Here is a 113,967-nt window from a genome sequence, read left to right on the forward strand (position 1 = left end):
GGCACCGGCAATTTCGTCCTGGTTGTACAGGCGAACACCGGCCAACACGGCAACAGTCACCGAGGCAGCTACTGCCAGGCGACCCAGGCTACGCCATGGACCACGAGCAGCTTTTGCCGGAACGGCTTCATCGGCCAACGCGGCAGAAACGGCCGCAGCAATATCCAGACGAGGGATTAAAAGATCCTTGTGCATCACCGCCCGAGCGACTTGGTAACGAGACCAGGTATCACGGGTTTCGGCATCATCAAATGCATTGAGCACTCGACGAAGTTCCAGTTCATCCGCTTCGTTATCCATCACTGCGGACAGCGATTCCTGCAGGGCATCACGACTCATGGCGGTTCCTCTCTTGGCTGTCGCCGCTGTCTTTAGTTTTCCTGCAACAACGGTTGCAAGGCTTTGTCGATGGCTTCCCGGGCCCGGAAAATCCGTGACCTTACAGTCCCCACCGGACATTGCATGACGCTCGCAATGTCTTCGTAACTGAGACCATCGAATTCACGTAAAGTTAACGCCGTACGCAAATCTTCTGGCAGTTGCTGAATAGTGCGATGAACGGTCCCTTCGATCTCGTCGCGCAGCAAAGCACGTTCCGGCGACTCGAGATCTTTGAGGCCGTGATCACCATCGTAAAATTCTGCATCTTCTGAACTTACATCACTGTCCGGTGGGCGGCGGCCGCGAGACACCAGATAGTTCTTCGCCGTGTTAATGGCGATGCGGTACAGCCACGTGTAAAACGCACTATCACCGCGAAAATTGCCAAGTGCACGGTACGCCTTGATAAAGGCTTCCTGTGCAACGTCCTGCGCTTCATGGGTGTCGTGCACAAACCGCACGATCAACCCGAGAATTTTGTGCTGGTATTTCAGCACTAGCAGATCAAATGCTCGCTTGTCGCCACGTTGAACGCGTTCGACCAGCTGCTGATCCTCTTCCTGGGTTAGCATGAACACTCCTCGTTGTACTCACAGGAGGCTTGCATAACTAAACGATCAGGCTTGCAAACATAGACTAGGACTTCTCGCAAAAGTTCTCCCCCTCCAAGCAAGTTTCCGGCATGCACTGATTTGGCACACACGAAAAACGCAGCGCGGGCTAGGCCGGCTGCGCGAATAATCTTGTCGCCGGTTTTCTGACGCGTCCAATGCTCCCGACGGGCCAATAAACTCAACGTTTTCCCAGCTTTCGGGCAACCTGCTATTGAGTCGGGGCTCATGCAAAAAGTTCCCATCTCAATAGCCGGCCCATAGGACCCCAGCTGTGCACCGTAATTTCACATTGCCACGAATGCCCGGCTATTGTGCCGCTCCCCCCCTCTATATACTAGTGGCCCGTGTGACCCTTTGATTCGCCGATCCAGGCGTCCTGTTTGCGCCAGCCCTTTGGATCGCTTTTTGCGGAATCCTTCAAATGAGCCAACAGTTTCAACACGATGTCCTGGTGATCGGTAGCGGTGCGGCCGGCTTGAGCCTGGCACTCACCCTCCCCAGCCACCTGCGCATTGCGGTCCTGAGCAAGGGCGACCTGGCCAATGGCTCGACATTTTGGGCCCAGGGCGGTGTCGCGGCGGTACTGGACGACACCGACACCGTGCAATCCCACGTCGAAGACACCCTTAACGCCGGCGGCGGCCTGTGCAACGAAGAGGCGGTGCGCTTCACCGTCGAGCATAGCCGCGAAGCCATCCAATGGCTGATCGACCAGGGCGTGCCGTTTACCCGCGATGAACATGCAGGCAGCGATGACGGCGGATTCGAGTTCCACCTGACACGCGAAGGCGGCCACAGCCATCGCCGCATCATCCACGCCGCCGACGCTACCGGCGCCGCCATCTTCAAGACGTTGCTCGATCAAGCCCGCCAACGCCCCAACATCGAACTTCTGGAGCAACGCGTCGCCGTCGACCTGATCACCGAAAAGCGCCTGGGCCTGGACGGCGAACGCTGCCTCGGCGCCTACGTGCTAAACCGCGCCAGTGGCGAAGTGGATACCTACGGCGCACGCTTCACCATCCTGGCCTCAGGCGGTGCCGCCAAGGTCTATCTCTATACCAGCAACCCCGATGGCGCCTGCGGCGACGGCATCGCCATGGCCTGGCGTTCAGGCTGTCGGGTGGCCAATCTGGAATTCAACCAGTTCCACCCCACCTGCCTGTATCACCCGCAAGCCAAGAGCTTTCTGATCACCGAAGCCCTGCGCGGTGAAGGTGCGCACCTGAAACTGCCGAACGGCGAGCGTTTCATGCAGCGCTTCGACCCGCGTGCCGAGCTGGCGCCACGAGATATCGTGGCTCGCGCCATCGACCACGAAATGAAGCGCCTGGGCATCGACTGCGTGTACCTGGACATCAGCCACAAACCCGAAGCCTTCATCAAGACCCACTTCCCCACCGTCTACGAACGCTGCCTGGCGTTCAACATCGACATCACCAAAGGCCCGATCCCGGTGGTGCCGGCTGCGCACTACACCTGCGGCGGCGTGATGGTCGACCAGCACGGCCGCACCGACGTGCCGGGGCTGTATGCGATCGGCGAAACCAGCTTCACCGGCCTGCATGGCGCCAACCGCATGGCCAGCAACTCGTTGCTCGAATGTTTCGTCTATGCGCGCTCGGCGGCCGCTGACATCCTTGAGCAATTGCCGCGTATTCCAGTGCCCGCCGCCCTGCCGCGCTGGGACGCCAGCCAAGTGACCGATTCGGATGAGGATGTGATCATCGCCCACAACTGGGACGAACTGCGCCGCTTCATGTGGGACTACGTGGGCATTGTGCGCACCAACAAACGCCTGGCACGGGCTCAACATCGCGTACGTTTGCTGCTGGACGAGATCGACGAGTTCTACAGCAACTATCGCGTAAGCAGAGACCTGATTGAATTGAGGAACCTTGCTCAAGTAGCGGAACTGATGATCAGGTCTGCCATGAAACGTAAGGAATCTCGGGGTCTGCACTACACGTTGGACTATCCAGAGCTGCTGCCAGAGGCGAAGGATACGATCCTTACACCCGACAAATGAGGCACGTTAGGAGCCATAGCGTAGCACCATGGGGCCCCAGTTTGTAACAGCTTTGGCGCACATTTGTCCCAACGCTGAGGTCCTTATCACCTGCCCGCAAGGGTCCTTATCGTGCGCCTGAGCGAGCATGCGAGGGCCTATGGGGGTAAGCGCGCAGGTTAGTAGTTACAGGTGGTCACTCAGATTTTTGTGCCAGATCCTCATGAGGTGCCCTTGAGGCACCCATACAGCCAGAAGGCCACATGAACACCAACGCAGGCCCGTAGGCCGCGCTAAACGTGTCCATGAAGTTGTCCTAAGAGTTAAGGGATCGGTGAACCGTCAGGTTTGTGAGACCGTATTGAGTGGCAATCTCAAGGATGCCCTCATAGGATTTAGGCCAGCCTCCACCACTTGAGTCGTTGGTGGCCCCTGACTGGAGCAGGGCAAAGCAAACGGCTGCATATGGGGTCAGGTGATCGACTTGTATCTTCGTAACCACCCGTTTGTCCTTGTAGGTATAACAGAGAGTAAAACTCATGGCTGGCCTTGCCGTAACATGGTCGATGCCCAAGCATAGCAACTAAACAGCTCGCCCATGAGGCCCATTACGGACCTCATGGATACAGCGGGTGTTACGGCTTGACGACCACACGGGTGATCAGCGGAAAGTCTACGGTCTCGACCTGAAGTTTCTCAGTAGGGTCCGCTGGGTTTGCCAGCTTGATCTTGACCTTGGCCTGAGCCATTACGTCAGCCACACCGCTCACCTCAAAGTCCCAGCCCTGTACGCCAGCATTACGGCTCGCAAGGATCTTCCATACGTCGCCTTCTTGGTCATGACGGAACGACAGCGAGGCAAAGCCCTTGTGCATCTCGAAGTACGTTGTCGTGACGCTTGCCAGTCATTGCGGCAATCTCGACGGTGGTCATGGTGATTTCTTTGATACCGTTAAACATAGTAGTGGACTCCTTTTGAATGCTCCCTGAGTTCGCTCCCACAGGCCGACCGTCAAGGCCCCACTACGGGCATCGACCATGGCTCAAGAAGCATTCAGAAAGACTTGACGTTGAAGTAAGCCCAGCGACGGACGTAGAGGAATTCAGAGCGACCGCTTAGCTAAGCAGTCTGCCCTGTTCTTGTGAGGATTTTTAATCTGGTCATACTGGAGACCCAACGAGCCGTTACGGTCACAGTTCGGTTACCACGACACCGAAGGTAGACCCAAGATCTTAATGAGCTACCTTAAGGTAACTCTAAGAGTATTCTCTTTAAGTTTTTATTCTTTATAGAATTAAACTAATAAGACTTAAACTTATAGTCATCTTATAGAGGTCTTTAAGTTAAAAGGCCCCTTTACTGTGCGATCAGTGATAGGAGGCCCAAACCTATCAAGGGTCATTCCACACGGAGTGGTCAGACAGAATCGCTACAGTGGACCTGATGCTGGTCCCAGAGGTCCCGTTAGGGCTCTGCTTGGTGGTCGTGGGGTCTTGGATATAGGGCTACCTATGAGAGGTAGCGCCAGTCACTGGACGTTCACGCCTTGCCCGCAGTGGGTCGCCTTTGAGGGGACCTTACGGCATCTTGGATGGGGAAGCCACAATAGTGTGGTCTCCCCCTTTAGGTGAGGGTTTTTAAATCTAAGCCATCCCGCTATACCGTTTGTAAACTTTTAGCGGACACTGAATTTTTTTGCTCAGCCACTCGAATAGCTCATTACCTCCAGAAAGCATACCTTCCTCGAACTCATCAAAGCCGAAAAACTTCGCCGCTTCCGAATCTGACTTAAGTGCCATGCGCACTACGTGATATTGCGCCACCGCCGCGCTTGCATCTTCTTCACCATAGAACACGCAAAAAATAAGCTCCAGCGCATTAAGCTCGAATGGACAGCCTCGACTTTGACTGGCTGCATCATAAAAACCACTTATATAGCCCATCAGCCAAAGATCAATAATCGGTTTTCCGTCGTTGGTCCAGTGAACTAATGGAGGATTTCCTCTATCTTCACCACCGCAGAGTAACTGGTACTGCGCCTTGAGCGCCGAGCACACATCAGCTACAAGGTCTGTCACCGCTGGACTACTCACAGGGTAAACCTTCGGCGCTGGCTCGCTCCGCCTCTTAAAAAAACTCATTAGGTCCATTTGCAATGGATTCCTTTCAACCCGTAATGGCTGAAGGCTACCACATACCCAGCGAATCTCCTGAAGCCCGCACACCATAAGCACCATTGAGGCGCTCGCATTGCCTCCGTACAGATCGAACGCCAGCGACCCTCGAATCAGCCTTCTGATAATGCCTCAATCAGAGCTTCGGCCATTCGTTTTACCTCAACCGCACTCCCAGCCCCGTACAGGTCATAACTGATCGACCCCGAGGCGTGCCCCAAGATGGACTCAGCGGTCCCCACAGGCACCTCAGCGGCCTTCAGGGCACCGGCCAGAGAGTGACGCAACGAGTGGAAGGTCTGGGTCCGATCAGCTTTCAAGCTCAAGACATCCCGTAGCGCCCCATTAAGCACGTTCGAGAACTGACCAGCTCCCAAGGTGAACAGCCGAGAGTCGGCCTTCCTGACAAACTCAAGGAACGCCTGAAGATCAAAACCATAAGCGCCATCAGTCAGAGGCACAACACGGAGAGCATTCTTGGTCTTGACCGTCTTGCCATCGTTCCTATTAATGTCGATGACCCACACGCCGCTGACCTGTTTAACGTCAGCCTTGGTCAACTGCCTAAGCTCCTCAATACGGGTCCCAGTGATCACCCCAAGGGACAACGCCCAGCGCTGCCATGCGTCCACAGGAAGGGACTTAGCGTGAGCCATTAGGGCCTTTACCTGATCCTGAGAGAACGCCTCACGGGAACTGTCAGCGCCTTTCGTTGGCTTCAGACCCTTATCAAAACTCTTGTCGAGGTAGCCGTTATTCACAGCCCAATCCATGACCGTCGATAGCCGGGTCAGCAGCTTCTTAACCGTCGAAGGCTTACGGTCCTCAAGGAGCTTGTTCCGAAGGTTCTTCATGTCCTCCCGTGTGTGGGTCTTCATGTCCAAGTCGCCAAGGATCGTGCCGATAGCCTCACACGATGACTTCACGTCCCGCATGGTGCTGACCTGAATGCTGTCTTTGCGTTCCGCCATGTAGAGCGCGGAGAGGTCCTTGAATGTCAGACCTGAAAGAGCACTTACAGATAAGGGCAGGGAGAGGGCCACAGACGTGCCACAAGATTCGCCATTGAGGTCCTTAACGATCTCGACCAGCTTCCCTGAACGGCCCCGCATACGCTCCTGAGAGGCCTCAAGGATCTCAAGGGCCTTACTGACTGCCCGCTGCTGATTCACACTCAGAGGCAACGTTGCGGACGCCTTACGCAACGCCAAGTGATGCTCATCGTTGATCATCTCGTAAGCGACCAGTGAGCTGTCACCGTGTGCCATCGTCAAGTTGTACTCAGCGAAGTCAGTCAGGCGCGCGCGCAGTTCATCCCATGACGCCTCTGGGTTGTCCAAGTGGTAGGCCTTGAGGGTCGAAAGGATGTCGTCTGAGATGGTCATTGCGGTGGCCTTGTCGGTGGTCCTGAGTGACAGCGTGAAGAAGCCCTTAACGGTTCCTTGCGGGCGAAGGCGAAGGTAATAGCGACCAGACCGGCGATAGTGGTATGGCTTGGCGAGCGCAGTTTGTAACAGGTTTGTCCCACTTTGGGAGCGGTGGTTGACGGTCATCGGCTGAAACCCCTGTATCCATTGGGTTTAGCCTCACAGGGTCGAGTTCTACAGCAACTACAAAGTCAGCCGCGACCTGATCGAGTTGCGCAACCTGGCCCAGGTTGCCGAATTGATGATCCGCTCTGCCATGGAGCGCAAGGAAAGCCGCGGCCTGCATTACACCCTCGACTACCCGCAAATGCTGCCCGAAGCCCGCGACACTATTCTGGTGCCAGCCACCTACGGCGACTGAACTTCAGACGTACCCGCAGGCGCCGATGCACATCGGCGACCTGCGAATCCATCGGTACGCAAACAGAACGCACCCACCACTCGCCCTGCACCCGATAGCGCAGCACCACGATCAGCGGCAACGCCAGGCTGTCGGGGCGCAACTGCACGCTGTGCCAGCCGCGCTCGGCACTGAACAACTGCCAGCCGTCTTCATCGCGGCGCAGGCCACGAATCGACGAACGGTGAGTCAGCAGGATATGACGCGGCAACACCCAGGCGGCATGCGCCAGGCACAGCAGAATGCCGAGGCTTGCGAAGGGCAAATCGATAAACAACAAGGCACCCAGCGCGAACAACTGGGCAAGCAGGTACGCCGCCAGCAACAGCCGAGAGGCCTGCCAGCGGCATTCGAAGCGATTACTTGGGCTGGACACGATCCAAAATCTTGCGAACCATGCGCTGCAGCTCCGGATCGTCAGATTCGGCGCGCTCCATGAACCAGCCGAACATGTCCTGGTCTTCGCACGTCAGCAATCGCTCATAGAGGTCGCGGTCCACCTTATCGAGTGTCGAGTACACCTCTCTGGTGAACGGCACCAGCAACACATCCAACTCCAGCATGCCACGGCGGCTGTGCCAGTAGAGGCGGTTGATTTCTACTTCTTCTACCATGGACTGCTCCTCAAATAGCGCGCAAGTATACAGGCCCGACGGCAGCGGGACACTCGGCTTTGGTCGCCCCATACGGAAACTATCCATTTGCCGGGCGCCCCTCTATGATGCACGCATGACTTTTTGACCTGCGAAGACCCATGGCCGACTCTGCATTTTTCTGCCCCCTGACACACGAAGGCGTCCTCGCCGTCCGCGGCTCCGACGCTGCCAAGTTCCTGCAAGGGCAACTGACCTGCAACCTCAATTACCTGAGCGACACCCAGGCCAGCCTCGGCGCGCGCTGTACGCAAAAGGGCCGCATGCAGTCGAGTTTTCGCATCCTGCTGCAAGGTGATGGCGTGTTGCTGTCCATGGCCACCGAGTTGCTCGAACCGCAACTGGCAGACCTGAAGAAATACGCGGTGTTCTCCAAATCCAAGCTCACCGACGAAAGCGCCGGCTGGGCACGCTTTGGCTTGTCGAACGCGGATCAAACCCTGGCTGCCCTCGGCCTTGAGCTGCCGGCCGATACCGACAGCGTGGTGCGCACCGACACATTGATTGCCATTCGTGTCTCCCCAAACCGCGCCGAACTCTGGGTGCCTGCCGAACACGCCGAAGCGGTACGCCAGCAATTGGCCAGCCAACTGCAACAAGCTGAGGTGAATGACTGGCTGCTCGGCCAGATCCGCGCCGGCATCGGCCAGGTCATGCCGCAGACCCGCGAACTGTTTATCCCGCAGATGCTCAACCTGCAGGCCGTTGGCGGCGTCAGCTTCAAAAAAGGCTGCTACACCGGCCAGGAAATCGTCGCGCGCATGCAGTACCTGGGCAAACTCAAGCGCCGCCTGTATCGCCTGAGCCTCAGCGCCACGCAATTGCCCGAGCCAGGCACACCGCTGTTCTCGCCCAACCATAACAGTGCGATCGGCGAAGTCGTCATCGCGGCAAAAGCTGACCAATCGATTGAACTTCTGGCCGTGCTGCAAGCCGAAGCTGCCGACAGCGGCGATGTGCACGTCGGCACCCTGGAAGGCCCCGGCTTACAACTGCTCGACCTGCCGTACCTACTGGATCGCGATAAAGAGATCCAGCGTTAATCGCCGTACCTTTTTGCAACACCCTAGAGAGCATGAATGAACAAGCTGGCGGAAAAAGTCCAACAGGCTTTGGTGACGGCCATCGACAACGATGACCTGGTTCTGCCGACATTGCCGGAAGTGGCCTTGAACATTCGTCAGGCCGCCGAAGACCCGGAAATCAGCATCAGCCACTTGAGCAAAGTGATCGGTCGCGATACCGCTCTGTCGGCGCGCCTGATTAAAGTGGTCAACAGCCCGCTGCTGCGCGCCACCCAGGAAGTCACCGACCTGCATACCGCCATCACGCGGCTGGGCACCAACTACAGCAGCAACCTGGCCATCGGCCTGGTCATGGAACAAATCTTTCACGCCCGCTCCGAAGTCGTCGAACTGAAAATGCGCGAAGTGTGGCGCCGCAGCCTGGAAGTAGCGGGCGTGAGTTATGCCCTGTGCCGCAACCACAGCCACCTCAAGCCGGACCAGGCGGCCCTCGGCGGGCTGGTGCATCAGATTGGCGTGCTGCCGATCCTCACCTATGCCGAAGATCATTACGAGCTGCTGGCCGACCCGGTCAGCCTCAACCATGTGATCGACAGCATCCACCCGTTGCTGGGCGACAAACTGCTGGGTGTGTGGGACTTCCCGGAAATGCTGGCCAGGCTGCCGGGGCAGTACCTGGACCTGGAGCGCGACTCCCCGAGCCTGGACTACATCGACGTGGTGCAAATCGCGGCACTGTATTGCCACCGCGGCACCGCGCACCCCTTGGCCAACGTAGACGTCACCAGCCTGCCGGCGCTCAAGAAACTGCGCATCGACCCGAAGAGCGAAACACTGCGTGCCGAGCTGGATGAAGCGCGCTCGATGTTCTATTGACTACCCCGCGATAAAACTCACCCGCACCTTCAACCCCGCCAATTCACCATCATGCAGGCTGATCTGGGCCAAATGCGCGCGGCAGATCTCGCCGACAATCGCCAGCCCCAAGCCTGAACCCATGCCCTGCTGGCTGCGGCGGTAGAAACGTTCGAAGACCCGGTCCCGCTCATCCAGCGGGATGCCGGGGCCGTCATCTTCAACTTCGAGGATCGCCGGCGCGGTCACCCGCAGAATCACGTTGCCGCCCGGTGGCGTGTGGGCCAGGGCGTTATCCACCAGGTTGCTCAGCAACTCATTCAACAAGGTCGGCTCACCGCGCAGCCACACCGGCTCGTCCGCTTCCAACGCCAGGGCAACGCCCCGCGCGTGGGCCAGCGGCGCCATGGCCATGCCCAGTTCCCGCGCCAGTTGGCTGAGGTCAAGCAATTGCGCACCGCCCTCGGCAATCGCCCGGGCGCCGTTTTCGATGCGCGCCAGCGACAGCAATTGGTTGGCCAAGTGGGTCAGACGGTCGGTGCCTTGGGCCGCAGTTTCCAAGGTGCTGCGCCACGTCGTCGGGTCGCTGCTGCGCAGGCCCAGCTCAAGCCGGGCCTTGAGCGCCGCCAGCGGGGTGCGCAGTTCGTGGGCGGCGTCGGCAATAAACTGCGCCTGGCGCTCGAACTGGCCGCGCAAGCGCTCGGTGAAGTGATTGAGCGAGCGCACTAACGGGCCGAACTCATGTTGCACCTCCACCAGCGGCAGCGGGCGCAAGTCGTCGGGCTGGCGTTCCTCCACGGCGGTGCGCAGACGCTCCAGCGGGCGCAGCGCCGCACTCACGGCAAACCACACCAGCAACAACGCACCGACCGCCAGCATGCCCAGGCGCAGCAGCGTGTCGGCCATCAGGCTGCGGGCCATGCTTTCGCGCGCTTCATCGGTTTCGGCCACGCGAATTTCCGCCATGCCGTTCATGTTCGGCTCCGACACCGCCTTGAGCAGGCTCACCACCCGCACATGCTGGCCCTGGTACATGGCGTTGTAAAACCGCGCCAGCGCCGGGTAATCATCGGTGCGCGGCGTACCCGGCGGCGGGCCAGGGAGGTTTTCGTAGCCGGAGATCAGCTTGCGATCAATGTCATTGACCTGATAGTAAATCCGCCCGGCACTGTCGTAGGCGAACGTGTCCAGCGCCACATACGGCACATTGGCGCTCAGGGTGCCGTCCACCTGGGTCAACCCGGCGGCGATGGTACGCGCCGAGGCCAGCAAGGTGCGGTCATAGGCAGTGTCGGCGGCTTCGCGACCATTCCAATAAGCACTCATGCCGCTGGCGAGCATCAACACCACCAGCAGCAGCGCCAGGTTCCACAGCAGCCGCCAGCGCAGGCTGCTGGGCTTATGCATCGCGGGCTTCCAGCAGGTAGCCAAGGCCACGGAACGTCACGATGGCGATGGGTTGGCCGTCGAGTTTCTTGCGCAGGCGGTGCACATAGATTTCGATGGCGTCCGGGCTGGCTTCCTCGTCCAGGCCGAACACTTGCGAGGCCAGTTGCTCCTTGCTCATCACGCGGCCCGGCCGCGCGATCAGCGCCTCAAGCACCGCCTGCTCGCGGGAGGTCAGCGTCATCAGCTCGCCGCCCACGCTGAAACGCCGGGTATCCAGGTCGTAGACCAGCACGCCGCACGCCTGCTGACGCTCCCCGCCCAGCACACTGCGGCGCAGCAGCGCCTTGACCCGCGCTTCCAACTCTGTCAATTCGAAGGGCTTGGCCAGGTAGTCATCAGCGCCCAGGTTCAGGCCATGCACACGGTCTTTTACATCACTGCGCGCCGTCAACATCAACACAGGCAGATTTTTCCCACGCGCCCGCAGACGCGCCAACACCTCAAAACCGTCCATGCGCGGCAGCCCCACATCGAGGATCACCACCGCATATTCCTCGCTGCTCAAGGCCAGGTCCGCGGCCACGCCGTCGTGCAACACGTCGACGGTCAAACCCGTGCTCTTGAGCGCTTGGGCAACACTTTCGGCGAGTTGCAGATGGTCTTCAACCAAGAGGACGCGCATGGATTTTTACCTCGTTCGGGCATGGTCGACGCCACGCTTTGGCGGGCAGTTTACAGGCGCCGACTGCCCTGTGAAGCCCGAAAACATTGAAAGACAACTGAAAGGTTAGTGAAAGCTTCGCCCTTTAGCATCCAGCAACGGTGGGTAATGCCCGCCGAGCTACCTGATCCGTAGCGCTCGAAAAACGCCTTGAAGCGTTTTCGCCAAAATAAGAACAATAACGGAGTACACCACGATGCTGTCGACACAGCCCCAGGCTTGCCCGCCTGTGCGTTTTTCCCGTCTTGCCAAGACCGCCCTTGCCAGTGCCACCGCCCTTGCCGGCTTTTCGCCGCTTAGCCAGGCTGCCTTCTTCGAAGACAGCAGCGGTACGCTGGAAACTCGCAACATGTACTTCAACCGCGACTTTCGCGACGGTACCAGCGCACAACAATCCAAACGCGACGAATGGGCTCAAGGCTTCATGCTCAACCTGCAATCGGGCTATACCGACGGCACCGTCGGCTTTGGCGTGGACGCGCTGGGCATGCTTGGGGTCAAGCTCGACTCCAGCCCCGACCGCACCGGCACGGGCTTGCTGCCCACCGATAATGGCCGGGCTGTCGACGACTACTCCAAACTCGGCCTGACCGGCAAAGTGAAAATCTCGGCCACCGAGCTCAAGATCGGCGCGCTGATCCCCGAACTGCCGACCCTCAAGCCCAACGACGGCCGCATCCTGCCGCAGACCTTCAACGGTGGCTTGCTGACCTCCAAAGAATTCAAGAACCTGGTATTTACCGGCGGCCGCCTGGATAAAGCCAAAGACCGCGATTCCACTGACTACGAAGAGATCGCCCTCAACAACAAGAACAGCCGTTTCGTCAGCGGCGCAACCGGCAAGCACTTCAACTTCGGTGGCGTGGACTACAAGTTTGCCGACAAGATCACCGGCAGCTACCACTTCGCCCAACTCGATGACGTGTACCGCCAGCACTTCCTCGGCCTGGTCGCCTCGCGCCCCTTGGGCCCTGGCACTTTCGGCACCGACCTGCGCCTGGCCATCAGTGATGACACGGGCGCGGCCCATGGTGGCAAGATCGACAACAAATCTCTCAACGGCCTGTTCAGCTATGCCCTCAATGGCCATAAGCTCAGCGCCGGCTACCAGCACATGTCCGGTGACAGCGCCTTTCCCTATGTGGATGGCGCCGACCCGTACCTGGTCAACTTCGTACAGATCAACGACTTTGCCGGCGCCGAAGAACGCTCCTGGCAAGCGCGCTACGACTACGACTTCGCCAAGCTGGGCATTCCCGGCTTGAGCTTCATGAGCCGTTACCTGTCAGGTGACAACATCAAGCTCAAGAACGGCGAGACCGGCAAGGAGTGGGAACGCAACAGCGAGATCCGCTACATCGTACAAAGCGGCACGTTCAAGGATGTCGCGTTCCGCCTGCGTAATGCCACGTATCGCTCCAACTACTCGGCCCGTGATGCGGATGAAGTGCGCGTGCTGGTCAGCTATAGCGTCGCACTTTGGTAGTAGCCCCTAAATAACAACAAAACGGAGTTAAAAATGACCTATTCACTGCGTAAATTGGCCCTCGCCGCCGGCTGCATGCTGTTCGCCGGCCAACTGCTGGCCGCCGACGAACCCAAGCGCCCGGAATGCATCGCCCCAGCCTCCCCCGGCGGTGGTTTTGACCTGACCTGCAAGCTGGCGCAAAGCGCGTTGGTCAATGAAAAGCTGTTGAGCAAACCGATGCGCGTCACCTACATGCCTGGCGGCGTGGGCGCGGTGGCCTACAACGCGGTGGTCGCCCAGCGCCCGGCCGACGCCGGCACGCTGGTGGCCTGGTCCAGCGGTTCGTTGTTGAACCTGGCCCAAGGCAAGTTCGGCCGTTTTGATGAAAGCGCGGTGCGTTGGTTGGCAGCGGTCGGCACCAGCTACGGTGCCATCGCAGTGAAAAGCGATTCGCCTTACAAAAACCTCGACGATCTGGTTAAAGCCTTGAAGAAAAATCCGGGCAGCGTGGTAATCGGTTCCGGCGGCACTGTTGGCAGCCAGGACTGGATGCAAACCGCCCTGATCGCCAAGGCTGCCGGGATCAACCCGCGCGAGCTGCGTTATGTCGCCCTCGAAGGCGGCGGTGAAATCGCCACTGCCCTGCTCGGTGGCCACATCCAGGTGGGCAGTACCGACATCTCCGACTCCATGCCGCACATCCTCAGCGGTGACATGCGCCTGCTCGCCGTGTTCGCTGAAGAGCGCCTGGACGAGCCGGAAATGAAGAATATTCCGACCGCCAAAGAGCAAGGCTACGACATCGTCTGGCCAGTGGTTCGCGGCTTCTACCTCGGGCCAAAAGTCAGCGATGCCGATTACGCCTGGTGGAAAGACGCGTTCGACAAACTGCTGGCCTCCGAAGAGTTCGCCAAGCTGCGTGACCAGCGCGAGCTGTTCCCGTTCGCCATGACCGGCCCGGAGCTGGACACCTACGTGAAGAAGCAGGTGGCTGACTACAAAGTGCTGGCCAAAGAGTTCGGCCTGATCCAGTAATCGCCCCTCTTTTGCTCGGCCGCGCCCTCATCAACGGGCGGCGCGGCCCAGGAGTTCCACATGCTCTTACAACGCATTTTCGCCTCGGTGATGCTGCTGGTCTGCGCCGGCCTGGCGCTGATGGCCTGGCCGTATCAGGCGGCGTTTTCCTACGAGCCGGTCGGCCCACGTGCCTACCCGCTGCTGATGCTCGGCCTGATGAGCCTGGGCCTGATCTACATGATCTTTCGCCCGCAGCCGACCAAGCACACCGAAGAAGAACCGGCACTGGATCGCGAAACCCTGATCAAGATCAGCATTTGCGTCGCGCTGCTGCTCGTGTTCGCCGGCACTTTCGAGCCCTTGGGTTTCATCCTCAGCAGCATGCTGATCGGCATTCCGATGGCACGCCTGTACGGCGGGCGCTGGTTGCCCAGCGTAGTGATCGTCACCCTCATGGCTATCGGCCTGTACCTGCTGTTCGACAAGGCCATGGATGTACCGCTGCCCCTCGGCCTGCTTGAAGTTCTGGAGAACTGATATGGATACGTTCAGCTATTTGGGCCAGGGCTTCGGCGTTGCACTGACCCCTTACAACCTGGTGACCGCGTTGTGCGGCACCTTGATCGGCACTGTGGTCGGCCTGTTGCCGGGCCTGGGCCCGATCAACGGCGTGGCCTTGTTGATCCCCATCGCGTTCGCGTTGGGCCTGCCGCCGGAATCGGCGCTGATCCTGCTGGCAGCCGTGTACCTGGGCTGCGAATACGGCGGCCGTATCAGCTCGATCCTGCTCAACATCCCGGGCGAAGCGTCTACCGTAATGACCACCCTCGACGGCTACCCGATGGCCCGCAAAGGCCTGGCCGGTGTGGCGTTGTCGCTGTCGGCATGGAGCTCGTTCATCGGCGCGTTTATCGCCACCTGCGGCATGGTGCTGTTTGCGCCGCTGTTGGCCAAATGGGCGATTGCGTTCGGCCCGGCGGAATATTTCGTCCTGATGGTGTTCGCGATTGTCTGCCTGGGCGGCATGGCCGGTGACAAACCGCTGAAGACGTTTGTTGCAGCGCTGATCGGCCTGTTCCTCTCTGCCGTCGGCATCGATGCCAACAGCGGCGTGTACCGTTTCACCGGCGACAACATCCACCTCACCGACGGCATCCAGTTTGTGGTGTTGGTACTGGGCCTGTTCTCCATCAGCGAAATCCTGTTGCTGCTGGAAAAAACCCACCGTGGCCAGGAAGCCGTGAAAGCCACTGGGCGCATGATGTTCAACGTCAAGGAAGCCGCATCGGTGTTTGTCGTGAACATTCGTTGCGGCGTGCTCGGCTTTATCATGGGTGTCTTGCCGGGTGCCGGCGCGACCTTGGCCAGTGCCGTGGCCTACATGACCGAGAAGCGCATCGCCGGTGCCTCGGGCGAATTCGGTAAAGGTGACAAGCGCGGTCTGGCTGCACCGGAAACCGCGATCGGCGCGGCCGCTTGTGGCGCTCTGGTCCCCATGCTGACCCTCGGTGTACCCGGCTCGGGCACCACGGCGGTGATGATCGGCGCGCTGTCGCTGTACAACATCACCCCTGGCCCACTGCTGTTTCAACAGCAACCGGACATTGTCTGGGGCCTGATCGCGTCGTTGTTTATCGCCAACGTCATGCTGGTGATCCTCAACATCCCGATGATCCGCATCTTCACGCGCATCCTCGCCGTGCCGAACTGGGCGCTGGTGCCAATCATCGCCATCATCACCGCAATCGGTGTGTACGCGGTTCACGCCACCACCTTCGACCTGTTCCTGATGGTCGGCATCGGCATCTTCGGTTACATCCTGCGCAAGCTCGACTTCCCGCTGTCGCCAGTGCTGCTGGGCTTTATCCTCGGCGGCCTGATGGAGCAGAACCTGCGCCGCGCGCTGTCGATCTCCAACGGTGCGCTGGAGATTCTCTGGTCCAGCCCGATCACCTTTGGCGTGTGGGTACTGACGGCAATCATGTTGTTCGTACCGCTGCTGCGTATCTGGCGTAAACGTGCCCAACAGCGTCGTGCCCTGGCCGATGTCTGAGGTCACCTTTAAACAATGGTGGGCAACACCGCTGGTCGGCCTGGCCGGCGGTTACCTGGCCAGCCTCGTCGGCTGGCCTTTGCCGTATATGGTCGGCTCGTTGCTGGCGATTATCCTGGTGCGTTGCCTCACGCCGTGGCAGTTGGCGGAGATTCCCGGCGGGCGCAAATGTGGCCAATGGGTGGTAGGCATCGGCATCGGCCTGCACTTCACGCCGGTGGTGATCGAGCAAGTGATGAGCCACTTCGGCCTGATTTTCTTCGGTGCGTTGATCACCAGCCTGTCGAGCGTGGTCGGTGTGTGGTTGATGCGCCGCAGCGGTGAAGACCGCGCCACCGCGTTTTTCTCCAGCATGCCGGGCGGTTCCGGTGAAATGGTCAACCTCGGCGCCCGCAATGGCGCAGTGCTCAGCCGCGTCGCGGCGGGCCAGAGCCTGCGGGTGCTGGTGGTGGTGCTGTGTGTGCCGGCGATCTTCAAGTACTTGCTCGAAGGCGGCACGCCGCAGTTTCATCCGGCGCCAGTGAGTTGGGGTTGGCTGGCGCTGCTGTTTCCGTTGGGCGCGTTGGTAGCCTGGGGCTGGCAGCGTTTACGTCAGCCCAACCCGTGGCTGTTCGGGCCGCTGTTGGTCAGCGCGACGGCCAGTGTTGTCTGGGACTTGCATTACGGCCTGCCGGACGGCGGCAGCCAGATCGGCCAATGGCTGATCGGCAGCGGCCTGGGCTGCCACTTCAACCGTCAGTTCTTCCGCCGTGCGCCGTCGTTTATGGGCCGTACCTTGATCGGCACCGCCTTGACCATGGCACTTGCGACATTGGCGGCGGTGGGCTTGAGCGCGCTGACGCAGCTGGACTTGCGCTCACTCACCCTGGGCATGATGCCGGGCGGCATTGCCGAAATGAGCCTCACCGCCGAGACCTTGCAACTGTCGGTGCCTTTGGTAACGGCGATGCAGGTAATGCGTTTGTTGTTTGTGCTGTTTTTGGCCGAGCCGTTGTTCAGGCACTGGAACCGTCAGCCGGAAAAAATCTAAGCCTTCACAAAATGCCAATGTGGGAGCTGGCTTGCCTGCGATAGCGGTGGTTCAGTCAATAAATGTATCGGCTGACAGACCGTCATCGCAGGCAAGCCAGCTCCCACATTGGGTTGCGGTTGACCTTTAGGCTGGCGGCAATCGCCACTCAATCGGCGTCTCGCCATTCTGCTCAAGAAACTTGTTGGTACGGCCGAAGTGCCCACACCCCAAAAACCCGCGATACGCCGACAACGGCGACGGGTGCACCGACGTCAGCACCAAGTGCTTGGTGGCATCCACCAGCTTTTGCTTGCCTTGCGCATGAGCGCCCCACAACAGGAACACCAGGTGCGGCTGGTGCTCGCTGACCACTTCGATCACACGATCAGTAAAGAACTGCCAGCCCTTGCCCGCGTGGGCATTGGCATTCGCGCGCTCCACGGTCATGGTCGTGTTGAGCATCAGCACGCCCTGGTCAGCCCAGCTTTGCAGGCAGCCGTGGTTGGGGATGTCGATGTTCAGGTCGCGCTTGAGTTCTTTGTAGATATTGACCAGCGACGGCGGCGTCGGCACGCCCGGTTGTACCGAGAAGCATAGGCCATGAGCCTGGCCGGGGCCGTGGTACGGGTCTTGGCCGAGGATCACCACCTTGACCTTGTCCAGCGGCGTTGAGTTGAGCGCGTTGAAAATCAACGGGCCAGGCGGGTAAATCTCTTTGCCGGCGGCATGTTCCTGGCGCAGGAACTCGCGCAGTTCGGCCATGTAGGGCTTGTCGAACTCATCCCGCAGGGCGTGTTTCCAGCTGGGTTCGAGTTTGATACGGTCGCCTTCGGTCATGGTCTGTTCATCGTGTAAAAAAAGAATGGGCGAACCCTAGGAAAGCCGACCCCGCTTGTCAATTGATCTGACACATCATCGGCACTTTCCCACGGAGCGATCATACTGATCTCTCACTGTCTCGATTGAGGTCACAATGAACCTGCACTTCGAAGAGCTGACCGGCAGCGACGGTGCCCGCCTCGGCATCGCCAGCCTGGACGCGGAAAAATCCCTCAACGCGCTGTCCCTGCCCATGATCCTGGCCTTGGACGAACGCCTGGAAGCCTGGGCCAAAGACCCGAATATCGTGTGTGTGCTGCTGCGCGGCAATGGGCCCAAAGCCTTTTGCGCCGGTGGCGAAGTCCGCAGCCTCGCCCAGGCTTGCCGTGAGCAGCCCGGCGTCGTGCCAACCCTGGCCGCGCAGTTCTTTGCCGCTGAATACCGCCTCGACTACCGTCTGCACACCTACCCCAAACCGCTGATCTGTTGGGGCCACGGCTATGTGCTCGGCGGTGGTATGGGCCTGCTGCAGAGCGCTTCGGTGCGCATCGTCACACCGAGCAGCCGCCTGGCCATGCCCGAGATCAGCATAGGGTTGTACCCCGACGTGGGGGCCAGTTGGTTCCTGTCGCGGTTGCCGGGCAAGCTGGGGGTATTTCTTGGCCTCACCGGCGCCCATATCAACGGCCGTGATGCGTTGGACCTGGGCCTGGCCGACCGTTTCCTGGGTGATGACCAGCAGGAAGCGTTGATAGATGGCCTGCTGCAACTGAACTGGCAGGAACAAACCACGATGCAACTCAACAGCCTGCTCAAGGCGCTCGCCCAGGAAGCCGTCGGCCAGCAACCCGAAGCACAATGGCTGCCACGCCGTGCGCAGATCGATGAGTGGCTGGATGTGGGTGATGTGTGCTGCGCCTGGCGTGCCTTGAGCCTGTTACGCGAGCATGCCGACCCGCTGTTCAGCCGCGCCGGCAAAAACCTCAGTGAAGGCTGCCCGCTGACCGCTCATTTGGTGTGGGAGCAGATCCAGCGGGCGCGGCACCTGTCCTTGGCCGAGGTGTTTCAGATGGAATACACCCTGAGCCTCAATTGCTGCCGTCACCCGGAGTTCAGCGAGGGTGTGCGGGCGCGCTTGATCGACAAGGACCAGCAGCCCCATTGGCACTGGCCGGATGTCAACAGCGTGCCGGACGCTGTGGTGCAGGCGCACTTCGCCAAGGCCTGGGAAGGCAGGCACCCGCTGGCAGACTTGTCCGACTATTGACAGGCAATCAATTCAGCCGCCCGACCGTAAATGAGCAATTGTCCGGCTGGCTGTCCTGGCAGATAAAGACAGGCTGCCCTAACGCGTCAAGGGTGGCTTGCCAATACGAGGTGGAGGTCAGCGACATGCTATTGAGTTCTCCCGGCACGCCGTACCGCAACGCTACCACCTCACCGTTGCCCATGCGGTATACACACTTTTCCAGGAAGCCGTTTTCCCGCGCCTGGCCTTTGCCCGGCGTGAAAAGTGCGCCCACAAAACGGTCGGCGAAATCACTTAAGCCGACCTCGGGGCTCCGCCAGAGCGCCTCCCCATTAACGGCTTGAAAATGACCATCTGCGTACCTGACCGAAGAGGCATAAGGGCAGCCCTGACCTGCATGGGCCTGCACGATACCCGTGGCCATCACACACAATAAACATATCAATCGCTTGATCATAAGACGTTCCATTAACCCACTGATACCAGGTGAACGCACAACGGCGCACCTACAGCGAAGTACAACTGAAAGCCCGAAGATAGCTGTTAATTCTGACAGTACCGATGAACGGTAGCCATAAAAAAGCGGCGCTTGGCGCGCCGCTTGAAGTCATTGCCCGTTATCGATGGCCTCCCCGGCCACCGCCATGATCGCCGCCCCGGCCCGGCCCGCCATTGCCCCAATGCCCGCCTCCCCAGCCCTGGTTCGGGTAAGGCCGGTAGCCGGGCCTTGGGTAATAACGTGGCGCCGGCTGGTAATAACGCGGGGCCGAGTAATAGCGCGGCGGTGGCGCGTAGTAGCCGCGCCCGTACAGGTAGGTGGGGCCGCCGTAGTAATAAGCGGGCGCCGGTGCGGTGTAGACCTCGGAGCGGTAGTAAGTGGCACCGCCATCGTAATAGGGCACACACGCAGAAAGGGTCAGGCCAAATAAAGCGCTAAGCAGCAGTCGTCGATACATGGCGGCCTCCTGGACCGCTGGGGAGCACCTCCAGCGACGCTGAAGGGCGGCATTCGTCTTTCAATGAATGACGAAATATCTGACATCAAAAACCGAATCTGGTGCGTTTTTGACACAGTTTGAAATACCTGTTTCGGACGAACTGAACGCTTCATTGCAGTGCGACAGCGCACCAGCACAACGCACGTCAGTGCCCCAGCCAACTACCACCTCGCTGCAACCCCTCGCGCTACAGGCCCGCCGACCACTTGGCACGACTCTCGCTTTAGCAAGCCTGTGCAGGATTCATCACAGGTTCGCGGCACCACAATTTGCAATGGCCGACTAGGGTTCCGGCTCGCTTGAAAAGCGAGTGGCTGGTCCGAGAGTTGGCGACCTCCAGTTGAGGTTACACGGCGGGATAAAAGCCCGGGAGACAAGCCACCGTTCACGGTGCCGCGTTGCTCCTGCTCGCCCATGTTCAACTGGAGAAGCCCCATGCCCGCAATCCGTTTACCCGCCCTGCTCGCCGCCGCCTTCGCCGCCGTGCTGAGCTTTCAAACCCAAGCTGCTGCCAAAGACCACTTCAGTGTGTGCTGGACGATCTATGCAGGCTGGATGCCGTGGGAATACGCCGGCAGCCAAGGCATCCTCGACAAGTGGGCCAAGAAGTACGGCATCAAGATCGACATGGTGCAGCTCAATGACTATGTCGAGTCCATCAACCAATACACCGCCGGCCAGTTCGACGGCTGCACCATGACCAACATGGACGCCCTGACCATTCCCGCCGCCGGTGGTGTGGACAGCACTGCGCTGGTGGTCAGCGACTTCTCCAATGGCAACGATGGCGTGGTGATCAAGGGCACCGGCAAGACCGTGGCCGACCTCAAAGGCATGAACGTCAACCTGGTGGAACTCTCGGTCTCCCACTACCTGCTGGCCCGCGCGCTGGAGTCGGCCGACCTCACCGAAAAAGACCTCAAAGTCGTCAACACCTCCGACGCCGACATCGCCGCCGCCTTCAACACCGACCAGGTGCAAGCCGTGACCACCTGGAACCCGATGCTCTCCGAGATCAAGGCCAAACCGGGCGTCACCCAAGTGTTCGACTCCAGCAAAGTGCCCGGCGAAATCATGGACATGATGGTGGTCAACACCCAAACCCTCAAAGACAACCCGGCCCTGGGCAAAGCGCTGACCGGCGCGTGGTTTGAAGTGGTCGCGCTGATGAACGCCAAAAACGCCGCCAGCACCGCGGCGCTTGAGCATATGGCCAAGGCCTCGGGCACCGACCTCAAGGGGTTCCAGGCGCAACTGGACACCACCAAGCTGTTTGCCACGCCCAAGGAAGCCCTGGCCTTTGCTACCAGCGCGCAATTGCCCGCGACTATGCGCAAGGTCGCCGAGTTCTCGTTTGAACACGGCCTGCTCGGCGAAGGGGCCAAGGACACCAGCGCCGTGGGCATGAGCTTCGCCAATGGCATCACCAGCGGCGACACCGCCAACCTCAAGCTGCATTTCGACCCCAGCTACGTGCAGATGGCCGCCGACGGCACGCTGTAAGAGGACCCGGCCATGCGCCTGATCAACCGTCACCCGGAACGCTCCAGCCGCCTGCTGTTGGTGCTGCTGCCGTTCGCCCTGCTGCTATTCGCCTACTTTGTAGGCTCGGCCGAGCGCCTGGCGGATAACCCCAACGACAAACTGCTGCCCAGCGCCATGCAGATGGGCGACGCGGTTAAACGCCTGGCGTTCAGCGCCGATACGCGCACCGGTGAATACGTGCTATGGCAAGACAGCGCCTCCAGCCTGCGCCGCCTGGCGATCGGCTTAGGCATCAGCGCCCTCGCCGGCCTGTGCCTGGGGATTGCCGCCGGTACGCTGCCGCTGTTTGGCGCGCCGTTGTCGCCCCTGCTCACGGTGCTGTCGATGGTGCCGCCTTTGGCGATATTGCCGATTCTGTTCATCGTGTTCGGCCTGGGCGAACTGTCCAAGGTGATGCTGATCGTCATCGGTATCACCCCGGCGCTGGCCCGTGACTTGGAGCAACGCGCGCGGGAAATCCCCGTGGAGCTGCTGGTCAAGGCGCAGACCCTCGGCGCGTCCACCTGGACCTTGATGCTGCGCGTGGTGCTGCCGCAATTGTTGCCGCGCTTGCTGATCTCGCTGCGGCTGATGCTCGGTTCGGCGTGGTTGTTTTTGATCGCCGCCGAAGCTATCGCCTCCACCGACGGCCTCGGCTACCGGATCTTCCTGGTGCGCCGCTACCTGGCGATGGACGTGATCTTGCCCTACGTGGTGTGGATCACCCTGCTCGCCTGGCTGATGGACTGGGGCCTCAAAACCCTCACGCGGCGTGCGTTCCCCTGGTACGAAGGAGCGCGGGCATGAGCTTTATCAGCGTCAACAATGTATGGCAGCGCTATGGCGACCAAGTGGTGCTCGAAGGGCTCAACCTGCACGTCAATGAGGGTGAATTTTGCACCTTGGTGGGCACCTCCGGTTGCGGCAAATCGACCTTCCTGCGCTTGTTGCTCGGCCAGGAAACCGCGAGCAAAGGCCAGATCCTGCTGGACGGCCAACCACTTGCCGCCGAGCCGGATGCCAGCCGTGGCGTAGTGTTCCAGCGTTACTCGGTGTTCGCGCATTTGACTGTGCTGGACAACGTTGCGCTGGGCCTGGAACTGCCGCGCTCACGCTTGCTGGGTCGACTGTTCGGCAAAGCCAAACAAGAGGCACGCGAACAGGCCACCGCCCTGCTGCAAAAAGTCGGCCTCGGCCACGCACTGGACAAATACCCGGCGCAGCTCTCCGGCGGCATGCAACAACGCCTGGCCATCGCCCAGGCCCTGATCATGAAACCCCGCGTGTTGCTGCTGGACGAACCCTTCGGCGCCCTCGACCCGGGCATTCGCAAAGACATGCATCAGCTATTGCTGGCGCTGTGGCGCGAAACCCGGCTGACGGTGTTCATGGTCACCCACGACCTCAGCGAAGGCTTCAGCCTCGGCACACGCTTGCTGGTGTTCGACAAAGTCCGCGTCGACCCCCACGCCCCCGGCGCCTTTGGCGCGCGCATCACCTATGACATCCCTTTGAACAGCGAGCGCCGCAGAGCGCTGGCCGCCGAACTTGGAGCGACTTGCAAATGACCGATTCCATTCAACTATTCCCACCCTTCGCCGAAGAAATGCTACCCGGCGGCGGCCACCGCTCCTTTGTGCTCAAGCGCGGCCAACTGCTGCGCCTCACAGATATTCGCGGCGGCGCCAACGTCAGCCTGACCTTGCTCAATGCCAACGAAAAAACCGAGCGCCTGAACCTGCCCGACAGCCTCAAATGCCAACACACCGCCAAGCTCACCCGCGGCCACTGCCTGTACTCGGACATGGGCCGCGTACTGGCCGCCATCACCGCCGACACCTGCGGCTGGAGTGACAGCATCGGCGGCGTGCTGTGCGCCGCCGAGGTCGCTGAAAAGTACGGCCACGGCCGTTATCAGGAACTGCGCAACGGCTTCTTCCGCAACGGCACCGACAACCTGTTGGTGGAATTGGGCAAGTGGGGACTGGGGCTTTGCGACCTGTTGATGACCCTCAATCTGTTCAGCCGAGTCAGCGTTGACGAAGCCGGCGGCCTGCACTTTGTACCGGGCAATTCCAAAGCCGGCGACTACATCGAACTCTACGCGCCGATGGACACACTGGTGGTGCTGACCGCGCTGCAACACCCGATGGACACCAACCCGAACTACGCGCCGCAACCGCTGAAACTCAGCTGGATGAACGCAGGCCCAAGCGTGGCGGAACACTGCCGCACTTCGCGCCCGGAAAACGAGCGCGGCTTTACCAACACCGACCGCCTGTTCGCCTGAGGAGCTGCCATGTCTATCGCACTGAAACAACCCGAGGCAGCCGTGTACCGCGCCACCATTCCCGCCGGCGAACCGTGGCTTATGGAGGTCAAGGCCGGCCAGACCCTGCGCATCCTCGACCTGGAGGGCAACCAGGCTGTCGACACGCTGTTCTACAGCCGCAAAAACCCCAAGGAACGCTACGACGTACAGCGCACCTTGCGTCGGCAAAACCGCGTGTACCTGGGCACCGGCAGCGTGCTGTATTCCAACCTTGGCCAGCCGATGCTGACCATCGTCGATGACACTTGCGGGCGCCACGACACCCTCGGCGGCGCCTGCGCCCAAGAGAGCAACACCGTGCGCTACGCCCTGGAAAAACGCTACATGCACAGCTGCCGCGACAACTACCTGCGCGCCTGCGCCCACGACGGCCGCCTGGGTAAAGGCGACATCGGGCCGAACATCAATTTCTTCATGAATGTGCCAGTCACCGCCGACGGCGGGCTGACCTTTGAAGACGGCATTTCCGCGCCCGGCAAGTACGTCGACCTGCGCGCAGAGATGGACGTGATCGTGCTGATCTCCAACTGCCCGCAACTGAACAACCCATGCAACGGCTACAACCCTACCCCTGCGGAGTTACTGGTATGGAACTGAAAATGAAAAACCTGCGCCGTTGGCTCTTCGCCCTGTGCCAAGCCCGAGCCGGGCAATGCATCCGAAAACCCTAGCGATCAACTGTGGGAGCTGGCTTGCCTGCGATAGCGGTCTATCAGCCAACAGATAAGCTGTCTGCCCCACCGCCATCGCGGGCAAGCCCGGCTCCCACACTCACCACATGCACTGCGGACGACCGCAGTGCTCCCTCACTTTGCGGGACGGCCCGCAGGGTTTTGCCATGTTCGAAAAACTCTTGATCGCCAACCGTGGCGCCATCGCCTGTCGCATCCTGCGCACCTTGCGCGAGCTGCACGTCAAAGGCATCGCCGTATACGCCGAAGCCGACGCAGCCAGCCTGCATATCCAGCAAGCCGACGAAGCCTACAGCCTCGGCGAAGGCGCAGCGGCGGCGACCTACCTGGCAGTCGAAAAAATCCTCGCCACCGCCAAGGCCTGTGGCGCCAAGGCGATTCATCCTGGTTACGGTTTTCTCTCAGAAAACGCCGCCTTTGCCCAAGCCTGTGAAAATGCAGGGATTGCCTTCGTCGGTCCAACACCCGAACAGCTGCGCGTATTCGGCCTCAAGCACACCGCGCGGGCCTTGGCCAAACACCATCAAATTCCATTATTGGAAGGCACCGAGCTGCTCGACAGCCTCGATACAGCGTTGCTGGCGGCCGAAACCGTGGGCTATCCGGTCATGCTCAAAAGCACCGCAGGCGGCGGTGGCATCGGCATGCGTGTGTGCCGCAATGCGACAGAGCTGAGTGAGTCCTTTGAAGCGGTCAAACGCCTGGGGCAAAACAACTTCAGCGATGCCGGTGTGTTTATCGAGAAATACATCGAGCACGCCCGCCACCTGGAAGTGCAGGTGTTCGGCGACGGTTTGGGCGAAGTCATCGCCCTTGGCGTGCGCGACTGTTCCGTGCAACGGCGCAACCAGAAAGTCCTCGAAGAAACACCTGCGCCGAACCTGCCCGACGGCATGGCCGAGGCCTTGTGCACGGCGGCCATCACCCTGGCCAAGGCGGTCAATTACCGCAGCGCCGGTACCGTGGAATTTATCTTTGACAGCGCTGATGGCCGCTTCTACTTCCTCGAAGTGAACACGCGCCTGCAGGTCGAACACGGCGTCACCGAACAAGTCTGGGGCGTCGACCTGGTGCGCTGGATGGTGCAATTGGCGGCGGGTGAATTACCTGCGTTGAGCGAATTGAAGCTGCACCCTCAGGGCCACGCGATTCAGGCGCGGCTGTATGCGGAAGACCCGGGCAAGGACTTCCAGCCGAGCCCAGGCCTGTTGACCCGTGTGGACTTCCCGACGGCTGAAGGTTTGCGAATCGACACCTGGGTGCAAGCCGGTTGCGAGATCCCGCCTTACTTCGACCCGATGATCGCCAAACTCATCAGCTGGGCGCCGACCCGCGAACAGGCGCGTCTGAATCTGCATCAGGCCTTGAGTGACAGCCAGCTCTACGGCGTGGAAACCAACCGCGACTACCTGCGCCAAATCCTGCTGGCCACGCCGTTTGCCAGCGGCCGCCCGTGGACGCGTTGCCTGGAAGGCCTGGTCTACAGCGCCAGCACTTTCGAAGTGCTCAGCGCCGGCACCCAAACCAGTGTGCAAGACTATCCTGGTCGCATCGGCTACTGGGCCGTCGGCGTGCCGCCCTCCGGGCCGATGGACAGCCGCGCGCTGCGTCTGGGCAATCGCCTGCTGGGCAATGACGACGGTGCGGCGGCGCTGGAAATCACCATGAATGGGCCGCTGTTGCGCTTCAATTGCGCGGCGGTTGTCGCCGTTACCGGTGCAGCCATTACGCTGTTGCTGAATGACCAGCCGGTGCCGATGAACATCGCGTTGCGGGTTGAAGCAGGCTCGGTGTTAAGCCTTGGCAGCATCATCGGTGCCGGTTCGCGCAGCTATCTGTGCTTGCGCGGCGGGTTGCAAGTGCCGGACTACCTGGGCAGCAAAAGCACCTTCACCCTCGGCCAGTTCGGCGGGCACGCCGGGCGCGCTTTACGGGCTGGCGATGTGTTGCACTTACTGCCACTGACAGACGTCGGCGCCGGGCAACAGTTGATTGCGCAACCACTGCCTGCGGTGCGTACGCTACGGGTGATTTATGGCCCGCACGGCGCGCCGGAATACTTCCAGCCTGACTACATCGACACCTTCTTCGCGACCCAATGGGAAGTGCACTTCAACTCCAGCCGCACCGGCGTGCGGTTGATCGGGCCGAAACCTTTGTGGGCGCGCACGGACGGTGGCGAAGCGGGGCTGCATCCGTCGAATATCCATGACAACCCCTATGCCATCGGCGCGGTGGATTTTACCGGCGACATGCCGGTGATCCTGGGGCCGGATGGGCCGAGCCTGGGCGGTTTTGTGTGCCCGGTGACGGTGATTGAGGCGGACCTTTGGCAATTGGGGCAACTCAAGGCGGGTGACAAGCTGCGGTTCGAACCGGTGAACCTCAAAACCGCCCGCGACCTCGCCCTGAAATGGGATCAATGTGGGAGCTGGCGTGCCTGCGATCCAGACAACTCGGTACCTCAGGCAGACCACATTGATGCCATCGCGGGCAAGCCCGGCTCCCACATCGACCGTGGCCCACTTAAGATCGGGTCGCCTGTAGTGTTGGAGGTCGGTGAAGGCGACACCCGGCTCATCGCCCGCCTCGCTGGCGACACTCATCTGCTGCTGGAAATCGGCGCCCCCGAGCTGGACCTGGTGCTGCGCTTTCGTGCCCACGCGTTGATGCAAGCTCTGGAAACTCTCGCTCTGCCGGGTGTCATCGACCTGACCCCAGGCATCCGTTCCCTGCAAATCCACTACCAACCCGAACAACTGCCGCTGGCCGACTTGCTGGTGCTGATCACCACGCAATGGGCTGCCGTGTGCGCCACCCCCAACCTGCAAGTGCCCTCACGCATCGTGCACTTGCCGCTGTCGTGGGACGACCCGGCGTGCCAACTGGCAATCGAAAAGTACATGACCACCGTGCGCAAGGACGCGCCGTGGTGCCCGAGCAACCTGGAGTTCATCCGCCGCATCAACGACCTGGCCAACCTCGACGAAGTGCGCCACACGGTGTTCGATGCCAGCTACCTGGTAATGGGCCTGGGTGACGTTTACCTCGGTGCCCCGGTGGCCACACCGCTGGACCCGCGCCACCGTCTGGTGACCACCAAATACAACCCGGCGCGCACCTGGACCGCCGAGAATTCGGTGGGCATTGGCGGCGCTTATTTGTGCGTGTACGGCATGGAAGGCCCAGGCGGTTATCAGTTTGTGGGCCGCACCTTGCAGATGTGGAACCGCTACCGGGAAGTCGCGGCGTTTGATGGCAAGCCGTGGTTATTGCGGTTCTTTGACCAGATCCGGTTTTACCCGGTGACGGCTGATGAGCTGGTGCAGATCCGGCGCGATTTTCCGCTCGGGCGTTTTGAGTTAAGCATCGAACACAGCCAGTTGAACCTCGCGGAGTATCAGGGTTTCCTCGCTCGCGAAGCCGCAAGCATTGGTGCGTTTCGTGAGCATCAGCAGCACGCCTTCAATGCCGAGCGTGAACGCTGGATCGCCAGCGGCCAGGCGCATTTCGACAGCGAAGAACTCGCGGCACCACAAGGTGCAGACACGCCGTTGCAGGCCAACCAAATCAGTGTCGACAGCCCTATCGCCGGCAACCTCTGGCAAGTCCAGGTGGCTGCGGGTGAGCAGGTTTTGGCTGGCGATGTGCTGGTGATTCTGGAGTCGATGAAAATGGAAATCCCAGTGGTCGCGCCGTTCGCCGGCACCGTGCGCGAGATCCCCGTGCAACCCGGCAGCGGCATCGGCGCGGGGCAACGGGTGGTGGTGCTCGAACGTGACTGACTCTTCTATTTCTACAGGCGGACAAGCCATGAACCTGCAATTGGACAACCTGCGCAATGCCTACCTGAGCGGCGACACCACGCCCCGTGAAGTGCTGCTGCACCTGCGCGAAAAAGCCGCACACTTGAACCCCGATTATCACCTGTTCATCCACCTGCTGACCGAAGCGGAATTGGAGCCCTACCTGGCCGCATTGGACGCGCGCGACCCAGCCCAATTACCATTGTTCGGCGTGCCGTTTGCGATCAAGGACAACATCGATTTAGCCCGCATTCCCACCACCGCCGCGTGCCCGGCGTTTGCCTATGTGCCGCAACGCAGCGCGACCATTGTCGAGCAGTTGATCGCCCTGGGTGCGGTGCCAGTGGGCAAGACCAACCTCGACCAGTTCGCCACCGGCCTCAATGGCAGCCGCTCGCCGTATGGCGCGTGCCCCAACAGCGTATTGCCGGAGTATCCGTCGGGCGGCTCCAGCGCCGGGTCGTCGCTGGCCGTCGCTTTGGGTGTCGCGAGTTTTGCCCTGGGCACCGACACCGCTGGTTCCGGGCGGGTGCCGGCGGCGCTGAATAACCTGGTGGGGCTCAAGGCGAGCAAAGGCTTGATCTCCACAGCTGGCGTGGTGCCGGCGTGCCGTACGCAGGATTGCGTCACCACCTTTACCCGCACCGCGCGCGAGGCCAGCCAGTTACTGGCGCTGACCGCCAGGCTAGATCCGTTGGATGCGTACAGCCGAGCGAACCCGGCGTGGAATGATGCGTCGGCGTTCGGCGCACCCCGCGCATTTCGCTTTGGCGTGCCGCGCGAGCAGGACCTGGAGTACTTCGGCTGCGAGCAAGGCCCGCAGTTGTTTGCGCAGGCCATCGACCGCTTGACGGCGCTGGGTGGCGAGCCGGTGACGCTGGACCTGTCGCCGTTCCTGGAAGCCGCGCGCCTGCTCTACGAAGGGCCGTGGGTAGCCGAACGCTACAGCGTGGCCGGTGAGCTGCTGGAGCAGAACCCCGAGGCCGTGCTGCCGGTGATTCGTGCGGTGCTGGCCAAAGCGCCTGCGGTCAACGGCGTGCAGACCTTTCGCGCCCAGTACCGCCTGCAAGCCTTGAAAGCGCAGTGCGATGGTTTGCTCGAAGGACTCGACTGCGTACTGACGCCCACCATCGGCCGCCCGGTGACGCTGGAAGAACTGCGCGCCGAGCCAGTGCTGCGCAATGCCGAATTGGGCTACTACACCAACTTTATGAACCTGCTGGATTACGCCGCCGTCGCCGTGCCCAGCGGCTTTATGCGCAACAGTTTGCCTTGGGGCGTGACGCTGTTTGGCCGGGCATTTACCGACCAATACCTGCTGGGTGTGGCGGATGCGCTGCAGCGCCAGCACGATACGTCGCTGCCTGTGCCTGTCGGTAACGCGGGTCATGACTTCACGCGGCTGGTGGTGTGCGGCGCGCACCTGCAGGGGCTGGCGCTTAACGGCCAATTAGTGCGGCGTGGCGCGCGCCTGCTGGAGCGCACCCACAGCTCGGCCGACTATCAACTGTTCGCGCTGGCCGGTGGGCCGCCTTATCGCCCCGGCATGCTGCGGGTGAGCGAAGGCGGTGTGGCCATCGAGGTGGAAGTGTGGGAGCTGCCGAGCCGCGAATTGGGCTCCTTCCTCACCGGTATCCCCGCACCGTTGGGCCTGGGCAAGGTGCAACTGGCCGATGGGCGTTGGGAAACCGGCTTCATCTGCGAGCCCTATGGCTTGACCGGCGCCGTGGACATCAGCCACTTCGGCGGCTGGCGCGGCTACCTGCGTAGCTTGCAATAGCGGGGCGGCGCTGTATCGTGCAGGGAATTGCGCGATACAGCCCGAACTGACATGACCACACCCACCCTTTGCCCGGCCTGCGGTGCCCGCAACGACTGCACCCTGGCCGACCCACGCACCGCCGACCAAGCCTGTTGGTGCTACAGCGTCACCATCGACCCGGCGGTACTCGAAGCGCTGCCCGATGAACTGCGCAATAAGGCCTGCCTGTGCCCACGCTGTGCGCAGGTGGATGCGCAGTTGCGTGGGGCTGAACAGCCGTAATGCGCGTTGATCGTTTCCTCAGCAACCTGCCGCGTTTCAATCGTAAGCAAGTGCGTGTGCTGCTGGTTGAGCGACGGGTGACGGTCGATGGCCTGGCCGTCAGCGATCCCCACCATGAAGTGCGAGAGTTCAGCCGCGTGTGTGTCGATGATGAGGTACTGCAAGCCGGCAAACCGGCGCGTTATTTCATGCTGCACAAACCCCAAGGCTGCGTGAGCGCTACCGCCGATCCGGTGCACCCCACCGTGCTTGATTGGCTGGATGAACCGGACAAGCATGAGTTGCACATCGCCGGCCGTCTGGATTTCAACACCACCGGGCTGATGCTGATCACCAACGACGGCCAATGGTCGCGGCGCCTGACCCAACCCCAGACCAAACTGCCCAAGGTTTACCTCGTTGAAACCGAGCAGGACATTGGTCCTGAGTATGCCGTGACCTTTGCTGCTGGCCTGTATTTCGCCTTTGAAGATCTCACCACTCAACCCGCCGAACTTGAACTACTCGGCTCAAGAACTGCTCGCCTGAGCATCATCGAAGGCCGCTACCACCAGGTGAAGCGCATGTTCGGGCACTTTGATAACAAAGTGATTGGCTTGCACCGTGAGAGGATGGGGCCTTTGGTGCTGGATGCCGCCCTTGCGCCGGGTGAATATCGGGAACTGACCGACGAAGAAATCCGACAGGTCTGACGACCGTTCGGCCGGTGATGGCAAAAAACCAGCTTGGCGCCTTGCGAGCTGGCGCCTGTGCTGCTTGAATCAAGACGTCAGCCAAATTATGACTGGCGAGTCGCCCCCATAACCTCCAAGAAACACCTTGCCCCGCCCGCGCTTGATCTACGGGCCTCCCAGGCAAACAGCCCGCCATAACAACAGCCGTCGGCCAGTCGTATTCGGACCGACATGGGCCTCATTTTCCAGGCGTATGCCTACCTGTCATAAAGCTCGTGCAGAGTGATCTGCGCGCCCTACCCGCTTGCCAGGAGTCTTACGACATGAGGCCAGAAATCGCTGTGTTGGATATACAGGGTCAGTATCGGGTTTACACGGAGTTCTATCGCGCGGACGTTGCTGCAAAGACCATCATCCTGGTCAATGGCTCCATGGCCACCACGGCATCCTTCGCTCAAACCGTGAAAAGCCTGTACCCGCAGTTCAATGTGGTTTTGTACGACCAGCCCTACGCTGGCCGCTCCAAAATCCATAACCGTCATGAGCACATGCTGACCAAGGAAGTCGAAGGCCAGATCCTGCTGGAACTCATCGAGCACTTCGGCGCCGAACACGTGCTGTCGTTCTCCTGGGGCGGCGCCGCGGCCCTGGTCGCCCTCGCCCACCGGCCACGCCGGGTGGAAAAGGCCGTGATCAGCTCGTTCTCGCCGGTGATCAATACGCCCATGCGCGACTACCTCGAACGCGGCGTCGACTACCTCGGCAACCTCGATCGCCACAGCGTCGGCCACCTGGTCAACAGCACCATTGGCAAACACCTGCCGTCACTGTTCAAGCGCTTCAACTACAAGCATGTGAGCGGCCTGGCCGAGCATGAATACGGGCAGATGCACTTCCACATCAGCCACGTGCTCAACAGCGACCGGCTGTGCTACCTCAAAGCCGCCAGGCAGATCGACATTCCGGTGCTGTTTTTGAATGGCGAATGGGATGAGTACACCAGCGCCGAGGATGCCAAGCTGTTTGGCCAGCACGTGGCCAACAGCAGCTTCAGCACCATCCAGGCGACCGGGCATTTTCTGGACATGGAACACAAGGCGGCCTGCCGGGACAGCCGGGATGCGGTGGTGGGCTTTCTGAAACCAGAACGCCAGGTGAGTCGGTTGCGTTATCATCAGGGCCAGACGCAGCATGCGTTTGCGATTTGAAAGGCGGCTTATGTGGGAGCCGGGCTTGCCCGCGATGCAGGCGCCGTGGTGTGTCAGTCACACTCAGGTGATGCAATCGCAGCCTAGGTACCTACACAACTGTTGAAGGCAATTTCTTCTGTGGCGAGCAGGCTTGTCCTGCGTTGGGCTGCGAAGCAGCCCCCGGTAAAGGCACTGCAATTTTCCTGAAAGAACTCAGCGTCTGGGTTTGGGGCCGCTTCGCAGCCCAACGCAGGACAAGCCTGCTCGCCACAACAGCCCACCTGCCGCAGACTTCGTGTTAACCGATTGTGTAGATACCTAGGGCAATCGCAGGCAAGCCAGTTCCCACAAAAACTTGATGAGCGCAACTCACACATTTTTCGAAGAAAAACTTCAAATCCCGGCGAACATCTGGTACAAAGTCAGCCGCTCTGAGCGGGTATAGTTTAATGGTAGAACAGTAGCTTCCCAAGCTTCCGACGAGGGTTCGATTCCCTCTACCCGCTCCACTCAGATTTTGGTCTTGCGTCAGGTTGATTCTGGCGGGAGATGCATAAAAAAACCGGCCCTTGGTGGCCGGTTTTTTTATGTTCTAAATTTGGCTTCATGCGTGAGCGACCTGTTCCTATGCAGGGTATCTGGCTCCCCTTCCCCTTGGTATGTGCGGCCTGGGAAGGCAAGCCTGTTGCAGGGTGTGAAAGACCTATGCGGCGCGGTCCACGCGGTCTTGCGCCGCTTCTACCAGCATCAGCCCCAGTTCGATCATTTGCTGAATGGCCAAGGCCAGGTAGCGATACTGAGAAGGCAGGCTTTCGGCGAACTCGGTGGTCATGGCACCCGCGCCAGCAATGGTTTCGTAGGCGTTGGCGAGCAAGGCTTCGGTGTTGGCTTCAGGGCGAACGCTGAACAGGGTCGCGGTTGGGTTACAGGAGTCAGTACACATCTGTTGATCCTCGGTAAGGACCACCTTCCAGAGCTACTAAACAATGGGTGGCGGCTGTATGCAGGTTAGTAGACCGGCGGATCAACGAAACCGGCGCACCCGAAAGTGCCCTGCGTACAGCCACCATTGAGAACAGACATCGAAATGCCTGACTGATAGGACAGCCATACGCCGTTGATCAAATCGAGCTACTAAACCCGACCGCTGATGGGCAGCGGCAAACGAACCTTAAAGCGCTCGTCCAAGGCGTACAACTCAGACGATTCTGAGTGTTGTGTAGGCTATAACGCAACATTCAAGACCGCTGTACCGTTCTCCTTCAGACCGTAAATTCTGGCAATAGGAAAACCCTGAAGAAGGTTTGAAACCGGCACGCCCTCGCATCACTCTCCCCAGCCTTCGACACAGTCATGTCGCTTGCCAACCCGTATCCAAGTAGATACAGTGAAACTCTGTGAGGCCCCGTGCGTTATTCGATCCAGCAAACCCAAGCCTTCACTCACTGGTGCTCGGCAATCCGCGATCTGCGAGCAAAAATCACCATTGCTCGACGTATCGAGCGAGCCAGTGTGGGAAACCTGGGTGATTTCAAAATGCTGGGCGGCGGTATTTCAGAGATGCGGATAGACGTTGGTGCGGGTTATCGCGTTTATTTCACCCTGCGCGGCAGGGAGGTCGTCATCTTGCTGGCAGGTGGCGACAAGTCTTCACAAGAGGCCGATATCCGGCGGGCAAAGCAATTAGCAAAGGAGGTTTGAGCATGACTCAAACACTGACGACATTTGATATGGCCGAGCTGCTCGACAGTGATGAAGCCATCAGCGAATACCTATCTCAGGTGCTGGCTGACGGTGACAACGAGGAGTTCCTTCGCGCAGTAGGCTACGTAGCCAAAGCCCGTGGCATGACAAAGATCGCCACTGAGGCGGGCGTAGGGCGCGAGAGCTTGTACAAGGCATTTGCCCCAGGCGCCAAACCGCGTTTTGAAACGGTTCTGAAGGTGCTGCACTCACTTGGCATTGATCTGTTGGCTCGGCCTGGACACTCCAGCAATCACTCGATTGCCTGAGGCGCACACCCCCGCTGCACCACACACGCCAGCGGCAATGTCACCAACAACATGCCCGCCAGTATTATCACCGCCACCGGCACGCCCAGTGCATCGCCGACACCCCCAAACACCACCGGCGCCAGCGCGCCGCCGCCGATTGTGCCGGTGTAGAACACTGCAAACGCTTGCTCGCGTTTACCCGCCGCCGCCAGGTCCGGCACGGCGCCATACAGCACTGAAGAAGTGCCATTGAGCATCAGGCCCAACAGCGGCAGCATCACCATCAGGCCATTCAGCGGCAGGTACACGGCGGCAATGATCAGCAGCGCCGTGCTGGTTTCCGTCAGCCATACGGTTTTCAGCATGCCAATGCGGGCACCGAGGTAGCCGCAGAGCAATTTGCCGAACGCTCCACCGATAAACAGCAGCGTCAACGCCAGGCCGATGCCGGCAGTTCCCGCGCCCTTGGCTTGCAGCAGAAACGGCAGGAAGGTGAGAAAGCCCATGCGCACGGCGCTGTCGAGGGTGCCGGTAAGCATCAGTGCTCGCAGGCCGCTGATAGAACCGGTTCCGCTGAGGGGTTTGGTTTTTTTTGCAGAAGCGGTTTCAGCTATTTGCGCAGGCACCAGCCACCGCAACAACCCCGCCGCCGCCAGACCGAGCAAACCCAACAGTGTGGCACTGGCGCGCCAATTGATGACGGTGAGCAGCAAGCCGACCAACCCCGGGATCAGGGTTTTGCCGATATCGCCGGAAAAGTTGTAGTGGGACAGCGCCTGCTTGACCCCACCGCCGTCCTCGTATGCCTCGGTGATCATCGAGGACGCCAGCGGATGTTGGGTGCTGGCGCCCAAACCACCAAGCAACAGCGCCAATAGCAACAGGCTCAGCCCAGTGGCTTGCCCCACCAATAAGTACGCAACGCCCGCCAACGCGGTGCCGCCTACCAACATCGGCATGCGCCCCCAGCGCCGGGCGGCGCGGCTGGCCATCAGTTGGAACACGGCCATCATCCCGGAATAGGCACCGCGCAACAGTCCGATCTGCGCGTAGGAAAGAGCGAACTGCGCCTGCCAGATCGGCAGCAGCACGTAGATCACATCCGTGAGGCCATCGTGTACGGCATGGGCGCCGCAGCCGGCGATCAACGAGCGGCGGCGGGTAGAGGTTTCGCGGGCAGGCACAGCGATGGTGTCAGTCATGAGGCTTGAATCAACTCAGGTTTAAGAAGCTTCCAGCCCGTCAGGGCGATCAACAACGTCAGCAGTTGAAAGCCGATAATCAGCGCTACACACCCAGCCCAGCCCCAGCGCTCCCACATCAAGGCGGGGACGATGGCACCACAACTGCCGCCCAGGTAATAACACGTGAGGTAAACACCTACGGCACCCGCCTTGTTGCCCTGCGCAGTGGCGCTGATGAACGCGTTGGCGGCGGCCTGGGCGAGAAACACGCCGGTGGAACTAAGCGCCAGCCCCACGACGATGCACCATAGCGACGGCGCGAGAGTCAGCGCCGAGCCACCGATGCCAAGCATCGCGGCAACAGCCAGCAGCTCGGCGTGGGGCCGGGCTTTGCTGAGGCGGCCGGCGATCGGGATCACGATCAAGGCCAGCAGGAACACCATGTACAGCGTGCCCAAGGCCGCAGGCCCGAGGTTGAAAGGCGGTAGGCCAAGGTAGAGGCCCGCGTAGGTAAATGCCGCAACCTGGGAGAACAACACACAAAACCCTACGGCGTAGGCAGCCACCAATGGCTTGCGAAAAACGCCTGACGAAGAAGCCTTAACTGGTGCGACTCGCGGCGGGTTATCGGGCAGCAAAAACTGAATGAACCCACCGACCATCAAGCTCAATACGGCCAACAATTCAAAGGCCTCGCGCCAGCCGACATATTCGGTCATCACGCCGGTGACGAAGCGCCCGGCGAACCCGCCCAGCACGGTGCCCGCCACATAGAGGCTGGTGACTTCGGTCACCGTGGCGCCGCGCCATCGGTCGCCGATGTAAGCCACACTGGTGGCAAATACCACCGGGATCAACATGCCTTCCACAAAGCGCCACACCAGCACTTCGGCAAAGCTGCCGGCGTAGGCGGTCATCAACGCGGGCACCGCCAGCAATAGCGCGGCCACGGCGATGACCGTGCGCTGCTCGAAACGCGCGGTCAGCCGGCTGACAAACGGCGCGGTAACCGCCACCGCCAGGGTGGTGACCGTGATACTCCAGCCCGCCGCCTTGGCGCTGATATGAAACTGCGTGGCGAACGTGGTCAGGATGCTCTGGGTGGCATAGAGGTTGAGAAACGCCGCGCAGCCACACAGGAACAGGGCAAGGCGGGCACAATGCAGGCGCGGTTTCATGAAACCTCTCGTTTTATTTTGTGAGGTCTTTATAGAATGGCCTGCGGGTCTTAAACCAATACCGAATTCGAACCGATCAATACCCAAGGATCAGGATGCTCGACCTACGCAAGCTGCGTTACTTTCTGACGGTCGCCGAAGAACTGCACTTCGGCCGCGCAGCCCTTCGCCTGCACCTGGCCCAGCCGCCATTGACCCGGCAGATCTCGGCGCTGGAAACGGAGCTGGGCTTCAAATTGTTTGATCGCACCAGCCGCACGGTTTCCCTCACCGCCCAGGGCCGTGCGTTCTTGCCCTATGCGCGTGGCGTGTTGGAACACGTGGAGCTGGCACAGGTAATCGCCGGTAAATTGGCCGCCGGGACCGCCGGGCAACTGACCTTGGGTTACGTCAGTTCGATCGCGCTGTCGGACCTGTTCAGCCAGGCGATCCAGGCCTTCGCCCAGGGTTTTCCCGATGTGCAGTTAACCTTGGTGGAATGCGCTTCCGGCAGCCTGGGCGCACAGGTGGCAGATGGGCGCCTGGATATCGGCCTGAGTCGCCTGTTGCCGCACAGCCAGGCCGTGCAAGCGCTGTCGCTGGGTGAGGAGCGCTTGTGGGCGGCGGTTTCCAGTGAAAGCCCATTAGCCGGCCAGGCGCAGGTGAGCCTGGCGCAGCTCAGTGCGTACCCGCTGATTCTGTTTCCGCCCGATTATGGGTCGGGGTTGAATCAGTCGATCGAGCAGTTGTACCGACACCACGGCGTGCCCCTGCGTGCCGGGCCGACCGGTCGGCAGATCACCTCGATCATTGCCTTGGTGGCCGCCGGACAGGGCGTGGCGTTGGTGCCCGAATGTACCCGCAGCTTGATGAACAAGGGCGTCACCTATAAACCCATGGTCGAGGTGGATGCCTGTGCGCAGCTGCTAGTGCTGACGCCTGCAGCCAGCAAAAGCCGGTTGGCTGACGCATTTCTCGCTGTGCTCGCCCAGGCTTTACACACCGAGTAACACCTCGAAAACCCCCGCAATACCTCTCTACGACGGCGTTTCCAAAGGCTCATACACTTCATTCAGCACTCACCGAAACGCCGGTCGTCAGCCGTCGGTAGGTAGAGTGTTGATAATCTATTTTCAGTGGTTATAGTCACCACCAACACACACCACAAGGAGGTGATGTGGATAGCCGATATTTGATAGGTCACATTGTTGCGGACGGCTGGTACCTGGTGCGCACCCGAGGCAGTCACCACCACTTCAAACACCCGACAAAACCGGGGGTGGTGACGATTCCTCATCCAAAGAAAGACCTGTTGGACAAGACCGCCAAGAGCATTTTGAAACAGGCGCTGCTGAGCTGAGCGTCCCTGGAGGGCAATAGACATGCTTTACCCCATCGCAATTTCAACCGGTGACCAGGAAAACGCCTGGGGCGTGGAGGTGCCGGATATTCCTGGCTGCTACTCCGCCGGCGACGACCTGGACGACGCCATGGCCATGGCCCGCGAAGCGATCGAAGGGCACTTCGAAATCCTTGCAGAGGATGGCGCGCCGATTCCCCCTGCACAAAAAGTCACCCTGCACGCGGCCAACCCCGAATACGCCGGCTGCATCTGGGCTGTGATCGACATTGATGTGAGCAAATACCTGGGCAAGGCGCAGAAGCTCAACATTACCCTGCCGGGTTACCTGCTCAATCGCATCGATGACTATGTACTCAGCCACCCGGAAGAAAAAAGCCGGTCGGGGTTCCTGGCTTCCGCGGCGCTCAAGGTGTTGCAACAGGATCGGTAACGCCAGCTCAGTAAAGTCTGACTGCAGCGGCGCCCTCTTATCGAGATGATGTCAGTTCGTCAGTACTGAGATCGGGATAACTGCAATGCCTGAACCTGAACAACACACGCAAAAACCCATCCTGCGCCAAGTGGTGGGATGGGTGGTGGTTCTGCCATTGATGGTCTCGTTTGTGAGATTGCCGTTTCCGCTCGGGCTGCTGCTGGCGCTGGGTGTGATTGCAGCGTCAATGTATGGCGTAAGGTTTGCCAGGCGCCACGCCAGCCGACGGGTGACGGCATTTGCCCTGGTCACCACGCTGCTCAATGTGGTCTCGTCAATTGCCATGGGGGAAATCTCGATACTCATGGGCCTATATAGGATTTCCTGGCTCTATGGGTACCCGTATTACTCCAATTGGGTTTACTGGAACGGCTAGATCCGTTAAGAATTCGACCGCAAGAAACGCAGTTTCCGAGCAAGCGGATGAACCTACAGTAGCGTCGTACCTTTAACCCAGCCTGTCGAGGAACCCGCTCATGTCTTACCAATACAAGCTCATGCCTTCCCCCGTCGGCCAGCTCACCCTGGTGGCGCGCAACGGCAAACTCAGCGCCATTCTGTGGGAAACAGAACGCGCCAATCGCGTGCGTCTGGGCGAGTTGCATCAAGCCGACGACAGCCCGGTGTTATTGGAAGCCGAGCGCCAGCTACGGGAATACTTCACCGGCACCCGCAACCAGTTCGATCTGGAGCTGGACTTCGACGGCACCGACTTCCAAAAACAAGTCTGGCAGGCATTGCTGACCATCCCCTTCGGCGAAACCCGCAGCTACAGCCAGATTGCCCACCAGATCGGCAACCCCAAGGCCGTGCGCGCGGTAGGCGCAGCCAATGGCCGCAACCCCATCTCGATCATTGCGCCCTGCCACCGGGTGATTGGTGCTTCGGGCGGGCTGACCGGGTTTGCGGGCGGCCTGGAGGCCAAGCAGTATTTGCTGGCGCTTGAAGATCGCGGCCAGGCAAAGCTGGCCCTGTGATTACGCGTCTGCAATGGCGTCACGGGTAAAGGCCTGGCACTCGTACAAAGGCTCGAAACCCAGATGCCGATACAACCCTAAGGCACCCTGCGAGGCCTCTAGAAAGCATCGCAGGGCCCCAAGGCTCGACGCGTGCAGCAGAGCGGCATGGATCAATCGAGAGGCGTACCCTCTGCCACGAAAGCCCATGAGTGTGCCGATATCGCTAAGCCGGGCCTCGCCATCACACAGGGACAGCACCAGCGAGGACCTTACCTGCCCCTCTTCGGACAAGGTGAAGTGGTAAAGCGCCTGGCCCGCGTCCAGGGCCCGCTGGTGGCGGGCCTGATAACGTGCAACCTCCTCGGGCTGTCTCATGAACGCACTGCCAAAGGGCTCAGCCCAATCGTGCATGTTCCGCGTCAGTTGGATCTGTACACCACTCTCGCCTGGCCATGGAGCCAGGCCCGCCAGGTCACCCACCATCGCGGTGGTCTTTTCGACCGGCTTAAAGCCGTGTGCCAAAAACACCTCGCCCAGCGCTTCGACCTGTGCCTCATGGATCACCACGCGTATTGCCTGCGTGGTACGCCGGATAAGCCCCAGCGGTGCGGCCAAAGCGTTATCCAGCAAGGTGCTGCCGACCCGGATAAACAACAAGTTGAACGGGCTGAAATACTCATCCGAGAAATACGCGTTGATACCGTCGCCGTATCGGCGATGCGTTGGGCACACCGCGGCAAAAAAATGCTCTTCGGTTTTACCGTAGAGCGTGGGCAAATCGCAGGCGGCGTTAACGTGCATGGGAGAACATCCGGATAAAAAAACCCAGTCTTGCTCGCGCCATTTATAAGGCGAAGTAGGCCCATTCCTAAAATAGCCGGAGGAAAGCGCACAACTTGGTGCAAATCCTCAAATGTAAAAAGAAATTTCAAAGCACGCCTGCGGTCCATAATTTCATCACCCACCGGTCAAGGAACAACGGTCATGAAATTCTCTGCAGTCTCCCAATCTCTGTCCCGCTGGGCAGGCAGTGCCCGCACCTTTTACGCGGCTGTCGCACTGATTTTCCTGTGGAGCCTCAGCGGGCCGTATTTCCACTACAACGACACCTGGCAACTGATCATCAATACCTCGACCACCATCATCACTTTCCTGATGGTATTCCTGATCCAGAACACACAAAACCGCGATAACGACATCCTGCATATCAAGATCGACGAGTTGCTGCGCGTCTCCAAGGATGCGCAAAACGCCGTGCTGAGCCTTGATGGCCTCGACCGTAAAGAACTGGAAAAACTGCGCAAGGAATACCGCAGCATTGGCGCAGCAGGCAATGTCAGCCTTAACAGCAGTTGTGGCGAAGTGGTCGACGATGCGGTGACTAATAAAACCGATCTGAACCAGGCATAAAAAAACGGCGGTTGGAGTGACTCCAACCGCCGTTTTTCATTGCACGTAACAGATTCAACCGTCGCCTTGATGGCCTTTGCCATAGGTCGACGCCAAGGCACGGGCCTTTTGCAGGCGCTCCTCCAACTTGGGCAGCGTTTCATCCACCAGCGCTTTTATTTCCGGCACATCCGATGCGGCGCCTTCCTGCTTGAACAAGGCGATGGCATCTTCGTTTTCCTTGACCTGCTGCGCGGTGTAGGCGGCGTCAAACGAATCGCCATCCTTGAGTTCGGGCATCAGGGTTTCGGCTTTATCAACGATCTTCTCGCGCGGCGCTACCGGCAGGTCAAGCTTCTTGGCGATGGCCGCCAGGTGCTGGTTGGCTTGAGTGCGCTCGTTGATCACCTCGATGGTGTAGTCCTTGATTTCCTGGGACGAGGTCCTGGCGTGGGCCATGCGACTGGTTTCGATATCGGCCATCCCTTTGGCCGAAGCCTGCTCGATAAATTCAGCAGGCGACTGGGCGAAAGCATTGCTGGCGCCGAGGCCCAGCAGCATCGCGAAACTGGCGGTGCGTAACCGGATAGCCATGCGGCTCATGATGGGTTCCTCCAGGTCAAAAATAAGTGCGGGAACAGACGCCCCGCCCTGAATTCGAATTTTCAGGGCGGCAAAGGTTTAGAAAAAACTTGCCAGTGCGACGAACGGTCGTCGTCGCATCAGGCCGGTTTGCTGCCAAACAGGCCCGGCAATGCGTGCGCCAGGGCATTGATGGCAAAGCCGATAAACATCACGCCGCAGAGCTTGGTGATAAGGATTTCATGGCGCTGATACACCGTGCGCACACGTTGGGCGCCAACCACGCCGATCAGAATGGCATAGGCCAGCAGGCCACCGATAAAGCTCAGGAAGATCAACGACGGCAGCATCGCCCACGTCAGCAATTCGGCACGGCTGGACAACAATGCAGTAAAGGTTGCCACGGCCACCGGGTAGGCCTTGGGGTTGGTCAGACCGAACACAATGCCGTGCCAGAACGGGTGCCGCGCCGCGCCCTGAGGTGCATCGCTGCTGCGCCACTGGGTACGGATCGCACGCCAGCCGAGCCAGAACAGGTACAAGCCGCTGAGCACGCCCAGTGCATCAAAAGCCGTGCTGCCCACTTCCCGCGCGCCCACGATGGCAATCAGCGCCGTGCTGCACCACACCACGTCACCCAGCAAATGCCCGCACAAAAACCCCGCACCAGCACGACGGCCACGGGCAGCGCCGATACCGAATACGGCCAGCACGCCGGGACCTGGCGTAATACCGTAGATAAAACCTGAAGCAAGCACGGCAAACAGCAGGGATAGGGTCATGGGCGCGACTCTGATAGACGGTGATGAGGTGGATCGATTCTGCACGTTCCGCCGCTACGGGTAAAACGTCATTCCGGCATAAGGCTTGGCGCGGCAGGCCTGCAAACGTGAGGCCAGATCGCCGACATGGGCTTCGAGCTTGTGGCCATCGGGGTCGAGAAAATAGAACGACGCGCCTTCACTGCGGTTGTCGCGCCATTCCTGCACCTGCGCAGCACGCAGGCGCGCCACCAGCGCCGCGAAATCACCGCTATCGGCGGTAAACGCGTAGTGCGTGTATTCAGCCGCAGGCGCGGGCGAGCGTGATGGGTCTAGGGACAAGCACAGCCATAAACCGGGTAACGACAGATAGGCGCCGCCGTCCCAGCTCGCATCGAGCTTAAGCTGCAACAATTCATGGTAGAAACTGATGCTGCGGTTCAGGTCGGTGACGGCAAGGGTCAGGTGGTTAAGGCCTGAGAGCATTTTTATTTTTCCTGTTATCAATGACTTTCGGACAATACACCCTGCACCTGCCCAATCAACCACTGCAACCCCGAATCCCCGCCCCGGCGCGCATGCCACGCCAGCTCAAACGCAAACGAAGGAATATGAAACGGCGGCGGCACAGCCAGCAGGTGCTGCTGATCGATGTTGAGCAAGCCTCTGGATGACACCGTCAAAATCAGGTCTGTGCCCTGGATCAACTGCGGTGCCACGCCCCAATGCGGCAGGCTGATCGCCACATGCCGCCGCTCACGAATCGCCGTCAACGCCCGTTCGATTTCCGGGGTGCCGCTGCCGCGCATTTCCAGCAACACATGCGGACGTGACAGGTAAGTCGGCAGGTCGAGCACACCGTTTGGCGGCAGGCTGTCACGGTCAATCAGGCAAGTGTAATGCTCCTCGAATAACGGCGTGGTGCGCAGTTCGGCGGGCATGTCCGGGAACACCCCGGCGGCCAGGTCGAGGTCGCCATTGAGCACGCCGTCGACCATGCCTTCGCGGCTGGCCTGGACGATTTGCAGGTCGATGCCAGGCGCTTCACGGCGCAAGGTGCGGACCAGCCCCGGCAAGAAAATCGCCGCACTGTAATCCGACATCGCCACACGAAACCGGCGCTTGGCCGACGCTGGATCAAACCGGTTGGGCGCCAGCAGCGCCTGCACCTGGGCCAGGGCTTCGGCCAGTGGCGCGGCCAACTCCAGGGCACGGGCGGTCGGCACCAAAGCGCCGCCCTGACGCACCAGCAATGGGTCACCGAGCAGATCACGCAAACGCGCCAGCGCATGGCTGACCGCTGGCTGGCTCAGGTGCAGGCGCTCGGCGGCGCGGGTGACGTGTTGCTCGCTGAGCAAGGCGTCGAGGATCACCAGCAGGTTGAGGTCGATGCGGCGCAGATCATTCATCAGCTGCATGCTCAGCATAAGAACTTGGAATTTAAATTTGCGCGACGAATAGCCTAGAGTCCAGCAAAACCTCTGGGATAACTGAGATGACGACGTTGCATTGGGTAGGTCTGTTGGCACTGGCGGTGATCGCCGGCGCGGTGGTGCCGTTTCAGAGTGCGATCAACGCAAGCCTCGGGCGCGGGCTGGGGCACCCGTTGTGGGCCACGCTGGCGTCACTGCTGGTGAGCATTATTGTGTTGCTGCCGGTGATTGTGGCGCTGCGTTTACCGCTGCCAAGCCTGGCCTTTATCACCAAGGCGCCGCTGTGGATGTGGGCCGGCGGCGCGTTTGGCGTGTGCTTTATTTCGCTGGCGTTGATGTTGCTGCCCAAGCTCGGCGCGTCGGGATTTATTGCGCTGGCCATGGCAGGGCAGATTCTTGCTTCGCTGCTGCTCGATCACTTTGGCCTGTTTGGCCTGGTAGAGCGCCAACTGACAACGCCCCGCGTGTTGGGGGCGTTGCTGTTGATTGGCGGCGTGGCACTGATTCAGTTCAGCGCCACACCGGCTCGCGCCCTGGCGACGGCAGGCTGATCAGCCCTTGTCGAGCGTGCGCAGCTTTTGTGGCAAGCCCCACAGCAACAGCGCCGCCGCCAACAACGCACACACGCCGATCACATACAGCGCAGGTGTGGTGCTGCCGGTGAGGTCCTTGATACGCCCCACCATCACCGGGCTGACAATGCCGCCGAACTGGCCGAGAGTGTTGATCACCGCAATGCCACCGGCCGCACCCGCACCGGCGCCAGCCAGCAGTTTGGGCGGCAGCGTCCAGAAGGTGGGGATCGCGGCAATAATGCCCGCGCCCAACAGGCCCAGGGCGATGATCAGAAAGGTGGTGTGGTCGGCAAAGATCCCGGCACAGAAGAAGCCGATAGCGCCCAGCACCACCAGGCCGCAGACAAACTTGCGGCGCTCGCCGGTGGCGTCCGACAGACGCCCGATCACCACCATGCTGACCGCCCCGCACACATAGGGAATGGCGGTGAGCAGGCCGATCATCACCGGGCTTTGGGTGCCGGCACTGCGGATCAACTGTGGCGCCCAGAAGTTAAGGCCGTAGGACGCCACCTGGATCAGAAAGTAGATAAACCCAAGCATCAGGAACCCTGGAATGCGGATCGCCGAGAGCAACGAGCCACCGTGCTGGTTCGGCTCATGCTTGGCGATGCGGCTCGACAGCAGGGTTTTCTCGGCAGGCGTTAGCCAATGCGCGTCTTCAATGCGGTCCTTGAGCAAGGTCAGCACCAGAAAACCCAGGCCGATGCAGGGCAAGCCGCCGAGCAGGAACAGCCAGTGCCAGCCGCGCATTTGCAGTACGCCGTCGAGGTGTTCCAGCACCAGGCCGGAAAATGGCGCGCCGACTAAACCGGCGAAGGCCGAGGCCAGGAACAGCATCGAGGTGATGCGCCCACGAAAGTGCTGCGGGAACCACAGCGTCAGGTAATACAGCACGCCAGGCGCAAACCCCGCCTCCATGGCGCCAATGATGAAGCGCAGGCCATAGAACTGCCATTCGGCGGTGACAAACACCATGGCCGCCGTGGCCAGGCCCCACGACATCATGATGCGCGCGATCCAACGGCGGGCACCGACCTTGTAGAGCATCATGTTGCTCGGCACTTCGAACAGCACATAACCCACCACAAATAACCCAGCGCCCAGGCCATAGGCGGTGTCGCTCAGGCTCAGGTCGGTTTGCAGCTGGAACTTGGCGAAGCTGATGTTGATGCGGTCAAAAAACGCGAACAGGTAGCACACCATGATCAGCGGCATCAGGCGCCAGGCGACCTTGCTGACCAGGGCTTTTTCGGCATCGATTTCAGCGGCCGGGCGCACGCCGGCCTCTAACGTATTAGTGCTCATGGTTTCTCTCCAGCGGGCTGCTCACAGGCGCCCGATTGTTTTTGTTGTCTGGTAGCGCGTTACAGCGTGGCGGTGTAAGCCGGTGGCGGGTGCAGGTCGTCATTGCGCCCGGCCTTGGCCACTTGGCCGGGCAGTTCATGCCCAAGCAAGGCCGGCAAGCGACGGGACATTTGCAACAGGTGCGGCAGGTCGATGCCGGTGTGAATGCCGACCTCCTCACACAGGTTGACCAAATCTTCGGTGCAGATATTGCCCGACGCGCCCGGCGCGAACGGGCAACCGCCGAGGCCCCCCAAGGCCGCGTCAAACCGGCGGGCTCCGGCCTCGTAAGCGGCCAGCACATTGCACAAACCCAGGCCACGGGTATTGTGAAAATGCAGGGTCAGATCGCTGGCCGGCACCTGTTGCAGCACGCGCTTGACCAAACGTTCGACCTGTCGCGGATTGGCCATGCCGGTGGTGTCGGCCAACGTGATGCCCTGAATGCCCAACTCGCGATAGGCGTCGACCATTTGCAGCACGCGGTCTTCATCGATCTTGCCTTCGAACGGGCAGCCAAAGGTGGTGGCAATGCTGCCGTTGAGCCGCACCGGGTGGTCGGCGGCAAAGCTGACGATATCGCCAAACGCCGCCAACGATGCCTCGCAACGCATGCGCATATTCGCCAGGTTGTGGGTCTGGCTGGCGGACATCACCAGGTTCAGCTCATCGGCGCGTGACTCGATGGCGCGCTGGGCGCCCTTGAGGTTGGGGATCAGCGCCACATAAATCACACCGGCCCGGCGCTCAATGCCCTGGAACACCTGCTCGCCATCACGCAACGCAGGAATGGCTTTGGGCGACACGAACGAGCCCGCCTCGATTCGCGAAAAACCGGCCTGCGCCAGCGCGTTGATCAGCGTGATCTTGTCGGCGGTTTCAACCCACGTCGGTTCGATCTGCAAGCCATCGCGCGGGGACACTTCCTGCACGATCAGCGCGTCAGAATAATCAGTGATCATTGCACCACTCCCGCGGTTTTCAAGCGTTGGATATCGGCGCCGGTGAGGCCCAGGCTGCCGAGGATGTCATCGGTGTGTTGGCCCAGGGTCGGGCCTTGCCAGTTCACACCACCGGGGGTTTCGGAAAGTTTGGGCACAATGCCGGGCATCTTCACCGACACGCCGCCGGGCAGTTGGGCATTGAGCAGCATGTCACGCGCCTGGTAGTGCGGGTCGCTGACGATATCGGCCACCGAGTAGATGCGCCCGGCCGGCACCTCGGCGGCTTCGAGCGCGCTGAGCACCTGGTCGATAGGCAGGCTGCTGGTCCAGTGGGTAATGGCCGCATCGAGCAGGCCACTTTTGGCGGCGCGGCCGTCGTTGTGGGCAAACTCCGGCGCTTCAGCCAGGTCGGCACGGCCGATGGTGTGCATCAGGCGCTTGTAGATCGGGTCACTGTTGCCGGCGATCACCACATAGGCGCCGTCGGCAGTCAGGTAGGTGTTGGACGGCGCAATACCCGGCAAGGCGCCGCCGCTACGCTCACGCACATGGCCGAGCATGTCGTATTCGGGCACCAGGCTTTCCATCAGGTTGAACACGCTTTCGGCCAGCGACACATCAACAACCTGCCCCGCGCCCTGCCCGGTCTTGACCCGCAACAACGACATCAGCGCGCCGATCACCGCGTGCAACGAGGCGAGAGAGTCACCCAGGCTGACGCCAACCCGCGCCGGCGGCGAGTCGGGGTTGCCGGTGGTGTAACGAATGCCGCCCATGGCCTCACCGATCGCACCAAACCCTGGTCGATCGCGGTAAGGCCCGGTCTGGCCGTAGCCGGAGATACGCACCAAAGTCAGCTTGGGGTTCAGCGCATGCAGCACGTCCCAACCCAGGCCGAGCTTCTCCAGGCCGCCGGGGCGCAGGTTTTCGATCAACACGTCGGCGTCGCCCAGCAGTTGCTTGATCAGCCCCAGGCCTTCCGGGGACTTGAGGTCCAGTGCGAGCGACTTTTTGTTACGCGATTGCAGGTACCACCACAGCGACGTGCCTTCGTGCAGCTTTCGCCATTTGCGAAGCGGGTCGCCCTGGCCCATGGCTTCGATCTTGATCACCTCGGCGCCAAACTCGGCCAGCATCCGCGCCGCGAACGGAGCGGCAATCAGCGTGCCGATTTCAATCACCTTGATACCGCTCAACGGCGCCGTCATGGGGTGGTCCTCTTATTCTTGGAATGTGCAGCCAAGGCTAGAGGACAAGGAGGCGATAAATCCAACCGTCAGTTGGCAAGGAGCGTTCGCGAAATGCGAACGGCTATTGGGTGCCGGCGTCAGTCAGATCGCTATCGCGGGCAAGCCCGGCTCCCACAGGAGGGATGCGGCCCCTTGTGGGAGCCGGGCTTGCCCGCGATGAGCATAGGTATCTACACAACTTTTAAAAGCAGCCTATTTCTCCTGTGGCGAGCAGGCTTGTCCTGCGTTGGGCTGCGAAGCAGCCCCAAAAACAGACGCTGAGTACTTTCAGCAAAATTGCCGTGCCTGTACTGGGGCCGCTTCGCAGCCCAACGCAGGACAAGCCTGCTCGCCACAACAGCCCACCTGCCACAGACTTCGTGTTAACCGGTTGTGTAGGTACCTATGCCGCGATGAGGCCCACAGGGTTTCCTCACTTCAGTGGCGTGCGCAGGTAGTCAAACAACAACCGGCTCACCGGCGACAACTGCGCCTCATCACGCACCACCACAATCAAGCTGCGATCCGACCACGTGTCGGTCAGCGGCACCGCGTGCAAACCCAGCGCGCGACCAAACAGTTCATAGGCCTTTTGCGGCAGGATGCCGATGCCCATATTGGCCTGGACCATCCTGCACATCGCATCAAACCCCGGCACATGAATACGCAGGCGCAGCATCTTGCCGGCCTCACGCGCGGCGGCATGGGTGCGCATATTGATCGAACTGGCGGCGTGCAAGCCGACGTAATCGCTGCCCAGGGTTTCCTCGAACGCCAGGGTTTGACGTGCGGCCAAGGGATGCTCTGCCGGCATCAGCACCACCAGTTTGTCGTGGCGATACAGCACGCTGGGCAAGCCTTTGGTGTCGGTATCGCTGGAGCAGATGCCCAGGTCCGCCACCCCGTCCAGCACGCCCTGGACCACGCCGTTGCTGGGGCGCTCTTCCAGATCCGTCTTGACCTCGGGGTGCCGTTGGGAAAAGTCGCGCAGGTCTTCCGGAAGGAACTGAATGATCGCCGACAGATTCGCCAGCATGCGCACATAACCGCGCACACCGTGGCTGTGTTCGCCCAGTTCAAGGCCCATTTTCTCGACGTTGAACAGCATCTGCCGCGCATGGTGCAGCAATGTTTCGCCCGCTGCAGTCAGGTCCATGCCCTTGGCGCGGCGCACGAACAGGCTCACACCCAATACCTGCTCCAGCTCCATCAGGCGCTTGCTGGCCGCCGACACCGCGATGGCTTCACGGGCCGCAGCGCGGGTCAGCGTGCCTTCTTCAAACACCGCAACAAACAGTTGCAGGGTGATCAGGTCAAGGCGACGCACCAGGCTTTTGTGCAACATCAGCGCGGCTCGCTGGCCAGGCGATTGATCTCGGCCTGCTCCACCACGGCGTGCGGTGCGCCATGACGCGCCGCCGCCAACATTGCCTGGCCGACGGTCTCGGTGCTCACCACCCAACTCGGTTTGACCCGGCGAAAAAACGACAGCAGCGGCCCGAGCACGGTATAGAAGGATTGATACAGCGGCGTCTTTGAACGCACACCATGCAACGGCTGAATCACTCCAGGCCGAAACAGGTACACCGCTTTGAACGGCAAGCGCAGCAAGGCGTTTTCGGTCTTGCCCTTGACCCGCGCCCACATCGACTTGCCCGCCTCGGAACTGTCGGTGCCGGCGCCGGACACATAGATAAAGGTCATCTGCGGATTGAGCCGCGCCAACGTGCTGGCCGCGACCAAGGTTAGGTCGTAGGTGAGGTGGGTGTATTGGGTTTCATGCATGCCCGCCGACGACACGCCGAGGCAGAAGAAGCACGCATCAAAGCCTTGCAGCAGGTTTTCCAGCGGCTGGAAGTCGAGCATGTCGCTGTGCAGCACCTGGTGCAGCTTGCCGTGTTCCTGGGTCAGCGGCGTGCGGCCCACGGCAACCACTTCCTGCACGTCAGCGGCCAGCAGGCACTCGCGCAGCACGCCTTGGCCGACCATGCCAGTGGCGCCGAATAATAGAACTCTCATCAGGGGACCTCAGCGGCAAGCCGCAAGCTTCATGCTCAAGTTGAATACCGTTCAGCTTGTAGCTTAACGCTTGCCGCTTGCGACCGCCCCCTTTAGAACGCGCTGCGAAAGATCTCCTCAATCTGGCGCTGATCCGCGCGCCGTGGGTTGGTCAGCCCACAGGCATCCTTCAAGGCATTGGTGGCCAGCAACGGAATGTCCTGCAACTTGGCGCCCAATTCGCGCAAACCGGCCGGGATCTCAACGTCATGGGCCAAGGCGCGAATAGCGACGATGGCCGCCTGGGCGCCCTCTTCGGGGGTAATGCCCTTGATATCGGCGCCCAAGGCGCGCGCCACGTCGCTCAAACGTTTGGCGCACACGCTGGCATTGAAGCTTTGCACATGCGGCAGCAACACTGCGTTGCACACGCCGTGGGGCAGGTCGTAGAGGCCGCCGAGTTGGTGGGCCATGGCATGCACAAACCCCAGCGAGGCATTGTTGAAGGCCATCCCGGCCAGGAACTGCGCATACGCCATGTTTTCCCGCGCGGCCTTGTCGCTGCCGTCGCGCACCGCCAGGCGCAGGTTGGCGCTGATCAGCTCCATGGCCTTGATCGCACAGGCGTCAGTGATTGGCGTGGCGGCCGTCGACACATAGGCTTCGATCGCATGGGTCAGCGCGTCCATGCCGGTTGCCGCCGTCAGCCCCTTGGGCATGCCGACCATCAGCGTCGGGTCGTTGACCGACAGCAGCGGCGTGACGTTGCGGTCGACGATGGCCATTTTCACATGGCGGGTTTCGTCAGTGATGATGCAGAAACGGGTCATCTCACTGGCCGTGCCGGCGGTGGTGTTGATCGCCACCAGCGGCAATTGCGGCTTGCTCGATTGGTCGACACCTTCATAGTCGCCGATACGCCCGCCGTTGGTGGCGCACAACGCGATGCCCTTGGCGCAGTCATGGGGCGAGCCGCCGCCCAGGGACACGACAAAATCACAGGCCGTGGCCTCCAGCATCGCCAGGCCTTTCTCGACGTTTTCCACATTGGGGTTGGGCTTGGCCCCGTCGTAGATCACCGAGTCGATGTCCTGCATCGCCAGCTTCTCGGCGATCATGCTGGCCACGCCGGCCTTGGCCAGCACGGCGTCAGTGACGATCAGCGCCTTGCGAAAACCGTAGTTGCGGATGGCCGTCATGGCTTCGTCGAGGCAGTCGGTGCCCATAATGTTGACGGCGGGAATAAAAAAGGTGCTGCTCATGGTCAATCCTCGGAGGCGGTATGCCGACAGAATCAACCGGTAACGCTTGGCGCATCTTGATCAGGATCAACGCACGCTCGTGATAAAGTCACCACCCAGCCGATTTCGAGTAGACCCGCCGCAATGAAGGATTTCCAGGATATTGACGCCCACCTTGAAGACTGGAGCGCACTGCGCAGCGCCATCGACTTCAACGGGATTCTGATCGGCAATGGCGCCAGCCGTGCGATTTGGGAAGACTTTGCCTACGACTCGCTGTTCGAAAACGCCCGCACCGTCGAAGAAAAGCCCCTGAGCCCATCCGAACTCAGCGTGTTCGATGCGCTGCAAACCCGCAGTTTCGAGCAAGCGCTGGGCGCGTTAAAAACTACCAGCCGGGTCAACAAGGCGCTGGCGGTCAGCTCGGCGGCGCCGCGCAACCGCTACTACGCGATCAAGGAAGCGCTGATCAACACCATCCACGCCGTGCACATTCCGTGGCGCCTGATGCAGCCGTCGACACTGGCGACGATCAACACTGAGTTGAAGCACTACGCGACGGTGTTCACCAGCAATTACGACCTGCTCAACTACTGGGCAATCCTGCACACGCCGGGCATCGACGACCTGTTCCGCAGCGCCGACGCCAGCTTCGACCTGCGCAACACGCGCACCGAGACCACACGCATCCTCTACCTGCACGGCGGCTTGCACCTGGTGCGCAACCTCGACGGCACCGCGCGCAAATTGCCGACCACCGACAGCACATTGCTCAGCAGTTTTGCGATCAACAATACGATCAAGACCCTGGACGATGTGCCGCTGTTTGTCAGCGAAGGCAAGGTGGAGGAGAAGCTCAAGACCATCCGCAGCTCGGACTACCTGTCGTTCTGCTACGAGCAGTTGCTGAGTCATGATGGCGCGTTGTGCATCTTCGGTCATGACTTGGGGCCGCAGGATCAGCACCTGGTGGATGCGCTTCGCCAGGCCAAACTGACGACACTGGCAATTTCGGTGTCGGGGCGCAGTGACGGGTTTATCCGCCAGCAGAAGCGCCGGTATTCGCAGTTGTTTGACGGCAGTGGCGTGGAGCTGAAGTTCTTTGCGGCGCGCACGCATCCGCTGGGTAATGCCGCACTCTCAGTTCCCGTCGAACGCTGATCTACTGAACAACGAAGATCAACTGTGGGAGCGGGCTTGCCTGCGATAGCGGTGTGTCAGTTAAGGCAATACTGACTGGCCCACCGCAATCGCAGGCAAGCCAGCTCCCACATTGACGGTGTTCCAACCTGGGAACAGGGTCACTCGTCGCTGCTGTGCACCACCACCAGCAACTGCGCCTGCACCTGCCCCACCGAGCGAATTCGGTGAGGTTTCTGTGCATTGAAGTGCAGCGCATCGCCCCGTTCCAGAATCACCCGTTCGTTCATGAAATCCACTTCTACCTGGCCTTCGTGCACAAACAAAAACTCCTCGCCCAGATGCTCCTTGAAGGTCTTGTCGGTGAACTCCGCCGGCGGGTAGATGATGAACGGCAGCAGGCTGCGTTCGCTGACCTGATGGGCCAGCACTGCATAACCCGGCGCGGTGTCGGGGCGTTCGTGGCTGCGCACCAGGCTGTAGCTGTCGAGGCTGACGTTGTCTTCGCTGAACAGTTCTTCGACCTTCACGTTCAACGCCTTGGCCAGTTTCAGCGCGGCGGCAATCGACGGCGTGTTGAGCCCACGCTCGACCTTGGACAGATAGCTCTTGGTCATCCCGGACTTTTCGGCCAGGGATTCCAGGGTTACGCCAAGTTTTTTTCTCAATAATTTCAAACGGATAGACATGTGCTGCGGTTAATCCCTGCAGAAAAGGCAGAATCACGCTTGCCAATGACACAAAGTGTCATATAGCATCTTTAGTGTCATTTGCTCTAACCCAAAGGACACCGATATGGCCAAGACATTAGCACTTCCCAAAGACCAACTGGTCAAGCAAGCACTGATCCAGATGCAAAACAGCCTGGCGGATAATACGTGGACCGACCGGCAAAAGCTGGCGCTCACCTGTCGCATCCTGTTCGAACACGGCCACGACTCTGGCCTGGCCGGGCAGATCACCGCACGTGGGCCAACGCCAGGTACCTATTACACTCAGCAACTGGGCCTGGGTTTCGATGAAATCACGGCCAGCAATCTGTTGCTGGTCAACGAAGACCTTGAAGTACTCGAGGGGCATGGCATCCCCAACCCGGCCAACCGTTTTCACACCTGGGTTTACCGTGGGCGGCCGGATGTGAACTGCATCATCCATACGCACCCCACGCATATTGCCGCGCTGTCGATGCTTGAAGTGCCGCTGCAGGTGTCGCATATGGACCTGTGCCCGCTGTACGAAGATTGCGCCTTCCTGGAAGCCTGGCCGGGCGTGCCGGTGGGCAATGAAGAAGGCGAAATCATCACAGCAGCTTTGGGCGACAAGCGCGCAATTCTGCTCTCGCACCACGGCCAGCTGTCCACCGGCGCGAGCATCGAGGAAGCCTGCGTCATCGCGCAGTTGATCGAGCGGGCAGCCAAGTTGCAGTTGCTGGCGATGTCGGCGGGCACCATCAAGCCGATCCTGCCCGAGCTGGGTCGCGAGGCCCATGACTGGATCTCCAAGCCCAAGCGCCACGGCGCCGCGTTCAACTACTACGCCCGGCAGAACCTGCGCAAACACGCCGATTGCCTGAACTGATTGCCCTTATTCACGCGGAGACTTCCCATGTCCAACCCCACTATTCACGGCATCATCGGCTACACCATCACCCCATTCAGCACCGACGGCCAGCGCATTGACCTCGACGCCCTCGGCCGCTCCATCGACCGCCTTATCGACAGCGGCGTGCACGCCATCGCGCCTTTGGGCAGCACCGGTGAAGGCGCGTATTTAAGCGATGCGGAGTGGGATGAGGTCAGCGCCTATAGCCTTGCAAAAATCGCCAGGCGCGTACCCACAGTTGTCAGCGTGTCTGACTTGACCACCGCCAAAGCCGTGCGTCGCGCCCGTTATGCCGAAGCCAATGGCGCCGATGTAGTGATGGTGCTGCCGGCCTCGTACTGGAAACTCAGCGAAGCGGAAATCCTCGCCCACTACGCCGCGATTGGCGACAGCGTCGGCGTGCCGATCATGCTTTACAACAACCCGGCTACCAGTGGCACGGACATGTCGGTGGACTTGATCCTGCGCATCGTCAAACAGGTGGCGAACGTGACCATGGTCAAGGAAAGCACCGGCGATATTCAGCGCATGCACCAGTTGCATCGCCACAGCGACGTGCCGTTCTACAACGGCTGCAACCCACTGGCGCTGGAAGCCTTCGCGGCGGGTGCCAAGGGTTGGTGCACGGCAGCGCCGAACCTGATCCCGCAGCTCAACCTGAAGTTGTATGACGCGGTGCTCGCCAATGACCTGACACTGGCGCGGGAGCTGTTCTATCGCCAGTTGCCGTTGCTGGAGTTCATCCTCAAGGGCGGTTTGCCCGCGACGATCAAGGCCGGGTTGCGACTGACCGGCCTGGAGGCGGGCGATCCACGCTTGCCGGTGTTCCCGTTGGGTGAGGCTGGGATCGAACAGCTCAAAGCATTACTGCGCTAAAACCACGGCCTCCTGTGGGAGCTGACTTGTCGAATCGTCGCACCGCTATCGCAGGCAAGCCAGCTCCCACATTTTTGAACCCATGAACCCATTACATAGAGACAAATGACAATAGTTCTCGATATCATTCGCGACTTTTCTACGTCGTGCTTCGTCAAGAAGGATATCCATGTCTCGTCCCAAGCCCGACCCGTTGTCGGCCGATGCCTTTCGCGGGTTTTATGCAGATATCCTGCATTTCCTGCGCAAGCGCACGGACAACGCCAGCGACGCGGCGGACATGACCCAGGATGTCTTCACCCAGTGGCTGGACTACCGCGACCGCGCCAAGGTCGAGCAGCCACGGGCGTTTCTGTTCCAGATGGCGCGCAACCTGTTGCGCGATCACTGGCGTAAACAGAAGGTACGCCAGAGCGCCCATTCCGATCCGACCGACATTGACACGGAGCCGGTCAGCGACGCGCAAAACGACCCCATGGCCGCCGCGCAGCGCCTGCAACGCCTGGAACAGTTGAAAGAAGTCCTTGCCGAACTCTCGCCCCGCAGGCGAGAAGCCCTTATGCTGCACCGCTTCGAAGGCTTGAGCCAGGCGCAGATCGCCGAGCGCATGGGCATTTCGACCAGCATGGTAGAAAAGCACATCGCTTTTGCCCTGCTGCATTGCAAGCGACGCCTTCAACCAGAACCCGGCACGGAGCAGCCAGAATGAACCGCCTGAGCGACATCGACGCCCTGGATATCGAGGCGAGCGACTCCATCGATGCCCAAGCCGCCAGCTGGTTTGCCCGCAACCGCAATGGCGCAGCGCGTGCCGATCGCAAAGCCTTTGCCGCCTGGCAGGCAACGCCCGCCCACGCCCGTGCCTATGCCGAATTCGAACAACTGTGGGACGACCTCGCCCAGTTGCAGCAACTGAACAAACCCGTACCGCTGCCCAAGCGTAAACCCTCGATAATGCGCCCGGCCCTGGCCGTGGCCGCCGCACTGGTCTGCGCCGTGCTGGCGACGAATATCGGTGCGCCCCGCGCGCTGCTCCACAGCCAGATTGCCGGGCACGCCAAAGGCATGCGCACACTCGCCCTGCCCGACGGCAGCACGCTGTATGTGAATGCCAACACTCACCTACGCGTGGATTTCAGCGCGCATCAACGCATCCTGCATCTGGACAAGGGCCAGGTCTTTATCGAAGTTGCCGCCGACAAAGAGCGCCCGCTCTACGTGCAAGCCGGCGAGGCGAATGTGCGGGTGGTCGGCACCGGGTTTGACGTGCGGCGCAGCCAGCAACAACTGGTGGTCAGCGTCGCCCATGGCCAGGTCGCCTTCGAGCCGGACGCCAAAAGCCCGGTGGCGTTGCTCGGCGCCCAGCAACGTGCCACGTACAGCTACGCCAAAGGCACCGTGCAGCAACAGACACTCACCACCGAAGAAGTGGCCGATTGGCGCAGTGGGCACCTGTCGTTTCGCAATCGAGAGTTGGCCAGCCTGATCGATGAACTGAGCCTCTACCGGCCTCAAGCGCCCATGCAGGTCAACAAAGCCGTGGCGCAACTGAAGGTCTCGGGCAATCTGGATGTGAATGACCCGGATGCCCTGCTCAGCGCCCTGCCCGCCCTGCTGCCGGTTAAAACCGTGGCCTCGGCCGATGGCATAGTCAGAATCGAACCGCTCAAGTAAAGCCTGCAAAAGTCACACTTGAGAATATTTTGCATTCGCATGTGTGGTTTTTTGCCACTGCCCCGTCTTCCTCCCGACTGTGTTGGATACGCACACCTTTTTGGCTATTTAGCCGCCCCGGGGGATTTCATGTTTCGCGCGCCTTGCCACGCTTCGCACCTGTTTCTTCGACCGACCCTTATTGCCACCTGCATGGCCTTGAGCCTCAGCGCCCAGGCCGAGTCGCTCAGGCTGCAACTGCCCGCCCAATCGCTGGCCACGTCCCTGAGCTTTGTCGCGCAGCAGGCGAAAATCCAGCTGTTGTTCGATGAAACACTGCTCAAGCATGTGCAGGCGCCGGCGCTCAACGGTGAATTCAGCCCGGAAGTGGCGATTCGCAGCTTGCTGAAAAACGGCGAGTTCACCCTGATCAAAGTCGGCAACACCTACGTGGTGCGCCCCGACGAGGGCAAGACCACCCACAGCGGCGCCATCCAGCTGGATGCCCTCAGCGTGATCGGCACCGGTAACGAAGTCGACTCCAGCACCGTCAACCGCTCGACCATGACCCAGGCCGACATCGACCGCTACCAGTCCAACAACATCCCCAGCCTGTTGCAGACCTTGCCCGGCGTGAGCCAGGGCGGCTCGCTCAAGCCCGGTGGCCAGACCATCAATATTCGAGGTTTCGGCGATGCCGAAGACGTGCCGATGACCGTCGACGGCGCCACCAAAACCGGCTTTGAGCGCTACCAGCAAGGCACCGTGTTTATCGAGCCGGAGCTGATCAAGAGCATTGAGGTCGAGAAAGGCCCCAACTCGCCGTTCACCGGCAACGGCGGCTTTGGCGGCACGGTCAACATGACCACCAAGGATGCCCCGGACCTGCTGCAAGACGGTCGCAACAGCGGTGCAATGCTCAAATACGGCTACTCCAGCAATGACCACGAACAGATCTACAGCAGTGCCGTGTATGGCCGCACCGACGACGGCCGTTTCGACGCGCTGGCCTACCTGACCCAGCGCGACGGCGGCGACATGAAGGTGGCCGCCAAGCTGCCCAACGACAACAACGAATACCCGGTCAACCCGCAGCGCCTGCCCAACAGCGCCCAGGATGTGGATGGCAAACTGTTCAAGGTCAACGCCCACTTCACCGAGGAGCACAGCGTTGGTCTGTCTTACTCGCGCTCCCACAGCAACCGCTGGACACCGTTTTCCGCCGCCAGCTACCCGACGCCGCCGACCCAGGCCAACATCGACCGCTACGGTTACGAAAACGCGCTGAAGCGTTTTTTAGCCCAGCGTGACACCACTGACACCACCTGGTCGGGCAAGTACGAATACACGCCGGTGAATAACCCGCTGATCGACCTGACCGTCAAATATTCCCAGTCCAACACCGACCAGACCGACGAACGCGACGCCACCGCGTTTTTCCAACTGGCCACCGGCGGGCGCAAGATGGACACCGCCTACACCGACAAGAACCTCGACATCCGCAACGTCAGCCTGTTTGACACCGGCCCCTTGCAGCACGCGGTGACCGTCGGCGGGCAGATCCGCAAGCACATCCGCGAAACCGAAATGTGGATGCCCGGCACCACCTACAACACTGCGCGCTACAACTACGGGCACTTCCAGCCGGGCTTCATGCCCCACGGCAAGGTCGACACCAACAGTTTCTTTGTCCAGGACGCAGTCACCGTGGGCGACGTGACCATCACCCCGTCGCTGCGCTACGACCATGTGCGCAACCGTGGCGAAGGCAATGACGCGCCGTACTACAACAACCCGGATCCGTCCTTCGGCCACGACTACAGCGACCGCACCTACACCGGCTGGTCGCCGCGCCTGGCGTTGTTCTGGAACGTCACGCCGAACCTGGGGCTGTTCGCCAACTGGAGCAAGACCTGGCGTGCGCCGGTGATCGACGAGCAGTATGAAGTGCAAGGCCTGGGCAGCCGCACCGCCACCAGCGTCGACCTCGACCCGGAGCGCATCACCTCGATCACCCTGGGTGGCGTCACCAGCTTCGACAACCTGATCGCCCAGAACGATAACCTGCAAGTGCGCGCCACACTGTTCCATAACAAAGTCGAAGACGAAATCTTCAAGGCCACCGGCGTGGGTTGCCAGAACCAGGCCGTCAACGGTGGCACCATTGCCAACGCGTGCCCGCCTGGGGCGATGTCCAACTACCGCAACATCGGCGGCCTGACCATCAAGGGCTTTGAGCTGGAATCGTTCTACAACTCCACCTACCTGTTCGGCTCGGTGTCGTTCGCCTACGCCAAGGGTGAACACGAAGGCGCCTACACCAATCCGTGGGGCCCGGATGTGCCGGCCCGCGATATTCCACCGACCAAATGGGTGCTGGTACTGGGCACCAACATCCCGGCCTGGGACGCCCAAGTCGGCTGGATGGGCCAGTTCATTGGCGCGACCGATCGCTTGCCGAGTGACAAATACTCCGGCGGCCCGGGCAGCAGTTTGGGCGACCTGTTTTACGACCAGTACGGCAACAAGGCCTACAACACCCAAGGCCTGTTCGCCAAATGGAAGCCGCAACAGGCGTACCTCAAAGGCACCGAGGTGAACTTCACCGTGGACAACCTGTTCAACAACAACTTCCGCCCGGCCTTGAGCGGTGATCGTGCCTACACCAAGGGCCGCGATGCGAAGATCAGCATTACGCGGTTCTTCTAAAGACCAGGGTGAGGCCATCGCAGGCAAGCCAGCTCCCACAGGAGAACTCGGTCCGCCAGACGATAGAGATCAACTGTGGGAGCCGGGCTTGCCCGCGATAGCGGCGTGCCTGCCAGCTTAAAGATTGAAACTGTACGGATAAATCTGCGACCAGCTGTAGGCCCGCAATCGGCGGGGGTTGTGGCTAGATGGGCTTCCCTTGAAGCCCTCCAGATTCTGGTCCCCACTCATGAGCTCGCGCGAAAATACCGGCATGGCCCTCGGCCTGCTGGGCGTCGTTATCTTCAGCCTGACATTGCCCTTCACTCGCATTGTGGTGCAGGAAATCCACCCCTTGCTCAATGGCCTCGGGCGCGCCTTGTTCGCAGCGATCCCGGCAGCGGCGCTGTTGCTGTGGCGCCGAGAAAGCTGGCCAACCTGGCGCCAGGTGCGTGGGCTGAGCCTGGTCATCCTCGGTGTGATCCTTGGCTTCCCCGTGCTCTCGGCCTGGGCCATGCAAACCTTGCCGGCGTCCCATGGTGCGTTGGTCAATGGCCTGCAGCCGCTGTGCGTGGCGTTGTATGCGGCGTGGCTGTCCCATGAGCGGCCGTCAAAAGCCTTCTGGGCCTGCGCGGCGCTGGGCAGTGCGCTGGTGTTGAGTTACGCGTTGATCACTGGCGCCGGCAGTATTCAAGCCGGGGATTTGGTGATGTTCGCAGCCATCGCCCTGGGCGGCCTGGGGTATGCCGAAGGCGGCCGATTGGCCAAGGAAATGGGCGGCTGGCAAGTGATCTGCTGGGCGCTGGTGCTGTCGACGCCAGTATTGATCGGCCCGGTATGGTATTTGGCGGCGCAGCACCAAGGCGCGATTTCCATGCGCACCTGGTGGGCGTTTGGGTATGTGTCGCTGTTCTCGCAGTTTCTGGGGTTCTTTGCCTGGTACGCCGGGCTGGCCATGGGCGGCATTGCGCGGGTCAGCCAGATCCAGCTGTTGCAGATTTTCTTCACCATCGCGTTTTCGGCGTTGTTCTTTGGTGAACATATCGAGCCGATTACCTGGGTGTTTGCGTGTGGCGTGATCGTGACGGTGATGCTCGGGCGTAAGACGGCGGTGCAGCCTGCGCCTGCTTGTGCGGGAGCTGGCTTGTCGAATCGTCGCACCGCTGCGATGCAGACACCTCGGTCTATCAGCAAACCCAGGTGATGCCATCGCAGGCAAGCCAGCTCCCACAGGAGACCGCATTCAGTTCAAGAAGCCATCCGCACGCAGCAGGGTTTCCAGGCAGTGTTCGCTGATGTGGTAGAACGCCTTCAGCTGCTGGATTTTTTCCAACAGTTGCGCATTGTCCACAGGCTCGGCCCGCTTGACCGCCAGAATCATCTTGTTCTTGTTGGTGTGTTCCAACGAGATGAACTCGAACACCTTGGTCTCGTAACCACAGGCTTCCAGGAACAGCGCACGCAAGCTGTCGGTGACCATCTCCGCCTGCTGGCCCAGGTGCAGGCCGTATTGCAGCATCGGCTTGAGCAGCAGCGGGCTCTGGATCTGCAGGCGGATCTGTTTGTGGCAGCATGGCGAGCACATGATGATCGACGCACCGGAACGGATGCCGGTGTGGATCGCGTAGTCGGTGGCGATATCGCAGGCATGCAGGGCGATCATCACATCCAGTTCGCTGGGCGCCACACTGCGCACATCACCACACTTGAACACCAGCCCCGGATGCTCCAGGCGTGCGGCGGCGGTGTTGCACAGGGTTACCATGTCTTCACGCAATTCCACGCCCGTCACTTCGCCCTCGGCCTTGAGGGTGTTGCGCAGGTAATCGTGAATGGCGAACGTCAGGTAGCCCTTGCCCGAACCGAAATCCGCCACACGCACCGGTTGGTCGAGCTTCAACGGCGATGAGGTCAGCGCATGGCTGAATACTTCGATGAACTTGTTGATCTGCTTCCACTTGCGCGACATCGACGGGATCAGCGCCTGCTTGGCGTCGGTGACGCCCAGGTCGGCTAGGAATGGCCGGTTCAAGTCGAGGAAGCGGTTTTTCTCGCGGTTATGCTCAGCCGAAGGCGCCTCGCGCAATTGCTGCGGCTTGCTTTTGAACAGCGAGCTTTTGTTCTTTTTGCTGTATTCCAGCTGGGCTTCGTCGGTCAGCGACAGCAAATGCGCATTCTTGAACGACGCCGGCAGCAGCGCGGCAATCGCCGCCACGCCTTCGGCCAGCGGCAAGTTCTTGGTGATGTCGCGGGTCTTGTAGCGATAGACAAAGGACAGACACGCCTGCTCCTTGACCACGACCTGCTTGATGATCAGCCGCTGCAACTCGGCTTCCTCACCGACGTACTTGGCCAGCACCAGCTTGATAAACGCGTTCTGCGCGAGGCTTGCGCTCAGCAGTTCGATGAACTGGGCGTGATGGTCCGGCGCAGGGCTGGCAGGTTGAGCGGTGACAGACATGAACAAAAACGCCTCGGGCAAAGAATGCCGGGCATTTTAGGGGGGATGAAGGTTTAGGGCACGGGGTTATTTGATCAACGGTCGCCCAGCCGCCACAAATCAAATGCGGGAATCACTTTTCTCTGGAAACTGACTTATGTAGGAGCTGGCTTTTGTGGGAGCTCCCACACAAGCCCGGCTCCCACAGAAAAGCAGCTATTCCAGCACGATCAACCGGTTAGGCAGCTCATTACGCGTCTGCGTCACCGGCACATGCACCTTCAGCAATTCACCACACGCCTCGATGCAGGCAATAAACCCCGCCAGCGTCTGCCCCTGCTTCACCTGCTGGGTGAACGCCTTGACGATGCCTTCCCAGCTGTCGTCATCCAGGTGCTTGGAAATACCGTCGTCCACCAGGATCTCCACATACCGCTCCGCCTCGCTGACAAAAATCAGCACCCCGGTGCTGCCCAGCGTGTGGTGCAGGTTCTGTTCCAGGAACTGTCGCCGCGCCAGGTTCGACGCACGCCAGTGGCGTACCGAACGCGGAATCAGCCGGGTGGTGACCATGGGCAGGCGAAACACCAGGCACAGCACAATGAAGGTCGCCCATTGCGCCAACAGCAAGGTGTACATGGTCAGGTAGCCCGACAGGTAGTGCACGATGCCAGGCACCACCAAGGCGATCAGGCTGGCCCACAGCAGCGGGATATAGGCGTAATCATCAGCACGCGCGGCCAGCACGGTGACCAGCTCGGCGTCCGTGGTTTTTTCGACGCGCGCGATCGCTTCGGCGACTTGGCGCTGCTCGTGTTCAGTCAGTAATGCCATGGTTGTAGATGCTCTGTTCTAGTTATTGTCATTACCAGCCACCTGAGGCACCACCGCCGCCAAAACCACCGCCGCCGCCTCTGAAGCCACCACCGCCGCCCCCGCCACCGCCGCCGCGTCCACTGCTGCTGAGAATCGCCAGCAGGATAGCGCCAACGGGCAGCCCCAGCCGATTACACAGCCACAACACGCCGATCAGCAGGATGAACAAGCCGATGGAAAACCCCGGATTATCCTTGGCAAAATTCGCGTCCGCCACATGGGCCGGCACAGCCAGCGGCTCGCCGCCCACCACCTGAATCATGGCCGCAACGCCGTCGCTGATGCCCTGGCTGTAATTACCGGCCTTGAACTTGGGCGCGATCACCTGGTTGATGATCACCCACGACTGCGCATCGGTCAGCACGCCTTCGAGGCCATAACCGACTTCGATGCGCAATTTGCGCTCATCACGGGCGACGATCAACAGCGCGCCATTGTCCTTTCCCTTCTGGCCAATGCCCCACTGGCGGCCCAATTGATAACCGTAGTCCTCAATGGGCACGCCTTGCAGGTCGGGCACGGTCACCACCACGATCTGGTCGCCCGAGGTTTGCTCCAGCGCCTGCAATTGCTGGGTCAGCTGCGCACGTACCGCCGGGTCGATCATCTGCGCGGTGTCCACCACCCGCCCGGTCAAGGCCGGGAAGGTCAGCGCCGCCTGGGCCGCGCCCACGCAGGCCAGCAGCCACAGCGCCAAGCCTATCCGTAATAAACGCATCGACACCTCAGAGAAGCCTTATTTGAACTTCACTTGCGGCGCTTTATCGGCGTCGGCACTGGTGGCTTCAAACGTGGCGCGGATCGGCAAGTCGCTGTACATCACGCTGTGCCACAGGCGGCCCGGGAAGGTGCGGATCTCGGTGTTGTAAGCCTGCACTGCCTGGATAAAGTCGCGACGGGCCACGGCGATACGGTTTTCGGTGCCTTCCAGCTGAGACTGCAACGCCAGGAAGTTCTGGTTGGCTTTGAGGTCCGGGTAGCGCTCGGACACCACCATCAAACGGCTAAGCGCACCGCTCAGACCGTCCTGGGCTTGTTGGAACTGCTTGAGTTTTTCCGGGTTGTCGAGCGTGCTGGCATCCACCTGGATAGAAGTGGCCTTGGCGCGTGCTTCAATCACAGCCGTCAGCGTGTCTTGCTCATGGGCCGCATAGCCCTTGACCACTTCCACCAGGTTGGGAATCAGGTCGGCGCGGCGTTGGTACTGGTTCTGCACCTGGCCCCAGGCCGCCTTGGCCTGTTCGTCCAGGGTCGGAATGGTATTGATGCCGCAACCGCTCAGCACCGTGCTGATCAATAGAAAAGCCGCGGCCTTGAAGCCCCAGCGGTAATGTTGTGCTGCTTGCATAGTGTTTCTCCTGCCCAATCTGGATGGAATGTGACGACTAAACCTATAAACCGCGCGCTTGGGGCATAATCCGCCACCACTGGATTGCATCGAGCCAATCAGCTAAAAAGATGCCCAGCGCGAATAAGAGTTCACAAGTGTGGTGCATTAAGTGCAATAACACTCGAACAACAACATAGGTTCCCCCACATTTTGGCAGACCAGCGCATTTCGCTGTGCAGTAGCCGAAAAAGGATATTCATGAAAAAGCTGTGTTTGCTCGGCCTTGTTGCCACTCTGGCCAGTCACCCCGTATGGGCAGAAACAAAGCCTGCTGCGCTTAAAGACAAGGACGCCTTCGTCAGCGACCTGCTCAAGCAGATGACCCTGGATGAAAAGATCGGCCAATTGCGCCTGATCAGCATCGGCCCGGAAATGCCCCGCGAGCTGATCCGCAAGGAAATCGCCGCCGGGCGCATTGGCGGCACGTTCAACTCGATCACCCGCCCGGAAAACCGTCCGATGCAGGACGCGGCCATGCGCAGTCGGTTGAAGATCCCGATGTTCTTCGCCTATGACGTGATCCACGGCCACCGCACGATTTTCCCGATCAGCCTGGCCCTGGCCTCCAGCTGGGACATGGACGCCATCGGCCGCTCCGGTCGCATCGCCGCCCAGGAAGCCGCCGCCGACAGCCTCGACATCACCTTTGCGCCGATGGTCGACATCTCCCGCGACCCGCGCTGGGGCCGCACCTCCGAAGGTTTTGGTGAAGACACCTACCTGGTCTCGCGCATCGCCGAAGTGATGGTCAAGGCGTTCCAGGGCGTAAGCCCGGCAAATGCCGACAGCATCATGGCCAGCGTCAAGCACTTCGCCCTGTATGGCGCGGTGGAAGGCGGTCGCGACTACAACGTGGTCGACATGAGCCCGGTCAAGATGTACCAGGACTACCTGCCGCCGTACCACGCAGCAATCAAGGCCGGTTCCGGCGGTGTGATGGTGGCATTGAATTCGATCAACGGCGTACCGGCCACCGCCAACACCTGGCTGATGAACGACCTGCTGCGCAAGGACTGGGGCTTCAAAGGTTTGGCCGTGAGCGACCATGGCGCGATCTTCGAGCTGATCAAGCATGGCGTGGCCAAGGACGGGCGTGAGGCTGCCAAGCTGGCGATCAAGGCCGGCATCGACATGAGCATGAACGACTCGCTGTACGGCAAGGAATTGCCTGGCCTGCTCAAGTCCGGCGAAATCGAGCCAAGCGACATCGACAATGCGGTGCGCGAAGTGCTCGGCGCCAAGTACGACATGGGCCTGTTCAAAGACCCGTACCTGCGCATCGGCAAGGCCGAAGATGACCCGGCCGACACCTATGCCGAAAGCCGCCTGCACCGCAGCGATGCGCGCGATATTGCCCGCCGCAGCCAGGTCTTGCTGAAAAACCACAACAACACCCTGCCGCTGAAAAAAACCGCGACCATCGCGCTGGTCGGCCCGCTGGCCAAGGCACCGATCGACATGATGGGCAGTTGGGCCGCTGCCGGTAAGCCTGAACAGTCCGTCACGCTGCTGGACGGCATGAACCACGTGATCGGCGACAAGGGCAAAATCATCTATGCCCGTGGCGCCAACATCACCAACGACAAAGCCGTGGTCGACTACCTCAACTTCCTCAACTTCGATGCGCCGGAAGTGGTCGATGACACCCGCCCTGCCCAAGTGATGATCGACGAAGCGGTCAAGGCCGCCAAGGAAGCCGACGTAGTGGTCGCCGCCGTAGGCGAGTCCCGTGGCATGTCCCACGAGTCCTCCAGCCGTACCGACCTGAACATTCCGCAAAGCCAGCGCGACCTGATCAAAGCGCTCAAAGCCACCGGCAAACCGCTGGTCTTGGTGCTGATGAACGGCCGCCCACTGTCGATTGTGGATGAGAACAAAGAGGCTGACGCCATCCTGGAAACCTGGTTTGCCGGCACCGAAGGCGGCAACGCCATCGCCGACGTGCTGTTCGGTGACTACAACCCATCGGGCAAGCTGCCGATCACCTTCCCTCGTTCGGTGGGGCAGATTCCGACCTACTACAACCACCTGAGCATCGGCCGGCCGTTCACCCCAGGCAAGCCGGGCAATTACACCTCGCAGTACTTCGATGACGTTACCGGGCCACTGTTCCCGTTCGGTTATGGCCTGAGCTACACCACGTTCAGCCTGGCGGACATGGCGCTGTCGTCCACCACCCTGAACAAGACCGGCAAGCTCGACGCCAGCGTCACCGTGAAGAACACCGGCAAGGTCGATGGCGAAACCGTGGTGCAGTTGTATATCCAGGACGTGGCCGGCTCGATGATCCGCCCGGTCAAAGAGCTGAAGAACTTCCAGAAGGTCATGCTCAAGTCCGGTGAAGAACGCACGCTGCACTTCACCATCACCGAGGAAGACTTGAAGTTCTACAACACCCAGCTCAAATTCGCGGCTGAGCCGGGTGAGTTCAATGTGCAGATCGGGTTGGACTCCCAGGATGTGCAGCAGCAGACGTTCGAGTTGTTGTAAGACCTGCGCCCCCTCTTTTCTAAAGAGGGGGCTTGAGGTACTCGCCCGCCTCAATCAGCAAAAAGTGAAGTTTCTCTCTCTCGCTCCAGCCATGTCCTACATAACGCTCCCGGCACGTTCGCACACCCTGTCAGCTCATTTCTATGTGCAGGTGTGTGGACCATGTCGCCCTCGAAAAAAGACCGTGCGAACGCCCTGAATGCGGCCGCTCAATCCTCTTTCAAACGAAATACTATCGCCCTCTGTGTGCTTGGGTGCCTGTCGGGTATGCCCGTTGAAGCCGCAAGCTATGCCGAACAGGGCCGACTGCACGATGCGGCCAGCTGGCGCAGTGACGAGTTCAAGAGTAACTGGGGGTTGGGCGCGGTCGGGGCGGACTACGCTTATGCACGGGGTTTGAGTGGCGCAGGGGTACGCTTAGGGGTTTACGATACTGGAACAGACCTGCGCCATAGCGAGTTTGCGGGGAAGCCAGCCATCGGCGTGCTTATGGCTGACACCGGCTGCATGAGTGGGACCGTACTGGAGAACGGCTGCTTCTATACCGAAGGTGACCGTGCCTCGGTCACCGTTATCGACGCATTGCCACCTGAAGCATTGCCCGGCCTTGAAGAGTCCATTGCCGAGGGCACGCTCACCCGTGAGCAACTTGATGACTATCTCAGAGCGGTAGGTTCTGAATACGACGCGCACGGCACTCACGTTGCCGGCATAGCGCTCGCCAATCGTGATGGCTCTGGAGTGCAGGGCGTGGCTTACGCTGCCAACGTGAGTGCAGTGCGCAAGTACGGTAATACCTACCTGGGAGGCCCACTTGCCTTAAGAGATATTACGCGCGCGCCCCTTCCGACAGTTGCAGCGGTAAACGTCGCCTATGCCCAGTTGCACAGTCAAAATGTGCGTGTCGTCAATAATAGTTGGGGCAGCGCATTTTCGCCTGCGAATGAAACAGAGCTGAACCTGGCATTAAGCGAAACCGGAACCTCCATTTATTCAGAACTCAAGGCCATCGCAGACAACACTATCAAGTATGGGATGCTGCAAGTCTGGTCAGCGGGCAACCTCACCACAGCAAACGACTCACCTCAAAAAGCGCCAAATGCCGGGCTTCATCCCAACCTGCCACGTGCCATTGCCGAGTTGGAGCCTTATTGGTTGACCGTCGTCAATTTAAATAAAGCGCTGACCTTGAGCGATTACTCCAAGCGCTGCGGTTTCAGCAAAGACTGGTGTCTGGCCGCGCCCGGTACAGATATCAACTCGTCCTGGGTCGCAGGTTCAATACAAACCGAAAACCACTTCGACCAGGACGATGGTGTCGATGGCTTCGCAGTGACCGGTGATAACCCCGAACTAGGCTATATGCTAAATTCTGGCACCTCCATGGCCGCGCCCCACGTCACCGGCGGCCTGGCACTGCTGATAGAACGTTTCCCCTACCTCGACAACCCGCAAATCCGCGACATATTGCTCACCACCGCCACCGACCTCGGCGAGCCGGGCGTGGACGACGTTTACGGCTGGGGCTTGATAAACCTGAAAAAAGCCATCGATGGCCCCGGCCAATTGCGCGTCGATACCAACGTCAATATGGATCGCCCCGCTGGCGGCGCGATTGTCTGGCAAGGCGGCGCCTGGGACGATTGGCGCAACAATATCAGTGGCCCCGGCCGCCTGGAAAAAACCGGCATCGGTTGGCTGCGCCTGAGCGGCAATAACAGCTTCGCCGGCGCCACCGTCAAGCAGGGCATTCTGGAACTGGATGGCGTCAACAACCTCAAGGGCGAGGTAAAACTCGACGGCGGCGTCCTGCGCCTGAACGGCAGCTTGGCCGTCGAAGGCGACTACCAGCAAGCGTCCGGCGCCACCTTGATGACCGGCCTGGTGCCCCAGGCAGTCCCGGCAAAACTGCAAGTCAGCCAGCAGGCCTCAATCAACGGCGGCACGCTGTACCTGAGCGCGCAACCCAACAGCTACCCTTTGGGCCAGCGCTACAGCATCCTGCAGGCCAAAGGTGCGTTGAGCGGCGAGTTTGCTTCGATCGACCACCGTGAGTTCTCGCCCTTCCTCAGCGTTTCCCAGGTCAAACACGGCAACAACTTACTGGTGGAATTCGGCCGTGGTCGGTCACTGGCGTCGGCGGCGGGCACTGCCAACCAGCGCGCCGTCGCCCGTGCTGCGGATGCTGAGACTCAGCCTTCGCCGCTGCTGCAGCGCCTGACCGCACTGTTTCCCGAGCAGGCACCTTCGGCCCTGGACCAGTTGAGCGGCGAACTGCATGCCAGCACCCAAGCGGTGCTGATCGAGAACAGCCGCGTGTTGCGTCAAGCCGCACTCGACCGTCAGCGCCTGGCGCAAGACGGCCGCACCATCGGGCTCGATGCAAAAAACCAAGGCGTCTGGGTGCAACTGCCGCGGCAATCCGGCCAACTCGCAGGCGACACCGGCACCTCGCGCACCGCCCACAGCAGCACGGGCCTGCTGCTTGGGTTTGATCACACACTGCAACAAGGCACTCGCGTGGGGGTGATGGCCGGCAGCAGTCAAACCGAGGTGAAGGCCGGTGCACGCGGCAAGGCAAGTGTCGACACCTACCAGTTGGGCCTGCATGTTGGCCACACTTGGGACGCTTTTGGCCTGTATGGCGGCATTGCCTACGCGCAACATGAGATACAGACCAAACGTCGCGTCAGTTTCCCTGGGGTAGAAAACCACCTGTCCGCCAAGTACGCCAGTCGTAGCGTGCAGGCATTTGCCGAGGCCAACTATAAGTTCAGCCATGACTTCTGGGATTGGCAGCCGTACCTGCAACTGGCCAATGTGCAACAGCGCAGCGACGGCTTCAACGAACGCGGCGGCATGGCTGCACTGCGCGGCAAACGCTCGAAAGAAAACGTCAACCTGACCACCGGCGGTGTGCGGGTCAACCTTGACCTGGGCAAGGCGCAGATTGGCCCGTCGTGGTTGAGTGTGCGCGGCGGCCTGGCTTACACCCATGCCAGCGGCGACCTGCAACCCAGCACCCAGGCGGCCTGGGACGGCGGGCGGGTGATGAGTGTCAGTGGCGCGCCACTGGACCGCCTCAGCACCCGACTGGAACTGGGCGCCACCGCGCGCCTGAGCCGCGACAGTGCGCTGGACCTGGCTTTGAGCCGACAACAAGGTGAGCGCACCCGAGAGCAAAGCATCACCGCACAGTACTCGCTGCAGTTTTGAGCAAACGGCGGGGGTGCCCTACCCCCGCCGATCCAACAGGTTGACCACCAAGCGGTCAATCCAGCCCCAGACCCGCTGCTTCACCCGCCGCCACAACGGCCGCGCCTTCCACGCTTCCAGGCTCACCGCCTGGCTCTTGGCAAAATCGCGCTCGAAACTGCCCGCCACCGCCGCCGTCAGCTCAGGGTCCAAGGCCTCCAGGTTGGCTTCCAGGTTGAAGCGCAAATTCCAGTGGTCGAAGTTGCACGAGCCAACGCTGACCCAATCATCCACCAGCACCATTTTCAGGTGCAGGAAGCACGGCTGGTATTCAAAGATCTGCACACCTGCGCGCAACAACCGTGGGTAATAACGGTGCCCGGCGTAGCGTACTGAAGGGTGATCGGTGCGCGGGCCGGTGAGCAATAAACGCACGTCTACGCCACGCCCGGCCGCACGGCGCAAGGCACGGCGCACGCTCCAGGTCGGTAGAAAATACGGTGTAGCCAGCCAGATGCGTGTCTTGCTGCTGTTCAAGGCGCGGATCAGCGACTGCAGGATATCGCGATGCTGACGGGCGTCGGCATACGCAACACGGCCAAGGCCGGGCCCGGTCGCAGGCACTTTGGGCAAGCGCGGCAAACCGAAATGGGTAGCGGGCTTCCATTCTCGGCGCGCCGCATTGGCGTGCCATTGGCGGTCGAACAGCGCCTGCCAATCCAGCACCAACGGGCCGCTGATTTGCACCATCACTTCGTGCCAGTCGGCGGTGTCTTGCCCGGGCGTCCAGAATTCGTCGGTAACGCCCGTGCCGCCGACCACAGCGGTACTTTGGTCAATCAACAACAGCTTGCGGTGATCGCGGTACAGGTTGCGCATCCAGCGTCGCCAGCTCAGGCGATTGTAGAAACGCAGCTCTACGCCCGCATCGGTCAGGCGTTTACGCAGCCCCAGGGTAAACGCCAGGCTGCCGTAATCATCAAACAGGCAGCGCACGCGCACGCCACGCTCGGCCGCGAGCACCAAGGCTTGCACCATCGCATCGGCACACGCACCGGCCTCGACCAGATACAACTCCAGATCGACTTGCTGCTCAGCGCGGGCAATGCCTACCAGCATCTGCGGGAAGAAACTCGGTCCGTCGACCAGCAACTCGAAACGGTTGGCGCTGCGCCACGGAAACACTGCGCCGCTCACGTCAGCGCGCCGTGAAAATCAGCACCGCACCGACCGGCACCGACAAACTGATCGACGCCAAGCCGGCCGCCTTGCGCAGCGCCGCCACACCCGGCACCAAATCGAAGTCCTCGGCATGCAGCACCACAGGTTCCAGGGTCACCACCTGGAAGCGCCGGTCATCCAGCCGCGTGGCGAGCAGTTCGGCGCTGTAGGTCTGGGTCTTGCCATGCAAAGTCACCGACAGTGGCAGGCGCAATTCAATTTGCGCGCCTGCGGCCAAGTCATTGATCGGTTGCAGATTAATCTGCGCGCTGATCAGCGCTTCGGGGAACGTCTTGATCTGGAACAGATCATTGCGCATGCGCTCATCGCGCAGCGGAATGCCGCTGTTGATCGACTCCATCTCGACCTCAAGCTGCGCCGCGCCTTTGCTGTCGACCTTGCCATGCAACACCAGGAAGCGATGCACCTCGGCAATCTCGGTGTTCTTGGTGGTGACGAACGACAGACGCGAGGATTCGTTATCCAGGTACCAGTCGGCGTGGGCAGGCAAGGCGGCCGCCGTCAGCAGGGCGAAGGCCAGGGGTTTGGCATTGAACATAGAAACTCGAGGGGCAAAAAACCTGCACGAACCTTAAGCGCAATCTCCTAAGCGGCGCAAATCCAATGTGGGAGCTGGCTTGCCTGCGATGGTTATCTTGCGTCGGGCCGAGTACATATCCATTGCTGCGGTAACGGCTTCTATTGGTTCCGCTCTTACAGCGGGTCACTTTTGTAAAGACACAAAAGTAACCAAAAAGTCTTCGCCCCAACACTCGGTGCCTCGCTATGGCTCGGCATGCCCGCAATCCGCCAGTGATTTGGGGGGCCGCCGCGATGGGCCATCCTTGGCCCAGCGCGGCTAAACCGGCATCCCTGCCGGTTTACCCCCCAAATCCCTGTCAGATTCCGGCCATCGTGTTTGACGGGGCGATTTCAGATCAAGATCAAGATCAAAAGCGCAGATCAAAAGACCGCTGACTTCGTCATCGAAAAGGATGTAAGGGCCAGAGCAACAGCAACAGCAACAGCAACAGCAACAGCAACAGCAACAGCAACAGCAACAGCAACAGCAACAGCAACAGCAACAGCAACAGCAACAGCAACAGCAACAGCAAAGCCATACTCGGTCAAAGGTGGGAGCTGGCTTGCCTGCGATAGCATCAACTCTGTGTACCTGACACACCGAGGTGTCTGCATCGCAGGCAAGCCAGCTCCCACAGAAAAGCAGTTCTTCAGTGTATTCAGACAGGCTTTGGCTTTGCACTTGATCTGGCTCTTGCTTCAACCACTCAGGTCGGCTTTCAGGCCGCCGTGCTGTAGATCTTGATCTTGATCTGCTTTTGATCTGAGACGCCCCGTTAACCACGATGGCCGAACGCAGGCTTGAATCCGTGGGTAACCCGGCAGGACGCCGGGTTAGCCGCGCTGGGCCAAGGATGGCCCATCGCGGCGGCCCACGGATTCAAGCCGGAGTGCGGGCACACCGAGCCTAAGCGAGGTGCCGAGTGGTGGGGCGAGGACCTTTTGGTTACTTTTGCGTCCTTGCAAAAGTGACCCGCTGTAAGAGCGGAACCATAGGCCGCCATTACCGCAGCAACGGATATACACACCGACAATCCGCCACAACAGGCAACCCAGCTCCCACAGAGATTCGGTGGCTACCTCTAGATCAGCGCCCGCTGCACATCGCGCACCGTCGCTTCCAGGCTGGCCATGTGCAGGTTCAATACGCGCTCCACCGGCGCCTGATGCATCGGCCAGTGCAACGCCATGCTGCCCACCAGCCGCCCATTGGCCTGCACCGGCAAGGCCACCGCGCGAATCAGAAACGGCAGGCGCACCGGGTATTCCCAATAGCCTTCAGTGCGCTGGCCAAAACCCTGATGCTGGGTCTGCTCGCAGGTATGCACCTGCTCGTCCGCGGCGACATGATCGCGGCCCGCCAGACGCTGCACCTCCTCAACCGGCAATTGCGTCAGGCACGCCTTGCCCATCGCCGAATGAAACAGGCTGGCGTGCTGACCGACGATCTGGCAGTTGTTGGGGTACAACTTGCGCAACACACTGGGGATCGCACTTTCCATGACCTCCAAGCGCTCGCCATCAAAGCAGGACAGATCCACCACCAGCCCAGTGCGCTCGCTGAGTTCCAGCAGCCAGGGCGCGGCGCTTTCCACCACTTGCCGCTTGAAACGTTGCTGAGTGTCGCCGAACAAACGCTGTGCGCGCAGGCGGTAACGACGGTCGCTGAGGCCGCGATAGACCCAACCCTGTTCCTGCAAAGTCAGCAACATGCGCGACACCGTGGCCTTGGGCAGGCGTGTGAGGTAGTGCAACTCCTCCAACCCCAAGGCCTGGTGTTCGCCGAGCAATTCGACGATGGCGAGTGCGCGCTCAACCGACCGTACCGTGCCTGTCTCCATGTTCGATCTCCCTGTTGCCGGTGGATGATCATTTATCACAGCAAGATACAGGCCCGTTGTCATTCAACCGGTCGATTCAAGGCACGTGGGCGGGCGGCGTTGCACCCACCGGGTCAGCTGTTCATGGGCATAGGCCAACTGCAAAACCGCCCGGTCCGCCTGGGCCGGGCCGATAATCTGCAGCCCCATGGGCAAGCCTTGAGGATTGAACCCCACCGGAATGCTCATGCTCGGCAAGCCTGCCAATGTAGGGCCGATCACCACTTCCATCCAGCGGTGATAGGTGTCCATTTCGCGCCCGCCCACGCGACGCGGCCACGCCTGTTGTGCATCAAAAGGGAACACTTGTGCGGTGGGCAACAGCAGGAAATCGTAACGTTCAAACAGCTTGGCCAAGGCGCGATACCAGTCGCTGCGATCCACCGACGCCTGGTACACCTGCTGCGCACTCAAGCCCAGCCCGCCCTCCACTTCCCATTGCGCTTCGGGTTTGAGCAACGCGCGTTTTTGCGGGTTGGCGTAGGCCGCACCGAGGTTGCCGTGCACCAACCAATGGCGATGCACCAGCCAGCAGCGCCATAGCCGCGCCAGGGAAAATTCCGGCTGGCAGCTTTCCACCTCGCAGCCCAGCGCAGCAAAATCGCCGAGAGCCGACTCGCAAAGGCTCATCACACCCTCGTCCATCGGCAGGTAGCCGTTGTAATCCCCCAGCCAGCCCAGGCGCGCGCCTTTGAAATCGCGCTGCAACGGCTGGCCGAACACCGACGGATCGTCCTTGGATGAGAGCGGCACCCGTGGGTCGTAACCGGCCTGAATACTCAATAGCGTCGCCACATCCGTCACACTGCGGCCCATTGGGCCTTCGGTGCCCAGTTGCTGCACAAACAATTCCGGCATCGGCCCGTGGGGCACGCGCCCCTGTGAAGGGCGCAAACCAAACACATTATTGAACGCCGCCGGGTTGCGCAGCGAACCCATCATGTCACTGCCATCGGCCACCGGCAGCATGCGCAACGCCAGCGCCACCGCCGCCCCGCCGCTGCTGCCGCCGGCCACCAAACGTGGGTCATAAGCATTGCCGGTGGTGCCGAATAGCGTGTTGTAGGTCTGTGAGCCGAGGCCGAATTCCGGCACGTTGGTTTTGCCGATAATAATCGCGCCGCTGGCCCGTACACGCGCCACGCTGATCGCATCTTCGCTGGGCACATGCTCGGCGAACAACGGCGAGCCCAACGTGGTGCGCAAGCCTTTGGTGGCCGCCAAATCCTTGATCGCCTGGGGCATGCCGTGCATCCAGCCACGGGATTGGCCTTGGTCCAACTCGTGATCACAAGCGCGCGCTTCGGCCAACACTTCATCAGCATCGCGCAGCGACACCAGCGCATTCACACTCGGGTTAAAACGCTGGATCTGCGCCAGGTAATCACCCATCACTTCTTCACACGACACCTGCCGCGCATGGATCGCTTGCGACAGCTGCGTGGCATCCCAATCAACACGGCTCAAGGCTTCACCTCATTGGAAAAGGGCAGCGGTTTTTTCGCCCGTGGGGCTTCGTGCATGCAGTAAGTGCCCATCAACGTCAGCACGCAAGCGAACAGTACATAAAACGACGGCGCCACTGGCGTGCCGAGCACTTTAGTCAGCCAGGTCACGATCAACGGTGCAAAACCGCCAAACACCATGACGGCGACGTTATAGGCCACCGACACACCGGTCGACCTCACCTCAATTGGAAACTGCTCGGCCAACGCCGTCGGTGCCGGGCCGAAAAAGCCGCCGATGGCCGTGCACAGCAGCACTTGCATCACCAGCAAGCGCTCGATGGACGGCGCCGCGGCCACCCACACATACAACGGGTAAACCATCACGAAAAACGCCAGGGTGAAGGCCATCAACACCGGCCGCCGCCCCATACGGTCCGAGAGCATGCCGGACAGCGGAATCACTACGGTCATCAGCGCCACCGCGAACATCTGCACCATCAGCACCTGGTCCAGCGGCAAACCGAGACTCTTGTGCGCGAAGGTCGGCATATTCACCAGCACCACATAGAACGACACTGTCGCGCCACAGGCCAAGCCCATGGAGACGAGGATGCTGCGCCGATGCTCGCGCAGTACATCCATCAGGCTCGGCGCCGGGCCGGTGGCCTGTTTGCGTGCCTGGATAAACTCTTCGGGGTCTTCCAGGTGCCGGCGAATCCACAAGCCCACCGGGCCGATCAGCAAGCCCAGCACAAACGGCACGCGCCAGCCCCATAGGTCGAGGGTTTGCGGCGAAAAGAAGTGCGTGACCAGCGCCACCATCGCCGCGCCGCCAAACACCGCCAGGCACTGCCCCACCAACTGCCAGGAGCCATACAAGCCCTTGCGATGGGCCGGTGCGCTTTCCACCAGAAACGCCGTGGCACTCGCGTATTCACCGCCGGTGGCAAAGCCCTGGAGCATGCGCGCCACCACAATCAGCAACGGTGCGCCCATGCCGATGGCGGCGTAATTGGGCGCGAAGGCGATCAGCGCGATAGACACGGTCATCAGCCGGATAATCAACTGCATCGCGGCTTTGCGGCCTTTGCGGTCGGCATAGATGCCGAGCAGGATGCCGCCCACCGGGCGCATGAAAAAGCCCACGCCGAAGGTGGCCAAGGCCATCAGCAGCGAGGCGTATTCATCCTCCGACGGAAAGAATTGCCGCGCGATGATGCTGGCCAGAAAGCCGTAAACGATGAAGTCATACCATTCCAGCGCATTGCCGATCACGGCCGCCACCACCTGGCGGCTGCGCGATACGCCTGTGTTTGAAGTCTGCATGAGGAACACTCCATTCAACCGATAAGGGCAAGGGTCCAGCGGCAGAAAAAAAGAGTTCGTCAGGCAGGCTTGAGCCAGCTCTCGGCCAGCGCGCCCCAGTAGGCGGCGCCGGTCAGCAGGATGTCGTCGTTAAAGTCATAGGCGGGGTTGTGCACCATGGGGCGCGACACGCCATTGCCGATAAACAGGTAACTGCCGGGGCAACGTTGCAGCATCCAGGCAAAGTCTTCACTGCCCATCAAGGTGCGGGTGTTGCCGTCTACCGCGTCGGCGCCGAGCAAGGCGATGCCGACCTGGCGAGCAAACTCGGTTTCTTCGGCGTGGTTGACCAGCACCGGGTAAGCCGGGCGGTGCTCGACGTGCACCGTGCAGCCGAAGCTCGCAGCTTGGGTCTGGATGATGGCGTTGACCCGTTCGAGCATCTGCTCGCGCACCTTGGGATTCAGTGCACGCAGGCTCAGGCGCAACAGCGCTTGCTGGGGAATCACATTGGCAGCCTGCCCTGCTTGCAGTGCACCGACGGTGACCACGGCCGCTTCCTGGGTGTCGATATTGCGCGCCACCACCGTCTGCAAGGCCATGACCATACTCGCCGCCGCCACCAGCGGATCCACCGTCAGATGCGGCATGGAGCCGTGGCCGCCGACGCCTTCCAGCGTCACCGTGAGCAAATCTTGCGAGGCCATCATCGGCCCGACGCGCAAGCCCAGATGCCCAGCCGGCAAGCCCGGCATATTGTGCATGCCGAACAGACCGTCACATGGGAAGCGTTCCAGCAAACCATCCGCCAGCATCGCCTCGGCGCCGCCCTGGCCTTCTTCGGCGGGTTGAAAAATCAGGTTCAAGGTGCCGTCGAATTGCCGCGTCGCCGCCAAGTAACGCGCGGCGCCGAGCAACATGGTGGTGTGGCCGTCATGCCCGCAAGCGTGCATGCAGCCGGCGTGCTGGCTGGTATAGGCCGCGCCGGTGTTTTCGATGATGGGCAACGCGTCCATGTCGGCGCGAATCCCCAGCGTGCGCGAGCTGCTGCCATTGCGCAGCACACCGACCACGCCGGTTTTGCCGATGCCGGTGTGCACCTCATAACCCCAATCCCTCAAGGACTGCGCAACGAGCGCGCTGGTGCGGTTCTCTTCAAAACCGAGTTCGGGATGGGCGTGGATATCGTGGCGCACAGCGTGCAAGTCGCTGGCGACATCGCTGAGCCAATCCAGAATGTGCTGGTGTGGGCGCATGGTGATTCTCCTCACAGGCGGGTGGTCCCGTTCTTGTTGGCGACACATCGACAGCTAAGCGCGATGTGGGCGCGAGGACAATCAAAGGTGGTTCCACTGGGTGGAACCTGAGGCTGACACCTGATAACCCTGTGGCGAGCAAGCTTGCTTGCGCTGGGGTGCGCAGCGCCCCTAAAAGCCGGTGACTGCTGCGCAGTCAAACGGGACGGTGCGGCGATCCGACAAGCTCCCTCGCCACAGAAAGCGCACAGCCATTTGCTACCGGTTGCGACTGCGCATAACCCTGTGGCGAGCAAGCTTGCTTGCGCTGGGGTGCGAAGCGCCCCTAAAAGCCGGTGACTGCTGCGCAGTCAAACGGGACGGTGCGGCGATCCGACAAGCTCCCTCGCCACAGAAAGTGCACAGCCATTTGCCACCGGTTGCGACTGCGCATAACCCTGTGGCGAGCAAGCTTGCTTGCGCTGGGGTGCGCAGCGCCCCTAAAGGCCGGTGACTGCTGCGCAGTCAAACGGGAGCAAGCTCCCTCGCCACAGAAAGCGCACAGCCATTTGCTATCGGTTGCGACGGCGCATAACCCTGTGGCGAGCAAGCTTGCTTGCGCTGGGGTGCGCAGCGCCCCTAAAAGCCGGTGACTGCTGCGCAGTCAAACGGGACGGTGCGGCGATCCGACAAGCTCCCTCGCCACAGAAAGCGGACAGCTATTGGCCACCGGTTGCGACGGCGCGTGCATAGGGTTAACCTCGCCTCCGTCGCTGCTCATCAGTGACCGGGCGTGGAATCCCGAGAAAAGAAGCTCTTTTTGGTTGTACCAAAGGAGCAAGCTTATGCCGTACGAAATACCTTCAGCCGAAACCCTCGGCGCCGCCACCTTCGCAGACTGCGGAGAAAACAAAAGCCACCTGAAACTGTTCCGCGTCAACGCCGGTGTTCCGCTCGTAGAAGCCCTCGAACACGCATCCCACGTGCTCTATTACGCAAAAATGCTCGCCCTTGAAGCTGCCATGGACCCCAAGGCTGAGAAGTTTGCATTCGCCTCGCATTATCTGGGTGAAATGGGTAAAGCCATCATCGATGACCTGCTGCTGGCATTGCAGCCTGGCAGCCTAACCCCGCAGTAAGTCGTTCGCGCCCGGTGCAGTGCATCGGGCGCCTGTTTCTACTTCCGTGATCAGCACAAATCCAATGTGGAAGCTGGCTTGCCTGCGATAGCGGCCGGTCAGTCAACATCACTGTCGCCTGTGCCGCCGCCATCGCACCATAGGTATCTACACAACTGCCGGTTAATACATCGCTTGTTGTGGCGAGCAGGCTTGCCCTGCGTTGGGCTGCGCAGCAGCCCCATAGCCAGGCACTGAGTTCTTTCAGAAGGCATTTTCAGGGCCCTTACTGGGGCCGCTGCGCAGCCCAACGCAGGGCAAGCCTGCTCGCCACAGGGGGCATGGGGGTGCCTTCAAATATTGTCAGCCAGCTCCCACCGAAAAATCTTTGGTGTGTCAGGGGTTGAGGCGGCAGCCTTGGCGATCACCCAACCACCGCGCCGTATGCGTGCGCCCCAACCCACTCGCCGTGACTTCACTGCGTTCCGGCGAGTCAGTGAACGCGCTGGTCGGCACGTACTGCTTCACATACCCCAGGCAATAGTCCGCCGGGTTGTTTTCCACATACCGGCACGAGCAATATTCCTTGGCCGTGTACGCCGCGATGATGTCGGGGAAGGCTTGCAGGTTGACGCGTTCGTGCCAGACCCAGCCCAGCAGGGCGAGCAGTAATAGTAAAAAAACACTGATAACCGGATGACGACGGATCATGGTTGCACCGCCGCCAGTACGCGCTTGAGCAGTTCGTTGTGGCGGTAAGTGCCGTCACGGTCATCGCCGTAGCGCACGATCACCAGGTGTTCGTCGGGCAGCACGAACAGCGCCTGGCCCCAGTGGCCGAGGGCGGCGAAGGTGTCGGCGGGCGCAGCGGGCCAGGGTCTTGGGGCGCCTTGTACTTCGAGGTTGAGCCACCATTGCCCGCCGGGGACGGCTTCGTCCTGGCCAGCCTTGTATTTGTCGAACGGCTGGCGGTTGAACGCGACCCACTCTTCAGGCAGCAATTGCTGTTCCCCCCAACGACCGCCGCGCGCCATCAGCAGGCCGACTCGCGCTAAATCGCGGGCGGTGAGGTAGGCGTAGGAGGAGGCGACAAAGGTTTCGTCGGCGTCGGTTTCCCAGGTGGCGTTGTGAATGCCCAGCGGCTTGAACAGCGCGTCCCACGGGTAGCTCATATAGGCCTTGTGGCCGAGCATGCCTTTAAGGGCGGCGGACAGAATATTGCTGTCGCCACTGGAATAACGGAACGCCTGGCCCGGTGCGGCGGCAGCCTCGGTGCCTGCGGCAAACTCGGCCATGTCGCTGCGGCCACGGGTGTAGAGCATCGCCACCACCGAGGAATTGAGTGGCGCGTATTCGTAATCTTCCTGCCAGTCCAGGCCCGAGCCCCAGTGCAAAAGGTCGGCCATGCTCACGTTGGGGTGTTGCTTCATCGGCGGATAAAAACGTGCGGCCGGGTCGCTGAGTTTGAAGCGGTTTTCGCCGTAGGCCACGCCGAGCACAGTGGCCATCAGGCTTTTGCTCACCGACCAGGTCAGGTGTGGGGTGCTGGCGGTGGTGGGCACGCCATAGCGTTCATAGACAATCACGCCATCGCGGATCACCAGCAGTGCATCGGTGCGGATGCCTTCGCGGGTAGCGTTGTCACGAGGTGGGAAAGCGTAGGCATTCAGCGCATCGACAGCGGGGCCTTCGAGCGGCGCGCCCTTGGCCCATTCCTTGTCCGGCCAGGTTTCGGCGTGGGCGGCAGCAGTGACTAACAGCAGGGCAACGCACAACAGGCCTCGGACCATGGACGCAAACTCAAGGGGGCTTTCAAGCCCGCGAGCCTAGCCCAGGCGCATGACAGATTTGCGACAGGAAGGCCTGTCATCCAAGCGTCACCATAACTTCATGGAGCTGACACCGAGCCTACATAGCCTGAGTTTGGACAAACAAGTCGACCGGCCGGTAAGTGGCCGGCACTCGGAGATTCGCCATGACTCAGATCGCCCGCATCAGCGACACCGGCAATGAACGCCGTCTGCAAGCCGAACGCCTGGTTGGCGCCAAGGCTTTGCAGGAAGCCCAGGCCCTGCGTTTCAACGTGTTCAGCGGCGAGTTCAACGCCAAGCTGAAAGGTGCGGAACAGGGTCTGGACATGGATGACTATGATGTTCACTGCAGCCACATCGGCGTGCGGGATTTGAACAGCGGTCGACTGGTGGCCACCACCCGTTTGCTCGACCACCAGGCCGCCAGCACCTTGGGCCGGTTCTACAGCGAAGAAGAATTCAGCCTGCATGGCTTGCTGCACTTGCAAGGCCCGATCCTGGAGATCGGCCGCACCTGCGTCGACCCGGCCTATCGCAACGGCGGCACCATAGCGGTGTTGTGGGGCGAGTTGGCCGAAGTGCTCAACCAAGGCGGTTACAGCTACTTGATGGGTTGCGCGAGCATCCCGATGCACGACGGCGGCATCCAGGCCCACGCGATCATGCAGCGCTTGCGCGAACGCTACCTGTGCAACGAGCACCTGCGCGCCGAACCGAAAAAACCACTGCCGGCGCTGGACCTGCCGTCCAACGTGATCGCGGAAATGCCGCCGTTGCTCAAGGCCTATATGCGCCTGGGCGCGAAGATCTGCGGCGAGCCGTGCTGGGATGAAGATTTCCAGGTGGCCGACGTGTTCATCCTGCTCAAACGCGATGAGTTGTGCCCGCGCTACGCCCGCCACTTCAAGGCGGCCATGTGATGAGCCGCCTGCGCATTTACGGGCGCATTGCCCGCGTGCTGCTGGTGGTGGCGCTGGGGTTGAGCATGGCCAGTGTGTTTGGTGTGTTCGAACGTTTGCGCATTGCCAACTCGATGGTGCGGCGCCAGCGTTGGTCGCGGTTCTTTATGGCACGACTGACTAACGCCCTGCCCTTTCGCGTGACGGTACACGGTGAACTGCCGACGCAGCCGATGCTGTGGGTGAGCAATCACGTGTCCTGGACCGACATTCCGCTGCTCGGCGCAGTGGCGCCGATGTCGTTTTTGTCCAAGGCCGAAGTGCGCACCTGGCCGGTGGCTGGCTGGTTGGCAGCCAAGGCTGGCAGCCTGTTTATCCGCCGCGGCTCAGGCGACAGCCAGCTGATCCGCAAGCAGATGACCCGGCATCTGGAGCAACATCATCCGCTGCTGATGTTCCCCGAAGGCACCACCACCGACGGGCGCAGCCTGCGTACGTTCCACGGGCGTTTGCTGGCCAGTGCAATTGATGCGGATGTGTCGCTGCAACCGGTGGCGATTCGTTATTTGCGTGATGGGCAGGTGGACGCGTTGGCGCCGTTTATTGGCGATGATGATTTGCTCTCGCACCTGATGCGTTTGTTTAGCAATGATCAGGGCGATGTGGAGATTCATGTGCTCAAGCCGATTGCATGCGCCGGGCAGGAACGTGCGGCACTGGCGCATCAGGCGCAGCAGGCGGTGCAGAAGGCGTTGTTTGGGCCGGTGCCGGAGGTTGAGCAGGTAGCGGCTCGGCCAGCGTTTGCTGCCTAAGATGAACTGAACACCGGTTCAAATGTGGGAGCTGGCTTGCCTGCGATAGCGGTGGGTCAGCCACATCTCTTTCAACTGACAGACTGCTATCGCAGGCAAGCCAGCTCCCACATATAGAGCTCATTTAGAGCTCAGTCATCAGTTGGGCTTCTGCGAACTTCTGCAACTCGGGATAAAACAACCGAAAATCTTCGCTCAACGGCTCATACAACACCCGCAACTCCTGCATCGCATGCCCCAGTTCCTGTGGCTGGGTGAGCCGCCGCGAAATCCCACGCAACACCTGCTCCATCACCGCAAACTCGCGGTAGGAACCCAACCAATCATCCGCCGCCATATACGGTGCAATCTGCGCCAACCGCCCCGGCAACTGCGGCTCGTCCGCCAGCACGCGGTACACCTGCGCGGTGAAGCGCTCCAGCGACTCGTCGGCGTACAGCACCCAATCCCGCGCCAGGCAATGGTCGAAAAACACATCGAGGACAATCCCGGCGTAGCGCTTGCGGGTCAGGCTGAAGCGTGACAACGCCTCACCCACCAGCGGGTGGCTGTCGGTAAAGCGGTCAATCGAGCGATGCAGCTGAATCGCCGACTCGATTTGCGGGCTGTATTGGCCTTGCAGGCGGCCTTTTACAAAGTCGCCATACAGGCTGCCGAGCAATTGAGCAGGAAGTTGGCCGCCCAGGTGCAGATGTGCGAGATAATTCATGCCGCGCAGTTTACCACTGCCGCTTACGTATCGTTATAACCCGATATACCGAAATAGACTGATCTCAGATCAAAATCATATTGGTATATCGGGATAGACCGATTTAAAGTTCGCCTCATCGCGATATAACGCTGTCCGAAACCGAGCAACCGCCATGTCCATCGACCTCGACGAAATAATAAAAGCCCTGGCACACCCAGTACGACGAGACATCCTCACCTGGCTGAAAGACCCGAAGGTGCAGTTCCCCGAACAAGTGCACAACCACGAATACGGCATCTGTGCCGGGCAGATCGACCAGCGCTGCGGCTTGTCCCAGTCGACCGTGTCGGCGCACCTGGCCACCTTGCAACGCGCCGGGTTGATCAGCAGCCAGAAGGCCGGGCAGTGGCACTTTTTCAAACGCAACGAGGCAACCATCCAGGCCTTCCTCGCAGCGCTTATCACCGAACTCAGCGCTGACAAAACCGCAGCGCTGTAACAAGGAAACGCAAATGCCCCTCTCGCTACTCATACTGGCCCTCAGCGCCTTCGCCATCGGCACCACCGAGTTCGTCATCATGGGCTTGTTGCCCGATGTGGCAGCGGACTTGGGCGTGTCGATCCCCGGCGCCGGCTGGCTGGTCACCGGCTACGCCCTGGGCGTGGCCATTGGCGCACCGTTCATGGCACTGGCCACCGCCAAGCTGCCACGCAAGGCCGCGCTGGTAGCGTTGATGGGCATTTTTATTGTCGGCAACCTGCTCTGCGCCCTGGCCAGTGACTACAACGTGCTGATGTTTGCCCGTATGGTCACCGCGCTGTGCCACGGTGCGTTCTTCGGAATCGGTTCGGTGGTGGCGGCCAACCTGGTGCCGGCCAACAAACGCGCTTCGGCCGTGGCGTTGATGTTCACCGGTTTGACCCTGGCCAACGTGCTCGGCGTGCCGCTGGGCACCGCGCTGGGCCAGGCCACAGGCTGGCGCTCGACATTCTTTGCCGTTACGGTAATCGGCGTGATCGCGCTGATCGGCCTGATCCGCTTCCTGCCCGCCAAGCGTGACGAAGAAAAACTCGACATGCGCGCCGAACTCAAAGCCCTCAAAGGCGCGGGTATCTGGTTGTCGCTGACCATGACGGCGTTGTTCTCCGCGTCGATGTTCACCCTCTTTACTTACGTCGCACCGCTGCTCGGCGATGTCACCGGTGTGTCGCCCAAAGGCGTGACCTGGACCCTGCTGCTGATCGGCCTGGGCCTTACTGTCGGCAACATCATCGGCGGCAAGCTGGCGGATAAACGCCTGGCCGCCACCCTGATCGGCGTATTCATCAGCATGGCGGTGGTTTCCACGGTGCTGACCTGGACCAGCGTCGCGGTGATCCCGACGGAAATCACGCTGTTCCTGTGGGCCACCGCCTCGTTCGCCGCCGTACCGGCGCTGCAGATCAACGTGGTGACCTTCGGCAAGGCCGCACCCAACCTGGTGTCCACCTTGAATATCGGCGCCTTCAACATCGGCAACGCGCTCGGCGCCTGGGTCGGAGGCAGCGTGATTGCCCACGGTTTCGGCCTGACCAGCGTGCCTTTGGCGGCGGCGGCCCTGGCGATCCTGGCCCTGCTGGTGACCCTGATTACTTTCCGTCAGAGCGGCGATGCCGACCTGGCGCCTGCGACCAACTGATCAATCCACTTAAAGAGAAGGGTGTTTTCCCATGACGACTATTTTCGATCCGATCAAACTGGGCGACCTGGAATTGTCCAACCGCATCATCATGGCGCCGCTGACCCGCTGCCGCGCCGATGAAGGCCGCGTACCCAATGCGCTGATGGCCGAGTACTACGTGCAACGCGCTTCCGCCGGGCTGATCTTAAGCGAAGCCACCTCCGTGACGCCGCTGGGCGTTGGCTACCCGGACACTCCGGGTATCTGGTCCAACGACCAAGTGCGCGGCTGGGCCAATGTCACCAAGGCCATCCACGGCGCGGGTGGCAAGATCTTCCTGCAACTGTGGCACGTGGGCCGTATCTCCCATGAGTCGTACTTGAACGGCGAAACCCCGGTGGCACCGAGCGCCATTCAGCCTAAAGGCCACGTCAGCCTGGTTCGCCCGCTGGCCGACTACCCGACGCCTCGCGCCCTGGAAACCGCTGAAATCGCCGACATCGTCGACGCTTACCGCGTAGGTGCCGAGAACGCCAAGGCCGCAGGTTTTGACGGCGTGGAAATCCACGGCGCCAACGGTTACCTGCTCGACCAGTTCCTGCAAAGCAGCACCAACCAGCGCACCGACAACTATGGTGGCTCCCTGGAAAACCGTGCACGCCTGCTGCTGGAAGTGACCGACGCCGCCATCGAAGTCTGGGGCGCCGGCCGTGTGGGTGTGCACCTGGCACCGCGCGCCGACTCCCATGACATGGGCGACGACAACTTGGCGGAAACCTTCACCTACGTCGCCAGCGAGCTGGGCAAGCGTGGTATCGCCTTTATCTGCTCCCGTGAGAAAGAGGCCGGCGACAGCCTCGGCCCACAACTGAAAAAAGCCTTCGGTGGCACGTACATCGCCAACGAACGCTTCACCAAAGACAGCGCCAACGCCTGGCTGGCAGCCGGCAAGGCAGATGCGGTGGCCTTCGGCGTACCGTTCATTGCCAACCCGGACCTGCCGGCACGCTTGAAGGCCGATGCGCCGTTGAACGAACCGCACCCGGAAACCTTCTACGGTAAAGGCCCGGTGGGTTACATCGACTACCCGACGCTGGCGTTGTAATGTAATTCGCTGAAACGAAAAAGCCCCGGTTCGCAGGAACCGGGGCTTTTTTCGGCTGATTGATCGTCCCCACGCTCTGCGTGGGAATGCCGCCATGGACGCTCTGCATCTGCCCCTAAAGCGTGACGCGGAGCGTCACAGGATGCATTCCCACGCGGAGCGTGGGAACGATCGTATAAAGGCTGGGAAACACTCCTTCACAGCCTTGCAACAATATCGCTACAAAATACTTAGGCGGCTACCTATCAACCGCCCGCCAGCCCGTATATAAAGTCACCCCACAAATCCTGCGAAGGGACGATTGACTGTCTCTGGACTTTACTGTTGACACAACTGGATGCAATTACGCATTTTGTCTTAATTGCGTAGGCTAGGGCTCAAGCGCAGCATGTCCAGCCCAACATCTACCCAGCGTTCAGCGTCCTGATGCAATTGGAAGCTGTCGGGGACCAATAGCCACTGGCCAATCAAGCCGTGGATGTAGGCATGGATGCACACCGCGCCCCGCGTGGTGTCGAGGTTTTCCGGAAGTTGCCCGCGATGGACCGCGTTGCGCAGTGTCAGGCCGATGCGCAGGTTGCATTCAAGGCTGTGGGTCTGACGTTGACGCCGCATGTCGCACATTTCATCGGTGAACTCGCACTTATGAAACAGGATTTCGTTGATGCGCCGGGTTTTCGGGTCCAGGGCTACTTGATGATAGAGACGGATCAACAGCTTGCGCATACAGCCCAGCGGGTCGACTTCATCCTCGCTTTCACTGGCCCGGGCCAATTCGTCCAGGGGTTCGTGCAGCGTGTCGAGCAGTGCCTGGAGCAAATCGGACTTGTTACTGAAATGCCAATAGATAGCCCCGCGCGTCACGCCGGCCAGCGCGGCGATGTCCGCCAGCGTAGTGCGCGCCACACCGCGTTGATAAAAGGCTTGCTCGGCGGCGTCGAGAATCTGGCTGCGCGTTTCCTGAGCTTCCTCTTTGGTGCGACGAACCATGGCAGTAAAACCTCAATCAGGACACTGTGGATGGTGCTTGAGCATCATCTGAATAATTGTGGGACGACGTCGTCTTGGGCGCCGAACGTACTAAAATCGAGGCTTTGGCGGATGCTTTGTCAACAATCCGCGAAGCCTGTCAAGAGTTTACAAACAACCGTGAACGTAAGTATATTGCGTAGCAAGCTACTTATCCACTCATGGCTTGTTTTTTACCCTTCCACACTTCTTGTGCGCATTTTGCGCGCCTGACCCGAGGATCTTCATGCAACTTAAGCCAGCTGTTACCGCTCTGGTCACTGCCGTCGCCCTGGCATCGCTGCTCAGCGGATGTAAAAAGGAAGAAGCGGCTCCGCCCGCTCAAACCCCTCAGGTCGGCGTGGTCACTATTCAACCGCAAGCCTTTACCCTGACATCCGAGCTGCCAGGCCGCACCACCGCCTACCGCATCGCGGAAGTTCGTCCCCAGGTGAACGGCATCATTCTCAAGCGCCTGTTCAAGGAAGGCGGCGATGTGAAGGAAGGGCAACAGCTCTACCAGATCGACCCGTCGGTGTATGACGCCACCCTCAAAAGCGCACAAGCGAGCCTGACCCAGACCAAGTCGATCACCGACCGCTATAAGCAACTTGTCGATGAGCAAGCCGTCAGCCGTCAGGAATACGACACCGCCGTGGCCAACCGCATGACCGCCGAAGCCGACGTGCAAACCGCCCAGATCAACGTGCGCTACACCAAAGTGCTCGCGCCGATCTCTGGGCGTATTGGCCGTTCTTCGGTCACCGAAGGCGCGCTGGTCAGCAATGGCCAGGCCGACGCCATGGCCGTGATCCAGCAACTGGACCCGATCTACGTCGACGTCACCCAGTCTTCGGCAGAAATGCTGAAACTGCGCCGCGACCTGGAAAGCGGCCAGCTGGAAAAGGCCGGCGACAACGCCGCCAAGGTCAAGCTGACCCTGGAAGACGGCAGCGCCTACGCCCAGGACGGCAAGCTGGAGTTCTCCGAAGTGTCGGTTGACCAGACCACGGGCTCCGTCACCTTGCGCGCCGTATTCCCGAACCCTGACCACACCCTGCTGCCGGGCATGTTCGTACACGCCCAGCTGCAAGCCGGTGTGAACAGCAAGGCCATCCTGGCACCTCAGCAAGGCGTGACCCGTGACCTCAAGGGCATCCCGACAGCGCTGATCGTGAACAAGGACAACAAGGTCGAGCAGCGTCAACTGGTTGCCAACCGCACCGCCGGCGCCTACTGGCTGGTGGAAAAAGGTCTGGACGCCGGTGACCGCGTGATCACTGAAGGCCTGCAGTTCATCAAGCCGGGCATCGAAGTCAAGGTTAAGGACGCTGACAACGCCAAACCCGCCGGCACTGCCGCAGCACCTGCTGCCGATGCTGGTAAAGGGGAGTAATCCATGTCGAAATTTTTTATCGACCGTCCCATTTTCGCCTGGGTAATTGCCCTGGTGATCATGCTGGTCGGGGCACTGTCGATCCTGAAGTTGCCCATCAACCAATACCCGGCCATCGCGCCGACCGCCATCGACATCCAGGTGACCTACCCAGGCGCGTCCGCACAAACCGTGCAGGACACCGTGGTGCAGGTAATCGAGCAACAGCTCAACGGTATCGACAATCTGCGTTATGTCGCCTCGGACAGTAACTCCGACGGCAGCATGACCATCACCGCGACGTTCAACCAGGGTACCAACCCGGACATCGCCCAGGTTCAGGTGCAGAACAAGCTGAACCTGGCGACCCCACTGCTGCCGCAAGAAGTGCAGCAGCAGGGTATTCGCGTGACCAAGTCGGTGAAGAACTTCCTGATGGTGATTGGTCTGGTGTCCGAAGACGGCAGCATGACCAAGGACGACCTGTCCAACTACATCGTGTCCAACATCCAGGACCCGATTTCCCGTACGGCGGGTGTCGGTGACTTCCAGGTGTTCGGTTCGCAGTACGCCATGCGTATCTGGCTGGACCCGGCCAAGCTGAACAACTACCAGCTCACGCCGGTGGATGTCAGCAGCGCAATCGCGGCACAGAACGTCCAGGTGGCCACCGGCCAATTGGGCGGCCTGCCTGCCCTGCCCGGCACCCAACTGAACGCCACCATCATCGGCAAGACGCGTCTGCAATCGGCTGACGAGTTCGGCAAGATCCTGATGAAGGTCAACACTGACGGCTCGCAGGTTCGCCTGCGTGACGTTGCGCGTATCGAACTGGGCGGCCAGAACTACAGCATCAGTGCACAGTTCAACGGCAAGCCGGCCTCCGGTATGGCGATCAAGCTGGCGGCCGGTGCCAACGCACTCGACACCGGCAAGGCCATCCGTGCCACCGTGGCATCCCTGGAACCGTTCTTCCCGCCTGGCATGAAAGCCGTGGTGCCTTACGACACCACCCCGGTGGTGACCGAATCGATCTCCGGTGTGGTTGACACCCTGGTCGAAGCGATCGTGCTGGTGTTCCTGGTAATGTTCCTGTTCCTGCAGAACTTCCGCGCCACCATCATCACCACCATGACCGTACCGGTGGTATTGCTGGGTACCTTCGGGATCCTGGCGGCGTTCGGCTTTACCATCAACACCCTGACCATGTTCGGCATGATTCTGGCCATCGGCTTGCTGGTGGACGATGCCATCGTGGTGGTAGAGAACGTTGAACGGGTAATGGCCGAGGAGCATCTGTCGCCGAAAGAAGCGACGATCAAGTCCATGGGCCAGATCCAGGGCGCCCTGGTGGGTATTGCCCTGGTACTGTCGGCGGTATTGCTGCCGATGGCGTTCTTCGGCGGTTCCACCGGCGTGATCTACCGGCAGTTCTCCATCACCATTGTGTCGGCGATGGCCTTGTCGGTACTGGTTGCGTTGATCTTCACCCCGGCCTTGTGCGCCACCATGCTCAAGGCCATTGACCCTGAGAAGCACGGCCAACCCAAGCGCGGTTTCTTTGGCTGGTTCAACCGCACCTTCGACAGCGGCGTACTCAAGTACGAGCGCGGCGTGGGCGCGATGATCAAGCACAAGATCCCGGCATTCCTGGTGTACGCGCTGATCCTGGCCGGCATGATCTGGATGTTCACCCGTATTCCAAGCGCGTTCCTGCCTGAGGAAGACCAGGGTGTGATCTTTGCCCAGGTGCAGACGCCAGTGGGTTCTTCGGCTGAACGCACGCAAAAAGTCATCGACGACATGCGCGCCTTCCTGCTGCATGACAAAGAAGGCGAGCCGGGCGAAGGCAAGGCCGTGAAATCGGTATTTACCGTAAACGGCTTCAACTTCGCCGGTCGTGGCCAGAGCTCGGGCCTTGCGTTCGTGATGCTCAAGCCATGGGGCGAGCGTGATGCGTCCATGTCGGTGTTCGAGGTGGCCAAGCGTGCCCAGGGTTACTTCTTTGGGGCCTTCAAGGACGCCATGGTATTTGCCATCGTGCCGCCTTCGGTTCTCGAGTTGGGTAACGCCACCGGTTTCGACGTGTTCCTGCAAGACCAGGGTGGCGTAGGCCACGACAAGCTGATGGCAGCGCGTAACCAGTTCCTCGGTGCGGCAGCGCAAAGCAAGGTGCTGGCAGGCGTGCGCCCTAACGGCGTGAACGATGAACCGCAGTACGAGCTGACCGTCGACGACGAGAAAGCCAGTGCCCAGGGCATCAGCCTGTCGGATATCCAGCAGACCCTGGCGATTGCCTTGGGTGGCAGCTACGTCAACGACTTCATCGACCGTGGCCGTGTGAAGAAGGTGTATGTGCAGGGCGACGCCGCCAGCCGCATGTCCCCGGAAGACCTGAACAAGTGGTACGTGCGCAGCAACGACGGGAAGATGGTGCCGCTGTCGGCGATCTCGTCGGGCAAGTGGATCTTCGGTTCGCCGAAGCTCTCGCGCTACAACGGTGTAGCGGCGATGGAAATCCTCGGTACCCCGGCACCTGGCTACAGTACCGGTGACGCGATGGCGGAAGTCGAGCGCATTGCCAAAGACTTGCCGGCCGGTGTGGGTTACTCGTGGACCGGCCTGTCGTATGAAGAACGTCTGTCCGGCTCCCAGGCTCCTGCGTTGTACGCCTTGTCGCTGCTGGTGGTGTTCCTCTGCCTGGCTGCTCTGTACGAAAGCTGGTCGATCCCGATCGCGGTGATCCTCGTGGTGCCATTGGGTGTGATCGGTGCACTGATCGCCACCAGCCTGCGCGGTTTGTCCAACGACGTGTTCTTCCAGGTGGGCTTGCTGGTGACGGTGGGTCTGGCGGCGAAAAACGCCATCCTTATCGTGGAATTCGCCAAAGAGCTGCATGAACAGGGCAAAGGCATTGTCGAGGCGGCTATCGAAGCGTCCCGCATGCGTCTGCGCCCGATCATCATGACGTCCATGGCGTTCATGCTCGGCGTATTGCCACTGGCGATTTCCACCGGCGCAGGTTCGGGCAGCCAGCATGCGATCGGTACCGGCGTAATTGGCGGTATGATCACGGCCACTGTGTTGGCGATCTTCTGGGTGCCACTGTTCTACGCAACCGTGTCCTCAGCTGGCGAACGCAAAAAGAAAGACACTACTGAAACTCCTAAAGAGGCTGGCCAATGAGCAAGTCGCTACTTTCCCTAGCCGTCACGGCATTCGTGCTCAGTGGCTGCTCGCTGATCCCTGACTACCAGCGCCCCGAAGCGCCGGTAGCGGCTCAGTTCCCGCAGGGGCCGGCGTATTCGTCGGCCCAGGCGCCGGGCCAGGCCGCTGCCGAGCAAGGCTGGAAGCAGTTTTTCCATGACCCTGCCCTGCAACAGCTGATCCAGACCGCGTTGGTCAACAACCGTGACCTGCGTGTCGCGGCCTTGAACATCGATGCCTATGCGGCGCAGTACCAGATCCAGCGTGCTGACCTGTTCCCGGCGGTTTCGGCCACCGGCAGCGGCAGCCGTTCGCGTACCCCGGCCAAGTTGTCGCAAACCGGCGAAGCCGGTATCACCAGCCAGTACTCGGCCGGCCTGGGTATCAGCTCGTATGAGCTGGACCTGTTCGGTCGCGTGCGCAGCCTGAGTGAAGAAGCCCTGCAAAAGTACTTCGCTACTGAAGAAGCACGGCGCAGCACCCAAATCAGCCTGGTGGCCAGCGTGGCGAATGCCTACCTGACCTGGCAGGCCGACAAGGAACTGCTCAAGCTGACCCAAGACACCCTCGGCGCGTTTGAGCAGAGCTTCAAACTGACCTCGCGCAGCAACGAAGTCGGCGTGGCTTCGGCCCTCGACCTCAGCCAGGCGCGCACCTCGGTGGAAAACGCCCGTGTTCAATTGGCGCGCTATACGCGCCAAGTGGCCCAGGACGAAAACAGCCTGACCCTGCTGCTGGGCACCGGCCTGCCGGCGAATATCACCAGCAAGCCGCTGGCGGATGACCTGCTCAGCGAAGTGCCGGCCGGGTTGCCATCCGACCTGCTGCAACGTCGTCCCGACATTGTGCAGGCCGAGTACAACCTCAAAGCCGCCAACGCCAACATCGGCGCGGCCCGTGCTGCGTTCTTCCCGAGCATCAGCCTGACCGCCAGCGCCGGTACCGCCAGCCCAACCTTGGGCGGCCTGTTCAAAGGCGGTTCGGGCACCTGGTCGTTTGCTCCGCAGATCAATATTCCGATCTTCAACGCCGGTAGCCTGCGCGCAAGCCTGGACTACTCGAAGATCCAGAAAGAGATCAACGTGGCCAACTACGAGAAGGCTATTCAGACCGGCTTCCAGGAAGTTTCCGACGGCCTCGCCGCCCGTGAGACCTACAAGCAGCAGCTGGATGCCCAACGTGGCTTCGTCGCGGCCAACCAGGATTACTACCGCCTGGCTGAGCGTCGCTACCGCATTGGTGTCGACAGCAACCTGACCTTCCTCGACGCCCAGCGCCAACTGTTCAGTGCCCAGCAATCGCTGATCACCGACCGCCTGGCGCAGCTCAACAGCGAGGTCAACCTGTACAAGGCCCTCGGCGGTGGCTGGAACGAGCAGACCGCGAAGAACGAGCCGTTGAAAGAAGAAGCACCGGCGCTGAAGTTGTTCTGATGCAATTGTAAAAACTAGCGCCGCAGTAAACAAAAACCGCTTCCCTCATGGGAAGCGGTTTTTTTATGCCCGCCAACTTGCGTTCGATCATCGCCCACAACCCGCCCTACCCTACTTTCATCGCCCCCGCACCGCCCCGCACCATGGCCCGCACCTGCATAAACCCAATAACAACAGGTCCAACACCATGAGCACGTTCCGCCCGCGCCAGCTATTGCTGGCAACCGCTGTCGCCAGCCTTGCCCTGCCCGTCGTCGCCGAAGAACACGGCTTTCTCGAAGACGCCAGCGCCAACCTCAACCTGCGCAACTTCTTCTTCAATCGCAATTACACCAACCCGACCAAAAGCCAGGGCGGCGCACAGGAGTGGACGCAAAGTTTCATCCTCGACGCCAAGTCGGGCTTCACCCAAGGTACGGTGGGTTTCGGTTTGGATGTATTGGGCATGTACTCACAAAAGCTCGATGGCGGGCGCGGCACCGGCGGCACCCAGTTGCTGCCGCTGGACCGCGACGGCCGCCCGGCGGATAACTTCGGGCGTCTTGGGGTCGCGTTCAAGGCGCGGATTTCCAAGACCGAAGTCAAGGTCGGCGAGTGGATGCCGGTGCTACCGATTTTGCGTTCGGACGACGGCCGCTCCCTGCCGCAAACCTTGCGTGGCGGGCAGATCACTTCCAGGGAAATCGACGGCCTGACCCTCTACGGCGGCCAGTTCCGCGCCAACAGTCCGCGCGACGACAGCAGCATGACCGACATGTCGATGTTCGGTAAAACTGCCTTCACCTCCGACCGTTTCAACTTCCAGGGCGGTGAATACGCCTTCAACGACAAACGCACCCAGATCGGTGTGTGGAATGCCCAACTCAAAGACATTTACAGCCAGCAATACATCAATCTGATCCATAGCCAGCCCATAGGCGACTGGACCCTGGGCGCCAACCTCGGGTTCTTCTACGGCAAGGACGACGGCAGCGCCCGCGCAGGCGAGCTGGACAACAAGACCTGGTCCGGCCTGTTCTCCGCCCGTTACGGCGGCAACACCTTCTACGTCGGCCTGCAAAAACTCACCGGCAACAGTGCCTGGATGCGCGTCAACGGCACCAGCGGCGGCACCCTGGCCAACGACAGTTATAACTCCAGCTACGACAACGCCCAGGAAAAATCCTGGCAAGTGCGCCACGACTACAACTTCGCCGCCCTCGGCATACCTGGCCTGACCCTGATGAACCGTTATATCAGCGGTAGCAACGTGCACACCGGCACCGTTACCGACGGCAAGGAATGGGGGCGCGAGAGCGAAGTAGGCTACACGGTGCAGAGTGGCACTTTCAGGGACTTGAACGTACGCTGGCGCAATTCCACGATGCGCCGGGACTACAGCAACAATGAGTTTGATGAGAACCGCTTGATCGTCAGCTATCCGATCAGCCTCTTGTAAGCCGCCAGGCCGCCCCCGCTGCAGCCGCGCGTCTTGATTGATCGCGGCTGTTTTGTAGCAAATTGTCTTACTTAGAGCAGGAACGTTTCCTTCCCATTACTCGACTGAAGGCGTGCAGTTGTGCGGCAAATGCCGACTCAAAAAACCACGCTATCCGACACGAGGTTAACCGCCCATGAACGCAGTCACGTCACATCACCACCCCTTCATGGCGCCATCCCAACTGCCACTCAGCAATAGTCAGCCCCAACCGCCTTCAGGCCCGCCACCCACTCGAACCAAAACACAGATGCTGGTGGATGACGGCTACCTGCGTGTCAGCCAGATGCTGATCGAGGGGCTCAAAAAACCCGGGCGCCCAGAGATACTGGAGAACATTTTGATCATCGAAACCGGCGATCAATCGGACCGGATTCACATCAGCCAACGTCCTGACGGCCAGTTGTACGCGCGGATAAACGGTCGCGACTACGCCTTCAGTACCTTCGACGGCCGTTCAAACGCCCCAACCTTCCTCCATATCAAAAGCGCGGCGGGTGACGATCGAATTACGCTCGACCCCAATGTCACTGTGCGAGTGAAGGTCGAAGCCGGCGATGGCGACGACACCGTGCAGGCTGGAGGCGGTCACACCAGCATCTATGGTGGGCGCGGCAACGACCATATTTGCCTTGGCAGCGGCACAGGCTATGCGGAGGGCAATGAGGGCGACGATACGATTGCCGGCGGCACTGGCCACGCCGCCCTGTACGGCAATAATGGCAACGACCGTTTGTACGCAGGCAGCGGGCCGGCGAGCAAACACAGTCACCTGGATGGCGGTGCCGGCGACGACCACCTGTACGCGGGCAATGGGCACACGGTGCTCAATGGCGGCCAGGGTAACGACCTGATGGTCGGCTACGACCAGACCACTGCTTACACAGGGCCAGGTCGCGACACGGTGTGGGCTAACACCCTCAAAGCGCGTCTCTACGCTAAAACGACAGACCACCTGAAAGGCACCCAAGGCTCGACAGTCACCCACATGACACCCAACGAAGCGGGCCGACAAGCGTTCAGAATCCATGGATCACCGGACTTCATCCAGCGGGTCGAAGACGATCTGGCGCTGCTTCGCGCTTCGCCCCAAGGGCAAAAAATGCTGGAAGCGCTGGATAAGGCCGCGGTTCAAAACGGCGCCCCTGTCCACATTAGGCAATCTAACAGCACCAATAACCTCTACGATTTCTGGAGTACTGAGCTGCAAAGAATGGCCGATGCCCATGAGCATCCCGAGAGCCCGAATGACCCGAAGATGGGTTACATCAAGGACGGTGTGCCTGGCGCCCGCGCGGACGACGCTACGATTTTCTATAACCCGACGCATATCCACGGCAGCAGTATGCCGTTGATCCAGCTCTACCATGAGATGGCGCACGCATGGAACGGTGCCAACGGCACGTTCCTGGCCGGTGAGAGTGCTCCGACCAGCGCTCACCCTGAGCGCCCCGGCCCACCCAATGACGAACTGCAAGCCGTGGGCCTGCCAAGCAGCGCGGTGCCCTACGACTTCGATAACGACCCCTCCACCCCGCCAACCTCTACCAACCCAGCCCCTTTTACCGAAAACACCCTGAACGAAGAAATGGGTAAACCACTGCGCACGAGCTATACCTGACGCCTGAAAGCGGGCTGGCGCAGCAGCCCGCCGTCCCAAGACACCCGGCAATATTTCCCGGTGATCACCGATGCGCTCATGCTGTATGGTGCATGCGCCCTTCAGTCGATACAGGGATTTCATCGACGCCACCCCTCTCTTGACCCTGGCCGCCATGAAATACCTTGTTATCGCGTTGTCTATCCTGCTCAGCGGCTGCATCAGCGCCCCCATCGCCATGACCCCGCAGACCGCGCAGCGCCTGCAAACCCAGGCGCCGATACGCTTCCTGTTGACCTTCGATGACGGCCCCAGCGCCTCGGGCTACAACAACCCCAGCCGCTCCGTGATTGCCGACCTTGCCCATAACCCGGTGCTGCCAGGCATCAAGGCGGTGTTCTTCCTGCAGACCGAAGCGTCCCGCTCCGGCGGCAGCCCGCGGGGTCGCAAGACCATGCAGCGCGAATACGCCGCCGGGCATGTGCTGGCGTTCCACACGGCCACCGCGTTTCACACCAACCACCGTTGGCTTAATGATGCCGAGCTGGAAAGCACCCTCACCGAAGGCGCAGCCGACATTGCGTCGATCACCGGCGCGCCTCCGACGTTAGTGCGCCCGCCGTTCTGGAACTATGACAGGCGCACCTTCGCCGCTTACCAGCGCCATGGCATGCAGGTGTTGCTGACTGACTTGAGTGCCAACGACGGTAAGATTTGGGGCTTCAATGGCAGCCCACGTCGGCGGGCGAATTTGTATCGGCAACTGTCGGTGGTGCGCGAGCGCATTGCCTTGGGCGAACTGCCCACCGTCGACGGCGTGATACCGGTGGTGGTGACCTTCCACGATATCAACCGTTACACCGCGCGGCATATGCAGGAGTACTTGCAGATCTTGATGGACAGCGCGCGGATCAACGGCATGAAGGTCGCTGACGAACCGTTCTACACCGACCACGCCACGCTGGAACGCGCAGCGTTGGCACGCACAGTCAAAGATATGCATGAAGTAGTGCATCTACCGGGGGTGTGGAATTGGGTGTGGGATGCGGACACGCATTAAGCGCTTTGCGAAGACCGGTTATGTTTGCTGATACTTGCGCTTGCCGGTCATGGGAACTCAAGTTCACGGCCCCAACACACACAGGGACGTCCTTAAAAAAAGAGAACCCCATGAACGTCACTTCGCCATCGCTTAATCAGCAACCGATTGCCCCCCCGGATGCAACGCCCCCAGTATCGCAAGCGCCCGTTGAGATCAGTCCCCGACGTTCCGATTACGTAGGGCCCGACAGGCCGGTTGATTTTCTATACTTATCCTCGCATTCCAAACTCGCTCCCGATCAGCATCCGCTGGACAGCACTCAAAAAAAATACATCAATACCGACGTATTGCGACACGACAAGCACGTGAAGATCTACCAGGAAATAGCCTACATAAGCGAAAATGGCCAGCCGATAGGCTCGTCCTCCAACGAACTTGTAATCGAGACAGGGAACCGTGCCGACAAGGTAACCATTAAAAAAGGCCCGGGTCATAGCCTGATCGCGACCATCAACAATAAGCCCTATCAACTGAACCTGCTGACGTCCCCTGACGGCAGTCAATCGCAACCTTTACGCATCAGGACCAACGGGGGCGATGATTGTGTTCTGATCGATCCTGACGTAAAAAACGCCATTCGCATCGACCTCGGCGCCGGCAATGATTATGCGCGTGCCGGCGCAGGAGACACTCGCCTCTATGGCGGTGCGGGAAACGACATGCTCAAGCTTGGGTCCGGCAACGGCATCGCATTCGGTAACGATGGCGATGACGTGTTGATCGCCGGCACCGGGAACGGTGTCCTAAAAGGCAACAATGGCAATGACCGTATGCAGGCCGGAAAAGGCTCGGCTGATCGTCGCCTGTTGATGGATGGCGGCGACGGGCACGACTTCATGATCGTCACGCGCAACGACACTCAAATCCCGACTGTCCTGCACGGCGGCAAAGGTGAAAACCTGATCGTCGCAAATGGCCCTGCCACAATTTACACCGGGCGCGACAAAAACATCGTCAGGTCTGATAACGACGATACCGTCATCTACGCCAAACCCTCGGACGAGGTTCATCGTACCCCGGGCTCCCAACGCGTTCACACGCAATACAGCGAGGTGGGCAAAAGTGGCTATGTGATTGAAGGCTCTGCCGAGTTCGTACAAAACGTAGAAGACGATATGGAGCTGCTAAGAATATCCCGGCAAGGCAAGAAAATGCTCGGTACTGCCGACGCTGCGGCTCAGCGAAATGATTCCCCGGTACGTATTACTGAATTGACGGAGGACAACGGCAGCTACTTCTTCAATAACGCCGACGTTCGCAACCACCTGAAAGCAGGTAACTCTATGGATACGCTGGCACCTGCGGCCCGAGGTTTCATCACACACCAACAAGCTGGCGCCGCCGCAACGGGTGCGCAGATACAATACAACCCATCGTATTCACCGAATGCAGACAGTGCGCCCATCAACGCCCTGTATCACGAAATGGCCCACGCCTATAATGGTGCCTCGGGAACGTTCCTCGAAGGCAGCACCGCCATACCGGAGAACCCCTTCGGTGAACCCAATGATGAACGGCAAGCCGTAGGACTTTTTACCTCTGCTCAGCCATTTAATTTTGAAGGTCACCCCACAACCGAACCGAGTACAACAAACCCCAAGCCGTTTTCCGAGAATGGGTTACGAGAGGAGATGCGTCGTCCGTTACGCACTACCTACACCTGACGGGTATTCAGCGAGGGTGTGGGATGATCAAACCGACTCGCGCGACTCCACACCCAGCTCATCCCATACCGACTCGGCGAGGTGAAACGTCGCATTCGCCGCCGGTATCCCGCAGTAGATCGCGCTCTGCATCAGCACTTCCTTGATCTCGGCGCGGGTCACACCGTTGCTGGCGGCGGCGCGCAGGTGCAGCTTCAACTCTTCACTGCGGTTCATGCCGATCAACATCGCGATGGTGATCAGGCTGCGGGTATGTCGAGGCAGGCCGGGGCGGGTCCAGATATCACCCCAGGCGTGGCGAGTGATCATTTCCTGAAACTCGCTGTTGAACTCGGTCAGGGCATTGAGGCTGCGGTCGACATGAGCATCGCCCAGCACTTCGCGGCGCACTTGCAGGCCATCGGCATAACGTTGTTTCTCGTCCACAAAAACTCCTTAAACATTTGATAGAAGCTCGAACACCTGTGGCGAGCAGGCTTGCCCTACGCTGGGGCGCGAAGCGGCCCCAAAACCTGGCGATGCGGTTCATCGGGAAGAAGGCGGTGGCTGTATCAGGGCCGCTTCGCCGCCCAAGCGCAGGGCAAGCCTGCTCGCCACAACAAGCCTGTCTGTCACAACAAGCCTGCTATACAGAACACGTCAGCTCTCCAGAACAAGCTCGCTGCCACAGGTTTAATCAGCCAACAGGAACGCCAGCACACGGTCGCTGAACGCCGCGCCAGCTTGTACGTTGGACAGATGCGCCGCGTAGAACTCGGCGTACTCGGCACCCTTGATCTGGTTCTGGATAAAGTGGCTGCCGGCCGGCGGCGTGACGGCATCTTCGGTGCCGGCAATCACCAGGGTCGGCACTTGGATTGTGGACAGTTGCTCGCGCAAATCCGCATCCCGTACGGCTGCGCAGTTGGCGGCGTAACCCTGGGGCGACGTGGCGGCGAGCATGTCGGTGATCTGCTGGGCCTGGTGCGGGTTGGCAGCGGCGAAATCGGCGGTAAACCAGCGCGCAATCGACGCATCGCGCAGCGCAACCATGGCCGCCGCACCATCACGCAAAACCATCTCGATTCGCGGGTTCCAGATCTCTGGCGTGCCGATCTTGGCGGCGGTGTTGCACACCACCAGGCGCAGCAGGCGATCACCCGCGTGGATACCCAGCCACTGGCCGATCAGGCCGCCCATGGACAGCCCGCAAAAATGCGCACGCTGAATATCCAACGCATCGAGCAACGCAATCACGTCGCGTCCCAACTGCTCGATACTGTACGGCCCCTCGGTGACCAGGGATTTGCCGTGCCCACGGGTATCGAAACGCAGCACGCGAAAGTGCTTGATGAAGGCCGGAATCTGCACGTCCCACATATGCAGGTCGGTGCCCAACGAGTTGGACAACACCAGCACCGGCGCGCCCTCAGGCCCGTCCAGCTGGTAATGCAATGGGCCTTCGGCCAGTTGTACAAATGCCACGGCGGTCTCCTTACGCGGTCAATGCAAAATGGTCGGTCACCGCACGGGTGACCCAGGTTTGAGCCTGGCCCAGGTAGTGGGCCGGATCGAGCAGGCGGTCCAGTTCGGCTGCCGACAGCTCGGCGGTGACCTGCGGTTCGTCTGCCAGCACTGCGCGCAGATGGCGCCGTTCGGCCACGGCGCGTTTGCAGCATTGTTCCAGCAGGTGGTGTGCGGTCTCGCGGCCCAAGCGTTGGGCGAGCACGATGCTCACGGCTTCGGCCAGCACCAGGCCTTGGGTCAGTTCAAGGTTGTGCGCCATACGCTCTGGGTCGACCTCCAAGCCTTGGCTCACCAGCAGCGCCTGTTTCAAGGCACCCGATACCAGCCGGCAAATCTCTGGCAAGGTTTCCCACTCGGCGTGCCACAGGCCCAGGCTGCGCTCGTGCTCCTGGGGCATGGCGCTGAACATCGTCGCCACCAGCCCCGGCACGCGGGTAGCAGCGCTGATCAACACGGCGGCGCCCACCGGGTTGCGCTTGTGCGGCATGGTCGATGAGCCGCCTTTGCCTGGCGCCGACGGTTCGAACACCTCCGCCGCTTCGGTCTGCATCAGCAGGCTGAGGTCGCGCCCCAGTTTGCCGAGGCTGCCAGCGATCAGGCCGAGCGCGCTCGCGAACTCGACCAGCCGATCACGTTGGGTGTGCCAGGGTTGCTCGGGCAAACCCAGTTGCAGCTCAGTTGCCAAGGCGTGCGCCACCGGCATGGCGTGCTCACCGAGTGCCGCCAAGGTGCCGGACGCGCCACCAAACTGCAGCACCAGCAAGCGCGGCTTCAGTTCGGCCAGGCGCTGGCGACTGCGCGTCACCGCGCCCAGCCAACCGGCAATTTTCATCCCCAGCGTGACCGGCGTCGCATGCTGCAGCCAGGTCCGCCCAGCCAAGGGTACGTCGGCATAACGCTGGGCCTGGGCAGCAAGCACCTCGCCCAATTGCGCCAGGTCCGCTTCGATCAGCGCCAACGCCTGGCGCAGTTGCAGCACCAGCCCGGTGTCCATCACATCCTGGCTGGTCGCGCCCAGGTGCACGTAACGCTCGGCGCCGGCATCTTCAGCGGCAATCAACTTGCCCAAGGCCTTCACCAGCGGAATCGCCGAATTCCCCGCCGTGGCTATCGCCGCACCGAGGGCATCCACATCGTAAAGTGAAGCCAGGCACGCCTGGGCAATCGGCGCGACAGCGGCTTGTGGTATCAGCCCGACCCGGGCCTCGGCCCGGGCCAGCGCCGCTTCGAAATCCAGCATGCCCTGCAAACGTCCCTGGTCGCAGAACACCTCGGCCATGCTGTCAGCGGTGAAGTAAGCGTCGAACAGTTGATTGCTCGTGCGCAGTGTCATAACTCATCCCTAGAGGTCGTGATGTAGATAAGCCGCCTGTTTGGGCAGACGCAGACTGAACAGGAAAGCGACCGCCATCATCGCGGTGACGTACCAGTAAAAGGTATTTTCCATGCCGATGGATTTCAGGCTCAACGCAACGACTTCGGCCGAACCCCCAAAAATCGCGTTCGCCACCGCATAGGCCAGGCCCACACCCAGTGCGCGCACCTGCGGCGGGAACATCTCGGCTTTGACCAGGCCGCTGATCGAGGTGTAGAAGCTGACGATCGCCAAGGCCAGGGTGATCAGCACAAAGGCCAGGAACGGACTGGTGACGGTTTTCAAGGTCAGCAGGATCGGCACGGTGAACAGCGTGCCCAGGCCTGCGAACCAGAGCATCGAATTACGTCGGCCGATCTTGTCCGCCAGCATGCCGAACAGCGGCTGCATGCACATGTACAGGAACAGCGCGCCAGTCATGATGTAGCTCGACGTCTTGGCGTGCATGCCCACGGTGTTCACCAGGTATTTCTGCATGTACGTGGTGAAGGTGTAGAAAATCAATGAGCCACCGGCGGTGTAGCCCAATACGGTAATGAAGGCTTTGCCGTGGTCGCGGAACAGCGCGACGATGCTGCCGGCGTCTTTGTCTTCACGCATTTCCTTGCTGGTGGTTTCTTTCAAGGTGCGACGCAGCAGCAGGGAGATCACCGCAGCAATGGCGCCGATCACGAACGGAATACGCCAGCCCCAGGCGCGCAGTTCTTCTTCAGTCAGGATCTGTTGCAGGATCACCACCACCAGCACTGCCAGCAATTGGCCGCCGATCAGGGTCACGTATTGGAATGACGCAAAAAAGCCGCGCTGGCCCTTGAGTGCCACTTCACTCATGTAGGTCGCCGTGGTGCCGTATTCGCCCCCCACCGACAGCCCTTGGAACAGGCGCGCCACCAGCAGCAAGGCCGGCGCCCAGGCGCCGATATCTTTGTAGGTGGGCAAAAAGGCGATGACCAGGGAACCGGCGCACATCATCAGCACCGAGATCATCATCGAATTTTTGCGCCCGTGCTTGTCGGCCACTCGGCCAAACAGCCAGCCGCCGATAGGTCGCATCAGGAACCCGGCGGCAAATACACCGGCGGTGTTGAGCAGTTGGACAGTGGGGTCGTCCGAGGGGAAAAACGCCGGGGCAAAATAGATCGCGCAGAAGGCATAGACGTAGAAGTCGAACCATTCGACCAGGTTGCCGGAGGAGGCCCCGACAATCGCAAAAATCCGTTTGCTGCGTTCTTCTCCGGTGTAGTGACTCGTTGTTGTTGTCATGTTTTTTTCACTCAGTGGGAACGGTTATAGCCTAGACATACTTTGCAACAACCATGTTCCGCAAGCAGACTTTTGGATAGGTGCAGCCTTGAGGGCGCCATCGCAGGCAAGCCAGCTCCCACCTTTGAACGTATTCACAGTTCAAAATGTGGGAGCCGGCTTGCCCGCGATGGCGCCCGCCAGCTCAACTCAATAGTCGAAGAACACCGTTTCCTGGTCTGTGCCCTGCAAAATCACATTCCACTGATGCACACCCTGCGCATCCGGTTTGGCCATCAGCGTAGCGCGACGCTCAGCAGGCACACAGGCCAGCAACGGGTCATCACCATTCAGCGCTTCACCGTCAAAATAAATCCGCGTCAGCAGGTGCTTGACCAAACCACGGGCAAATACCAACACCACCAGGTGCGGCGCCTGAGTCGTGCCTTGCAGGCCCGGCACACTGCCCGGCTTGATGGTGGTAAACCGAAAGCGGCCTTCGGCATCCACCGGCACCCGGCCAAACCCTTCAAAGTTGGGATCGACGGCCTTGGCCTGCTCGTCTTCGGGGTGGTCGTACTTGCCGGCGGCATTGGCTTGCCAGACTTCCAGCATGGCGTCGTTGACGACATCACCGTTGCCGTCCACCACCTGACCGCTGATTGCCACGCGCTCGCCCAAGGTGGCCGGCACGGTCAGGTCTTCGCGGTTCAGCCAGGTCAGGCCGATGTGGTAATACGGCCCGACGGTGTGGGACGTGGTCGCATTGAGGGTCATCTCATTTCTCCATCGGCGTGGCGTCGCGGCCGCGCAAAACGATGTCCCAGCGATAGCCGAGGGCATAGGACGGAATGGTTTTTTCCAGATCAAAACGCGCGATCAGGCGCTGCTTGGCGCTGGTGTCCGGCACGCAGTTGTAGATCGGGTCGTATTCCAGCAGCGGGTCGCCGGGGAAATACATCTGCGTGACCAGCCGCGTCAGCACGCTGGGGCCAAACAGCGAGAAGTGAATATGCGCCGGGCGCCACGCGTTGTGGTGGTTGCCCCACGGGTAGGCGCCGGGCTTGATGGTCTGGAACTGATACCAGCCGTCGGCGTCGGTGACGGTGCGGCCGGTGCCGGTAAAGTTCGGGTCCAGCGGCGCATCGTGCAGGTCGCGCTTGTGGTTGTAGCGACCGGCGGCGTTGGCCTGCCAGATCTCCACCAGAATACCCGGCACCGGCAGGCCGTTTTCATCCAGCACACGGCCGTGGATGATGATGCGTTCGCCCTGGGGCTCGCCTTCGTGCTGGGCGGTGAGGTCATTGTCCTTCTCGTTGATCCGCTCGGCGCCGATGGTCGGGCCGGTGATTTCCGACAAGGAGTGCGGCAGAAACACCAACGGCTGGGACGGCGAACGCAGGTTCGTCGATTGGTAGGCCGGGTGCAGGTAATCAGGTTGGGTGCCCGCTTGCGGGCGCCGGTAACCGGGCTTGTCACTCATGGAGCAATCCTCTCTTATTAGATGCGTTCAATCGCCAGGGCCAAGCCTTGGCCGACGCCCACACACATGGTCGCCAGGCCTTTGCGGCCGCCGGTTTTCTCCAACTGATGCAGTGCCGTCAGCACCAACCGCGCGCCGCTCATGCCCAACGGGTGGCCAAGGGCGATGGCGCCGCCGTTCGGATTGACCTGCGCGGCATCGTCGGCGATCCCCAGTTCACGCAGCACCGCCAGGCCTTGGCTGGCGAAGGCTTCGTTGAGTTCGATCACGTCAAAGTCGGTCACCGCCAAACCGAGGCGCTCCACCAGTTTGCGCACCGCCGGCACCGGGCCGATGCCCATCACTCGCGGCGCAACACCGGCGCTGGCCATGCCCAACACCCGGGCGCGGGCGGTAAGGCCGTGCTTTTTGACCGCTTCGGCAGACGCCAGAATCAGCGCCGCCGCACCGTCATTCACGCCCGACGCGTTGCCGGCGGTGACGGTTTTATCCGGGCCATTGACCGGCTTGAGTTTAGCCAATGCTTCCAGGCTGGTGTCGCGTGGATGCTCGTCGTGCTCCACCACGGTTTCGCCTTTTTTATGGGCGACGCGCACCGGCACGATTTCTTCAGCAAAGAACCCGGCGGCTTGCGCGGCGGCGGTGCGTTGCTGGCTGCGCAGGGCGAAGGCGTCCTGATCGGCGCGGGACACGTTGTAGTCGTCGGCGACGTTATCGGCAGTTTGCGGCATCGCATCCACGCCGTATTGGGCCTTCATCAACGGGTTGATAAAGCGCCAGCCGATGGTGGTGTCTTCCAGCTTCATGTTGCGCGAAAACGCAGCGTCAGCCTTGCCCATCACGAACGGCGCACGGGACATCGACTCGACACCACCGGCAATCGCCAGCTCCATTTCGCCGCTGGCGATGGCGCGAAAGGCCGTGCCGATCGCGTCCATGCCCGAGGCGCACAAGCGGTTGAGGGTCACGCCCGGAATACTTTCCGGCAAACCCGCCAACAGCAACGCCATACGCGCGACGTTGCGGTTGTCTTCGCCGGCCTGGTTGGCGCAGCCGAGGAATACTTCGTCGACCGCGCTCCAGTCCACCGACGGGTTGCGCTCGATCAGCGCCTTGATTGGCAGGGCTGCCAAGTCATCGGCGCGCACCGTGGACAAACCACCGCCAAAGCGGCCGATGGGCGTGCGGATGGCATCACAGATAAACACGTCACGCATCAGGCTTCTCCCGGTGCTTGGCCGTGGGCAGCAGCAGTGCGTGCTTCAAGATCACGCAGCGCGGTCAGCTCCACGTCGGTCGGCTCGGCGGTGGTGCTTACGTGGTCGGCAAAACGAATCGCCCAACCGGTGGCTGCCACCACTTGCTCGCGGGTTACGCCAGGGTGCAAGGCGGTGACCACGAACTCATGGCTGCCCTCCTCCGGCTCCATGATGCACAGGTCGGTAATAATCCCTACAGGGCCGGCGCCAGGCAGGCCCAGGCGCTTGCGTGAGTCACCGCCTTCGCCATGGCCAACCGAGGTGATGAAGTCCAGCTTGTCGACAAACGAACGCGCCGACTGCTTGAGGATGATCAACACGCTCTTGGCAGAACCGGCAATCTCCGGCGCGCCACCGGCACCCGGCAAGCGCACTTTGGGTTGGTGGTAGTCGCCCACCACGGTAGTGTTGATGTTGCCGAAACGGTCGACCTGAGCGGCGCCGAGAAAGCCGACGTCAATGCGCCCGCCTTGCAGCCAGTAGCGAAAAATCTCACCGGTAGGCACTACCGTGTCGGCGGTTTCTGCCAGTTCGCCGTCACCGATGGACAGCGGCAGCACTGATGGCTTGGCGCCAATCGGGCCGGACTCATAAATCAGCACCACGTCCGGCGACGAGGTCAGGCGTGCCAGGTTGGCGGCCTTGGAAGGCAAGCCGATGCCGACAAAGCACACCGAGCCGTTCTTGAGACGGCGCGCGGCGGCGACGGTCATCATTTCATTGGTCGAGTAAGCCATTACTTGGCCTCCTGCGCGTGGGCCAGCTTGGCCTGGAATTCACTGAAGTCAGCGGTGCCGTGGATGTATTCGTCGATCCACGCGATAAAGGTCCCACGGTCGCGGGCGATCGGGTCCCACGCCTGGTAGAAACGGTTGTCGCGCTCGTTGTAGCCGTGGGCGTAGGACGGGTGTGCGCCACCGGGTACGTGGCACACCGCGGTCAGGGCCCAGGTCGGCAATACGCAGCTGTTCATCGGCGCATTCAGGTCATCGACAATTTCTTCGACGGTGACGATGCAGCGCTTGGCCGCCAGGGCCGCTTCCTTCTGCACACCAAGAATGCCCCAGAGCAGTACGTTGCCTTTGCGGTCGGCCTTTTGTGCGTGGATTACGGTGATGTCCGGGCGCACCGACGGCACGGCCGCCAGCACTTCGCCGGTGAATGGGCAGGTCACGGTCTTGATCAGCGGGTTGACCTTGGGCAGGTCGGAGCCGGCGTAGGCGCGCAGCACCGCAAACGGCAGGCCCGAGGCACCAGCGACGTAGGCATTGGCCAGGTCGGCGTGGCTGTGTTCTTCGATCTCCAGCGGCTGCGGCCATTGTTTTTCAACGGCGTCGCGCAGGCGATGCAGGGAACCCACGCCAGGGTTACCGCCCCAAGAGAAAATCAACTTGCGCGCGCAGCCGGCACCGATCAACTGGTCGTAGATCAGGTCAGGCGTCATACGCACCAGCGTCAGGTCTTTCTTGCCCTGACGAATGATTTCATGACCCGCTGCCGTAGGGATCAGATGGGTGAAGCCTTCGAGGGCGACGGTATCGCCGTCGTTCACGAAGCGCTTGACCGCATCACGCAAGGTGAGAATTTCAGCCATGGGGTTGGGCTCCCGGTGTTGATCGAAAAAGGCGCTGAGGTGGCGCCGAAGTGCTTGAAGATTAAGCCGGGTAAATGACCCAAACAATCCGATAATCGACTCAGCGTTCGATTATCGAACGGATTGTTGTCTAGCTAATCGTTTACGAAAACTCGCTCAGTCTGAGGGCCTGGCTTATGTGGGAGCTGGCTTGCCTGCGATGCAGACACCTCGGTCTGTCAGGTAAACCGTGGTGATGCAATCGCAGGCAAGCCAGCTCCCACACAATTTAGTGCCCACTTAAATCGCGAGGGACCTCAAGTAGCGTCGGCATGGCTGACCATGCCCTTGATTACCACGGCGGCCGTGGCCAACGCCGCCGGAATCACCAGCGCCGTCAGCACCTGTTCGAAGTTCCAGCCCAGGCCCAGCAAGGTGGCGCCCATCCACGCGCCAAGGATCGCGCCAAAGCGGCCAATGCCAAGCATCCACGACACACCGGTGGCGCGGCCCTGGGTCGGGTAGAAGCGCGCGGCCAGGGATGGCATTGCCGATTGCGCGCCGTTGACGCACATCCCGGCGATCAGCACCAAGGTCGCCAACAGTGTGATATTGCCCAGGCTCTGCCCGACTGCGTAGGCAAACACCCCAGCCAGCAGGTAGAACGTGCCGATAACCTTGTGTGGGTTGAAGCGGTCCATCGCCCAGCCCACGCCGACCGCGCTCAGCACACCGCCGAACTGGAACAACGCGCCAATAAAGGCGGCCTGTTCCATGCTGGCGCCGCTGTCGCGCATCAGGGTCGGCAGCCAACTGGTCAGCAGGTAAACAATCACCAGGCCCATAAAGTAGGTGAGCCACAGCAGCAAGGTGCCGGCGCTGTAGGTGCCGGAGAAGATCACCGCGAACACGTTGCGGGCCTTGACGGTGTTTTGCTCGGGCACGCTGAAGCTGCTCGCCTGGGCAACGATCGTGGGTTCGATGGGTGACAAGGTTTTGCGCACCTTGTCGGTACCGCGATTGCGCACCACCAGGTAACGCGCCGATTCCGGCAGCCAGACCAGCAGCACCCATGCAAGAATCAACGGCAGGATGCCGCCGATCAACAGCAGGCTATGCCAGCCGAACGCAGGTATCAGCTTGGCCGAGATAAACCCGCCGCCGGCCATGCCCAGGTTGAAACCGCAGAACATGCTGGTCACCAGCAACGATTTGTGGCGCTCGGGGGTGTATTCGGACAGCAGCGTCGTGGCGTTCGGCATTCCCGCCCCCAGGCCCAGCCCGGTCAGGAAACGCAAGACCAGTAACTGGTCGACGTTGGTGCTGTAGGCCGAGGCCAGGCTGAACGCGCCAAACACCAACACCGCGCTCACCAGCACCACTTTGCGGCCGAAACGGTCCGCCAGCGGGCCGGAACCGAGTGCGCCAAAGACCATGCCGATCAACGCGGCGCTCATCACCGGGCCGAGGCTGGCGCGGTCGATGCCCCAGTCCTGGGACAGCGCCGGTGCGATAAAGCCCATGGCGGCGGTGTCGAGGCCGTCGAGGAAGACAATCAGGAAACACAAGATCACCACGCGCCACTGGTAGCGCGACAGTGGCTGGGCGTTGATAAAGGACTGCACGTCCAGGGTGGTACCGACAGAAGGCTGATTCATTATTTTTATTCCACACCGATGGCGGGCCAACGACCTGGGGTCGTCATTATTATTGGGCGGCTCTTCAGAGCGCTGCCGCACAGTAATAAGTCGGGGGAAACACCGTCAATTGATCAAGCCGGGATCTGTGCGGTCACCGAACACTTAGGCAAACAGTTGCGCACTCAGTTCGCGGCTGGCGCTGAGCATGCTCGGCAAAAACCGCTGCTCCAACTCGCTGCGGCTGACACGCCCGGCGTGTTATCGTCGAAACAAAAATGTATGGCCAGACTGTCTAGTGATGCTTGATATTGCTGGCTAAAGACCCAATCCAATTGGAGGTCAGATGCCACGCAAACCCTTCTCCAAGTCTGCCCTTGAGTCGAGTGAACGACCGCTCCTCCAGCGCAAGCTGCCAGAAAACACCCCCCAAGCAATCCAAAAAAGAAGCACTGCAAGGGGACAAGTGGATGTTTCAGCTCAAGGGTTGCTTGTCCGAAACAAGACCACTGGCACCAAGGACTTCGTCCGTGACTTCACCGATTTTGTCAATGAGTATCCGCACCATAAATTAATTGTTCAGCAGTTACTCATAGGTGCGCAGCTCCATGCCGCAAAAAGATTGATCACGTATCAATCCCATCAAGACATCTATTACTCAATCCAAGAGTTTGTGCTGTTTCTAAATAGCGCTGAGCCGATCAATAAATCAGTCAAAGGTGTTGCTGATGTCGATGGGCAGGTATGCATGAATTTTAGGTCATTTTTAATTCGTTCGTATCCAGGCCGCACCGTAAATAGAAAAAGATACGGTGCATTAAAAAATATATTCATCTCGTTGAAAAATAAATATAAAGGGCAGGGCTGGGTCGGCAAAGAGTTTCAATGGCCACTTGGACCGGCGATGAACGAGCAAGTAACAGAAGGATATAGCAGGGAGATTCATAATAAGCTTGTAGAGGGATGCCTGGTTGATATTAAGTTTATTATGAAGTGGATGGAGAGTTACAAAGGTCTAGTGAAAGACGGGCAACCAATGCTGGAATACGATCTTTCATTAGAAAACTTGATGTTTGATCTAGTTATGAATGAGCAGGCCAAAAGATCCAATGGGTCGATCAAGGCGACACATGTTAAGGGGTTTGAGTGGGTCATACGCATCACTGGAGATGTTAAATATTACATACGGGAAAATGGAATAAGTATAGAGAAGTTTCTGGGCATTTACCGAGCCCGCGCCCATGAACTGGCGGCTAAAGGTCGCCCTGTAGTTGGTACTGAGGTCAGTGAACGGGGGATGGTGTATGGCTGTGATCGAGAAGAATCTGGGCGAATTGCAACTGCAAATGTAGGAAGACTTTATCCTGATTGGCCTATGCAAGTGAGCTTCGAGGAAGCTGGACATCTCTTTTCCTCTGAGTGGAGTAAAAACACCGCTCACGGAACAAACAAAAAATATTCTACGCTGGAAAAAGATTACGGTCGGCCTTGATGTATATGAGGGTCGGGCCAGAGCACCTACCCTATGAAGTAGGTCAAATGGCATACTTCAGCAGAGTAGCTTTCACAATGGGAACTATATTCCCATTCTTTCTCTTCGTGATGTTGCAGACGGGCTGGAACTTTGAGGTTGTGGTATCGATAAGCGATAACCTAGACGACCACATTGAGGAGGACCTTCTGGATGATGACTATGTGATTATTTATGGGTACAAGGGACGGTCCGACAAAAGCCAAATGCATAGATCAAACAAGCGAGATAAGTTTGGCGCGTATCAGGTCTTGCGCTTTGTTGCCGCTGAAGTAACCAAGCATTTGTCGTCGCCTCATTATTTAAAGGGTAAATTATTCCAGTGTGTCATTTCGAAGAATCTTTGGAATAAGTTTGGTCGCTTATGCGCGCCCGTAACCACTACGAATTTTGGGCACGCTTCAACGGAGTTTCTACTTCGCCACGGCATAAAATTGGATACGGATACCAAGTCCCCCCAGAATTGAAACGAAACGTCTTCGAACTACCTATGAAACTCGACGGAGAGAACAGGGTTTAGATATTGACGAGGTTTCGGCAATGATGGGGCATTCGAATCTCGATACCACAGTAAATCATTATGATAGTGACTGGGGGGCGGCAGAAATATTAAATGGTCGTCTAAGGAAGATTCAGAGAAAACATGAAGAAGATTTTAGAAGTTACTCAGCAAATCTTCTTACAGATGTGTCTTTGGTTGAGCTGCGTGAAGCCACTCTACGTTGCGGTAGCAAAGAAGAACTAAGGTCAGTTGTTGCACCATTAGTCGGTAGGCTGAATTCTTCTGAAGATGCGGTAATACAGTTGCTTTCTCCGGAAGGTCAGACATTCATTGCAAGTTGTCTAAACTCAAGGCGACCAGATTGGCCAGGCGCTGAAAGTTTTCTTAGGACGGATACGCCGTGCAACTACTTCAATCGTTGTCCGTTATGCTCACAGTGTGTGATCTTCAAAGAAGCATTACCTTTTATTGCAAGAAGAATTTCCGACCTTGACGGTCTGAGGGAGCGGTTAAATCCCTTAGAATGGGAGAAAAGCTATCGGGCTGAGTATTTAGGGTGGAAGGGGGTTATAGAGGGCTGGGGGGGACCCGATTGAGATTGCGGAGGCAATAGATCAATCGAAACATCACTGCTATGCACTGCCATTGACAATGATAGGGCTCTCATGACAACTCCAACACGTGACCAATTAAAAGCAGTTTTAGAAGAAATAAGAAGTGGACTGGGTTATTACGAGGAAGAGTCAGAGCCTATCTCTGCTGAAGAAGATGATGAGGCTCTGAGTGGCGACTCTTCACTTGGGCTCATTTTCGATAATGTAAATATACTCAATCTTTCAAAAATAGATAAGAGCGAGTGGAGTTATATTAGGGTAAGTCCTAGAAGCTCTTTCGGCGATCCGGTTTGGGATTTTGGGGATTACCCTCACCCTATGGATACCCCATACGAATCAATTTTGATTATGATAATATGTATGGTGTGAATGTTTGTGGCGTAGGGCACGAACATTGGGTGAATATTGCTAGGGCGCTGCTATTTTACCGTGTACCGCATTTCGGAATTCATGGTCGTGTTAATGCTTATACATCTCTAGAGACAGATAAAACTAAAGTATTAAGACTTGTCGGGTTGTTTCATGCCGAGGGTCTATATTTAGGTTCTGATAATTCACCAGATTATAGGACGGTGAATGATTTGGCCAAGTCGAGTGTGGAGCACTATATAGAGTCGCTTCCCACCTCTGGAATTAAGTGGGAGTTCTGTTACTTAATGTCCTTCTGGCAGGGCATGTCATCGATGGGTATGCTTCCGCCAGAGTACTCACTATACGATTCATACGTAACTAAAGATCTTGTCGCCAAATATAGAAGAGAATACGACGAGTCCTCTCGACCTTTCGAACCAATTCCGCTCGATGACTATGCAGAAATATTTAAATACTGCGTGGGATTTGTTGAAAACTATAGCGCTGATGTCCTATGGTTGTATAAAAACTTTGCACCAACGATAGTAGGCGCTTTTGAGACTCCCGAAAAGCTTGCCGCGATTAATTTTGGTGTTTCAACGGCGTCCGTTGAGGGGGTTGAAAGATTTAGGGATTATAAGCCAAAGTTGCTAGATAACGGTATGCCCTGGTGGGGAATAGTAATCAAAGAAAGAACGCATGAGAATGATGAGGGGCAGTATTTAAATCAAGCAGCTGTAATTAGCGTCGTTGTAGCTCTGATAGATGCGTGTATCGTACTTCTTCTTTGTCTGACTGGCATGCGTCGATCAGAGGTCATTGGACTTAAGGTGGATTGTCTTTCATTTAAGGCTGATGGATATTGGCTTACTTATACTGTTTTCAAAACTTCGATTTCTTCACAGGGCGATATTAAAACAATACCTATTCCGAAAATTGCTGCGGACGCAATTGAAGTCGTAGTAGAAATGGGACGTGATGCTCGTGCTTATGGTAAGCACGACTATCTGTTTGCCAAGATACCAAAGTTCAGTTTTGGAAACATTCCGCAGACCACTGGGATTGAGCGATCTTGCAATCGAGTGGCAGGCAACCTAGGTATTCAATATAGAGTACACCCACATCGTTTTCGGAAGTCTCTAGCCCTTTATATAATTCATCAAGACTCGCGTAATCTAGAAATTATTAAACGCCTTTTTTCTCACCGTAGCTTAAAAATGACGCTAAAGTACATCCTTTCTTTACCTGGCGTGAACGATGAAGTCAAAGCTACCTTGATTGAGGAAAATACGGAGATTCTTGTCGAAGTTTTGCAAGGAGTCATTTCTGGTCAAATTGGGGGCATTGGCGGGAAAAGGTTGGCCAAGACTGCTAATTCTTCTCCAATACTCAGGGCTAAATTGCAAAACGCGGGGAAAGAAAGCTTAAGTCAGTATGTCGCATCTTTGCTTGATGAAGGTGTGAAGCTTTTGCATAGAACGAATCTTGCAATCTGTTTGCGAACGCCAGGACTTACCAGCGAGTCACCTTGTGATGCTAAGAATGATAGCCCTGGGTCGAGGCTTCATCCAAATTTGTTTGCGTGTGACCCATATAATTGTAGATATGCTGCATTTGTCGAGGCTAATGTTCCATCATTAAAGAATGAGATAATTTTCCACGATAATATGATTAAGCATAGGTACTGTGGAGCGACTCAGAAGGAGTATTCGCAGAAACGAATCGCTGAAGCTTTTAAGAGGCTTCACGAGGTTGTAGGGGATGAGGCACATAATTTCCTTAAGCAGGTAGCGAATGGCTAAGCAAGAACTGCTCAACCGGGTATATGGGACTATTTCAGCGCTCCACAGAGGCGGCCGAAAAAAAATATCCGTGATGGAGGTTGCTAAATTATCTGGTGTCGCTCGGGCAACAATCAATCAAAAGCATGATCCTGACTGGGTGAAGGTCAGGGAAGTCATAAAAAGAACAGTTCATTCGGGGGGGGATGTAGAGGATTCAAGTGTGGTTTTCGAACAACCACTCAAAAACTCTCAAGAAATACATCATCGACTGAAAGAGTTGGAGGAGCAGTTATCCCTACTAAGGGAGAGAGCTAACACCACATATAATCAGTTGATCGAGAGGGTGCAATATTACTTTGCGTTGGCTAGTGAAAAGCCAGCTAAGCAAGTTGAGAAGGCTAAGGTCCTTCAAGAGCTAACTCATCAGAAGAATCAGAACGCAATTTTGCGTGCAGATCTCAAGGCGGCTCTTGCTGAATCATTAACTCCTGCGGTATCAGGAATTATTACTTCAAAAATTATTTTGGAAGTGCCTAATGCAGTATCAGAATCTGAGGCCATTCTGAATTTTTTGGAGAAACTGGACTCGTTATCTAATCAAAATCGATCTTCACTTGTTACCACAGTCTACATAATGTTCGGTCTTCCAATGTGCGGCAAGTCATCTTGGATTGAAAACCACAAGCCATCTACTCCAGGTGTATCCTTATATGTTAGTGGAGCAAGTGATACAGTTTCAATTCGGAGTTTGTTAATTTCTAGAATTAGGAAGGAATTTAACGTGCCTGTGCACTGTGTTCGATTTAGTATAGGCCTTGATGTCTGTATCTCTAGGGCCGAAAAACAGTTCAATGGTGCGGCTCTTGAATTGAATATTTTATCCATTAAAGGTGCGGCTGCGCGGCTCGAAGAAATACAATTCAGCGAAAATTTCGACTCAATCATTTTGGCATGAAATCAGTGAATGGTCTG

Annotated in this window: 108 protein-coding genes, 1 tRNA gene, 2 pseudogenes and 1 riboswitch (2 of these 112 cut by a window edge); of the genes and pseudogenes, 58 read left to right on the forward strand and 53 right to left on the reverse strand. The window is 59.9% G+C overall.

The annotated features are described in order from the left end of the window. Together P5706_RS25060 and rpoE are read right to left on the reverse strand one after the other, a co-directional pair. Positions 1-339, reverse strand: the 5' portion of a protein-coding gene (locus tag P5706_RS25060; RefSeq protein WP_034096393.1) for a sigma-E factor negative regulatory protein. The gene continues 249 nt to the left of window position 1, outside the view; only the first 339 of its 588 coding nucleotides appear in the window; the start codon lies at positions 337-339; its stop codon lies off the left edge, out of view. Positions 340-371: 32 nt separating this feature from the next. After that, positions 372-953, reverse strand: coding sequence for an RNA polymerase sigma factor RpoE/AlgU (gene rpoE / locus P5706_RS25065; RefSeq protein WP_003172477.1), 582 nt, complete (start codon positions 951-953; stop codon positions 372-374). Between the two features lie 463 nt (positions 954-1,416). On the opposite strand from rpoE, the gene nadB reads away from it, so the two are divergent. After that, positions 1,417-3,024 (forward strand): L-aspartate oxidase, encoded by a 1,608-nt coding sequence (gene nadB, locus P5706_RS25070; protein ID WP_285682483.1) that lies wholly within the window; start codon positions 1,417-1,419, stop codon positions 3,022-3,024. Positions 3,025-3,638: 614 nt separating this feature from the next. Here the strand turns inward: nadB and P5706_RS25075 are convergent. From P5706_RS25075 to P5706_RS25085, 3 genes are all read right to left on the reverse strand, one after another. Continuing rightward, positions 3,639-3,878 carry a hypothetical protein gene (locus P5706_RS25075; RefSeq protein WP_232859186.1) on the reverse strand — a complete coding sequence of 80 codons (240 nt, stop codon included), beginning with the start codon at positions 3,876-3,878 and terminating at the stop codon, positions 3,639-3,641. A gap of 769 nt (positions 3,879-4,647) precedes the next feature. After that, entirely contained in the window at positions 4,648-5,097 is a 450-nt protein-coding gene (locus P5706_RS25080) for a hypothetical protein (RefSeq protein ID WP_285682488.1), read from the reverse strand. Between the two features lie 194 nt (positions 5,098-5,291). After that, positions 5,292-6,731, reverse strand: a complete 1,440-nt coding sequence (locus P5706_RS25085; protein WP_285682490.1) for a tyrosine-type recombinase/integrase — start codon at positions 6,729-6,731, stop codon at positions 5,292-5,294. A 43-nt stretch (positions 6,732-6,774) separates the two neighbouring features. On the opposite strand from P5706_RS25085, the pseudogene P5706_RS25090 reads away from it, so the two are divergent. Continuing rightward, positions 6,775-6,966, forward strand: a pseudogene (locus P5706_RS25090) (L-aspartate oxidase); the annotation flags it as partial. On the opposite strand, the gene P5706_RS25095 reads toward P5706_RS25090, so the two are convergent. Both P5706_RS25095 and P5706_RS25100 read right to left on the reverse strand, forming a co-directional pair. Continuing rightward, the gene (locus tag P5706_RS25095; protein ID WP_200430694.1) at positions 6,935-7,381 is read right to left on the reverse strand and encodes a protein YgfX; all 447 of its coding nucleotides are present in this window, start codon (positions 7,379-7,381) and stop codon (positions 6,935-6,937) included. The pseudogene P5706_RS25090 and the gene P5706_RS25095 overlap by 32 nt on opposite strands. Continuing rightward, entirely contained in the window at positions 7,365-7,619 is a 255-nt protein-coding gene (locus tag P5706_RS25100; protein ID WP_056857379.1) for an FAD assembly factor SdhE, read from the reverse strand. Before P5706_RS25100 ends, P5706_RS25095 begins: the two co-directional genes overlap by 17 nt. 140 nt (positions 7,620-7,759) lie before the next feature. Between P5706_RS25100 and ygfZ the strand changes: the two genes are divergently transcribed. Further along, positions 7,760-8,701, forward strand: coding sequence for a CAF17-like 4Fe-4S cluster assembly/insertion protein YgfZ (ygfZ, locus tag P5706_RS25105; RefSeq protein ID WP_285682493.1), 942 nt, complete (start codon positions 7,760-7,762; stop codon positions 8,699-8,701). Between the two features lie 36 nt (positions 8,702-8,737). After that, complete coding sequence (locus P5706_RS25110) at positions 8,738-9,559, forward strand: HDOD domain-containing protein (RefSeq protein WP_200430696.1); 822 nt, start codon at positions 8,738-8,740, stop codon at positions 9,557-9,559. Here the strand turns inward: P5706_RS25110 and tctE are convergent, their stop codons facing one another. Together tctE and tctD are read right to left on the reverse strand one after the other, a co-directional pair. Beyond that, positions 9,560-10,945: a two-component system sensor histidine kinase TctE gene (gene tctE, locus P5706_RS25115; protein WP_285682495.1), complete on the reverse strand. Its 1,386-nt coding sequence runs from the start codon at positions 10,943-10,945 to the stop codon at positions 9,560-9,562. After that, positions 10,938-11,609, reverse strand: a complete 672-nt coding sequence (gene tctD / locus P5706_RS25120) for a two-component system response regulator TctD (protein WP_200430697.1) — start codon at positions 11,607-11,609, stop codon at positions 10,938-10,940. Before tctD ends, tctE begins: the two co-directional genes overlap by 8 nt. Before the next feature lie 235 nt (positions 11,610-11,844). Between tctD and P5706_RS25125 the strand changes: the two genes are divergently transcribed. Genes P5706_RS25125 through P5706_RS25145 form a run of 5 tightly spaced genes read left to right on the forward strand, consistent with a single transcriptional unit; the run spans position 11,845 to position 17,216 of the window. Beyond that, positions 11,845-13,134, forward strand: a complete 1,290-nt coding sequence (locus P5706_RS25125) for an OprD family porin (RefSeq protein WP_200430698.1) — start codon at positions 11,845-11,847, stop codon at positions 13,132-13,134. A 33-nt stretch (positions 13,135-13,167) separates the two neighbouring features. Continuing rightward, positions 13,168-14,151 carry a Bug family tripartite tricarboxylate transporter substrate binding protein gene (locus P5706_RS25130; RefSeq protein ID WP_200430699.1) on the forward strand — a complete coding sequence of 328 codons (984 nt, stop codon included), beginning with the start codon at positions 13,168-13,170 and terminating at the stop codon, positions 14,149-14,151. 60 nt (positions 14,152-14,211) lie between these two features. Next, positions 14,212-14,670 carry a tripartite tricarboxylate transporter TctB family protein gene (locus tag P5706_RS25135; RefSeq protein WP_200430700.1) on the forward strand — a complete coding sequence of 153 codons (459 nt, stop codon included), beginning with the start codon at positions 14,212-14,214 and terminating at the stop codon, positions 14,668-14,670. Between the two features lies 1 nt (position 14,671). Further along, positions 14,672-16,186, forward strand: coding sequence for a tripartite tricarboxylate transporter permease (locus P5706_RS25140; protein WP_200430701.1), 1,515 nt, complete (start codon positions 14,672-14,674; stop codon positions 16,184-16,186). Continuing rightward, positions 16,179-17,216 carry an AbrB family transcriptional regulator gene (locus P5706_RS25145; RefSeq protein ID WP_026013720.1) on the forward strand — a complete coding sequence of 346 codons (1,038 nt, stop codon included), beginning with the start codon at positions 16,179-16,181 and terminating at the stop codon, positions 17,214-17,216. The genes P5706_RS25140 and P5706_RS25145 overlap by 8 nt, the downstream gene beginning before the upstream one ends. A gap of 126 nt (positions 17,217-17,342) precedes the next feature. On the opposite strand, the gene ung is transcribed toward P5706_RS25145, so the two are convergent. Next, positions 17,343-18,035 (reverse strand): uracil-DNA glycosylase, encoded by a 693-nt coding sequence (gene ung / locus P5706_RS25150; RefSeq protein WP_017137316.1) that lies wholly within the window; start codon positions 18,033-18,035, stop codon positions 17,343-17,345. Between the two features lie 136 nt (positions 18,036-18,171). Here ung and dspII point away from each other — a divergent pair, with 136 nt between their 5' ends. Beyond that, complete coding sequence (gene dspII, locus P5706_RS25155; protein ID WP_285682500.1) at positions 18,172-19,284, forward strand: enoyl-CoA hydratase/isomerase DspII; 1,113 nt, start codon at positions 18,172-18,174, stop codon at positions 19,282-19,284. A 7-nt stretch (positions 19,285-19,291) separates the two neighbouring features. Here dspII and P5706_RS25160 read toward each other — a convergent pair whose 3' ends face one another. Further along, on the reverse strand, positions 19,292-19,723 hold the full coding sequence (locus P5706_RS25160; RefSeq protein ID WP_200430703.1) for a DUF3757 domain-containing protein: 432 nt from the start codon (positions 19,721-19,723) through the stop codon (positions 19,292-19,294). A gap of 160 nt (positions 19,724-19,883) precedes the next feature. Further along, positions 19,884-20,222 carry a hypothetical protein gene (locus P5706_RS25165; RefSeq protein ID WP_200430704.1) on the reverse strand — a complete coding sequence of 113 codons (339 nt, stop codon included), beginning with the start codon at positions 20,220-20,222 and terminating at the stop codon, positions 19,884-19,886. Positions 20,223-20,535: 313 nt separating this feature from the next. Beyond that, positions 20,536-20,639: riboswitch (guanidine-I (ykkC/yxkD leader) on the forward strand. 60 nt (positions 20,640-20,699) lie between these two features. On the opposite strand from P5706_RS25165, the gene P5706_RS25170 reads away from it, so the two are divergent. The 11 genes from P5706_RS25170 to P5706_RS25220 all read left to right on the forward strand — a co-directional run bounded on the left by P5706_RS25170 (position 20,700) and on the right by P5706_RS25220 (position 33,035). After that, positions 20,700-21,767, forward strand: coding sequence for a putative urea ABC transporter substrate-binding protein (locus P5706_RS25170; RefSeq protein ID WP_200430705.1), 1,068 nt, complete (start codon positions 20,700-20,702; stop codon positions 21,765-21,767). Between the two features lie 12 nt (positions 21,768-21,779). Continuing rightward, on the forward strand, positions 21,780-22,595 hold the full coding sequence (locus P5706_RS25175; protein ID WP_200430706.1) for an ABC transporter permease: 816 nt from the start codon (positions 21,780-21,782) through the stop codon (positions 22,593-22,595). Beyond that, on the forward strand, positions 22,592-23,356 hold the full coding sequence (locus P5706_RS25180; RefSeq protein ID WP_285682503.1) for an ABC transporter ATP-binding protein: 765 nt from the start codon (positions 22,592-22,594) through the stop codon (positions 23,354-23,356). Before P5706_RS25175 ends, P5706_RS25180 begins: the two co-directional genes overlap by 4 nt. After that, the gene (locus P5706_RS25185; protein WP_285682505.1) at positions 23,353-24,078 is read left to right on the forward strand and encodes an urea amidolyase associated protein UAAP1; all 726 of its coding nucleotides are present in this window, start codon (positions 23,353-23,355) and stop codon (positions 24,076-24,078) included. Before P5706_RS25180 ends, P5706_RS25185 begins: the two co-directional genes overlap by 4 nt. Before the next feature lie 9 nt (positions 24,079-24,087). Next, positions 24,088-24,717 carry an urea amidolyase associated protein UAAP2 gene (locus tag P5706_RS25190; protein WP_285682507.1) on the forward strand — a complete coding sequence of 210 codons (630 nt, stop codon included), beginning with the start codon at positions 24,088-24,090 and terminating at the stop codon, positions 24,715-24,717. A gap of 241 nt (positions 24,718-24,958) precedes the next feature. Then, positions 24,959-28,597, forward strand: a complete 3,639-nt coding sequence (gene uca / locus P5706_RS25195) for an urea carboxylase (RefSeq protein ID WP_285682509.1) — start codon at positions 24,959-24,961, stop codon at positions 28,595-28,597. 28 nt (positions 28,598-28,625) lie between these two features. Next, on the forward strand, positions 28,626-30,398 hold the full coding sequence (gene atzF, locus P5706_RS25200) for an allophanate hydrolase (protein WP_285682511.1): 1,773 nt from the start codon (positions 28,626-28,628) through the stop codon (positions 30,396-30,398). Between the two features lie 51 nt (positions 30,399-30,449). Next, the gene (locus P5706_RS25205) at positions 30,450-30,662 is read left to right on the forward strand and encodes a cysteine-rich CWC family protein (RefSeq protein WP_017137305.1); all 213 of its coding nucleotides are present in this window, start codon (positions 30,450-30,452) and stop codon (positions 30,660-30,662) included. Then, on the forward strand, positions 30,662-31,354 hold the full coding sequence (locus tag P5706_RS25210) for a 16S rRNA pseudouridine(516) synthase (RefSeq protein ID WP_285682514.1): 693 nt from the start codon (positions 30,662-30,664) through the stop codon (positions 31,352-31,354). The genes P5706_RS25205 and P5706_RS25210 overlap by 1 nt, the downstream gene beginning before the upstream one ends. A 305-nt stretch (positions 31,355-31,659) precedes the next feature. After that, positions 31,660-32,544, forward strand: coding sequence for an alpha/beta fold hydrolase (locus P5706_RS25215; protein ID WP_200430713.1), 885 nt, complete (start codon positions 31,660-31,662; stop codon positions 32,542-32,544). 417 nt (positions 32,545-32,961) lie between these two features. Beyond that, positions 32,962-33,035, forward strand: a tRNA-Gly gene (locus P5706_RS25220). A 194-nt stretch (positions 33,036-33,229) separates the two neighbouring features. On the opposite strand, the gene P5706_RS25225 is transcribed toward P5706_RS25220, so the two are convergent. Further along, positions 33,230-33,469 carry a DUF6124 family protein gene (locus P5706_RS25225; protein ID WP_285682516.1) on the reverse strand — a complete coding sequence of 80 codons (240 nt, stop codon included), beginning with the start codon at positions 33,467-33,469 and terminating at the stop codon, positions 33,230-33,232. 464 nt (positions 33,470-33,933) lie between these two features. Here P5706_RS25225 and P5706_RS25230 point away from each other — a divergent pair, with 464 nt between their 5' ends. Together P5706_RS25230 and P5706_RS25235 are read left to right on the forward strand one after the other, a co-directional pair. Further along, the gene (locus tag P5706_RS25230; protein ID WP_200430715.1) at positions 33,934-34,227 is read left to right on the forward strand and encodes a type II toxin-antitoxin system RelE/ParE family toxin; all 294 of its coding nucleotides are present in this window, start codon (positions 33,934-33,936) and stop codon (positions 34,225-34,227) included. Between the two features lie 2 nt (positions 34,228-34,229). Further along, complete coding sequence (locus P5706_RS25235; protein WP_200430716.1) at positions 34,230-34,538, forward strand: addiction module antidote protein; 309 nt, start codon at positions 34,230-34,232, stop codon at positions 34,536-34,538. On the opposite strand, the gene P5706_RS25240 is transcribed toward P5706_RS25235, so the two are convergent. After that, on the reverse strand, positions 34,523-35,722 hold the full coding sequence (locus P5706_RS25240; RefSeq protein WP_285682519.1) for an MFS transporter: 1,200 nt from the start codon (positions 35,720-35,722) through the stop codon (positions 34,523-34,525). The genes P5706_RS25235 and P5706_RS25240 overlap by 16 nt on opposite strands. Then, positions 35,719-36,882 carry an MFS transporter gene (locus P5706_RS25245; protein WP_285682521.1) on the reverse strand — a complete coding sequence of 388 codons (1,164 nt, stop codon included), beginning with the start codon at positions 36,880-36,882 and terminating at the stop codon, positions 35,719-35,721. Before P5706_RS25245 ends, P5706_RS25240 begins: the two co-directional genes overlap by 4 nt. Positions 36,883-36,977: 95 nt before the next feature. Between P5706_RS25245 and P5706_RS25250 the strand changes: the two genes are divergently transcribed. The 5 genes from P5706_RS25250 (at position 36,978) to P5706_RS25270 (ending at position 39,673) form a co-directional block, all read left to right on the forward strand. Next, positions 36,978-37,871 (forward strand): LysR family transcriptional regulator, encoded by an 894-nt coding sequence (locus P5706_RS25250; RefSeq protein WP_200430719.1) that lies wholly within the window; start codon positions 36,978-36,980, stop codon positions 37,869-37,871. Positions 37,872-38,038: 167 nt separating this feature from the next. Beyond that, positions 38,039-38,221: a type II toxin-antitoxin system HicA family toxin gene (locus tag P5706_RS25255; protein WP_200430720.1), complete on the forward strand. Its 183-nt coding sequence runs from the start codon at positions 38,039-38,041 to the stop codon at positions 38,219-38,221. A gap of 22 nt (positions 38,222-38,243) precedes the next feature. Then, complete coding sequence (locus tag P5706_RS25260) at positions 38,244-38,654, forward strand: type II toxin-antitoxin system HicB family antitoxin (protein ID WP_285682523.1); 411 nt, start codon at positions 38,244-38,246, stop codon at positions 38,652-38,654. Positions 38,655-38,739: 85 nt separating this feature from the next. Beyond that, a complete protein-coding gene (locus tag P5706_RS25265; protein WP_285682525.1) occupies positions 38,740-39,072 on the forward strand; it encodes a hypothetical protein in 333 nt (110 codons plus the stop codon). 100 nt (positions 39,073-39,172) lie between these two features. Further along, the gene (locus tag P5706_RS25270; RefSeq protein WP_200430723.1) at positions 39,173-39,673 is read left to right on the forward strand and encodes a methylated-DNA--[protein]-cysteine S-methyltransferase; all 501 of its coding nucleotides are present in this window, start codon (positions 39,173-39,175) and stop codon (positions 39,671-39,673) included. On the opposite strand, the gene P5706_RS25275 is transcribed toward P5706_RS25270, so the two are convergent. Next, entirely contained in the window at positions 39,674-40,456 is a 783-nt protein-coding gene (locus P5706_RS25275) for a GNAT family N-acetyltransferase (protein WP_285682527.1), read from the reverse strand. Between the two features lie 183 nt (positions 40,457-40,639). Here P5706_RS25275 and P5706_RS25280 point away from each other — a divergent pair, with 183 nt between their 5' ends. Beyond that, positions 40,640-41,065: a low affinity iron permease family protein gene (locus tag P5706_RS25280; RefSeq protein ID WP_200430725.1), complete on the forward strand. Its 426-nt coding sequence runs from the start codon at positions 40,640-40,642 to the stop codon at positions 41,063-41,065. Between the two features lie 54 nt (positions 41,066-41,119). Here P5706_RS25280 and P5706_RS25285 read toward each other — a convergent pair whose 3' ends face one another. The 4 genes from P5706_RS25285 to P5706_RS25300 all read right to left on the reverse strand — a co-directional run bounded on the left by P5706_RS25285 (position 41,120) and on the right by P5706_RS25300 (position 43,805). Then, on the reverse strand, positions 41,120-41,647 hold the full coding sequence (locus P5706_RS25285) for a DUF4142 domain-containing protein (RefSeq protein ID WP_017137290.1): 528 nt from the start codon (positions 41,645-41,647) through the stop codon (positions 41,120-41,122). Between the two features lie 119 nt (positions 41,648-41,766). Then, the gene (locus tag P5706_RS25290) at positions 41,767-42,408 is read right to left on the reverse strand and encodes a LysE family translocator (protein ID WP_285682530.1); all 642 of its coding nucleotides are present in this window, start codon (positions 42,406-42,408) and stop codon (positions 41,767-41,769) included. Positions 42,409-42,462: 54 nt separating this feature from the next. After that, the gene (gene fos / locus P5706_RS25295; protein ID WP_285682532.1) at positions 42,463-42,873 is read right to left on the reverse strand and encodes a fosfomycin resistance glutathione transferase; all 411 of its coding nucleotides are present in this window, start codon (positions 42,871-42,873) and stop codon (positions 42,463-42,465) included. A gap of 17 nt (positions 42,874-42,890) precedes the next feature. Next, positions 42,891-43,805 carry a LysR family transcriptional regulator gene (locus P5706_RS25300; protein WP_425540574.1) on the reverse strand — a complete coding sequence of 305 codons (915 nt, stop codon included), beginning with the start codon at positions 43,803-43,805 and terminating at the stop codon, positions 42,891-42,893. Between the two features lie 77 nt (positions 43,806-43,882). On the opposite strand from P5706_RS25300, the gene P5706_RS25305 reads away from it, so the two are divergent. Continuing rightward, positions 43,883-44,371 carry a DMT family transporter gene (locus P5706_RS25305; RefSeq protein ID WP_200430729.1) on the forward strand — a complete coding sequence of 163 codons (489 nt, stop codon included), beginning with the start codon at positions 43,883-43,885 and terminating at the stop codon, positions 44,369-44,371. Here the strand turns inward: P5706_RS25305 and P5706_RS25310 are convergent, their stop codons facing one another. From P5706_RS25310 to yiaY, 6 genes are all read right to left on the reverse strand, one after another. Beyond that, positions 44,372-45,703, reverse strand: coding sequence for an MFS transporter (locus tag P5706_RS25310; RefSeq protein WP_200430730.1), 1,332 nt, complete (start codon positions 45,701-45,703; stop codon positions 44,372-44,374). It lies immediately after the preceding gene. A gap of 59 nt (positions 45,704-45,762) precedes the next feature. Further along, the gene (locus P5706_RS25315) at positions 45,763-46,704 is read right to left on the reverse strand and encodes a hydroxymethylglutaryl-CoA lyase (protein ID WP_285682535.1); all 942 of its coding nucleotides are present in this window, start codon (positions 46,702-46,704) and stop codon (positions 45,763-45,765) included. After that, positions 46,701-47,894, reverse strand: a complete 1,194-nt coding sequence (locus tag P5706_RS25320) for a CaiB/BaiF CoA transferase family protein (protein WP_200430732.1) — start codon at positions 47,892-47,894, stop codon at positions 46,701-46,703. The genes P5706_RS25315 and P5706_RS25320 overlap by 4 nt, the downstream gene beginning before the upstream one ends. Positions 47,895-48,348: 454 nt before the next feature. Next, the gene (locus P5706_RS25325) at positions 48,349-49,260 is read right to left on the reverse strand and encodes a LysR family transcriptional regulator (protein WP_099548614.1); all 912 of its coding nucleotides are present in this window, start codon (positions 49,258-49,260) and stop codon (positions 48,349-48,351) included. Continuing rightward, positions 49,260-49,934: an NAD(P)H-binding protein gene (locus P5706_RS25330; protein WP_285682539.1), complete on the reverse strand. Its 675-nt coding sequence runs from the start codon at positions 49,932-49,934 to the stop codon at positions 49,260-49,262. Before P5706_RS25330 ends, P5706_RS25325 begins: the two co-directional genes overlap by 1 nt. A 92-nt stretch (positions 49,935-50,026) precedes the next feature. Next, positions 50,027-51,175 carry an L-threonine dehydrogenase gene (yiaY, locus tag P5706_RS25335; protein WP_285682540.1) on the reverse strand — a complete coding sequence of 383 codons (1,149 nt, stop codon included), beginning with the start codon at positions 51,173-51,175 and terminating at the stop codon, positions 50,027-50,029. Between the two features lie 123 nt (positions 51,176-51,298). Here yiaY and P5706_RS25340 point away from each other — a divergent pair, with 123 nt between their 5' ends. Continuing rightward, complete coding sequence (locus P5706_RS25340; RefSeq protein WP_285682542.1) at positions 51,299-52,315, forward strand: DUF4917 family protein; 1,017 nt, start codon at positions 51,299-51,301, stop codon at positions 52,313-52,315. 140 nt (positions 52,316-52,455) lie between these two features. Here the strand turns inward: P5706_RS25340 and P5706_RS25345 are convergent, their stop codons facing one another. After that, positions 52,456-52,983 (reverse strand): helix-turn-helix domain-containing protein, encoded by a 528-nt coding sequence (locus P5706_RS25345; protein ID WP_058421756.1) that lies wholly within the window; start codon positions 52,981-52,983, stop codon positions 52,456-52,458. 106 nt (positions 52,984-53,089) lie between these two features. On the opposite strand from P5706_RS25345, the gene P5706_RS25350 reads away from it, so the two are divergent. From P5706_RS25350 to P5706_RS25375, 6 genes are all read left to right on the forward strand, one after another. Beyond that, a complete protein-coding gene (locus P5706_RS25350) occupies positions 53,090-53,872 on the forward strand; it encodes an aldolase (RefSeq protein WP_017137275.1) in 783 nt (260 codons plus the stop codon). Between the two features lie 27 nt (positions 53,873-53,899). After that, positions 53,900-54,772 carry a dihydrodipicolinate synthase family protein gene (locus tag P5706_RS25355; RefSeq protein WP_285682546.1) on the forward strand — a complete coding sequence of 291 codons (873 nt, stop codon included), beginning with the start codon at positions 53,900-53,902 and terminating at the stop codon, positions 54,770-54,772. A gap of 169 nt (positions 54,773-54,941) precedes the next feature. After that, the gene (locus tag P5706_RS25360; protein ID WP_200430739.1) at positions 54,942-55,481 is read left to right on the forward strand and encodes an RNA polymerase sigma factor; all 540 of its coding nucleotides are present in this window, start codon (positions 54,942-54,944) and stop codon (positions 55,479-55,481) included. Then, complete coding sequence (locus P5706_RS25365) at positions 55,478-56,446, forward strand: FecR family protein (RefSeq protein ID WP_285682548.1); 969 nt, start codon at positions 55,478-55,480, stop codon at positions 56,444-56,446. Before P5706_RS25360 ends, P5706_RS25365 begins: the two co-directional genes overlap by 4 nt. 129 nt (positions 56,447-56,575) lie before the next feature. After that, the gene (locus P5706_RS25370; RefSeq protein WP_285682550.1) at positions 56,576-59,134 is read left to right on the forward strand and encodes a TonB-dependent receptor; all 2,559 of its coding nucleotides are present in this window, start codon (positions 56,576-56,578) and stop codon (positions 59,132-59,134) included. A 229-nt stretch (positions 59,135-59,363) separates the two neighbouring features. Next, positions 59,364-60,317, forward strand: coding sequence for a DMT family transporter (locus tag P5706_RS25375; RefSeq protein WP_285682552.1), 954 nt, complete (start codon positions 59,364-59,366; stop codon positions 60,315-60,317). Between the two features lie 39 nt (positions 60,318-60,356). Here P5706_RS25375 and P5706_RS25380 read toward each other — a convergent pair whose 3' ends face one another. The 4 genes from P5706_RS25380 to P5706_RS25395 form a co-directional block, all read right to left on the reverse strand. Next, complete coding sequence (locus tag P5706_RS25380; protein ID WP_285682554.1) at positions 60,357-61,574, reverse strand: class I SAM-dependent methyltransferase; 1,218 nt, start codon at positions 61,572-61,574, stop codon at positions 60,357-60,359. Positions 61,575-61,769: 195 nt separating this feature from the next. Beyond that, the gene (locus P5706_RS25385; protein WP_285682556.1) at positions 61,770-62,387 is read right to left on the reverse strand and encodes a TPM domain-containing protein; all 618 of its coding nucleotides are present in this window, start codon (positions 62,385-62,387) and stop codon (positions 61,770-61,772) included. Positions 62,388-62,418: 31 nt separating this feature from the next. Next, positions 62,419-63,147, reverse strand: coding sequence for a TPM domain-containing protein (locus P5706_RS25390; RefSeq protein WP_285682558.1), 729 nt, complete (start codon positions 63,145-63,147; stop codon positions 62,419-62,421). Between the two features lie 18 nt (positions 63,148-63,165). After that, positions 63,166-63,777 carry a LemA family protein gene (locus P5706_RS25395; protein WP_285682560.1) on the reverse strand — a complete coding sequence of 204 codons (612 nt, stop codon included), beginning with the start codon at positions 63,775-63,777 and terminating at the stop codon, positions 63,166-63,168. A gap of 240 nt (positions 63,778-64,017) precedes the next feature. On the opposite strand from P5706_RS25395, the gene bglX reads away from it, so the two are divergent. Next, positions 64,018-66,309, forward strand: a complete 2,292-nt coding sequence (bglX, locus tag P5706_RS25400) for a beta-glucosidase BglX (protein ID WP_285682561.1) — start codon at positions 64,018-64,020, stop codon at positions 66,307-66,309. A gap of 267 nt (positions 66,310-66,576) precedes the next feature. Continuing rightward, positions 66,577-69,525: an autotransporter serine protease gene (locus P5706_RS25405; RefSeq protein WP_285682563.1), complete on the forward strand. Its 2,949-nt coding sequence runs from the start codon at positions 66,577-66,579 to the stop codon at positions 69,523-69,525. A gap of 18 nt (positions 69,526-69,543) precedes the next feature. Here the strand turns inward: P5706_RS25405 and P5706_RS25410 are convergent, their stop codons facing one another. The 7 genes from P5706_RS25410 to P5706_RS25440 form a co-directional block, all read right to left on the reverse strand. Then, positions 69,544-70,701: a phospholipase D-like domain-containing protein gene (locus tag P5706_RS25410; RefSeq protein ID WP_285682565.1), complete on the reverse strand. Its 1,158-nt coding sequence runs from the start codon at positions 70,699-70,701 to the stop codon at positions 69,544-69,546. A 1-nt stretch (position 70,702) separates the two neighbouring features. Further along, on the reverse strand, positions 70,703-71,284 hold the full coding sequence (locus P5706_RS25415; protein WP_285682567.1) for a YceI family protein: 582 nt from the start codon (positions 71,282-71,284) through the stop codon (positions 70,703-70,705). 424 nt (positions 71,285-71,708) lie between these two features. After that, entirely contained in the window at positions 71,709-71,846 is a 138-nt protein-coding gene (locus P5706_RS25420) for a hypothetical protein (RefSeq protein WP_285682063.1), read from the reverse strand. A gap of 543 nt (positions 71,847-72,389) precedes the next feature. Continuing rightward, on the reverse strand, positions 72,390-73,148 hold the full coding sequence (locus P5706_RS25425; RefSeq protein ID WP_017137263.1) for an IclR family transcriptional regulator: 759 nt from the start codon (positions 73,146-73,148) through the stop codon (positions 72,390-72,392). 63 nt (positions 73,149-73,211) lie between these two features. Further along, complete coding sequence (locus P5706_RS25430; RefSeq protein ID WP_285682570.1) at positions 73,212-74,654, reverse strand: amidase; 1,443 nt, start codon at positions 74,652-74,654, stop codon at positions 73,212-73,214. Further along, entirely contained in the window at positions 74,651-75,961 is a 1,311-nt protein-coding gene (locus P5706_RS25435) for a citrate-proton symporter (protein WP_285682572.1), read from the reverse strand. Before P5706_RS25435 ends, P5706_RS25430 begins: the two co-directional genes overlap by 4 nt. A gap of 59 nt (positions 75,962-76,020) precedes the next feature. Next, positions 76,021-77,196 (reverse strand): M20 aminoacylase family protein, encoded by a 1,176-nt coding sequence (locus P5706_RS25440; protein ID WP_285682573.1) that lies wholly within the window; start codon positions 77,194-77,196, stop codon positions 76,021-76,023. 824 nt (positions 77,197-78,020) lie between these two features. Here P5706_RS25440 and P5706_RS25445 point away from each other — a divergent pair. After that, a complete protein-coding gene (locus P5706_RS25445) occupies positions 78,021-78,314 on the forward strand; it encodes a DUF3077 domain-containing protein (protein ID WP_285682575.1) in 294 nt (97 codons plus the stop codon). Between the two features lie 375 nt (positions 78,315-78,689). Here P5706_RS25445 and P5706_RS25450 read toward each other — a convergent pair whose 3' ends face one another. Together P5706_RS25450 and P5706_RS25455 are read right to left on the reverse strand one after the other, a co-directional pair. Then, positions 78,690-79,004, reverse strand: coding sequence for an amidase (locus P5706_RS25450; protein WP_236372427.1), 315 nt, complete (start codon positions 79,002-79,004; stop codon positions 78,690-78,692). Further along, positions 79,001-80,083 carry a serine hydrolase domain-containing protein gene (locus P5706_RS25455; protein ID WP_200433487.1) on the reverse strand — a complete coding sequence of 361 codons (1,083 nt, stop codon included), beginning with the start codon at positions 80,081-80,083 and terminating at the stop codon, positions 79,001-79,003. The genes P5706_RS25450 and P5706_RS25455 overlap by 4 nt, the downstream gene beginning before the upstream one ends. 185 nt (positions 80,084-80,268) lie before the next feature. Between P5706_RS25455 and olsB the strand changes: the two genes are divergently transcribed. Next, complete coding sequence (gene olsB, locus P5706_RS25460; protein WP_017137255.1) at positions 80,269-81,024, forward strand: L-ornithine N(alpha)-acyltransferase; 756 nt, start codon at positions 80,269-80,271, stop codon at positions 81,022-81,024. Then, positions 81,024-81,815, forward strand: a complete 792-nt coding sequence (locus tag P5706_RS25465; protein WP_285682579.1) for a lysophospholipid acyltransferase family protein — start codon at positions 81,024-81,026, stop codon at positions 81,813-81,815. Before olsB ends, P5706_RS25465 begins: the two co-directional genes overlap by 1 nt. A gap of 124 nt (positions 81,816-81,939) precedes the next feature. On the opposite strand, the gene P5706_RS25470 is transcribed toward P5706_RS25465, so the two are convergent. Next, on the reverse strand, positions 81,940-82,524 hold the full coding sequence (locus P5706_RS25470; RefSeq protein ID WP_285682581.1) for an acyl carrier protein phosphodiesterase: 585 nt from the start codon (positions 82,522-82,524) through the stop codon (positions 81,940-81,942). Between the two features lie 154 nt (positions 82,525-82,678). Here P5706_RS25470 and P5706_RS25475 point away from each other — a divergent pair, with 154 nt between their 5' ends. The 3 genes from P5706_RS25475 to P5706_RS25485 are packed head-to-tail and all read left to right on the forward strand — an operon-like array spanning position 82,679 to position 85,272. Continuing rightward, a complete protein-coding gene (locus P5706_RS25475; RefSeq protein ID WP_200433484.1) occupies positions 82,679-83,005 on the forward strand; it encodes an ArsR/SmtB family transcription factor in 327 nt (108 codons plus the stop codon). Between the two features lie 13 nt (positions 83,006-83,018). After that, positions 83,019-84,185, forward strand: coding sequence for an MFS transporter (locus tag P5706_RS25480; RefSeq protein ID WP_285682584.1), 1,167 nt, complete (start codon positions 83,019-83,021; stop codon positions 84,183-84,185). A 31-nt stretch (positions 84,186-84,216) separates the two neighbouring features. Further along, positions 84,217-85,272: an alkene reductase gene (locus P5706_RS25485; RefSeq protein ID WP_285682586.1), complete on the forward strand. Its 1,056-nt coding sequence runs from the start codon at positions 84,217-84,219 to the stop codon at positions 85,270-85,272. Positions 85,273-85,629: 357 nt separating this feature from the next. Here P5706_RS25485 and P5706_RS25490 read toward each other — a convergent pair whose 3' ends face one another. After that, positions 85,630-86,262: a TetR family transcriptional regulator gene (locus P5706_RS25490; protein WP_138816379.1), complete on the reverse strand. Its 633-nt coding sequence runs from the start codon at positions 86,260-86,262 to the stop codon at positions 85,630-85,632. A 265-nt stretch (positions 86,263-86,527) separates the two neighbouring features. Between P5706_RS25490 and P5706_RS25495 the strand changes: the two genes are divergently transcribed. The 7 genes from P5706_RS25495 to P5706_RS25525 all read left to right on the forward strand — a co-directional run bounded on the left by P5706_RS25495 (position 86,528) and on the right by P5706_RS25525 (position 98,138). Continuing rightward, on the forward strand, positions 86,528-87,676 hold the full coding sequence (locus P5706_RS25495) for an efflux RND transporter periplasmic adaptor subunit (protein WP_200433481.1): 1,149 nt from the start codon (positions 86,528-86,530) through the stop codon (positions 87,674-87,676). A 3-nt stretch (positions 87,677-87,679) separates the two neighbouring features. Next, a complete protein-coding gene (locus P5706_RS25500; RefSeq protein WP_200433480.1) occupies positions 87,680-90,841 on the forward strand; it encodes an efflux RND transporter permease subunit in 3,162 nt (1,053 codons plus the stop codon). Then, complete coding sequence (adeC, locus tag P5706_RS25505) at positions 90,838-92,295, forward strand: AdeC/AdeK/OprM family multidrug efflux complex outer membrane factor (RefSeq protein WP_200433479.1); 1,458 nt, start codon at positions 90,838-90,840, stop codon at positions 92,293-92,295. Before P5706_RS25500 ends, adeC begins: the two co-directional genes overlap by 4 nt. Positions 92,296-92,482: 187 nt before the next feature. Further along, on the forward strand, positions 92,483-93,733 hold the full coding sequence (locus P5706_RS25510) for an OprD family porin (RefSeq protein WP_200433478.1): 1,251 nt from the start codon (positions 92,483-92,485) through the stop codon (positions 93,731-93,733). Between the two features lie 175 nt (positions 93,734-93,908). Continuing rightward, positions 93,909-95,393 (forward strand): M91 family zinc metallopeptidase, encoded by a 1,485-nt coding sequence (locus P5706_RS25515; protein WP_285682591.1) that lies wholly within the window; start codon positions 93,909-93,911, stop codon positions 95,391-95,393. A gap of 154 nt (positions 95,394-95,547) precedes the next feature. Then, positions 95,548-96,432 carry a polysaccharide deacetylase family protein gene (locus tag P5706_RS25520; protein ID WP_200433476.1) on the forward strand — a complete coding sequence of 295 codons (885 nt, stop codon included), beginning with the start codon at positions 95,548-95,550 and terminating at the stop codon, positions 96,430-96,432. Positions 96,433-96,542: 110 nt separating this feature from the next. After that, complete coding sequence (locus P5706_RS25525; RefSeq protein ID WP_285682594.1) at positions 96,543-98,138, forward strand: M91 family zinc metallopeptidase; 1,596 nt, start codon at positions 96,543-96,545, stop codon at positions 98,136-98,138. Positions 98,139-98,165: 27 nt separating this feature from the next. On the opposite strand, the gene pcaC is transcribed toward P5706_RS25525, so the two are convergent. The 11 genes and pseudogenes from pcaC to P5706_RS25580 form a co-directional block, all read right to left on the reverse strand. Further along, positions 98,166-98,564, reverse strand: a complete 399-nt coding sequence (gene pcaC / locus P5706_RS25530) for a 4-carboxymuconolactone decarboxylase (protein ID WP_017137238.1) — start codon at positions 98,562-98,564, stop codon at positions 98,166-98,168. A gap of 246 nt (positions 98,565-98,810) precedes the next feature. Continuing rightward, positions 98,811-99,602 (reverse strand): 3-oxoadipate enol-lactonase, encoded by a 792-nt coding sequence (gene pcaD / locus P5706_RS25535; RefSeq protein ID WP_200433474.1) that lies wholly within the window; start codon positions 99,600-99,602, stop codon positions 98,811-98,813. A 10-nt stretch (positions 99,603-99,612) separates the two neighbouring features. Beyond that, positions 99,613-100,977 (reverse strand): 3-carboxy-cis,cis-muconate cycloisomerase, encoded by a 1,365-nt coding sequence (locus P5706_RS25540; RefSeq protein WP_200433473.1) that lies wholly within the window; start codon positions 100,975-100,977, stop codon positions 99,613-99,615. Positions 100,978-100,986: 9 nt separating this feature from the next. Beyond that, positions 100,987-102,282 carry an MFS family transporter gene (locus tag P5706_RS25545; protein ID WP_056857458.1) on the reverse strand — a complete coding sequence of 432 codons (1,296 nt, stop codon included), beginning with the start codon at positions 102,280-102,282 and terminating at the stop codon, positions 100,987-100,989. A 189-nt stretch (positions 102,283-102,471) separates the two neighbouring features. Then, on the reverse strand, positions 102,472-103,038 hold the full coding sequence (gene pcaG / locus P5706_RS25550; RefSeq protein ID WP_285682598.1) for a protocatechuate 3,4-dioxygenase subunit alpha: 567 nt from the start codon (positions 103,036-103,038) through the stop codon (positions 102,472-102,474). Position 103,039: 1 nt separating this feature from the next. Next, a complete protein-coding gene (pcaH, locus tag P5706_RS25555; RefSeq protein ID WP_017137233.1) occupies positions 103,040-103,744 on the reverse strand; it encodes a protocatechuate 3,4-dioxygenase subunit beta in 705 nt (234 codons plus the stop codon). Between the two features lie 17 nt (positions 103,745-103,761). Beyond that, positions 103,762-104,964, reverse strand: a complete 1,203-nt coding sequence (pcaF, locus tag P5706_RS25560) for a 3-oxoadipyl-CoA thiolase (protein WP_285682830.1) — start codon at positions 104,962-104,964, stop codon at positions 103,762-103,764. After that, the gene (locus tag P5706_RS25565) at positions 104,961-105,740 is read right to left on the reverse strand and encodes a CoA-transferase subunit beta (protein WP_058421725.1); all 780 of its coding nucleotides are present in this window, start codon (positions 105,738-105,740) and stop codon (positions 104,961-104,963) included. Before P5706_RS25565 ends, pcaF begins: the two co-directional genes overlap by 4 nt. Then, positions 105,740-106,597, reverse strand: coding sequence for a CoA transferase subunit A (locus P5706_RS25570; RefSeq protein WP_285682603.1), 858 nt, complete (start codon positions 106,595-106,597; stop codon positions 105,740-105,742). The genes P5706_RS25565 and P5706_RS25570 overlap by 1 nt, the downstream gene beginning before the upstream one ends. 296 nt (positions 106,598-106,893) lie before the next feature. After that, a complete protein-coding gene (gene pcaK / locus P5706_RS25575; protein ID WP_285682604.1) occupies positions 106,894-108,234 on the reverse strand; it encodes a 4-hydroxybenzoate transporter PcaK in 1,341 nt (446 codons plus the stop codon). Between the two features lie 144 nt (positions 108,235-108,378). After that, positions 108,379-108,474: pseudogene (locus tag P5706_RS25580) on the reverse strand (IclR family transcriptional regulator); the annotation flags it as partial. 85 nt (positions 108,475-108,559) lie between these two features. Here P5706_RS25580 and P5706_RS25585 point away from each other — a divergent pair. The 6 genes from P5706_RS25585 to P5706_RS37265 form a co-directional block, all read left to right on the forward strand. Next, a complete protein-coding gene (locus tag P5706_RS25585; protein WP_285682606.1) occupies positions 108,560-109,705 on the forward strand; it encodes a hypothetical protein in 1,146 nt (381 codons plus the stop codon). 579 nt (positions 109,706-110,284) lie between these two features. After that, the gene (locus tag P5706_RS25590) at positions 110,285-110,842 is read left to right on the forward strand and encodes a hypothetical protein (RefSeq protein ID WP_285682608.1); all 558 of its coding nucleotides are present in this window, start codon (positions 110,285-110,287) and stop codon (positions 110,840-110,842) included. Between the two features lie 69 nt (positions 110,843-110,911). Continuing rightward, a complete protein-coding gene (locus P5706_RS25595; RefSeq protein WP_285682610.1) occupies positions 110,912-111,229 on the forward strand; it encodes a hypothetical protein in 318 nt (105 codons plus the stop codon). Between the two features lie 29 nt (positions 111,230-111,258). After that, complete coding sequence (locus tag P5706_RS25600) at positions 111,259-113,013, forward strand: tyrosine-type recombinase/integrase (protein WP_285682612.1); 1,755 nt, start codon at positions 111,259-111,261, stop codon at positions 113,011-113,013. Further along, complete coding sequence (locus P5706_RS25605; RefSeq protein WP_058410472.1) at positions 113,006-113,950, forward strand: hypothetical protein; 945 nt, start codon at positions 113,006-113,008, stop codon at positions 113,948-113,950. Before P5706_RS25600 ends, P5706_RS25605 begins: the two co-directional genes overlap by 8 nt. Beyond that, positions 113,947-113,967, forward strand: partial view of a VPA1267 family protein gene (locus P5706_RS37265; protein ID WP_488117650.1) — the start only. 366 nt of this gene lie beyond the right edge of the window; 21 of the gene's 387 nt are visible here — the first part of the coding sequence; its start codon is at positions 113,947-113,949; its stop codon lies off the right edge, out of view. The genes P5706_RS25605 and P5706_RS37265 overlap by 4 nt, the downstream gene beginning before the upstream one ends.

Origin of the sequence: Pseudomonas sp. ChxA (assembly GCF_030263855.1) — a bacterium.
GTDB lineage: Bacteria > Pseudomonadota > Gammaproteobacteria > Pseudomonadales > Pseudomonadaceae > Aquipseudomonas > Aquipseudomonas fluorescens_CB.

What these genes read in the sequence shown, in the direction of transcription:
- P5706_RS25385 (WP_285682556.1), bottom strand. Translation starts at nt 62,387, where the DNA reads ATGGCATTACTGACTGAACACGAGCAGCGCCAAGTCGCCGAAGCGATC.
- P5706_RS25490 (WP_138816379.1), bottom strand. Translation starts at nt 86,262, where the DNA reads ATGGTTCGTCGCACCAAAGAGGAAGCTCAGGAAACGCGCAGCCAGATT.
- P5706_RS25360 (WP_200430739.1), top strand. Translation starts at nt 54,942, where the DNA reads ATGTCTCGTCCCAAGCCCGACCCGTTGTCGGCCGATGCCTTTCGCGGG.
- bglX (WP_285682561.1), top strand. Translation starts at nt 64,018, where the DNA reads ATGAAAAAGCTGTGTTTGCTCGGCCTTGTTGCCACTCTGGCCAGTCAC.
- P5706_RS25075 (WP_232859186.1), bottom strand. Translation starts at nt 3,878, where the DNA reads ATGCACAAGGGCTTTGCCTCGCTGTCGTTCCGTCATGACCAAGAAGGC.
- P5706_RS25540 (WP_200433473.1), bottom strand. Translation starts at nt 100,977, where the DNA reads ATGACACTGCGCACGAGCAATCAACTGTTCGACGCTTACTTCACCGCT.
- adeC (WP_200433479.1), top strand. Translation starts at nt 90,838, where the DNA reads ATGAGCAAGTCGCTACTTTCCCTAGCCGTCACGGCATTCGTGCTCAGT.
- P5706_RS25185 (WP_285682505.1), top strand. Translation starts at nt 23,353, where the DNA reads ATGACCGATTCCATTCAACTATTCCCACCCTTCGCCGAAGAAATGCTA.
- atzF (WP_285682511.1), top strand. Translation starts at nt 28,626, where the DNA reads ATGAACCTGCAATTGGACAACCTGCGCAATGCCTACCTGAGCGGCGAC.
- P5706_RS25525 (WP_285682594.1), top strand. Translation starts at nt 96,543, where the DNA reads ATGAACGTCACTTCGCCATCGCTTAATCAGCAACCGATTGCCCCCCCG.
- P5706_RS25250 (WP_200430719.1), top strand. Translation starts at nt 36,978, where the DNA reads ATGCTCGACCTACGCAAGCTGCGTTACTTTCTGACGGTCGCCGAAGAA.
- P5706_RS25180 (WP_285682503.1), top strand. Translation starts at nt 22,592, where the DNA reads ATGAGCTTTATCAGCGTCAACAATGTATGGCAGCGCTATGGCGACCAA.
- P5706_RS25240 (WP_285682519.1), bottom strand. Translation starts at nt 35,722, where the DNA reads ATGACTGACACCATCGCTGTGCCTGCCCGCGAAACCTCTACCCGCCGC.
- P5706_RS25415 (WP_285682567.1), bottom strand. Translation starts at nt 71,284, where the DNA reads ATGTTCAATGCCAAACCCCTGGCCTTCGCCCTGCTGACGGCGGCCGCC.
- P5706_RS25245 (WP_285682521.1), bottom strand. Translation starts at nt 36,882, where the DNA reads ATGAAACCGCGCCTGCATTGTGCCCGCCTTGCCCTGTTCCTGTGTGGC.
- P5706_RS25425 (WP_017137263.1), bottom strand. Translation starts at nt 73,148, where the DNA reads ATGGAGACAGGCACGGTACGGTCGGTTGAGCGCGCACTCGCCATCGTC.
- P5706_RS25175 (WP_200430706.1), top strand. Translation starts at nt 21,780, where the DNA reads ATGCGCCTGATCAACCGTCACCCGGAACGCTCCAGCCGCCTGCTGTTG.
- P5706_RS25440 (WP_285682573.1), bottom strand. Translation starts at nt 77,196, where the DNA reads ATGCGCCCACACCAGCACATTCTGGATTGGCTCAGCGATGTCGCCAGC.
- P5706_RS25270 (WP_200430723.1), top strand. Translation starts at nt 39,173, where the DNA reads ATGTCTTACCAATACAAGCTCATGCCTTCCCCCGTCGGCCAGCTCACC.
- P5706_RS25390 (WP_285682558.1), bottom strand. Translation starts at nt 63,147, where the DNA reads ATGCGTTTATTACGGATAGGCTTGGCGCTGTGGCTGCTGGCCTGCGTG.
- P5706_RS25130 (WP_200430699.1), top strand. Translation starts at nt 13,168, where the DNA reads ATGACCTATTCACTGCGTAAATTGGCCCTCGCCGCCGGCTGCATGCTG.
- P5706_RS25170 (WP_200430705.1), top strand. Translation starts at nt 20,700, where the DNA reads ATGCCCGCAATCCGTTTACCCGCCCTGCTCGCCGCCGCCTTCGCCGCC.
- P5706_RS25225 (WP_285682516.1), bottom strand. Translation starts at nt 33,469, where the DNA reads ATGTGTACTGACTCCTGTAACCCAACCGCGACCCTGTTCAGCGTTCGC.
- olsB (WP_017137255.1), top strand. Translation starts at nt 80,269, where the DNA reads ATGACTCAGATCGCCCGCATCAGCGACACCGGCAATGAACGCCGTCTG.
- P5706_RS25275 (WP_285682527.1), bottom strand. Translation starts at nt 40,456, where the DNA reads ATGCACGTTAACGCCGCCTGCGATTTGCCCACGCTCTACGGTAAAACC.
- P5706_RS25515 (WP_285682591.1), top strand. Translation starts at nt 93,909, where the DNA reads ATGAACGCAGTCACGTCACATCACCACCCCTTCATGGCGCCATCCCAA.
- P5706_RS25605 (WP_058410472.1), top strand. Translation starts at nt 113,006, where the DNA reads ATGGCTAAGCAAGAACTGCTCAACCGGGTATATGGGACTATTTCAGCG.
- P5706_RS25160 (WP_200430703.1), bottom strand. Translation starts at nt 19,723, where the DNA reads ATGATCAAGCGATTGATATGTTTATTGTGTGTGATGGCCACGGGTATC.
- P5706_RS25480 (WP_285682584.1), top strand. Translation starts at nt 83,019, where the DNA reads ATGCCCCTCTCGCTACTCATACTGGCCCTCAGCGCCTTCGCCATCGGC.
- P5706_RS25585 (WP_285682606.1), top strand. Translation starts at nt 108,560, where the DNA reads ATGCCACGCAAACCCTTCTCCAAGTCTGCCCTTGAGTCGAGTGAACGA.
- P5706_RS25100 (WP_056857379.1), bottom strand. Translation starts at nt 7,619, where the DNA reads ATGGTAGAAGAAGTAGAAATCAACCGCCTCTACTGGCACAGCCGCCGT.
- P5706_RS25285 (WP_017137290.1), bottom strand. Translation starts at nt 41,647, where the DNA reads ATGAGCCGCATGGCTATCCGGTTACGCACCGCCAGTTTCGCGATGCTG.
- P5706_RS25085 (WP_285682490.1), bottom strand. Translation starts at nt 6,731, where the DNA reads ATGACCGTCAACCACCGCTCCCAAAGTGGGACAAACCTGTTACAAACT.
- P5706_RS25140 (WP_200430701.1), top strand. Translation starts at nt 14,672, where the DNA reads ATGGATACGTTCAGCTATTTGGGCCAGGGCTTCGGCGTTGCACTGACC.
- yiaY (WP_285682540.1), bottom strand. Translation starts at nt 51,175, where the DNA reads ATGAGCAGCACCTTTTTTATTCCCGCCGTCAACATTATGGGCACCGAC.
- P5706_RS25420 (WP_285682063.1), bottom strand. Translation starts at nt 71,846, where the DNA reads ATGGCTTTGCTGTTGCTGTTGCTGTTGCTGTTGCTGTTGCTGTTGCTG.
- P5706_RS25305 (WP_200430729.1), top strand. Translation starts at nt 43,883, where the DNA reads ATGACGACGTTGCATTGGGTAGGTCTGTTGGCACTGGCGGTGATCGCC.
- P5706_RS25315 (WP_285682535.1), bottom strand. Translation starts at nt 46,704, where the DNA reads ATGATCACTGATTATTCTGACGCGCTGATCGTGCAGGAAGTGTCCCCG.
- P5706_RS25310 (WP_200430730.1), bottom strand. Translation starts at nt 45,703, where the DNA reads ATGAGCACTAATACGTTAGAGGCCGGCGTGCGCCCGGCCGCTGAAATC.
- P5706_RS25325 (WP_099548614.1), bottom strand. Translation starts at nt 49,260, where the DNA reads ATGTTGCACAAAAGCCTGGTGCGTCGCCTTGACCTGATCACCCTGCAA.
- nadB (WP_285682483.1), top strand. Translation starts at nt 1,417, where the DNA reads ATGAGCCAACAGTTTCAACACGATGTCCTGGTGATCGGTAGCGGTGCG.
- rpoE (WP_003172477.1), bottom strand. Translation starts at nt 953, where the DNA reads ATGCTAACCCAGGAAGAGGATCAGCAGCTGGTCGAACGCGTTCAACGT.
- P5706_RS25300 (WP_425540574.1), bottom strand. Translation starts at nt 43,805, where the DNA reads ATGCAGCTGATGAATGATCTGCGCCGCATCGACCTCAACCTGCTGGTG.
- P5706_RS25495 (WP_200433481.1), top strand. Translation starts at nt 86,528, where the DNA reads ATGCAACTTAAGCCAGCTGTTACCGCTCTGGTCACTGCCGTCGCCCTG.
- P5706_RS25210 (WP_285682514.1), top strand. Translation starts at nt 30,662, where the DNA reads ATGCGCGTTGATCGTTTCCTCAGCAACCTGCCGCGTTTCAATCGTAAG.
- P5706_RS25135 (WP_200430700.1), top strand. Translation starts at nt 14,212, where the DNA reads ATGCTCTTACAACGCATTTTCGCCTCGGTGATGCTGCTGGTCTGCGCC.
- P5706_RS25280 (WP_200430725.1), top strand. Translation starts at nt 40,640, where the DNA reads ATGAAATTCTCTGCAGTCTCCCAATCTCTGTCCCGCTGGGCAGGCAGT.
- P5706_RS25110 (WP_200430696.1), top strand. Translation starts at nt 8,738, where the DNA reads ATGAACAAGCTGGCGGAAAAAGTCCAACAGGCTTTGGTGACGGCCATC.
- P5706_RS25215 (WP_200430713.1), top strand. Translation starts at nt 31,660, where the DNA reads ATGAGGCCAGAAATCGCTGTGTTGGATATACAGGGTCAGTATCGGGTT.
- P5706_RS25470 (WP_285682581.1), bottom strand. Translation starts at nt 82,524, where the DNA reads ATGAATTATCTCGCACATCTGCACCTGGGCGGCCAACTTCCTGCTCAA.
- tctE (WP_285682495.1), bottom strand. Translation starts at nt 10,945, where the DNA reads ATGCATAAGCCCAGCAGCCTGCGCTGGCGGCTGCTGTGGAACCTGGCG.
- P5706_RS25205 (WP_017137305.1), top strand. Translation starts at nt 30,450, where the DNA reads ATGACCACACCCACCCTTTGCCCGGCCTGCGGTGCCCGCAACGACTGC.
- ung (WP_017137316.1), bottom strand. Translation starts at nt 18,035, where the DNA reads ATGACCGAAGGCGACCGTATCAAACTCGAACCCAGCTGGAAACACGCC.
- P5706_RS25545 (WP_056857458.1), bottom strand. Translation starts at nt 102,282, where the DNA reads ATGACAACAACAACGAGTCACTACACCGGAGAAGAACGCAGCAAACGG.
- pcaG (WP_285682598.1), bottom strand. Translation starts at nt 103,038, where the DNA reads ATGACCCTCAATGCGACCACGTCCCACACCGTCGGGCCGTATTACCAC.
- P5706_RS25520 (WP_200433476.1), top strand. Translation starts at nt 95,548, where the DNA reads ATGAAATACCTTGTTATCGCGTTGTCTATCCTGCTCAGCGGCTGCATC.
- dspII (WP_285682500.1), top strand. Translation starts at nt 18,172, where the DNA reads ATGAACCTGCACTTCGAAGAGCTGACCGGCAGCGACGGTGCCCGCCTC.
- pcaH (WP_017137233.1), bottom strand. Translation starts at nt 103,744, where the DNA reads ATGAGTGACAAGCCCGGTTACCGGCGCCCGCAAGCGGGCACCCAACCT.
- P5706_RS25455 (WP_200433487.1), bottom strand. Translation starts at nt 80,083, where the DNA reads ATGGTCCGAGGCCTGTTGTGCGTTGCCCTGCTGTTAGTCACTGCTGCC.
- P5706_RS25570 (WP_285682603.1), bottom strand. Translation starts at nt 106,597, where the DNA reads ATGGCTGAAATTCTCACCTTGCGTGATGCGGTCAAGCGCTTCGTGAAC.
- P5706_RS25345 (WP_058421756.1), bottom strand. Translation starts at nt 52,983, where the DNA reads ATGTCTATCCGTTTGAAATTATTGAGAAAAAAACTTGGCGTAACCCTG.
- P5706_RS25510 (WP_200433478.1), top strand. Translation starts at nt 92,483, where the DNA reads ATGAGCACGTTCCGCCCGCGCCAGCTATTGCTGGCAACCGCTGTCGCC.
- P5706_RS25405 (WP_285682563.1), top strand. Translation starts at nt 66,577, where the DNA reads ATGCCCGTTGAAGCCGCAAGCTATGCCGAACAGGGCCGACTGCACGAT.
- tctD (WP_200430697.1), bottom strand. Translation starts at nt 11,609, where the DNA reads ATGCGCGTCCTCTTGGTTGAAGACCATCTGCAACTCGCCGAAAGTGTT.
- P5706_RS25320 (WP_200430732.1), bottom strand. Translation starts at nt 47,894, where the DNA reads ATGACGGCGCCGTTGAGCGGTATCAAGGTGATTGAAATCGGCACGCTG.
- P5706_RS25340 (WP_285682542.1), top strand. Translation starts at nt 51,299, where the DNA reads ATGAAGGATTTCCAGGATATTGACGCCCACCTTGAAGACTGGAGCGCA.
- P5706_RS25355 (WP_285682546.1), top strand. Translation starts at nt 53,900, where the DNA reads ATGTCCAACCCCACTATTCACGGCATCATCGGCTACACCATCACCCCA.
- P5706_RS25365 (WP_285682548.1), top strand. Translation starts at nt 55,478, where the DNA reads ATGAACCGCCTGAGCGACATCGACGCCCTGGATATCGAGGCGAGCGAC.
- P5706_RS25235 (WP_200430716.1), top strand. Translation starts at nt 34,230, where the DNA reads ATGACTCAAACACTGACGACATTTGATATGGCCGAGCTGCTCGACAGT.
- P5706_RS25465 (WP_285682579.1), top strand. Translation starts at nt 81,024, where the DNA reads ATGAGCCGCCTGCGCATTTACGGGCGCATTGCCCGCGTGCTGCTGGTG.
- P5706_RS25375 (WP_285682552.1), top strand. Translation starts at nt 59,364, where the DNA reads ATGAGCTCGCGCGAAAATACCGGCATGGCCCTCGGCCTGCTGGGCGTC.
- P5706_RS25380 (WP_285682554.1), bottom strand. Translation starts at nt 61,574, where the DNA reads ATGTCTGTCACCGCTCAACCTGCCAGCCCTGCGCCGGACCATCACGCC.
- P5706_RS25500 (WP_200433480.1), top strand. Translation starts at nt 87,680, where the DNA reads ATGTCGAAATTTTTTATCGACCGTCCCATTTTCGCCTGGGTAATTGCC.
- P5706_RS25475 (WP_200433484.1), top strand. Translation starts at nt 82,679, where the DNA reads ATGTCCATCGACCTCGACGAAATAATAAAAGCCCTGGCACACCCAGTA.
- fos (WP_285682532.1), bottom strand. Translation starts at nt 42,873, where the DNA reads ATGCTCTCAGGCCTTAACCACCTGACCCTTGCCGTCACCGACCTGAAC.
- P5706_RS25125 (WP_200430698.1), top strand. Translation starts at nt 11,845, where the DNA reads ATGCTGTCGACACAGCCCCAGGCTTGCCCGCCTGTGCGTTTTTCCCGT.
- P5706_RS25190 (WP_285682507.1), top strand. Translation starts at nt 24,088, where the DNA reads ATGTCTATCGCACTGAAACAACCCGAGGCAGCCGTGTACCGCGCCACC.
- P5706_RS25590 (WP_285682608.1), top strand. Translation starts at nt 110,285, where the DNA reads ATGATGGGGCATTCGAATCTCGATACCACAGTAAATCATTATGATAGT.
- P5706_RS25330 (WP_285682539.1), bottom strand. Translation starts at nt 49,934, where the DNA reads ATGAGAGTTCTATTATTCGGCGCCACTGGCATGGTCGGCCAAGGCGTG.
- uca (WP_285682509.1), top strand. Translation starts at nt 24,959, where the DNA reads ATGTTCGAAAAACTCTTGATCGCCAACCGTGGCGCCATCGCCTGTCGC.
- P5706_RS25350 (WP_017137275.1), top strand. Translation starts at nt 53,090, where the DNA reads ATGGCCAAGACATTAGCACTTCCCAAAGACCAACTGGTCAAGCAAGCA.
- P5706_RS25290 (WP_285682530.1), bottom strand. Translation starts at nt 42,408, where the DNA reads ATGACCCTATCCCTGCTGTTTGCCGTGCTTGCTTCAGGTTTTATCTAC.
- P5706_RS25260 (WP_285682523.1), top strand. Translation starts at nt 38,244, where the DNA reads ATGCTTTACCCCATCGCAATTTCAACCGGTGACCAGGAAAACGCCTGG.
- P5706_RS25595 (WP_285682610.1), top strand. Translation starts at nt 110,912, where the DNA reads ATGACAACTCCAACACGTGACCAATTAAAAGCAGTTTTAGAAGAAATA.
- P5706_RS25565 (WP_058421725.1), bottom strand. Translation starts at nt 105,740, where the DNA reads ATGGCTTACTCGACCAATGAAATGATGACCGTCGCCGCCGCGCGCCGT.
- P5706_RS25485 (WP_285682586.1), top strand. Translation starts at nt 84,217, where the DNA reads ATGACGACTATTTTCGATCCGATCAAACTGGGCGACCTGGAATTGTCC.
- P5706_RS25395 (WP_285682560.1), bottom strand. Translation starts at nt 63,777, where the DNA reads ATGCAAGCAGCACAACATTACCGCTGGGGCTTCAAGGCCGCGGCTTTT.
- P5706_RS25165 (WP_200430704.1), bottom strand. Translation starts at nt 20,222, where the DNA reads ATGTATCGACGACTGCTGCTTAGCGCTTTATTTGGCCTGACCCTTTCT.
- P5706_RS25445 (WP_285682575.1), top strand. Translation starts at nt 78,021, where the DNA reads ATGCCGTACGAAATACCTTCAGCCGAAACCCTCGGCGCCGCCACCTTC.
- P5706_RS25145 (WP_026013720.1), top strand. Translation starts at nt 16,179, where the DNA reads ATGTCTGAGGTCACCTTTAAACAATGGTGGGCAACACCGCTGGTCGGC.
- P5706_RS25265 (WP_285682525.1), top strand. Translation starts at nt 38,740, where the DNA reads ATGCCTGAACCTGAACAACACACGCAAAAACCCATCCTGCGCCAAGTG.
- P5706_RS25450 (WP_236372427.1), bottom strand. Translation starts at nt 79,004, where the DNA reads ATGATCCGTCGTCATCCGGTTATCAGTGTTTTTTTACTATTACTGCTC.
- ygfZ (WP_285682493.1), top strand. Translation starts at nt 7,760, where the DNA reads ATGGCCGACTCTGCATTTTTCTGCCCCCTGACACACGAAGGCGTCCTC.
- P5706_RS25435 (WP_285682572.1), bottom strand. Translation starts at nt 75,961, where the DNA reads ATGCAGACTTCAAACACAGGCGTATCGCGCAGCCGCCAGGTGGTGGCG.
- pcaK (WP_285682604.1), bottom strand. Translation starts at nt 108,234, where the DNA reads ATGAATCAGCCTTCTGTCGGTACCACCCTGGACGTGCAGTCCTTTATC.
- P5706_RS25370 (WP_285682550.1), top strand. Translation starts at nt 56,576, where the DNA reads ATGTTTCGCGCGCCTTGCCACGCTTCGCACCTGTTTCTTCGACCGACC.